At 70.4% G+C, this 114,813-nt stretch carries 93 protein-coding genes, 1 tRNA gene and 1 pseudogene (2 of these 95 cut by a window edge); 53 read left to right on the forward strand and 42 right to left on the reverse strand.

Annotated elements, in window-relative coordinates:
* The 7 genes from ACWDAG_RS19905 to iolC form a co-directional block, all read right to left on the reverse strand.
* On the reverse strand, nt 1-2,399 hold the 5' portion of the coding sequence (locus ACWDAG_RS19905; protein ID WP_450696903.1) for a CocE/NonD family hydrolase. 397 nt of this gene lie to the left of the window's left edge; only the first 2,399 of its 2,796 coding nucleotides appear in the window; the start codon lies at nt 2,397-2,399; its stop codon lies beyond the left edge, outside the window.
* A gap of 181 nt (nt 2,400-2,580) precedes the next feature.
* Nucleotides 2,581-3,975: an APC family permease gene (locus ACWDAG_RS19910; protein WP_450696904.1), complete on the reverse strand. Its 1,395-nt coding sequence runs from the start codon at nt 3,973-3,975 to the stop codon at nt 2,581-2,583.
* A gap of 226 nt (nt 3,976-4,201) precedes the next feature.
* Nucleotides 4,202-5,704 (reverse strand): CoA-acylating methylmalonate-semialdehyde dehydrogenase, encoded by a 1,503-nt coding sequence (gene mmsA, locus ACWDAG_RS19915; RefSeq protein ID WP_450696905.1) that lies wholly within the window; start codon nt 5,702-5,704, stop codon nt 4,202-4,204.
* 14 nt (nt 5,705-5,718) lie between these two features.
* Nucleotides 5,719-7,605 (reverse strand): 3D-(3,5/4)-trihydroxycyclohexane-1,2-dione acylhydrolase (decyclizing), encoded by a 1,887-nt coding sequence (gene iolD, locus ACWDAG_RS19920; RefSeq protein ID WP_450696906.1) that lies wholly within the window; start codon nt 7,603-7,605, stop codon nt 5,719-5,721.
* Nucleotides 7,602-8,429, reverse strand: a complete 828-nt coding sequence (gene iolB, locus ACWDAG_RS19925; RefSeq protein ID WP_450696907.1) for a 5-deoxy-glucuronate isomerase — start codon at nt 8,427-8,429, stop codon at nt 7,602-7,604. The genes iolD and iolB overlap by 4 nt, the downstream gene beginning before the upstream one ends.
* Before the next feature lie 7 nt (nt 8,430-8,436).
* Nucleotides 8,437-9,357, reverse strand: coding sequence for a Cgl0159 family (beta/alpha)8-fold protein (locus ACWDAG_RS19930; RefSeq protein WP_450697060.1), 921 nt, complete (start codon nt 9,355-9,357; stop codon nt 8,437-8,439).
* Nucleotides 9,358-9,413: 56 nt separating this feature from the next.
* The gene (gene iolC / locus ACWDAG_RS19935) at nt 9,414-10,364 is read right to left on the reverse strand and encodes a 5-dehydro-2-deoxygluconokinase (protein WP_450696908.1); all 951 of its coding nucleotides are present in this window, start codon (nt 10,362-10,364) and stop codon (nt 9,414-9,416) included.
* 125 nt (nt 10,365-10,489) lie between these two features.
* Here iolC and ACWDAG_RS19940 point away from each other — a divergent pair, with 125 nt between their 5' ends.
* The 4 genes from ACWDAG_RS19940 (at nt 10,490) to ACWDAG_RS19955 (ending at nt 13,800) form a co-directional block, all read left to right on the forward strand.
* Nucleotides 10,490-11,410: a sugar phosphate isomerase/epimerase family protein gene (locus ACWDAG_RS19940; protein WP_450696909.1), complete on the forward strand. Its 921-nt coding sequence runs from the start codon at nt 10,490-10,492 to the stop codon at nt 11,408-11,410.
* Nucleotides 11,411-11,699: 289 nt separating this feature from the next.
* Nucleotides 11,700-12,548, forward strand: a complete 849-nt coding sequence (locus ACWDAG_RS19945; protein ID WP_450697061.1) for a helix-turn-helix domain-containing protein — start codon at nt 11,700-11,702, stop codon at nt 12,546-12,548.
* A 361-nt stretch (nt 12,549-12,909) separates the two neighbouring features.
* Nucleotides 12,910-13,134: a helix-turn-helix transcriptional regulator gene (locus ACWDAG_RS19950; protein ID WP_450696910.1), complete on the forward strand. Its 225-nt coding sequence runs from the start codon at nt 12,910-12,912 to the stop codon at nt 13,132-13,134.
* Between the two features lie 99 nt (nt 13,135-13,233).
* Complete coding sequence (locus ACWDAG_RS19955; protein WP_450696911.1) at nt 13,234-13,800, forward strand: GNAT family N-acetyltransferase; 567 nt, start codon at nt 13,234-13,236, stop codon at nt 13,798-13,800.
* On the opposite strand, the gene ACWDAG_RS19960 is transcribed toward ACWDAG_RS19955, so the two are convergent.
* The gene (locus ACWDAG_RS19960; protein WP_450696912.1) at nt 13,781-14,824 is read right to left on the reverse strand and encodes a zinc-dependent alcohol dehydrogenase family protein; all 1,044 of its coding nucleotides are present in this window, start codon (nt 14,822-14,824) and stop codon (nt 13,781-13,783) included. The genes ACWDAG_RS19955 and ACWDAG_RS19960 overlap by 20 nt on opposite strands.
* Nucleotides 14,793-17,057: an MMPL family transporter gene (locus tag ACWDAG_RS19965; RefSeq protein ID WP_450696913.1), complete on the reverse strand. Its 2,265-nt coding sequence runs from the start codon at nt 17,055-17,057 to the stop codon at nt 14,793-14,795. Before ACWDAG_RS19965 ends, ACWDAG_RS19960 begins: the two co-directional genes overlap by 32 nt.
* Nucleotides 17,058-17,188: 131 nt before the next feature.
* On the opposite strand from ACWDAG_RS19965, the gene ACWDAG_RS19970 reads away from it, so the two are divergent.
* The 3 genes from ACWDAG_RS19970 to ACWDAG_RS19980 all read left to right on the forward strand — a co-directional run bounded on the left by ACWDAG_RS19970 (nt 17,189) and on the right by ACWDAG_RS19980 (nt 20,476).
* Complete coding sequence (locus ACWDAG_RS19970) at nt 17,189-17,860, forward strand: TetR family transcriptional regulator (RefSeq protein WP_450696914.1); 672 nt, start codon at nt 17,189-17,191, stop codon at nt 17,858-17,860.
* A 106-nt stretch (nt 17,861-17,966) separates the two neighbouring features.
* Entirely contained in the window at nt 17,967-18,206 is a 240-nt protein-coding gene (locus tag ACWDAG_RS19975) for a heavy-metal-associated domain-containing protein (RefSeq protein WP_390663832.1), read from the forward strand.
* 20 nt (nt 18,207-18,226) lie between these two features.
* Nucleotides 18,227-20,476 (forward strand): heavy metal translocating P-type ATPase, encoded by a 2,250-nt coding sequence (locus ACWDAG_RS19980; protein ID WP_450696915.1) that lies wholly within the window; start codon nt 18,227-18,229, stop codon nt 20,474-20,476.
* Between the two features lie 721 nt (nt 20,477-21,197).
* Here ACWDAG_RS19980 and ACWDAG_RS19985 read toward each other — a convergent pair.
* From ACWDAG_RS19985 to ACWDAG_RS19995, 3 genes are all read right to left on the reverse strand, one after another.
* Nucleotides 21,198-22,487: a citrate synthase gene (locus ACWDAG_RS19985; protein WP_030934849.1), complete on the reverse strand. Its 1,290-nt coding sequence runs from the start codon at nt 22,485-22,487 to the stop codon at nt 21,198-21,200.
* 263 nt (nt 22,488-22,750) lie between these two features.
* Entirely contained in the window at nt 22,751-25,015 is a 2,265-nt protein-coding gene (gene recD2, locus ACWDAG_RS19990; protein ID WP_450696916.1) for an SF1B family DNA helicase RecD2, read from the reverse strand.
* A 51-nt stretch (nt 25,016-25,066) separates the two neighbouring features.
* Nucleotides 25,067-25,276: a hypothetical protein gene (locus ACWDAG_RS19995; RefSeq protein WP_450696917.1), complete on the reverse strand. Its 210-nt coding sequence runs from the start codon at nt 25,274-25,276 to the stop codon at nt 25,067-25,069.
* A 290-nt stretch (nt 25,277-25,566) separates the two neighbouring features.
* Here ACWDAG_RS19995 and ACWDAG_RS20000 point away from each other — a divergent pair, with 290 nt between their 5' ends.
* From ACWDAG_RS20000 to ACWDAG_RS20035, 8 genes are all read left to right on the forward strand, one after another.
* The gene (locus ACWDAG_RS20000) at nt 25,567-26,595 is read left to right on the forward strand and encodes a LacI family DNA-binding transcriptional regulator (RefSeq protein WP_450696918.1); all 1,029 of its coding nucleotides are present in this window, start codon (nt 25,567-25,569) and stop codon (nt 26,593-26,595) included.
* Nucleotides 26,592-28,121, forward strand: coding sequence for a sugar ABC transporter ATP-binding protein (locus ACWDAG_RS20005; RefSeq protein WP_450696919.1), 1,530 nt, complete (start codon nt 26,592-26,594; stop codon nt 28,119-28,121). Before ACWDAG_RS20000 ends, ACWDAG_RS20005 begins: the two co-directional genes overlap by 4 nt.
* On the forward strand, nt 28,111-30,063 hold the full coding sequence (locus ACWDAG_RS20010; RefSeq protein WP_450696920.1) for an ABC transporter permease/substrate-binding protein: 1,953 nt from the start codon (nt 28,111-28,113) through the stop codon (nt 30,061-30,063). Before ACWDAG_RS20005 ends, ACWDAG_RS20010 begins: the two co-directional genes overlap by 11 nt.
* Before the next feature lie 133 nt (nt 30,064-30,196).
* Nucleotides 30,197-31,099, forward strand: a complete 903-nt coding sequence (locus tag ACWDAG_RS20015; protein WP_450696921.1) for a ribokinase — start codon at nt 30,197-30,199, stop codon at nt 31,097-31,099.
* Nucleotides 31,096-31,485, forward strand: a complete 390-nt coding sequence (gene rbsD / locus ACWDAG_RS20020) for a D-ribose pyranase (RefSeq protein ID WP_450696922.1) — start codon at nt 31,096-31,098, stop codon at nt 31,483-31,485. Before ACWDAG_RS20015 ends, rbsD begins: the two co-directional genes overlap by 4 nt.
* 348 nt (nt 31,486-31,833) lie before the next feature.
* Nucleotides 31,834-32,724 carry a nuclear transport factor 2 family protein gene (locus ACWDAG_RS20025; RefSeq protein WP_450696923.1) on the forward strand — a complete coding sequence of 297 codons (891 nt, stop codon included), beginning with the start codon at nt 31,834-31,836 and terminating at the stop codon, nt 32,722-32,724.
* Nucleotides 32,725-32,891: 167 nt separating this feature from the next.
* Nucleotides 32,892-34,280, forward strand: coding sequence for a type VII secretion integral membrane protein EccD (gene eccD, locus ACWDAG_RS20030; protein ID WP_450696924.1), 1,389 nt, complete (start codon nt 32,892-32,894; stop codon nt 34,278-34,280).
* Between the two features lie 13 nt (nt 34,281-34,293).
* A complete protein-coding gene (locus tag ACWDAG_RS20035; RefSeq protein WP_450696925.1) occupies nt 34,294-35,640 on the forward strand; it encodes a hypothetical protein in 1,347 nt (448 codons plus the stop codon).
* Between the two features lie 55 nt (nt 35,641-35,695).
* On the opposite strand, the gene ACWDAG_RS20040 is transcribed toward ACWDAG_RS20035, so the two are convergent.
* The 3 genes from ACWDAG_RS20040 to ACWDAG_RS20050 are packed head-to-tail and all read right to left on the reverse strand — an operon-like array spanning nt 35,696 to nt 38,831.
* Nucleotides 35,696-36,490, reverse strand: coding sequence for a sugar phosphate isomerase/epimerase family protein (locus tag ACWDAG_RS20040; RefSeq protein ID WP_450697062.1), 795 nt, complete (start codon nt 36,488-36,490; stop codon nt 35,696-35,698).
* A gap of 35 nt (nt 36,491-36,525) precedes the next feature.
* Entirely contained in the window at nt 36,526-37,677 is a 1,152-nt protein-coding gene (locus tag ACWDAG_RS20045) for a dihydrodipicolinate synthase family protein (protein WP_450696926.1), read from the reverse strand.
* Complete coding sequence (locus ACWDAG_RS20050; protein ID WP_450696927.1) at nt 37,674-38,831, reverse strand: Gfo/Idh/MocA family protein; 1,158 nt, start codon at nt 38,829-38,831, stop codon at nt 37,674-37,676. Before ACWDAG_RS20050 ends, ACWDAG_RS20045 begins: the two co-directional genes overlap by 4 nt.
* 316 nt (nt 38,832-39,147) lie before the next feature.
* Here ACWDAG_RS20050 and ACWDAG_RS20055 point away from each other — a divergent pair, with 316 nt between their 5' ends.
* The 6 genes and pseudogenes from ACWDAG_RS20055 (at nt 39,148) to ACWDAG_RS20080 (ending at nt 43,915) form a co-directional block, all read left to right on the forward strand.
* On the forward strand, nt 39,148-40,194 hold the full coding sequence (locus ACWDAG_RS20055) for a LacI family DNA-binding transcriptional regulator (RefSeq protein ID WP_450696928.1): 1,047 nt from the start codon (nt 39,148-39,150) through the stop codon (nt 40,192-40,194).
* 132 nt (nt 40,195-40,326) lie between these two features.
* Nucleotides 40,327-40,536: a hypothetical protein gene (locus tag ACWDAG_RS20060; RefSeq protein ID WP_450696929.1), complete on the forward strand. Its 210-nt coding sequence runs from the start codon at nt 40,327-40,329 to the stop codon at nt 40,534-40,536.
* Nucleotides 40,514-40,633: pseudogene (locus ACWDAG_RS20065) on the forward strand (dihydrofolate reductase family protein); the annotation flags it as partial. The gene ACWDAG_RS20060 and the pseudogene ACWDAG_RS20065, both read left to right, overlap by 23 nt.
* Nucleotides 40,634-40,766: 133 nt before the next feature.
* Nucleotides 40,767-41,699, forward strand: a complete 933-nt coding sequence (locus ACWDAG_RS20070) for a bifunctional helix-turn-helix transcriptional regulator/GNAT family N-acetyltransferase (RefSeq protein ID WP_450696930.1) — start codon at nt 40,767-40,769, stop codon at nt 41,697-41,699.
* A gap of 11 nt (nt 41,700-41,710) precedes the next feature.
* Nucleotides 41,711-42,511, forward strand: a complete 801-nt coding sequence (locus ACWDAG_RS20075) for a sugar phosphate isomerase/epimerase family protein (protein WP_450696931.1) — start codon at nt 41,711-41,713, stop codon at nt 42,509-42,511.
* A 150-nt stretch (nt 42,512-42,661) separates the two neighbouring features.
* The gene (locus tag ACWDAG_RS20080) at nt 42,662-43,915 is read left to right on the forward strand and encodes an MFS transporter (protein WP_450696932.1); all 1,254 of its coding nucleotides are present in this window, start codon (nt 42,662-42,664) and stop codon (nt 43,913-43,915) included.
* Here the strand turns inward: ACWDAG_RS20080 and ACWDAG_RS20085 are convergent.
* From ACWDAG_RS20085 to ACWDAG_RS20100, 4 genes are all read right to left on the reverse strand, one after another.
* Nucleotides 43,890-44,480, reverse strand: a complete 591-nt coding sequence (locus ACWDAG_RS20085; RefSeq protein WP_450696933.1) for an RBBP9/YdeN family alpha/beta hydrolase — start codon at nt 44,478-44,480, stop codon at nt 43,890-43,892. The genes ACWDAG_RS20080 and ACWDAG_RS20085 overlap by 26 nt on opposite strands.
* Before the next feature lie 97 nt (nt 44,481-44,577).
* Nucleotides 44,578-45,222 carry a GNAT family N-acetyltransferase gene (locus tag ACWDAG_RS20090; protein ID WP_450696934.1) on the reverse strand — a complete coding sequence of 215 codons (645 nt, stop codon included), beginning with the start codon at nt 45,220-45,222 and terminating at the stop codon, nt 44,578-44,580.
* Complete coding sequence (gene aroA, locus ACWDAG_RS20095; RefSeq protein ID WP_450696935.1) at nt 45,215-46,480, reverse strand: 3-phosphoshikimate 1-carboxyvinyltransferase; 1,266 nt, start codon at nt 46,478-46,480, stop codon at nt 45,215-45,217. The genes ACWDAG_RS20090 and aroA overlap by 8 nt, the downstream gene beginning before the upstream one ends.
* Before the next feature lie 4 nt (nt 46,481-46,484).
* A complete protein-coding gene (locus ACWDAG_RS20100; RefSeq protein WP_450696936.1) occupies nt 46,485-47,399 on the reverse strand; it encodes an EamA family transporter in 915 nt (304 codons plus the stop codon).
* 89 nt (nt 47,400-47,488) lie between these two features.
* On the opposite strand from ACWDAG_RS20100, the gene ACWDAG_RS20105 reads away from it, so the two are divergent.
* The 3 genes from ACWDAG_RS20105 (at nt 47,489) to ACWDAG_RS20115 (ending at nt 51,335) form a co-directional block, all read left to right on the forward strand.
* Nucleotides 47,489-48,406 (forward strand): LysR family transcriptional regulator, encoded by a 918-nt coding sequence (locus ACWDAG_RS20105; RefSeq protein ID WP_450696937.1) that lies wholly within the window; start codon nt 47,489-47,491, stop codon nt 48,404-48,406.
* A 334-nt stretch (nt 48,407-48,740) separates the two neighbouring features.
* Nucleotides 48,741-50,534: a glycoside hydrolase family 3 protein gene (locus ACWDAG_RS20110; RefSeq protein ID WP_450696938.1), complete on the forward strand. Its 1,794-nt coding sequence runs from the start codon at nt 48,741-48,743 to the stop codon at nt 50,532-50,534.
* Between the two features lie 165 nt (nt 50,535-50,699).
* A complete protein-coding gene (locus ACWDAG_RS20115; RefSeq protein WP_450696939.1) occupies nt 50,700-51,335 on the forward strand; it encodes a hypothetical protein in 636 nt (211 codons plus the stop codon).
* 33 nt (nt 51,336-51,368) lie between these two features.
* Here the strand turns inward: ACWDAG_RS20115 and ACWDAG_RS20120 are convergent, their stop codons facing one another.
* The 5 genes from ACWDAG_RS20120 to ACWDAG_RS20140 all read right to left on the reverse strand — a co-directional run bounded on the left by ACWDAG_RS20120 (nt 51,369) and on the right by ACWDAG_RS20140 (nt 59,107).
* Nucleotides 51,369-52,790 (reverse strand): S28 family serine protease, encoded by a 1,422-nt coding sequence (locus ACWDAG_RS20120; RefSeq protein ID WP_450696940.1) that lies wholly within the window; start codon nt 52,788-52,790, stop codon nt 51,369-51,371.
* 97 nt (nt 52,791-52,887) lie between these two features.
* Nucleotides 52,888-53,283, reverse strand: a complete 396-nt coding sequence (locus tag ACWDAG_RS20125) for a hypothetical protein (RefSeq protein ID WP_450696941.1) — start codon at nt 53,281-53,283, stop codon at nt 52,888-52,890.
* A 77-nt stretch (nt 53,284-53,360) separates the two neighbouring features.
* The gene (locus ACWDAG_RS20130; RefSeq protein ID WP_450696942.1) at nt 53,361-57,080 is read right to left on the reverse strand and encodes an ABC transporter ATP-binding protein; all 3,720 of its coding nucleotides are present in this window, start codon (nt 57,078-57,080) and stop codon (nt 53,361-53,363) included.
* Between the two features lie 98 nt (nt 57,081-57,178).
* Entirely contained in the window at nt 57,179-58,204 is a 1,026-nt protein-coding gene (locus ACWDAG_RS20135; protein ID WP_450696943.1) for an esterase-like activity of phytase family protein, read from the reverse strand.
* Nucleotides 58,205-58,252: 48 nt separating this feature from the next.
* On the reverse strand, nt 58,253-59,107 hold the full coding sequence (locus tag ACWDAG_RS20140; protein WP_450696944.1) for a serine hydrolase: 855 nt from the start codon (nt 59,105-59,107) through the stop codon (nt 58,253-58,255).
* Between the two features lie 260 nt (nt 59,108-59,367).
* Between ACWDAG_RS20140 and ACWDAG_RS20145 the strand changes: the two genes are divergently transcribed.
* From ACWDAG_RS20145 to ACWDAG_RS20160, 4 genes are all read left to right on the forward strand, one after another.
* Nucleotides 59,368-60,135, forward strand: coding sequence for a hypothetical protein (locus ACWDAG_RS20145; RefSeq protein WP_450696945.1), 768 nt, complete (start codon nt 59,368-59,370; stop codon nt 60,133-60,135).
* Complete coding sequence (locus tag ACWDAG_RS20150; protein WP_450696946.1) at nt 60,132-60,515, forward strand: GntR family transcriptional regulator; 384 nt, start codon at nt 60,132-60,134, stop codon at nt 60,513-60,515. The genes ACWDAG_RS20145 and ACWDAG_RS20150 overlap by 4 nt, the downstream gene beginning before the upstream one ends.
* A gap of 109 nt (nt 60,516-60,624) precedes the next feature.
* Nucleotides 60,625-62,814, forward strand: a complete 2,190-nt coding sequence (locus ACWDAG_RS20155) for an ArnT family glycosyltransferase (RefSeq protein WP_450696947.1) — start codon at nt 60,625-60,627, stop codon at nt 62,812-62,814.
* 193 nt (nt 62,815-63,007) lie between these two features.
* Nucleotides 63,008-63,811, forward strand: a complete 804-nt coding sequence (locus ACWDAG_RS20160; protein WP_450696948.1) for an endonuclease I family protein — start codon at nt 63,008-63,010, stop codon at nt 63,809-63,811.
* A gap of 95 nt (nt 63,812-63,906) precedes the next feature.
* Here the strand turns inward: ACWDAG_RS20160 and ACWDAG_RS20165 are convergent, their stop codons facing one another.
* From ACWDAG_RS20165 to ACWDAG_RS20180, 4 genes are all read right to left on the reverse strand, one after another.
* Complete coding sequence (locus ACWDAG_RS20165; protein ID WP_450696949.1) at nt 63,907-65,472, reverse strand: alpha/beta hydrolase; 1,566 nt, start codon at nt 65,470-65,472, stop codon at nt 63,907-63,909.
* A 358-nt stretch (nt 65,473-65,830) separates the two neighbouring features.
* On the reverse strand, nt 65,831-67,516 hold the full coding sequence (locus ACWDAG_RS20170) for a thiamine pyrophosphate-binding protein (RefSeq protein WP_450696950.1): 1,686 nt from the start codon (nt 67,514-67,516) through the stop codon (nt 65,831-65,833).
* Nucleotides 67,513-68,493 (reverse strand): agmatinase, encoded by a 981-nt coding sequence (speB, locus tag ACWDAG_RS20175; protein WP_450696951.1) that lies wholly within the window; start codon nt 68,491-68,493, stop codon nt 67,513-67,515. The genes ACWDAG_RS20170 and speB overlap by 4 nt, the downstream gene beginning before the upstream one ends.
* A 66-nt stretch (nt 68,494-68,559) precedes the next feature.
* Nucleotides 68,560-70,020: a sodium:solute symporter gene (locus ACWDAG_RS20180; RefSeq protein ID WP_450696952.1), complete on the reverse strand. Its 1,461-nt coding sequence runs from the start codon at nt 70,018-70,020 to the stop codon at nt 68,560-68,562.
* A 122-nt stretch (nt 70,021-70,142) separates the two neighbouring features.
* Between ACWDAG_RS20180 and ACWDAG_RS20185 the strand changes: the two genes are divergently transcribed.
* Nucleotides 70,143-71,615 carry a PucR family transcriptional regulator ligand-binding domain-containing protein gene (locus ACWDAG_RS20185; RefSeq protein ID WP_450696953.1) on the forward strand — a complete coding sequence of 491 codons (1,473 nt, stop codon included), beginning with the start codon at nt 70,143-70,145 and terminating at the stop codon, nt 71,613-71,615.
* Nucleotides 71,616-71,737: 122 nt separating this feature from the next.
* Nucleotides 71,738-72,526, forward strand: a complete 789-nt coding sequence (locus tag ACWDAG_RS20190) for a phosphatase (protein WP_450696954.1) — start codon at nt 71,738-71,740, stop codon at nt 72,524-72,526.
* Between the two features lie 16 nt (nt 72,527-72,542).
* Here the strand turns inward: ACWDAG_RS20190 and ACWDAG_RS20195 are convergent, their stop codons facing one another.
* The 3 genes from ACWDAG_RS20195 to ACWDAG_RS20205 all read right to left on the reverse strand — a co-directional run bounded on the left by ACWDAG_RS20195 (nt 72,543) and on the right by ACWDAG_RS20205 (nt 75,316).
* A complete protein-coding gene (locus ACWDAG_RS20195; protein ID WP_450696955.1) occupies nt 72,543-73,409 on the reverse strand; it encodes an acyl-CoA thioesterase in 867 nt (288 codons plus the stop codon).
* Between the two features lie 46 nt (nt 73,410-73,455).
* Nucleotides 73,456-74,613 (reverse strand): acyl-CoA dehydrogenase family protein, encoded by a 1,158-nt coding sequence (locus ACWDAG_RS20200; protein WP_099929076.1) that lies wholly within the window; start codon nt 74,611-74,613, stop codon nt 73,456-73,458.
* Between the two features lie 106 nt (nt 74,614-74,719).
* Nucleotides 74,720-75,316, reverse strand: coding sequence for an SACE_7040 family transcriptional regulator (locus ACWDAG_RS20205; RefSeq protein ID WP_266955508.1), 597 nt, complete (start codon nt 75,314-75,316; stop codon nt 74,720-74,722).
* 95 nt (nt 75,317-75,411) lie between these two features.
* On the opposite strand from ACWDAG_RS20205, the gene ACWDAG_RS20210 reads away from it, so the two are divergent.
* From ACWDAG_RS20210 to ACWDAG_RS20255, 10 genes are all read left to right on the forward strand, one after another.
* Nucleotides 75,412-77,028, forward strand: a complete 1,617-nt coding sequence (locus ACWDAG_RS20210; RefSeq protein ID WP_450696956.1) for a carboxyl transferase domain-containing protein — start codon at nt 75,412-75,414, stop codon at nt 77,026-77,028.
* An 11-nt stretch (nt 77,029-77,039) separates the two neighbouring features.
* On the forward strand, nt 77,040-78,980 hold the full coding sequence (locus tag ACWDAG_RS20215) for an acetyl/propionyl/methylcrotonyl-CoA carboxylase subunit alpha (RefSeq protein WP_450696957.1): 1,941 nt from the start codon (nt 77,040-77,042) through the stop codon (nt 78,978-78,980).
* Nucleotides 78,977-79,900 (forward strand): hydroxymethylglutaryl-CoA lyase, encoded by a 924-nt coding sequence (locus ACWDAG_RS20220; RefSeq protein WP_450696958.1) that lies wholly within the window; start codon nt 78,977-78,979, stop codon nt 79,898-79,900. Before ACWDAG_RS20215 ends, ACWDAG_RS20220 begins: the two co-directional genes overlap by 4 nt.
* A gap of 8 nt (nt 79,901-79,908) precedes the next feature.
* Nucleotides 79,909-81,069 carry an acyl-CoA dehydrogenase family protein gene (locus tag ACWDAG_RS20225; RefSeq protein ID WP_450696959.1) on the forward strand — a complete coding sequence of 387 codons (1,161 nt, stop codon included), beginning with the start codon at nt 79,909-79,911 and terminating at the stop codon, nt 81,067-81,069.
* Between the two features lie 141 nt (nt 81,070-81,210).
* Nucleotides 81,211-82,272 (forward strand): ABC transporter substrate-binding protein, encoded by a 1,062-nt coding sequence (locus ACWDAG_RS20230; protein WP_450696960.1) that lies wholly within the window; start codon nt 81,211-81,213, stop codon nt 82,270-82,272.
* A gap of 116 nt (nt 82,273-82,388) precedes the next feature.
* Nucleotides 82,389-83,222 carry a siderophore-interacting protein gene (locus ACWDAG_RS20235; RefSeq protein ID WP_450696961.1) on the forward strand — a complete coding sequence of 278 codons (834 nt, stop codon included), beginning with the start codon at nt 82,389-82,391 and terminating at the stop codon, nt 83,220-83,222.
* Between the two features lie 121 nt (nt 83,223-83,343).
* The gene (gene desA / locus ACWDAG_RS20240; protein WP_450696962.1) at nt 83,344-84,786 is read left to right on the forward strand and encodes a lysine decarboxylase DesA; all 1,443 of its coding nucleotides are present in this window, start codon (nt 83,344-83,346) and stop codon (nt 84,784-84,786) included.
* Entirely contained in the window at nt 84,770-86,047 is a 1,278-nt protein-coding gene (locus ACWDAG_RS20245; protein WP_450696963.1) for a lysine N(6)-hydroxylase/L-ornithine N(5)-oxygenase family protein, read from the forward strand. The genes desA and ACWDAG_RS20245 overlap by 17 nt, the downstream gene beginning before the upstream one ends.
* Nucleotides 86,044-86,583, forward strand: coding sequence for a GNAT family N-acetyltransferase (locus ACWDAG_RS20250; protein WP_450696964.1), 540 nt, complete (start codon nt 86,044-86,046; stop codon nt 86,581-86,583). Before ACWDAG_RS20245 ends, ACWDAG_RS20250 begins: the two co-directional genes overlap by 4 nt.
* Nucleotides 86,580-88,352, forward strand: a complete 1,773-nt coding sequence (locus ACWDAG_RS20255; protein ID WP_450696965.1) for an IucA/IucC family protein — start codon at nt 86,580-86,582, stop codon at nt 88,350-88,352. The genes ACWDAG_RS20250 and ACWDAG_RS20255 overlap by 4 nt, the downstream gene beginning before the upstream one ends.
* Before the next feature lie 107 nt (nt 88,353-88,459).
* Here the strand turns inward: ACWDAG_RS20255 and ACWDAG_RS20260 are convergent, their stop codons facing one another.
* Nucleotides 88,460-89,974, reverse strand: coding sequence for a beta-N-acetylhexosaminidase (locus ACWDAG_RS20260; protein ID WP_450696966.1), 1,515 nt, complete (start codon nt 89,972-89,974; stop codon nt 88,460-88,462).
* A 132-nt stretch (nt 89,975-90,106) separates the two neighbouring features.
* On the opposite strand from ACWDAG_RS20260, the gene ACWDAG_RS20265 reads away from it, so the two are divergent.
* The gene (locus ACWDAG_RS20265; RefSeq protein WP_450696967.1) at nt 90,107-90,997 is read left to right on the forward strand and encodes a DUF4429 domain-containing protein; all 891 of its coding nucleotides are present in this window, start codon (nt 90,107-90,109) and stop codon (nt 90,995-90,997) included.
* A gap of 69 nt (nt 90,998-91,066) precedes the next feature.
* Here ACWDAG_RS20265 and ACWDAG_RS20270 read toward each other — a convergent pair whose 3' ends face one another.
* A complete protein-coding gene (locus tag ACWDAG_RS20270; protein ID WP_450697063.1) occupies nt 91,067-92,632 on the reverse strand; it encodes a fibronectin type III domain-containing protein in 1,566 nt (521 codons plus the stop codon).
* 175 nt (nt 92,633-92,807) lie between these two features.
* On the opposite strand from ACWDAG_RS20270, the gene ACWDAG_RS20275 reads away from it, so the two are divergent.
* Both ACWDAG_RS20275 and glmS read left to right on the forward strand, forming a co-directional pair.
* Nucleotides 92,808-93,065 (forward strand): hypothetical protein, encoded by a 258-nt coding sequence (locus tag ACWDAG_RS20275; RefSeq protein ID WP_232646768.1) that lies wholly within the window; start codon nt 92,808-92,810, stop codon nt 93,063-93,065.
* A gap of 43 nt (nt 93,066-93,108) precedes the next feature.
* Nucleotides 93,109-94,926: a glutamine--fructose-6-phosphate transaminase (isomerizing) gene (gene glmS, locus ACWDAG_RS20280; RefSeq protein ID WP_450696968.1), complete on the forward strand. Its 1,818-nt coding sequence runs from the start codon at nt 93,109-93,111 to the stop codon at nt 94,924-94,926.
* A 176-nt stretch (nt 94,927-95,102) separates the two neighbouring features.
* Here glmS and ACWDAG_RS20285 read toward each other — a convergent pair whose 3' ends face one another.
* Nucleotides 95,103-95,669, reverse strand: coding sequence for a GPR1/FUN34/YaaH family transporter (locus ACWDAG_RS20285; protein WP_450696969.1), 567 nt, complete (start codon nt 95,667-95,669; stop codon nt 95,103-95,105).
* A 150-nt stretch (nt 95,670-95,819) separates the two neighbouring features.
* Entirely contained in the window at nt 95,820-96,347 is a 528-nt protein-coding gene (locus tag ACWDAG_RS20290) for a universal stress protein (RefSeq protein WP_059191971.1), read from the reverse strand.
* A gap of 335 nt (nt 96,348-96,682) precedes the next feature.
* On the opposite strand from ACWDAG_RS20290, the gene ACWDAG_RS20295 reads away from it, so the two are divergent.
* The 4 genes from ACWDAG_RS20295 (at nt 96,683) to ACWDAG_RS20310 (ending at nt 99,517) form a co-directional block, all read left to right on the forward strand.
* Nucleotides 96,683-97,015 carry a hypothetical protein gene (locus tag ACWDAG_RS20295; RefSeq protein ID WP_450696970.1) on the forward strand — a complete coding sequence of 111 codons (333 nt, stop codon included), beginning with the start codon at nt 96,683-96,685 and terminating at the stop codon, nt 97,013-97,015.
* A gap of 377 nt (nt 97,016-97,392) precedes the next feature.
* Nucleotides 97,393-98,628 (forward strand): helix-turn-helix domain-containing protein, encoded by a 1,236-nt coding sequence (locus ACWDAG_RS20300; protein ID WP_450696971.1) that lies wholly within the window; start codon nt 97,393-97,395, stop codon nt 98,626-98,628.
* Between the two features lie 109 nt (nt 98,629-98,737).
* A complete protein-coding gene (gene orn / locus ACWDAG_RS20305; protein WP_450696972.1) occupies nt 98,738-99,340 on the forward strand; it encodes an oligoribonuclease in 603 nt (200 codons plus the stop codon).
* A gap of 104 nt (nt 99,341-99,444) precedes the next feature.
* Nucleotides 99,445-99,517: transfer RNA gene (locus ACWDAG_RS20310), tRNA-His, on the forward strand.
* 75 nt (nt 99,518-99,592) lie between these two features.
* On the opposite strand, the gene ACWDAG_RS20315 is transcribed toward ACWDAG_RS20310, so the two are convergent.
* Both ACWDAG_RS20315 and ACWDAG_RS20320 read right to left on the reverse strand, forming a co-directional pair.
* Nucleotides 99,593-100,381, reverse strand: a complete 789-nt coding sequence (locus ACWDAG_RS20315; RefSeq protein WP_450696973.1) for a serine/threonine protein kinase — start codon at nt 100,379-100,381, stop codon at nt 99,593-99,595.
* A gap of 887 nt (nt 100,382-101,268) precedes the next feature.
* Complete coding sequence (locus ACWDAG_RS20320) at nt 101,269-102,309, reverse strand: LacI family DNA-binding transcriptional regulator (RefSeq protein ID WP_450696974.1); 1,041 nt, start codon at nt 102,307-102,309, stop codon at nt 101,269-101,271.
* 357 nt (nt 102,310-102,666) lie between these two features.
* Here ACWDAG_RS20320 and ACWDAG_RS20325 point away from each other — a divergent pair, with 357 nt between their 5' ends.
* From ACWDAG_RS20325 to ACWDAG_RS20340, 4 genes are all read left to right on the forward strand, one after another.
* Nucleotides 102,667-103,986 carry an ABC transporter substrate-binding protein gene (locus tag ACWDAG_RS20325; RefSeq protein WP_450696975.1) on the forward strand — a complete coding sequence of 440 codons (1,320 nt, stop codon included), beginning with the start codon at nt 102,667-102,669 and terminating at the stop codon, nt 103,984-103,986.
* Nucleotides 103,983-105,017, forward strand: a complete 1,035-nt coding sequence (locus tag ACWDAG_RS20330; protein ID WP_450696976.1) for a carbohydrate ABC transporter permease — start codon at nt 103,983-103,985, stop codon at nt 105,015-105,017. The genes ACWDAG_RS20325 and ACWDAG_RS20330 overlap by 4 nt, the downstream gene beginning before the upstream one ends.
* Nucleotides 105,004-105,909 (forward strand): carbohydrate ABC transporter permease, encoded by a 906-nt coding sequence (locus ACWDAG_RS20335; protein WP_450696977.1) that lies wholly within the window; start codon nt 105,004-105,006, stop codon nt 105,907-105,909. The genes ACWDAG_RS20330 and ACWDAG_RS20335 overlap by 14 nt, the downstream gene beginning before the upstream one ends.
* A gap of 178 nt (nt 105,910-106,087) precedes the next feature.
* Entirely contained in the window at nt 106,088-107,518 is a 1,431-nt protein-coding gene (locus tag ACWDAG_RS20340; protein WP_450696978.1) for a GH1 family beta-glucosidase, read from the forward strand.
* 153 nt (nt 107,519-107,671) lie between these two features.
* Here the strand turns inward: ACWDAG_RS20340 and ACWDAG_RS20345 are convergent, their stop codons facing one another.
* The 3 genes from ACWDAG_RS20345 to ACWDAG_RS20355 form a co-directional block, all read right to left on the reverse strand.
* Nucleotides 107,672-109,108, reverse strand: a complete 1,437-nt coding sequence (locus ACWDAG_RS20345; RefSeq protein ID WP_450696979.1) for a glycoside hydrolase family 18 protein — start codon at nt 109,106-109,108, stop codon at nt 107,672-107,674.
* A gap of 107 nt (nt 109,109-109,215) precedes the next feature.
* Nucleotides 109,216-110,619 carry a sensor histidine kinase gene (locus ACWDAG_RS20350; RefSeq protein ID WP_450696980.1) on the reverse strand — a complete coding sequence of 468 codons (1,404 nt, stop codon included), beginning with the start codon at nt 110,617-110,619 and terminating at the stop codon, nt 109,216-109,218.
* Nucleotides 110,616-111,329, reverse strand: coding sequence for a response regulator transcription factor (locus ACWDAG_RS20355; protein ID WP_450696981.1), 714 nt, complete (start codon nt 111,327-111,329; stop codon nt 110,616-110,618). Before ACWDAG_RS20355 ends, ACWDAG_RS20350 begins: the two co-directional genes overlap by 4 nt.
* 98 nt (nt 111,330-111,427) lie before the next feature.
* Here ACWDAG_RS20355 and ACWDAG_RS20360 point away from each other — a divergent pair, with 98 nt between their 5' ends.
* Nucleotides 111,428-111,937, forward strand: coding sequence for a hypothetical protein (locus ACWDAG_RS20360; protein ID WP_450696982.1), 510 nt, complete (start codon nt 111,428-111,430; stop codon nt 111,935-111,937).
* Nucleotides 111,938-111,972: 35 nt separating this feature from the next.
* Here ACWDAG_RS20360 and ACWDAG_RS20365 read toward each other — a convergent pair whose 3' ends face one another.
* Both ACWDAG_RS20365 and ACWDAG_RS20370 read right to left on the reverse strand, forming a co-directional pair.
* Entirely contained in the window at nt 111,973-112,842 is an 870-nt protein-coding gene (locus ACWDAG_RS20365; RefSeq protein ID WP_450696983.1) for a spermidine synthase, read from the reverse strand.
* Between the two features lie 59 nt (nt 112,843-112,901).
* Nucleotides 112,902-113,339 carry a hypothetical protein gene (locus ACWDAG_RS20370; protein ID WP_450697064.1) on the reverse strand — a complete coding sequence of 146 codons (438 nt, stop codon included), beginning with the start codon at nt 113,337-113,339 and terminating at the stop codon, nt 112,902-112,904.
* A gap of 288 nt (nt 113,340-113,627) precedes the next feature.
* Here ACWDAG_RS20370 and ACWDAG_RS20375 point away from each other — a divergent pair, with 288 nt between their 5' ends.
* Nucleotides 113,628-114,813, forward strand: the 5' portion of a protein-coding gene (locus ACWDAG_RS20375; protein WP_450696984.1) for a hypothetical protein. It continues 281 nt past the right edge of the window; 1,186 of the gene's 1,467 nt are visible here — the first part of the coding sequence; it begins with the start codon at nt 113,628-113,630; its stop codon lies beyond the right edge, outside the window.

The following is a 114,813-nucleotide window of genomic DNA, read 5'->3' on the forward strand; positions in this document are numbered from 1 at the left end:
ATGATGTCGGCGACCGGGCCCGCCTGGACCAGGCGGCCGCGGTCCATGACGACCAGGTGGGTGCAGGACTGTTCGACCTCTGCCAGGAGGTGGCTGGAGACGATCACGGTGCGACCGGCCGCCGCGTAGCGGATCAGCACCTCGCGCATCTCGCGGATCTGGGGCGGGTCGAGCCCGTTGGTCGGTTCGTCGAGGATGAGCAGGTCCGGGAGGCCGAGCATGGCCTGGGCGATGGCCAGGCGCTGGCGCATGCCCTGGGAGTAGGTGCGGACCGCGCGGGCCAGTGCGTCGCCGAGGCCCGCGATCTCCAGCGCCTCGTCCAGGTGAGCGTCCTCGGGCGGGCGGCCCGTCGCCTGCCAGTACAGCTCCAGGTTCTCGCGGCCGGACAGGTGCGGGAGGAAGCCGGCGCCCTCCACGAACGCGCCGACCCGGGACAGGACGGGGGCGCCGGGGCGGATCGCCTGGCCGAAGACGCGGATCTCGCCGCCGTCCGGCCTGATCAGGCCCATCAGCATGCGCAGGGTCGTGGTCTTGCCCGCGCCGTTCGGACCGAGGAGGCCGAGCACCTGGCCCTTCTCCACACGGAAGGACAGGTCCCGTACCGCGTAACGGTCCGCCGACTTGGCGTACCGCTTGCTCAGGTCCGTGATCTGGAGCGGGACCTCGGCCAGTTCGGGAGCCGGGGACGGTGCGACCGTGCGGCGGCGGCCCGTCAGCAGCAGGGCCAGCGCGAGCACCGCGCCGGCCAGCGGGAGCCACCACACCCAGGACGGCAGCGGGGCGGCCGCGGTCGTCACGCCGGGTGCCGTCGGCACCTTCAGGTCGCTCTTGAGGGAGACGGTGTACGTCGCCGGGGCGGCCGGGGAGGCATAGCCGAGGTCGGTGGAGGCGAGGACCAGTCGCAGCCGGTGGCCCTGCTCGACCTCGTGGTCGACGGCCGGGAGTGTGATCGTCACGTCCTTGCCGGACTTCGTGCCCTCGACGCGGATCGGGGCCACGAGCTGCGAGGGCAGCACGGATGTGCCGCCGCCGGGACCGACGTCGTACACCTTGCCGAACAGCACGGCGTCGTCGCTCGTCGACTTCACGTGCACGGTGACCGTGGGCGATCCGGTGATCCGCAGGCCGCTGCTCACCGGTGCCGATTCGAATTGCGCGTACTGGCCGGGGAAGTCCAGCGACACCCCGACGCCGAGCGAGGACAGCTGGGCGAGGCCGCCGGAGCCGCCGAGGCCGGGCAAGGCGGAGACTGCGGGCGGGCTGGCACCCGCCGGGTTGGCGAACTTCTGTTCCGCGCCCCTGAGCCGCACGGAGCGCTGTCCGCTCTCCAGGCCCGGGTAGGTGTCGTCGGTCGCTCCCCGCCGGACGGCCGCGCCGTCCGTGGAGTCGACGCCTCCGGTGCGGGTGATACGGAAGGCCGGGCCCGTGTCCGCGCCCTTCTCGTCCTTGAGGTACCGGTCGAACCACGCACGCACGCGTGTCTGGACTCGGCTCGTCTCCATGTCGCCGCCGTCGTGCCCGCCGGCGATCCAGTCGACGTCGACCGGGGCGCCGCCCGCGCGGATGGTCTTCGCCGCCGTGTCCGCCTGGCCGAGCGGGAAGAGGGAATCCGTCTGGCCCTGCACCAGGAGCGTCGGCACCTTGATGCGGTCGGCGACGGCGGACGGGGAGCGGGCGGCCAGCAGCTCACGCGCCTGCGCGTCCGGCTTGCCCGACTCCGCGACCCGCTCGTACATCCGGCACAGCTCGGGCTGGAACCTGCCGCAGCCGCCGCCGGAGTTGATGAAGATGCCCGCCCACAGCTTCTTGAAGACGCCGTTCGGGAACAGGGCGTCCGCCAGGTTCCAGTACGTGATCGCCGGGGCGATGGCGTCCACCCGGTGGTCGTACCCCGCTGCCAGCAGGGAGATCGCGCCGCCGTACGAGGCGCCCGTGACGCCCACGCGCGGGTCGCCGGGCTTGTCGAGCTGGACCTGGGGCTGCTGCGCCAGCCAGTCGATCAGCTTGGAGACGTCGGCGACCTCGGCCTTCGGGTCGTTCAGCCCGATCCTGCCGGTGGACTTCCCGAAGCCGCGGGCCGACCAGGTGAGCACCGCGTAACCGTCCTGGGCCAGGTCCTCCGCCTGCTGCCTGACGTCCTGCTTGCTGCCGCCGAAGCCGTGGGCCAGCAGGACGGCGGGGTGGCGTCCGCCGGTGGAGGCGGGGGTGAAGTACGAGGTGTCGATCCGCACCCCGTCCATCGCCATGATGCGGTCGGTCCGCTGCACCGGGGCCTTGTCGTCCGAGGCCACGGCCGTCCACGTTCCCGCGCCTGCGAGTACGACGACGGCGGCCCCGGCGGCGAGCAGCCTCCGGGGCCCCCGAAGCAGCCCTCGCGGGCGGGGCAGTCGAAGATCCATGTCTCAACGGTACGGGGCGTCTCTGACAGTTGGGGCAGACCGCGGGGTGAACCGGGGGTAGCCCGTGGGAGTACGGGGTGATCCGCTTGTACCGCAGGTGCTGTACGGCTGCTGGCTCGGTTGCTTCTCTCGTTTGCCGGGTGCGGGTTCGTTGTGGCTTGTCGCGCAGTTCCCCGCGCCCCTACAAGCGCTCGTCCTCCGGGAGGGAAACAAGCCACCGTGTGTCCTTGCGCGGACGCAGGTACAGCGCCCAGTACAGAGTCGCTGCCGCCGTGATGCCGCCCGTCCACAGCAGATAGGTCGTCTCCTGCTGGCTCAGGATGTACGCCAGGACCGCGATCAGCAGGACCGGCATCGCGGGCCACAGGGGCATGCGCCAGGCCGGGGTGTGTTTGTGGGAGCCGCGGCGGGAGAGGAGGGCGGCCACCGCGACCAGGAGGTACATGCCGGTCACCGAGACGCCCGTGACGCCGTACAGGGTGTCCAGGTTCACGAAGCAGAGCAGGGCGCCGGGGACTCCGACGGCCAGGGTGGCGACCCACGGGGAGCCGAAGCGGCCGAGCTTGGCGAAGACGTTGTTGACGGGCTGAGGCCAGGCCTTGTCGCGGGCCGAGGCGAACAGCACACGGGAGTTCTGGATGACCATGACGATGCCCGCATTGATGATCGCGAGAGCCACGCAGAGGCTGACGAAGGTGCCGACCGCGGAGTTGGACCAGGCGGTGACCATGGAGCTGATGTCGCCGCCGGTCAGCGTGGAGAGGTCCGAGGCGCCCATGGTGATCGCCACCACCGGGACCAGGATGATCACCGTCGAGATGGCGAGGGTGGCGAGGACCGTGCGGGCGACGTTGCGGCGCGGGTGCTCCAGTTCCTCGGAGAGGTAGACGGCGGTCGAGAAGCCCTGGGTGACGAACAGGGCGATCGCCAGGCCCGACACCACCAGCATCGCCGTCACCGTGTCCGGGTGGCCGCCGGAGCCCGCCACCTGCATGGAGACCAGGCTCCCGGGGCCCCGCTCGCTGTGCGCGAAGCCCAGGACCGCCACCACGGCCGCCGCGATGACCTCCAGGACCAGGAAGATGCCGGTGATCCAGGCGTTGGCGCGCAGGTCGAGCAGGCCCGCGAGGGTCGCGAGGAGCATGACTCCCGCGCCCGCGATCGCCGGGTCCAGGTGCACGACCGGTGCCAGGTAGTCCGCCGTGCCCATCGCGATCACCGGCGGGACGATCATCACGACCAGGAGGGAGAGGACGAAGACGAGCCAGCCCGCGAGCCGTCCGGCCAGCGTCGAGACCATCGCGTACTCGCCGCCCGCGCTGGGGATGAGCGTGCCCAGCTCCGAGTAGCAGAACGCCACGGCGATACAGAGGAGGGAGCCGATGGCGATCGTCAGGGCGGTGGCGGTGCCGAGCGAGCCGAACAGGTCCGGGACGACCACGAAGAGCGTGGAGGCCGGGGTCACGCAGGAGAGGGTCAGCAGTGTTCCACCCACCACGCCGATGGAGCGCTTGAGCTTCTGAGGGCCGTGGGGCGCGGCGACGACGGTGTCGACGGGGCGGAGCGTGTCGGTCATGCGCGGTTCCGATCGCCAGGGGCAGCAGATTGCGCTGATGGAATCCCAACGAAAACCAGCGCGTCAATAGCTGTTTACCTACGAAATCCGTAGATCAAAACGGCCTTTGATCGCGGATACGGCACACCATGCGGGAATTCGCAGCCTTTCGCTCGTACGGGAACCGTAGTCCCGAGGCGCAAAAAAATGGGGCCGTCCGCTATACGGACGGCCCCTGACTCCTGCGTCAGTGGTTGCGCGGGAAGCCCAGGTCGACGCCGGAGGGGGCGTCGGCCGGGTCCGGCCAGCGGGTGGTGACGACCTTGCCGCGGGTGTAGAAGTGCGTGCCGTCGTTGCCGTAGATGTGGTGGTCGCCGAAGAGGGAGTCCTTCCAGCCGCCGAAGCTGTGGTAGCCGACGGGGACCGGGATCGGCACGTTCACGCCGACCATGCCGGCCTCGATCTCCAGCTGGAAGCGGCGGGCGGCGCCGCCGTCCCGGGTGAAGATCGCGGTGCCGTTGCCGAACGGCGAGGCGTTGATCAGCGCCACGCCCTCCTCGTACGTGTCCACGCGCAGGACGCAGAGGACCGGGCCGAAGATCTCGTCCTGGTAGGCCTTCGCCGACGTGGGGACCTTGTCGAGGAGCGAGATGCCGATCCAGTGGCCGTCCTCGAAGCCCTCGACCGTGTAGCCGGTGCCGTCCAGCACCACCTCGGCGCCCTCGGCCGCCGCGCCCGACACATAGGACGCCACCTTGTCGCGGTGCACCTTGGTGATCAGCGGGCCCATCTCGCTCGACGGGTCGTTGCCCGGACCGATCTTGATCTTCTCGGCGCGCTCGCGGATCTTCTCCACCAGCTCGTCACCGATCGCGCCGACCGCGACGACCGCGGAGATGGCCATGCAGCGCTCGCCCGCGGAGCCGTAGGCGGCCGACACAGCGGCGTCCGCCGCCGCGTCCAGGTCGGCGTCCGGGAGGACCAGCATGTGGTTCTTGGCGCCGCCCAGCGCCTGCACGCGCTTGTGGTTCGCGGCGGCAGTGGTGTGGATGTAGCGGGCGATCGGGGTCGAGCCGACGAAGGAGACGGCCTTGACGTCGGGGTGCTCCAGGAGGCGGTCGACGGCCACCTTGTCGCCGTGGACGACGTTGAAGACACCGTCCGGCAGACCGGCCTCGGCCAGCAGCTCGGCGATCTTGATGGAGGGGGACGGGTCCTTCTCCGACGGCTTCAGAACGAAGGTGTTGCCGGTCGCGATGGCGATCGGGAACATCCACATCGGCACCATCGCCGGGAAGTTGAAAGGCGTGATGCCCGCGACGACGCCGAGCGGCTGGCGGATGGACGAGACGTCCACCCGGCTGGCCACCTCGGTCGACAGCTCGCCCTTCAGCTGCACGGTGATCCCGCACGCCAGGTCGACGATCTCCAGGCCGCGCGCGACCTCGCCCAGCGCGTCACTGTGCACCTTGCCGTGCTCGGCCGTGATCAGCTCGGCGATCGCGTCCCGGTTCGCCTCCAGCAGCGCGCGGAACTTGAACAGGATCGAGGTCCGCTTGGCGAGCGAGGAGGTGCCCCAGGTGGCAAAGGCGTCCTTCGCGGCGGCGACCGCCGCGTCGACCTCGTCGACCGTGGCGAACGCGACCTTGGTGGTGACCGCACCGGTCGCAGGGTCGGTGACCGGCCCGTACGTGCCCGACGCGCCTTCGACGGTCTTGCCGCCGATCCAGTGGTTGACGATCTTCGTCATGACCGGTTTCTCCTTCACAGATGGCGGCGTCGGGTCGAGACGTGCCGTTCGTACAGCTCGCGGGCCTTCACCGCCGACGGTCGGGTCGCGGTCTCGGCCACGGGTACATCCCACCAGGCCTGCGCCGGCGGCGGGCCCGACACAGTGTCGGCCGTTTCGGTCTCGACGTAGACACATGTGGGTGTGTCGGCGGCGCGTGCCTCGGCGAGCGCCGTCCGCAGGTCCGCCACGGTCTTCGCGCGCAGCACGCGCATGCCGAGGCTTGCGGCGTTGGCGGCGAGATCCACGGGCAGCGGCGCCCCCGTGTACGTACCGTCGTCGGACCGGAAGCGGTAGGCCGTGCCGAACCGCTCGCCGCCCACCGACTCGGACAGGCCGCCGATCGACGCGTACCCGTGGTTCTGGACCAGGATGACCTTGATCGCGATGCCCTCCTGTACGGCGGTCACGATCTCCGTCGGCATCATCAGATACGTGCCGTCGCCGACCAGCGCCCACACGGGCCGGTCCGGGGCGGCCAGCTTCACGCCGATCGCGGCGGGGATCTCGTAGCCCATGCAGGAGTAGCCGTACTCCAGGTGGTACTGGTCCCGCGACCGCGCCCGCCACAGTTTGTGCAGGTCGCCGGGGAGGGAGCCGGCCGCGTTGATGATCACGTCGGACTCGTCCACCAGCGCGTCCAGGGCGCCGAGGACCTGCGGCTGCGTGGGGCGTACGTCCGGCTCGTCGGCCTCGTAGCAGGCGTCGACGCGCTGTTCCCAGCGCTCCTTGTCCTCGGTGTACTCGGTGACGTAGGAGGCCGGGACCTCGTATGCATGCGTGTCGAGGGCCGCGGTCAGCTCCTGGAGGCCGCTGCGGGCGTCCGCGATCAGGGGCAGGCCGGCGAGCTTGTGGCCGTCGAAGGGCGCGATGTTGAGGTTGAGGAAGCGCACGCCCTCGCCGGTGAAGAGGGTGCCGGAGGCGGTGGTGAAGTCGGTGTACCTGGTCCCCACGCCGATCACCAGGTCGGCGGTGCGGGCGAGTTCGTTGGCGGTCGCCGTGCCGGTGTGTCCGATGCCGCCGACGTCCTGGGGGTGGTCGTGGCGCAGGGAGCCCTTGCCGGCCTGGGTGGAGGCGACCGGGATGCCGGTGGTCGCCGCGAACTCGGCGAGGGCCTCCTCGGCGCGGCTGTGGTGGACGCCGCCGCCGGCTATCACGAGTGGCCTGTGGGCGGACCTGACCACGCGCACGGCCTCGGCGAGTTCGGTCGGGTCGGCGCCCGGGCGTCGTACGACCCAGGTGCGCTCGGCGAAGAACTCGTCCGGCCAGTCGTAGGCCTCCGCCTGGACGTCCTGCGGGAGGGCCAGGGTCACGGCGCCGGTCTCGACGGGGTCGGTCAGCACGCGTACGGCGTTCAGGACCGAAGGGATCAGGGCCTCCGGCCGGGTGATGCGGTCGAAGTACTTCGAGACCGGACGCAGGCTGTCGTTGACCGACACATCACCGGCGTACGGGACTTCGAGCTGCTGGAGCACCGGGTCGGCGGGGCGGGTGGCGAAGACGTCGCCGGGCAGCAGCAGGACCGGGAGGTGGTTGACGGTCGCGAGGGCGGCGCCCGTGACGAGGTTGGTGGCGCCCGGACCGATGGAGGTCGTCACGGCGTGGGTGGACAGTCGGTTGGACTGCCGCGCGTAGCCGACTGCCGCATGAACCATGGCCTGTTCATTGCGGCCCTGGTGGTACGGCATGTCGTCCGCGTACTCGACGAGTGCCTGGCCGATCCCGGCGACGTTTCCGTGGCCGAAGATGCCCCAGGTGGCGCCGATCAACCGCTGCCGGACGCCGTCGCGCTCGGTGTACTGGGCCGACAGGAAGCGGACGAGTGCCTGCGCGACCGTGAGCCTCGTCGTTGAGGACGTCATCGGTAACCCTCCGTATGTTCCGGATGGAAGCAGATCCGCCACTCCCGCGTCTGCCCCGGTCCCGCCATGACATTGAGGTAGTACATGTCGTGGCCGGGCTGGGCGATGGACGGGCCGTGCCATCCGTCGGGGACGAGGACGGCATCGCCGGAGCGGACCTCCGCGAGGACGTCCGATCCGCCCTCACGGGAGGGAGATACGCGCTGATAGCCGAAACCGTTCGGGCCGTCGATCTCGAAGTAGTAGATCTCCTCCAGCTCCGCCTCCACGCCGGGCCGGTGCTCGTCGTGCTTGTGCGGCGGGTACGAGGACCAGTTGCCGCCGGGGGTGATCACCTCGACGGCGATGAGCTTGTCGCAGTCGAAGGCGTCGGCGGAGGCGAAGTTGCGGACGTGCCGCAGCCGGTTGCCGCTGCCGCGCTCTTCGACGGGGACCTCCGGCGCGGGGCCGTAGCGGGCGGGGAGTTGTCGCTCGCACTTCGCTCCTGCCAGGGCGAAGCGGCCTCCCGCGCCGGAGGCGATCTGGACCCGGGCGTCACGGGGTGCGTACGCGAAGTCGGAAACCGACGCGAACACGCTTTCCCTGCCCAGGAGTTGGAACTCTTCGTCCGTGGTGCCGTCGGCTGTGCGCACGGTACATCCGCCCTGCAGCGGAAGCACGATCCACTCACTGTCGCCGGTGGTGAAGGTGTGCGTGCCACCCGGCTCCAGCTCGACGATCCGCAGGCTGCAGTACGCCCAGCCGGCCCGCTTGGGGTCGATGTCGAGCGCATGGTCGGCATCCGCGGTGGTGCCCCGCGCGATGTACAGGTCGTTGCCGGTCATGCGGTCCTCACAGCAGTCCTACGGCGGTGTCCACGGCGGCGGCCACATCGCCGTCCGCCGGGTACAGCAGCGAACGGCCGACCACCAGGCCGCGCACGGTGGGGAGTTGGAGGGCGCCGCGCCACTTCTCGTACGCGCCGTCCTGGTCGTCGCCGACCTCGCCACCGAGCAGCACGGCCGGGAGTGTGGAGGTCTCCATGACCTCGGCCATGTCGTCCGGGTTCTCGGTGACCGGCAGCTTCAGCCAGGTGTAGGCCGACGTGCCGCCCAGCCCGGACGCGATGGCGATGGACTTGGTGACCGCCTCCGCCGACAGGTCGTTCTTGAGTCGGCCCTCGTCCGTGCGGCGGCTGATGAACGGCTCGACGAAGACGGGGAGTCCGCGTGCGGCCATGTCGTCGATGGCGCGTGCGGTGGACTCCAGGGTGGTGAGGGAGCCCGGGTCGTCGTAGTCGATGCGCAGGAGCAGCTTGCCGGCGTCGAAGCCGAGCCGCTCGATGTCCTCGGCGCGGTGGCCGGTGAAGCGGTCGTCGAGTTCGAAGCTGGCGCCCTGGAGGCCGCCGCGGTTCATGGAGCCCATGACGACCTTGCCGTCGAGGGCGCCGAGCAGGAGCAGGTCGTCGAGGATGTCGGCGGTGGCGAGGACGCCGTCGACGCCGGGGCGGGAGAGCGCCAGGCAGAGGCGTTCCAGCAGCTCGGCGCGGTTGGCCATGGCGAACCTGCGGTCGCCGACACCGAGCGCGCCGCGGGCCGGGTGGTCGGCGGCGACGATCATCAGCCGGCCGGAGTCGCCCAGCAGCGGCCGGCGGGTGCGGCGGGCGGCGGCCTCGGCTATCGCCTCGGGGCGGTGGGCACGGATGCGGACGAGTTCGGCGACGTCGACGCTCGGGGGCGCGGCCGAGGTCTGCTTGGTCGGGACCACGGTCATGCCCAGGCAGCCGGTGTCGTCCGTCTCGTCCACGCCCTGGCGGCGCTTGCGGGTACTCACAGCACCGCTCCGGCCTTGAGGGCGGCTTCGATCTCGTCCGGCGTCGGCATGGCGGAGGAGCACTCCAGGCGTGAGGCGACGATCGCGCCGGCCGCGTTGGCGTGCCGCATGATCGTCTCCAGGTCCCGGCCCTCCAGCAGACCCTGGCAGAGGGAACCGCCGAAGGCGTCGCCGGCGCCGAGGCCGTTGAGGACCTTCACCGGGAGCGGCGGGACCTCGACGGACTCGCCCTTGCTGTTGACGGCCAGGACGCCCTTGGGTCCCTGCTTGACGACGGCGAGTTCGACGCCCGCGTCCAGCAACGCCTGGGCGGCGGCCTGCGGTTCACGCACTCCGGTGGCGACCTCCACCTCGTCGAGGTTGCCGACCGCGACGGTGGTGTGGCGCAGGGCCTCCTCGTAGAAGGGGCGGGCAGCGGCGGGATCGCTCCAGAACATGGGGCGCCAGTCGAGGTCGAAGACCGTCGTACCGGCCTTCGCGCGGTGGGCGAGGGCCGCCAGCGTCGCCGTACGGCTGGGCTCCTCGCTCAGACCGGTGCCGGTGACCCAGAAGACACGGGCGTCGCGGATGGCGTCGAGGTCGAGCTCGTGGGCGTCCAGCTCCAGGTCGGGGGCCTTGGGCTGCCGGTAGAAGTACAGCGGGAAGTCGTCCGGCGGGAAGATCTCACAGAACGTGACCGGGGTGGGCAGGCCCGGCACCGGGGTGACCCAGCGGTCGTCGACGCCGAAGCCTTGCAGTGCCTCGTGGAGGTAGGCGCCGAAGGGGTCGTCGCCGGTGCGTGTGATCACCGCCGTACGGCGTCCGAGGCGGGCCGCGGCGACCGCGACGTTCGTCGCCGAGCCGCCGAGGAACTTGCCGAAGCTCGTCACCTGCGGCAGCGGGACACCGGTCTGGAGCGGATACAGGTCCACCCCGATCCGCCCCATGGTGATCAGGTCGTACGCCATCGGCTTCCCTTCGTTACGGCTCTCCCCGCGTTTCTAGCCCCGCACGCCGAGCCCTGTCAATGTTTTGTCCAGACATTCGGACGAGACCTTGACAGCGCTTACTTCGCGCACGGAAGCTGACCGGCATGACGTCGCTGTCACCCTCCTCTTCCTCACTGTCCCGCATCCGGATCGGCTCGGCTCCCGACTCCTGGGGTGTGTGGTTCCCCGACGACCCGCAGCAGGTCCCCTGGCAGCGCTTCCTCGACGAGGTCGCGCAGTCCGGCTACGAGTGGATCGAGCTGGGCCCGTACGGCTACCTGCCGACCGATCCGGCCGTTCTCACCGAGGAGACCTCACGGCGTGGCCTGAAGGTGTCGGCGGGGACCGTGTTCACGGGTCTGCACCACGGCGAGGCGGTCTGGGAGAAGACCTGGGCGCACGTCGCGGACAACGCGGTGCTCGCACAGGCCATGGGCGCGTCCCATCTGGTGGTCATCCCGTCCTTCTGGCGGGACGACAAGACCGGCGAGGTGCTGGAGCCGGACACCCTGACGGCCGAGCAGTGGCGGAACCTGACCTCGCTGACCGAGCGGCTCGGGCGTGAGGTACGGGAGCGGTACGGGCTGCAGATCGTCGTCCATCCGCATGCCGACACGCATATCGACAGCGAGGAGAACGTCGTCCGGTTCCTGGACGGGACGGACTCCGATCTGGTGTCGCTGTGCCTGGACACGGGGCACTACGCGTACTGCGGCGGCGACAGCGTCAAGCTGATCGAGACGTATGGGGAGCGGATCGGCTATCTGCATCTGAAGCAGGTGGATCCGGAGATCCTTGCTGACGTGCGGGCCAACCAGGTGCCGTTCGGGCCGGCCGTTGCCCGCGGGGTCATGTGTGAGCCGCCGGCCGGGGTGCCCGCGCTTGGACCCGTGCTGGAGGCGGCTCAGCGGCTGGACGTCGATCTGTTCGCGATCGTGGAGCAGGACATGTATCCCTGTGAGCCGGACAAGCCGTTGCCGATTGCTCAGCGGACTCGGGCGTTTTTGCGGTCTTGTGGGGCGTGAGGGCGCCTGATCGTCTGCCCGGTTCTGTGTGATTGCGGCTGCGGGTTCGTCGTGGCCTGTCGCGCCCACGCGGCGGAGCCGCAATTGACACTGTCCCGCGCCCCTGGGGGGTTGCACTCGTCGCTCGTACCATGAGGCCCTCGGGCTCGGCACGGGAGGGCGGATGGCAGCGGCTGGGGTGCGTAGTCTGTCCGGCCAAGGCCCCTGGGGGTCTTGGGAGACCGTTCTTGCTCGGCCCGATCCTCGGTTGCGGCCCGCGGTCATCAGTTACCGCGGGGTCCGGCTCGCCCTGGACCGGCCGCGGCGGCGGCTGGAGGCGCCGATCGGGGCGGCGACGCTGATGCTCGGGTTCGAGCAGCCGGTCACGGTCACACGGGCAGGGCGCCCGCCGGTGCAGCTCGTGTCCGTGTTCGCCGGGCCGACGACCACGCCGGCCGTCGGCGAGCACGGCGGACGGCTGTCGGGCATCGAGGTGCTGATGATGCCGTGGGCGTCCTTCACCCTCTTCGGGACGCCGCTGTACGAGCTCATCGACCGCACCATCGCGCCCGACGACCTCCCGCACGCCCTCGGCACCCGGCGAGCGGGCGACCGTCGGGGCACCATCCGCGAACTCTCCGCCGCACTGGCCGCGTTGCCCACGTGGGAGCAGCGGTTCGGGCTGCTCGACGACGTGTTGATGCGCTGGTCGCAGGCCGGGACGCCGAGTTCGGCACGGGTCGTGCAGGCCTGGTCCGAGCTGGTGCGGACGTGGGGTGCGGTGCCGGTACGGTCGCTCGCCGACGAGGTCGGCTGGAGCGTACGGCAGCTGGAGAACCGGTTCCAGGAGCAGATCGGGCTCGGGCCGAAGGTGGCGGCGCGGGTGCTGCGGCTGCAGCGGGCGCGGCGCTTGCTGGCTCAGGGGCGCGGGCAGGCGGAGACGGCGGCGATCTGCGGTTTCTACGACCAGGCGCATCTGAGCGGGGAGTTCAGGGCCATGACGGGGTGTACTCCGCGGGAGTTCACCATGGCCCGGGTGGTTCCGCCGGTGCCGCAGCCGGGTGCGCCTGCGGCGGACCGGATGACCGGCGAGGCGACGAGTCTGTTGCTCACGTCCACGCGAAGTGCGCTTTTTTCCAAGACCGGCAGGGTCCGCTGAATGCACGCTGATCGTCCGGCCGGTGATCCCCGGGGGGAGGTCTCCGACGGCACCGCCACGGGGAACCGGGGGAGCCGGTGGGCCGGGCCCGGCGCAGCGGGTCCGGCCCACCTCGCCGACGTCAATGCACCACACCTGTGAACCCACCCGCGTCTTTGCGTCACGCGTGTCACAAACACCTCCGTCCTGTCACGGGTGTCGCATGCACGCGAGGTTTGCGTCACACCCGTCTCACAGACGCTGCCCTCCCCTCACGCTCCGTCGTTGACCAGGCACAGATCTGTGATCGCCAGCGCAGCGCCCGGCTCCCCCGACGGCCGCCCCCGGCCGCCCCCGCGGTGCGCGCGGGGAGGTGCTACCCATGACCGACCGAAGGCTCTGGTCGTACAAGGAGATCGCGGCGCACATCAAGGTGCAGCCGGACACCGTACGGTCCTACCGCAAGCACGGGCTGCTCCCGCCACCCGACCACGTCGAGGGGGGCAAGCCCTTCTGGTACGCGGACACGGTCCGGGCCTGGGTCGCCTCCCGGCCCGGAAACCGCGGCCGCAGAGACGACGAGGCCCGTGACCACCCGACCTCGTGACCTCGTGCCCACCCGGCCTCGCGACCTCCTGACCTCTTTGAAAAAGGACGTGTGAAAAAGGACGCGTGCCCCACCTGACCAGTGGGGCACAGTCGTCTCATGAGCGACTTCTCCGTGAAACCCTTACTGACCGGCGAGAAGACCGTCCTGCGCCCTTTCACCGCGGCCGACGCCGATGTGATCTGGGAGATCATTCAGGACCGCGAGGTCATCCGCTTCACGGGCGAACCGTCCACCGAGTTCACCTTGGAACTCCTGCGGTCCTTGTACGGCGCCCGGGCCACCGCCCCCGACCGGCTCGATCTCGCCGTCACCGACCCCGCCACCGGCGAACTCCTGGGCGAGGTCGTCCTGTACGAGTGGGATCCGAAGGCGCGCAGCTGCACGTTCCGCACGCTCGTGGGCCCGCGGGGGCGCGGCCGTGGCATCGGCACCGAAGCCACCCGGCTGATCATCGGGTACGGCTTCGAGCAACTCGGGCTGCACCGGATCCAGTTGGAGGCATACGGCCACAACCACCGGGCCCTGCATGTCTACGAGAAGGTCGGGTTCGTGACCGAGGGCGTCCGGCGGGAAGTGGAGGTGCGCGACGGCGAGTGGGTCGACGAGGTGCTCATGGGCATCCTCGACCGCGAGTGGGCCGCCCTCAGCTCCACGGCCCGATGACCGTCACTCCCGCTCCCGGTGCCGTCCCCATCGCCGCCAGCGCCTCGGGGGTCTCGTCCAGGGTGATCGTGGACGTGACCAGCAGGTCGGGGCGGAGCACGCCCGCTCTGACCAGCTCCAGCATCGGCGGGTAGGTGTGCGCCGCCATGCCGTGGCTGCCCAGGAGTTCGAGCTCCAGGGCGATCGCTCGGGCCATCGGGACGGGGGTCGTGCCCGTGGCCGAAGGGAGCAGGCCCACCTGGATGTGACGGCCGCGGCGGCGCAGGCCGTACACGGAAGCGGCGCAGGTGGCGGGCGAGCCCAGGGCGTCGAGGGACAACTGGGCGCCGCCGCCGGTCAGTTCGCGGATCGTCGCGGCCGTGTCCGGCGTCGTCGATCCGTCCACGCACTCCACCGCGCCGAACTTCCGTGCCAGGTCCAGGGCCCCGGGCGATACGTCCACCGCGATCACCCGCGCCCCCGACGCCGCAGCGATCATCACCGCGGACAGGCCCACGCCCCCGCAGCCGTGCACCGCGACCCACTCCCCCGCCGCCACCCGGCCCTGCTGCACGACCGCGCGGAACGCGGTGGCGAACCGACAGCCCAGCGCTGCCGCTGTGGCGAACGACAGGCCCTCCGGGATGGCCACCAGGTTCACGTCCGCGTGGTCCAGCGCCACGTACTGGGCGAAGGAGCCCCAGTGGGTGAAGCCGGGCTGGGTCTGGCGCTCGCAGACCTGCTGGTCGCCGGCGGCGCAGGCCGTGCAGCTGCCGCAGGCGCAGACGAAGGGGACGGTGACTCGGTCGCCTGGGTGCCAGGCGGTCACTCTGTCGCCGACCGCCTCGACGACACCGGCCAGTTCGTGGCCCGGTACGTGGGGCAGGGCGATGTCCGGGTCGTGGCCCTGCCAGCCGTGCCAGTCGCTGCGGCAGAGGCCGGTGGCCTCGACCCGTACGACCACTCCGTGGTCGGCGGGGCGGGGGTCGGGCACGTCGCGTACCTCGGCCGGCTCACCGTATTGCTCGAACACCACTGCCCGCATGTGGGCTCCCATCGCCGTCTGTTTCTGCGGGTACATCGTGGCTGGTCGCGCCGTTCCCCGCGCCCCCTTCGGGGCGCTCCCCGCCCCCTTCGCTCAATCCGAACCGCTCGTGGAACCTCCGCAACGGCCCCGGCGCCCACCACGTCGCCCGCCCCGTCAGCCGCATGACCGCCGGCACCAGCAGGCTCCGTACGATCATCGCGTCCATCAGCACCGCCAGGGCGATGCCCAGGCCGAGCATCTTGGTGTTGGTGACCCGGGAGGTGCCGATGGCGACCATCACCACCGCCAGGATCACCGCCGCCGCTGTGATCAGGCCGCCCGTGCGCTGCAGGCCGTGGCGGACCGCCTCGTTGTGGTCGCCCGTTCTGTCGTACTCCTCCTTGATGCGGGAGAGCAGGAAGACGCCGTAGTCCATGGAGAGGCCGAAGGCCACGCAGAACATCAGGACCGGCAGGGTGGTCTCTATGGAGCCGGGGCTGGTGAAGCCGAGCAGGCCGGACAGGTGGCCGTCCTGGAAGACCCAGACCACCGCGCCGAACATGGCGGTCAGGCTGAGCGCGTTCAGCACCACCGCCTGGATCGGTATCAGCACGCTGCCGGTCAGCAGGAAGACCAGGAGCAGGGTGACGATCGCTATGAAGGCGGCCGCCCAGGGCAGGCGCTCGGCTATCGCGTGCTTGGAGTCGACCAGGACGGCCGCCGTGCCCGTGACCTTGGTGTCGAAGGGGGCGTGGGTGGCGCGCAGTTCACCCACCAGGCGCTGGGCCGCGTCGTCCACGGCCTCCCCCTTCGGCAGCACGGTGAAGTACGCCGACTCTCCCTTCACCAGCGGGCCGTCGACCCTCAGCACGCCGGGCAGGGCCGCTATGCGGTCCTTGTACGCGGTGTACTGGGCGGGGGTCGAGTTGCCCTCGGCGAGCACCTCCAGGCCGCCTCCGGGGCTGCCCGGGAAGCCGTCGCGGATGTGCTGCTGGACGACGTGGGACTCCGCGGTCGAGGGGAGCTGGCGGTCGTCCGCGGTGCCGAACTTCACGCCCAGGAACGGCAGTCCGAGGACGATCAGGACCGCGGTGGTCGCCACGGCGAAGAGCGGGGCCCGGCGCATCACCAGGGTCGCCGTCCGCGCCCACGCCGTGCCTTCCTCGCCGGAGGTCCTCGGCGCCCGTCCGCGCCGGAACAGGCGGCGCAGATCCAGGGAGTTGACCCGGTGTCCCAGCAGGACCAGGGCTGCCGGGAGCAGGATCAGCGCGGCCGCCGCGGCCAGCAGGACCACCGCTATGCCGGCGTATGCGAAGGACCGCAGGAAGTACTGCGGGAAGAGCAGCATCGCCGCGAGGGAAACCGCGACCGTGAGGGAGGAGAAGAGGACTGTGCGTCCGGCGGTGCGCAGGGTGGTGCCCACCGCCGTCAACGGCTCGGCGCCCGTGGACAGTTCCTCACGGAAGCGGCGGACGATGAACAGTGCGTAGTCGATGGCCAGGCCCAGGCCCAGGGCCGTGGTGAGGTTCATCGCGAAGACCGAGACGTCGGTGAACTCGGTCAGGCCGCGCAGCACGGCGTTCGTGCCGAGGATCGCGACGATGCCGATGCCCAGCGGCAGCAGGGCGGCGATCGCCGACCCGAAGACCATCACCAGCAGCACGAGGGTCACCGGCAGGGCGATCATCTCGGCGCGGGTCAGGTCCTCCTTGATGATCGTCTGCATCTCGTGCCGCACGGCGACTTGGCCGCCGACCTTCACCTGCACCGGGCCGTGTGTGCCGCGGTAGTGGGGCGCGATGCGGTCCAGGGTGTCGCCCATCGCCTTCTCGTCGCCGGTTATGTGCGCGGCGATCAGCGCCTCGTGGCCGTCCTTCGCGCGGAAGGCCGGCGACTTGGACTGCCAGTAGGAACCGACGCCTATGACGCCCTTCTCACCGGCCAGGCGCGCGGTGAGGCGCCGGGCCTGGGCGGCGACGGCAGGAGCGTCCACCGAGGAGCGGCCCGAGTCGACGAGCAGCAGCAGATTGGGCTGGGAGTCCGGGAACTCGCGCTCCAGTGCCTTGGTCGCGTACGTCGACTGAGCGTCCGGGTCCTCCCAGCCGCCGCTGCCCAGGCGGTCTGCGACCCCACTGCCGGCCAGCACGGCGAGCGCGGTGATGACCAGGGCCACCAAGAGCGACAGCCGCGGGCGGGCGGTCACGAAGCGGGTCCAGCCCCCGGGGCGCGGTGGCTTGTTGACTTCGGTCATCGTGCGGTGTCCCCTTCACCGTGGAAACCATAAACTGACAAACACGAGACAGCGCTCGCGTTTCACCTGGACCCAGAATGCGAGCGACCGCTCGTGTTTGTCAATCGCGTTCGGAGAACTGGGGATAACGCGTGCCCGAGAACTCACAGAAGGAACAGCCGCGCCGCCGCCAGGCACGCGGCGAGCGCCGCATCGCCCAGCTCCTGGAGGCCGCCGCCTCGGTCTTCTGCACCACCGGCTACACGGCCGCCAGCACCAACGCCATCGCCCGCGAGGCCGGCGTCTCGCCGGGCACGCTGTACCAGTTCTTCCCGAACAAGGAAGCGATCGCGATCGAGCTGGGCGACCGGCTGATGCACGAGATGCGGGAGACGTACGGCGAGGCACTCGCGCCGGTCGACCCCGCGACCCCACTGGAGGAGGCGGTCGGCGCCGCCGTGGACCGGTTCATCGCCTTCAACTGCGACCACCCGGTGTTCTTCGCACTGATGCACGGCCCCGACATCCCGGGCCGGATCGCCGAGGAGCACGACGCCCTGCACGCGACCCTGGTCTCCCGCATCGAGACCCTGCTGTTCTCCCTGCTGCCGGACGCACCCCCGGCCGACGTCACGCGCACCGCACATGTCCTGCTCGGCATGTACAAGGCAGGCCTGGAGCTGGTACTCGCCCACGAGGGCGCCGAGCGCGACGCGTACACCCAGGAGATCAAGAACGTACTGATCCGCTATCTCGAACCTCTGGTCGGCGACCGGCTGGGCACCTCGGGAGGCACGGGCGCCGCCACGACTCGCACCGCCTGAGTGCCGCACCCCTCCTTGGATGGGTACCCCCTAGGGGTATAGTGTGGAGAGTGGAGGGCCTCCCGTGGGCCCCCGCAGCCCCACACGCCTCGACGAGGAGAACGACATGACCGCCCAGACCGACACCCCGGGTACCGTCACCGCCGTCTACAAGGTGAGCGGCATGAGCTGCGGACACTGCGAGGGTTCCGTCTCCGGCGAGATCCTCGAGCTCCCCGGTGTCAGCTCGGTGACGGCCGTCGCCGCGTCCGGTGAGGTCACCGTCGTCTCCGCGGCCCCGCTCGACGAGGCCGCCGTACGCGCCGCGGTGGACGAGGCGGGCTTCGAGCTCGTCGGCCAGGCCTGACAGCAGCCGGGGAACCCGAGATGAGCAACACGACCACAGAGACACCGGCACCGATACGCGCGGCAGCGGAGGCCTCCGAGGTCGAGCTGCTCATCGGCGGGATGACCTGCGCCTCCTGCGCGGCCCGCGTCGAGAAGAAGCTCAACCGCATGGACGGCGTCACCGCCACGGTGAACTTCGCGACGGAGAAGGCGAAGGTCACCTACCCCGCGGGCATCGAGGTCGGCGATCTGATCGCGACCGTGGTGAAGACGGGATACACGGCCGAGGAGCCGCCTCCGCCGCAGCCGGAGCCCGCCGAGGAGGAGGCAACCGAGGACCCGGAACTGGCCTCCTACCGGCAGCGCTTCACCGTCTCCGCCCTGCTCGCACTCCCCGTCGTGCTGCTGTCGATGATCCCGGCCCTGCAGTTCGACGACTGGCAGTGGCTGGCGCTCACGCTCGCCGCTCCTGTCGTCGTCTGGGGCGGCCTGCCGTTCCACCGCGCCGCCTTGACCAACGCCCGGCACGGCGCCGCCACCATGGACACGCTGGTCTCGGTCGGCACGCTGGCCGCGTTCGGCTGGTCGCTGTGGGCGCTGTTCCTCGGCGACGCGGGCATGCCGGGCATGCACGACGAGTTCAGGTTCACGGTCTCGCGCATGGACGGGGCCTCCACGATCTACCTCGAGGTCGCCGCCGGCGTCGTCGCCTTCATCCTGCTCGGCCGCTATCTGGAGGCCCGCTCCAAGCGGCGTGCGGGAGCGGCGCTCAGGGCGCTGATGGAGCTGGGCGCCAAAGACGTGTGCGTCCTGCGGGACGGCCGTGAGGTGCGCGTCCCCGTGTCGCAACTGGCCGTCGGCGACCGTTTCGTCGTACGCCCCGGCGAGAAGATCGCGACCGACGGCACCGTCGTCGAGGGCGCGTCGGCGGTGGACGCGTCGATGCTGACGGGTGAGTCGGTGCCGGTGGACGTGGGCGTGGGCGATGCCGTCACCGGGGCCACGGTCAACGCCGGCGGGCGGCTGGTCGTCGAGGCCACCCGGGTCGGCGCCGACACCCAGCTCGCACGGATGGCGAAGCTGGTGGAGGACGCGCAGAACGGCAAGGCCGAGGTGCAGCGGCTCGCCGACCGGATCTCTGCGGTCTTCGTGCCCGTCGTCATGCTGATCGCCCTCGGCACGTTCGGGGTGTGGCTCGGCGTCACGGGCGACACCGTGGCCGCGTTCACCGCGGCCGTCGCGGTCCTGATCATCGCCTGCCCGTGCGCGCTGGGCCTGGCCACCCCGACCGCGCTGATGGTCGGCACGGGGCGTGGCGCCCAGCTCGGCATCCTCATCAAGGGCCCGGAGGTCCTGGAGTCCACGCGCCGCGTCGACACCGTCGTACTCGACAAGACCGGAACGGTCACCACCGGCCGGATGACCCTGCACGAGGTGTACGCCGTCGCCGGCACCGACGAGCAGGAGGTGCTGCGGCTCGCGGGAGCCGTCGAGCACGCCTCCGAGCACCCCGTGGCCCGGGCGATCGCCCTGGGCGCCGAGGAGCGGGTCGGGCGGCTTCCCGGGGTCGAGGAGTTCCAGAACGTGCCCGGGCGGGGTGTACGCGGCCGTGTGGAGGGCCGCGAGGTCGCCGTCGGGCGGCTCCTCGAAGGGCTCCCCGAGGAACTGGCCCGCGCCAGGACCGAGGCCGAGAGCGATGGCCGTACGGCCGTCGTGGTCGGCTGGGACGGAGTGGCACGCGGTGTCGTCGCCGTCGCCGACGCGGTCAAGGAGACCAGCGCTCAGGCGGTGCGCGAGCTGCGCACGCTGGGGCTCACGCCGGTGCTGCTGACCGGGGACAACCGGGCGGTCGCGGAGGCGGTGGCGCGCGAGGTCGGGATCGACCAGGTGATCGCGGAGGTGCTGCCCGAGGACAAGGTGGCGGCCGTGCGGCGACTGCAGGCCGAGGGACGGACGGTCGCCATGGTCGGCGACGGCGTCAACGACGCGGCCGCGCTGGCCACCGCCGATCTGGGCCTGGCGATGGGGACCGGGACGGACGCGGCGATCGAGGCGGGCGATCTGACGCTGGTGCGGGGGGATCTGCGGGTGGCCGCGGACGCCATCCGGCTCTCCCGCAGGACCCTGGCCACCATCAAGGGCAACCTGGTGTGGGCCTTCGGGTACAACGTGGCCGCGTTGCCGCTGGCCGCCGCCGGGCTGCTGAATCCGATGATCGCCGGGGCCGCGATGGCCTTCTCGTCGGTGTTCGTGGTGACGAACAGCCTCCGGCTGCGGACGTTCCGCTGAACCGCGGCGAAGTTACCGACGGTTAGCCGAAGTCGAGGTGAGAGCACCTCTGGAGTCCGGCGCCAGCCTCACATAAGCTCTTCACAAGGCTCGCGCATCATCCTTACGCTTGGGCACCGATCGATGTATCGGGGCTCTTGCGTATCTAACGGACAAATGCAAGAGACGCAGATCACAGTGATGTGAACGTAACCATCGAAGGGGTTCGAAGGTCTAAGTTGGCGATGTCAGGCAGCGTCTTGGGGGGCGTTTCCTGGCATCTGGGGATGTCTTGGGGGACTTCCTCAGAGTTGCGTTGCCGGGGCCACGTACACCGGGGTGCTTTGAGCGGCCCTCCCGAGCGTGCGTTGTCCCGGCAGACCGCACAACCATGAGTACGGCGAGTTTCGCTCATTCTGCTCAACGCTCGCCGCACTCGACAGTTGGACAGCGATTCAGGCGCTGGCTTCACAGACGCCCGGCCGGATCCCGTGGGGGGAATCCGCACCGGGACATGGGAAGGCGCCCTGGACGTCGGCCCGTGGGGGGACCGGCGCCAGGGCGCCTTCTTCTTTGGTTCAACCTCTTGGCGCCGGCTCGCTGAAGCACCCCAAGGGGCACGGGGCTGTGTCGATATGCGGCTCCGCCGCGCGGGCGCGACCAACCACAACGGACCGGCAGTCGCGCACACGCTTCGGTGACGAGCCCCCACCTAGGCGAGCGACTCCCCCACCGGCAGAGCTCAGCGCTCCTCGACCGGGACGAAGTCCCGCTCCACCACGCCCGTGTAGATCTGGCGCGGGCGGCCGATGCGGGAGCCCGGCTCCTTGATCATCTCGTGCCACTGGGCGATCCAGCCCGGGAGGCGGCCGAGGGCGAACAGGACCGTGAACATCTCGGTCGGGAAGCCCATGGCGCGGTAGATCAGGCCGGTGTAGAAGTCCACGTTCGGGTAGAGATTGCGCTGGACGAAGTAGTCGTCCGAGAGCGCGTGCTCCTCCAGCTTGAGCGCGATGTCCAGCAGCTCGTCGGACTTGCCGAGTGCCGAGAGGACGTCGTGCGCCGCCGCCTTGATGATCTTCGCGCGCGGGTCGAAGGACTTGTACACCCGGTGGCCGAAGCCCATCAGGCGGACGCCGTCCTCCTTGTTCTTCACCTTGCGGATGAAGGAGTCGACATCGCCGCCGTTGGCCTGGATGCCCTCGAGCATCTCCAGGACGGACTGGTTGGCGCCGCCGTGCAGCGGGCCCCACAAGGCGTTGATGCCGGCCGAGATCGACGCGAACATGTTCGCCTGCGAGGAGCCGACCAGGCGGACCGTGGACGTCGAACAGTTCTGCTCGTGGTCCGCGTGCAGGATCAGCAGCTTGTCCAGGGCGGCGACGACGACCGGGTCGAGGTCGTACTCCTGCGCCGGGACCGAGAAGGTCATGCGCAGGAAGTTCTCGACGTAGCCGAGGTCGTTGCGCGGGTAGACGAACGGGTGGCCGATCGACTTCTTGTACGCGTACGCCGCGATCGTCGGAAGCTTGGCGAGCAGGCGGATCGTCGAGAGGTTGCGCTGCTTCTCGTCGAACGGGTTGTGGCTGTCCTGGTAGAACGTGGACAGCGCCGAGACGACCGAGGACAGCATGGCCATCGGGTGGGCGTCGCGCGGGAAGCCCTTGTAGAAGTTCTTGACGTCCTCGTGCAGCAGGGTGTGCTGCGTGATGTCGTTCTTGAACACCGAGAGCTCGTCGACGGTCGGGAGCTCGCCGTTGATCAGCAGGTAGGCGACCTCCAGGAAGGTGGAGCGCTCCGCCAGCTGCTCGATCGGGTAGCCGCGGTACCGGAGGATGCCCGCCTCGCCGTCGAGGTAGGTGATGGCGGATTTATAGGCGGCGGTGTTGCCGTAACCGCTGTCCAGCGTCACCAGACCGGTCTGGGCGCGGAGCTTCCCGATGTCGAAGCCCTTGTCGCCGACGGTGCTGTCGATCACCGGGTAGGTGTACTCGCCGTCGCCGTACCGCAGTACTACAGAGTTGTCGCTCACGTCTTCCCTCACCGACGTAGTGCCTCATCTTCGAGGTTGCCCTGACTGTCTCTACCATCCCCCAATTGGCTCAGGAGAGTGCACTCGGGGTCGACCATCGGGCCTATTGACGGCACTGAGTGCCGCCAACTTGCTCATCCTGCCCCCTTGATTCCCCATCCGGAAGTGCTATGTGACCTTCACGACTCATTTGATCGATCATTTTTCGTGATGCCTGTCTCAAACCCGACTCGGCGGGGCCGCACAGGGGTCGCGGGGGCCTCTCACAGAGGTCTCGGCGAGAGCCGGAAGTCGAGTGCCGTGCAGCGCCGCCCCGCCGACACCGTGCGCACCGCCTGGCCGATCGCCTTGCGCGAACCGACCAGGACGACCAGCTTCTTGGCCCGGGTCACCGCCGTGTACAGCAGGTTCCGCTGCAGCATCATCCAGGCTCCGGTGGTGACCGGGATCACCACGGCGGGATATTCACTCCCCTGGGAGCGGTGAATGGTGACCGCGTACGCGTGGGCCAGCTCGTCCAGTTCGTCGAACTCGTACGGAACCTCCTCGTCCTCGTCCGTCAGCACCGTCAGCCGCTGGTCGACCGGGTCGAGCGAGGTGACCACGCCGACGGTGCCGTTGAAGACACCGTTCTTGCCCTTCTCGTAATTGTTGCGAATCTGGGTGACCTTGTCGCCGACCCGGAAGACCCGGCCGCCGAACCGCTTCTCCGGCACCTCGGGGCGGCCCGGGGTGATGGCCTGCTGGAGCAGGCCGTTGAGCGTGCCGGCGCCGGCCGGGCCGCGGTGCATGGGCGCGAGGACCTGCACGTCCCGGCGCGGGTCGAGTCCGAACTTGGCCGGAATTCGACGGGCGGCCACGTCCACGGTGAGCCGCCCGGCCTCCTCCGTGTCGTCCTCGACGAAGAGGAAGAAGTCCTTCATGCCGTCGGTGACCGGGTGGTGCCCGGCGTTGATCCGGTGCGCGTTCGTCACCACCCCCGACTGCTGGGCCTGGCGGAACACGCGCGTGAGGCGCACGGCGGGGATCGGGCTGCCGTCGGCGAGCAGGTCGCGGAGCACCTCGCCGGCGCCCACGCTGGGCAGTTGGTCCACGTCCCCGACGAAGAGGAGGTGGGCGCCCGGCGGGATGGCCTTCACCAGTTTGTTGGCGAGCAGCAGATCCAGCATGGAGGCCTCGTCGACGACCACCAGGTCCGCGTCGAGCGGGCGGTCCTTGTCGTATGCCGCGTCACCGCCGGGCTTCAGCTCCAGCAGCCGGTGGACGGTGGAGGCCTCGGCTCCGGTGAGCTCGGCCAGGCGCTTGGCGGCGCGGCCGGTGGGGGCGGCCAGGACGACCTTCGCCTTCTTGGCTCGGGCCAGCTCCACGATCGAGCGGACCGTGAAGGACTTGCCGCAGCCGGGGCCGCCGGTCAGCACGGCGACCTTCTTGGTCAGCGCCAGCTTGACGGCGGCCTCCTGCTCGGGAGCGAGGTCCGCGCCCGTACGGTCCTTCAGCCAGGCCAGTGCCTTGTCCCAGGCCACGTCGTGGAAGCCGGGCATCCGGTCCTCGTCGGTGCGCAGCAGACGCAACAGCTGGGCGGAGAGGGAGAGTTCGGCGCGGTGGAAGGGGACGAGGTACACGGCCGTCACCGGCTCCCCGCCGTCCGGTCCTGGCACCTTCTCCCGTACGACACCGGGGTCCTCACCGTCCTCGGGCGGCTGGGCGAGTTCGGCGAGGCACTCGATGACCAGGCCGGTGTCGACCTGGAGCAGCTTCACCGCGTCGGCGATCAACCGTTCCTCGGGGAGGTAGCAGTTGCCCTGGTCGGTGGCCTGCGACAGCGCGTACTGCAGGCCTGCCTTCACGCGCTCCGGGCTGTCGTGCGGGATGCCGACGGACTGGGCGATCTTGTCGGCGGTCAGGAAGCCGATGCCCCAGACGTCGGCCGCGAGGCGGTACGGCTGGTTCTTGACGACGGAGATCGAGGCGTCGCCGTACTTCTTGTAGATGCGCACGGCGATGGAGGTGGACACCTCGACGGTCTGGAGGAAGAGCATGACCTCCTTGATCGCCTTCTGCTCCTCCCAGGCATCCGCGATCTTCTTCGTCCGCTTCGGGCCGAGACCGGGCACCTCGATGAGGCGCTTCGGCTCCTCCTCGATGATCTGCAGGGTGTCCAGGCCGAAATGCTGGGTGATGCGGTCGGCGAAGACGGGCCCGATGCCCTTGACGAGCCCCGAGCCGAGATAGCGGCGGATGCCCTGGACGGTGGCCGGGAGCACCGTCGTGTAGTTCTCGACGGTGAACTGCTTGCCGTACTGGGGGTGGGAGCCCCAACGGCCCTCCATGCGCAGTGATTCGCCGACCTGGGCGCCGAGCAGCGCGCCGACGACCGTGAGCAGGTCGCCGGCTCCTCTGCCGGTGTCGACCCGGGCGACCGTGTAGCCGTTCTCCTCGTTGGCGTACGTGATCCGCTCCAGGACGCCTTCGAGCACGGCCAGTCGCCGCTCCCCCGGCTGTGCCGGGTTCTCCGCCAGATTGGACATGATCCGACGCTACCGCCCGGCACCGACAGCCGGGTCCGGCCGTCCAGTCGCTCACCCGACGCTGAACCTGACGCAGTCGTCCTGCGCGCCGCGCCCGGTTCCGAGCTGGATCCCGCCGGCCTCGACGCTTGCGCTTCCGTCCGTGCACACCTTGCCTTCCACCTCCTGGGCCGAGGCCGGACTGCTGCCGACCAGGACTGCGGAGAGGATCGCGACGACGGACAGGGTGAGGATGGTCAGCCGGTGCCGCATGTAGGGCATGGGAGCCTCGCTTCATCGCTGTGCGGATGGGCCGGTGACTGAACACTCTCCGGGCGGAACGCGCGGGAAACGAGGCACCAGGAGCACTGCCAGGGAGTGCGGCCCGGCCCGCCCGCCCCCACCCCTTCGGCTCGGCGCGCGAGCCGACCGCTCATCACGATCCGGTCTCGGGACATGGTTGAGGGCTTGATTAACACTGGTGTAATCGATTCCAATCCTCCGTACACGTCGATGTAATCGATTCCACGACCGTCGACCATACGAACGATCCACAAGGAGGTGGAGCGGCGATGGCGAGCATCAAGGACGTCGCTGCCGAGGCGGGCGTCTCCGTCGCCACGGTCTCGCGCGTCCTGAACGACCATCCGTCGGTCAGCGCGGACGCACGCACGCGCGTGCTGGCCGCCGTCGAGGCGCTGGGCTACCGCCCGAACGCCGTCGCCCGTTCCCTGCGCACCGACCAGACCCACACCCTCGGCCTGGTCATCAGCGACGTGATGAACCCCTACTTCACCGAACTGGCCCGCTGTGTCGAGGAGGAGGCCCGCGCGCTCGGCTACAGCGTCATCATCGGCAACGCCGACGAGCGGCCCGACCTGCAGGACCATCACGTACGGAACCTGCTGGACCGCCGTATCGACGGACTGCTGGTCTCCCCCACCGACGGCGGCTCGCCGCTGATGCTGGACGCCGCGCGGGCGGGGACGCCGATGGTGTTCGTGGACCGGTGGATCCCGGGCGTCGACGTGCCGGTGGTGCGGGCGGACGGGCGGGCCGCCGTACGCGATCTCGTCGCGCATCTGCACGGGCTGGGGCACCGCAGGCTGGCCATCATCTCGGGCCCCGCGGCCACCACCACCGGACGGGAGCGCGTGGAGGCCTTCCGGCAGGCGCTCGGCGCGTACGGGCTCGACCTTCCCGAGGCCTACATCGGGCAGGGCGACTTCCAGGCCGAGAGCGGGCGACGGGTCACCGAGGGCTTCCTCGACCTGCCCGAGCCGCCCGAGGTCGTGTTCGCCGCCGACAACCTGATGGCGCTCGGTGCGCTGGACGCCGTACGCGCGCGTGGCTTGCGCGTTCCCGAGGACCTCGCGCTGGCCGCCTTCGACGACATCCCGTGGTTCGTGCACACCGATCCGCCGATCACCGCGGTCGCCCAGCCCACGGGCGAGCTGGGCCGGGCCGCCGTACGGGCCCTGGTCGACCGCATCGAGGGGCGGCCCGCACGGTCCGTCACCCTCGCCGCCCGTCTCGTCGTACGCCGCTCGTGCGGCGAAGACCCCGCCGAGAACCCCGTAACGAACAGGAGCCAGTCGTGAGCAACCCGGACGAGTTGCTGCGCATCGAGGGCATACGGAAGACCTTCCCGGGCGTGGTCGCGCTGGACGGCGTCGACTTCGATCTGCGCCGGGGCGAGGTGCATGTGCTGCTCGGTGAGAACGGCGCGGGCAAGAGCACGCTGATCAAGATGCTCTCCGGTGCCTACACCCCCGACGCCGGGCGGATCCTGGTCGGCGGCGAGGAGGTGCGCATCCATGGTGCGCAGGACTCCGAGCGCCTCGGGATCGCCACCATCTACCAGGAGTTCAACCTCGTCCCCGACCTGACGGTCGCCGAGAACATCTTCCTGGGGCGGCAGCCGCGCCGCTTCGGGATGATCGACCGCAGGACGATGGAGGCGGACGCCGAAGTCCTCCTCGCGCGCGTGGGCGTGAACGTGTCGCCACGCGCGCGTGTACGCGAACTCGGCATCGCGCGCCTCCAGATGGTCGAGATCGCGAAGGCGCTGAGCCTGGACGCCCGCGTGCTGATCATGGACGAGCCGACCGCCGTGCTCACCTCCGAGGAGGTCGAGAAGCTCTTCGCGATCGTGCGCAAGCTGCGCGAGGACGGCGTCGGGATCGTCTTCATCACGCATCACCTGGAGGAGATCGCCGCGCTGGGCGACCGCGTCACCGTGATCCGGGACGGGAAGAGCGTCGGGGAGGTCCCCGCCGTCACGCCCGAGGACGAGCTCGTACGCCTCATGGTGGGCCGTTCGATCGAGCAGCAGTACCCGCGTGAACGGGCCGACGCGGGCGCCGCGTTGCTGACCGTGGAGGGCCTCACGCGTGACGGCGTCTTCCACGACGTCGGCTTCCAGGTGCACGCCGGTGAGGTCGTCGGTATCGCGGGCCTCGTCGGAGCGGGCCGTACGGAGGTGGTGCGCGCCGTGTTCGGCGCCGACCCGTACGACAAGGGGGCCGTGAAGGTCGCCGGGGCCGAGGTGCGGCGGGGCGACGTCAACGCCGCCATGGCGGCCGGGATCGGTCTGATCCCCGAGGACCGCAAGGGCCAGGGCCTGGTCCTGGACGCGTCGGTCGAGGAGAACCTCGGCCTGGTGACGCTGCGGAAGGCCACGCGCGCGGGGCTCGTCGATCTCAAGGGGCAGCGCGAGGCCGCCGCCCGGGTCGCGGGGCAGCTCGGGGTGCGGATGGCCGGACTCGGCCAGCAGGTGCGGACGTTGTCCGGCGGCAACCAGCAGAAGGTCGTCATCGGCAAGTGGCTCCTCGCCGACACCAAGGTGCTGATCCTCGACGAGCCGACGCGCGGCATCGACGTCGGCGCCAAGGTCGAGATCTACCAGCTGATCAACGAACTCACGGCCGCGGGCGCCGCCGTACTGATGATCTCCAGCGATCTCCCGGAGGTCCTCGGCATGAGCGACCGGGTGCTGGTGATGGCCCAGGGCCGGATCGCGGGCGAACTCGCGGCCGAGGAAGCCACCCAGGACGCCGTCATGGCACTCGCCGTAAGCAACCCCACCAACCAGAAGACCGGAACGGAGGCCTCCCGTGGCCACTGACACGCTCAAGAGCGCGACGGGCGCGAGTGGCGCAACGGGCGGCCTGCGCCGCCTCCTGCTCGACAACGGCGCGCTGACCGCACTGATCGTCCTCGTCATCGCCATGTCGGCACTGTCCGGCGACTTCATGACGACCGACAACCTGCTGAACGTCGGCGTCCAGGCGGCCGTCACCGCCATCCTCGCCTTCGGCGTCACCTTCGTGATCGTCTCGGCGGGCATCGACCTGTCGGTGGGCTCGGTGGCCGCCCTGTCCGCCACCGTGCTCGCCTGGAGCGCCACTTCACAGGGCCTCCCCGTCGCCGTGGCCGTACTTCTGGCGGTCGCGACGGGCATCGCCTGCGGCCTGGTCAACGGCTTCCTGATCTCGTACGGCAAGCTGCCGCCGTTCATCGCGACGCTCGCCATGCTGTCGGTGGGCCGCGGTCTGTCCCTGGTGATCTCGCAGGGCTCCCCCATCGCCTTCCCCGGCTCGGTCTCGCACCTCGGCGACACGCTCGGCGGATGGCTGCCGGTGCCGGTGCTGGTCATGGTCGTCATGGGCCTGATCACGGAGTTCGTCCTGGGCCGGACGTACATCGGCCGCTCGATGTACGCGATCGGCGGCAACGAGGAGGCGGCGCGTCTGTCGGGCCTGCGCGTGAAGAGGCAGAAGCTCGCGATCTACGCCTTCTCCGGGCTGTTCGCGGCGGCCGCGGGCATCGTGCTCGCCGCCCGGCTGTCCTCCGCGCAGCCGCAGGCCGCGCAGGGCTACGAGCTGGACGCCATCGCGGCGGTCGTCATCGGCGGCGCCTCACTGGCCGGCGGTACGGGCAAGGCGTCCGGCACGCTGATCGGTGCGCTGATCCTGGCGGTGCTGCGCAACGGCCTCAACCTCCTGTCCGTGTCCGCCTTCTGGCAGCAGGTCGTCATCGGCGTCGTGATCGCGCTGGCGGTGCTGCTCGACACGGTGCGGCGCAAGGCGGGGGCGACTCCGGTGGCGGCCGGTGCGTCCGGCGGCGGCAAGGGGAAGCAGGCCGCGACGTACGTGCTCGCCGCCGTGGTCGCGGCGGCCGTCGTCGGAGCCATGTCCTTCCTGCACAGCGGCTCGTCGGCGGCGAAGGACCAGAAGATCGGTCTGGCCCTGTCGACCCTCAACAACCCCTTCTTCGTGCAGATACGCGCCGGGGCGCAGGAAGAGGCGAAGAAGCTGGGCGTCGACCTGACCGTCACCGACGCGCAGAACGACGCCTCCCAGCAGGCCAACCAGCTGCAGAACTTCACCAGCGAGGGCCTCGGCACGATCATCGTCAACGCGGTGGACTCCGACGCGGTGACGCCGGCGGCGAAGGCCGTCAACAAGTCGGGCATCCCGCTCGTCGCCGTCGACCGGGCCGTCAACAACGCGGACACCGCCGCCCTCGTCGCCTCCGACAACGTCACCGGCGGCAGGCTCGCCGCCAAGTCCCTCGCGGACCGGCTCGGCGGCAAGGGCACCATCGTGGTGCTGCAGGGCCAGGCGGGCACCTCCGCCAGCCGTGAGCGCGGGGCCGGTTTCACCGAGGGTCTCAAGGCCTACCCGGGCATCAGGGTCGTGGCCGAGCAGCCCGCCGACTGGGACCGTACGAAAGGCCTGGACGTGATGACGAACCTCCTGCAGGCCCACCCCGACATCGACGGCGTCTTCGCCGAGAACGACGAGATGGCACTGGGCGCGATCAAGGCCCTGGGCGGCAAGGCCGGCAAGTCGGTCGCCGTCATCGGCTTCGACGGCACCCCGGACGGCCTCAGCGCCGTCAAGGCGGGCACGCTTTACGCGTCGGTGGCCCAGCAGCCGACGGAACTCGGCAGAATCGCGGTACAGAACGCAGTGCGGGTCGCCGAGGGCAAGAAGGTCACGAAATCGGTGATGGTGCCGGTGAAGGTGGTCACGAAGGAGAACGTGGCCGGCTTCAGCGGCTGACGACGCGACCGGCAAAGGGGAATGGGCGGGCGGTCGTTGCCACCAGGGTGCCGGGGGTTGCTCGGGTGGCTGCCCGGTGGCGACGACGGCCCGCCTCACGTCATCTCTCGTCATCTCTCAGGGGAGTCATTCGATGTACGACTACGACCTGCTGGTCGTGGGATCCGCCAACGCCGACCTGGTGATCGGCGTCGAGCGGCGGCCGGGCGCCGGCGAGACGGTGCTCGGCTCCGACCTGGCCGTCCACCCGGGCGGCAAGGGCGCGAACCAGGCCGTCGCCGCCGCCCGCCTCGGGGCCCGTACGGTCCTGCTGGCCCGGGTCGGCGACGACTCGTACGGCAGGCTGCTCCTCGACTCGCAGCGGGCGGCCGGCGTCGACACGGTGGGCGTGCTGGTGGGCGGGGCGCCGACGGGGGTCGCGCTCATCACCGTCGACCCTTCCGGGGACAACAGCATCGTGGTGTCGCCGGGCGCGAACGGCCGGCTGACCCCCGAGGACGTCCGGACCGCCGCGAGCCTGTTCCTGGCCTCTCGGGTGGTCTCGACGCAACTGGAGATCCCGCTGGAGTCCGTAGTGGAGGTCGTACGGAACCTGGCGCCGGACAACCGCTTCGTACTGAACCCGTCCCCGCCGCGGCCGCTGCCGCCCGAGGTGCTCGCGGTCTGCGACCCGCTGATCGTCAACGAGCACGAGGCGAAGGTCGTCCTCGGCGACGCATACGTCTCGGACCGCCCGGAGGACTGGGCGCGCCTGCTGCTCGCCAAGGGCCCGCGCTCGGTCGTGGTCACCCTGGGCGCGGAGGGTGCGCTGGTGGCTTCGTCGGCGGGGGTGACGCGGGTGCCTGCGGTGAAGGTGGACGCGGTGGACACGACGGGTGCAGGCGACGCGTTCACGGCGGCGCTGGCATTCCGGCTGGGGTCGGGGGCGTCTCTCGCGGAGGCCGCGGCGTACGCGGCCCGGGTCGGTGCGGCCGCCGTCACCAAGGAGGGCGCGCAGGTGTCGTTCCCGACGGCCGAGGAGGTCGAGGCCCTGTGAAGAAGGCGGGAATCCTGAACCGTCATCTCTCCGGCGCCCTCGCCGAACTGGGCCACGGGGACGGGGTGCTGGTGTGCGACGCGGGCATGCCGATACCGGACGGGCCGCGGGTGGTCGACCTCGCCTTCCGGGCCGGGGTGCCGTCCTTCGCCGTGGTGCTGGACGGCCTGCTGGCCGAGCTGGTGGTGGAGGGGGCCACGGCTGCGAAGGAGGTGCGTGAGGCGAATCCGGCGGCCGCCGGCCTGCTGGAGAGCGAGTTCCCCGATCTGGAGCTGGTCCCGCACGAGCAGCTCAAGGAACTGTCGGCCGGAGCGCGGCTGATCGTGCGCACCGGGGAGGCACGGCCGTACGCGAATGTGCTGCTGAGATGCGGGGTCTTCTTCTGATCCCGCCCTTTGCTCCCACCCCGTCGGGATGCGGACGAAATTCGAGGGGGCCCGGTCGGTCGACCGGGCCCCCTCGGCTTTTCCCCTCCGACATCAGAACCCCCGCGATCCCCCCAGATCCCCCTCCGAGAAGTCCTGATGCCAAGTACGACCCGCGGGGTGGGGGGAGGGTTGCACGGTGTCTTGAGATTTTTTCGGATGACCGGCATCCGGCCAGTCGGCGGGGGTGTTCCCGCTGGTCGGCGGAGTGAGTGCCTCCGGGAGTCGCGCTGGGATGGAGGTGCGGTTCAAGACCGCGCGCCGGACCCCGACCGACATCGAACAGCTGACCGCACACAGGAGACTCGAATGAGACACCGGACGACTCTGCCCTGGCTTGCTGCCGTGGCCTGCGTCGCGACCGCCTGCAGCAGCACGACCGGCACCGCCCCGGCCTCTCCCGCGACGACGTCCGCCGCTGCCCGCTCGTCTTCGGCCTCCGAGGAGCGGAACAAGTCGCTCGTGCTGCGCCTGTACTCGGAGGCGTTCAATCAGAACAGGACCGCCACGGTGAAGGAGCTCGTCGCCACCGACTACGTGCAGCACGACAAGTCCGTGCCCGGCGGAGCCCAGGGGCAGATCACGGAGTTCGAGAACCTCAAGGCGAAGATCCCCGGTGCCGTGGCGACCGTCAAGCACGTGGCCGCCGACGGTGACCTGGTGGCCGTGCACTGGCAGGCGTCGGCCACCCCGGCGAACGAGGCGACCGGCGAAGCCAAGGCCGACCTGTACCGGGTCAGCAACGGCAAGCTGGTCGAGCACTGGGGCATCACGCAGACGGTACCGGCGAAGACGGCCAACGGGAACTCCCTGTTCAGCGACGTGTACCGGTACCCGAAGGGGGCACCGGCCCTGACCGAGGCGCAGGAGGAGAAGAACCGGAAGTTCGCGGTCGAGGCCTACCGCAAGCTCTCCGACGGTGACGTGAACGTACTCCGCACGAGCTGGGATCCGCGGTACTACCAGCACAACCCGGCGATCGCGAACGGAACAGACGCGCTGAAGCGGCTGCTGCAGCAGGGCACGCGGAGCACCCCCTCTCCCGGCAGCGCTTCCCAGGCAAGCACCCGGTTCGGCAACACCCTTGCCGACCGGGACCTGGTGTGGGTCTTCAGCTCCGACTACACCGTCGCGGACATCTTCCGGGTGGTCGACGGGAAGATCATCGAGCACTGGGACATCGTCGCCGACGGGCAGTAGCCGCCCGGCGAGTCCTGCCGCCGTTCCCCCTTCGCCGGGCAACCTGCGGTCGAGTTCCCGTATGGGGGTTCTGTGCAGCCGTCCTACGAAGGTTCCGTGCAGTCTTCGGGCGGGGGCCGGTACGTCCACCGGGTCCGTCTGCACCCGGTGATAGGTTCGAATACGTGATGTCTGCGGGGGCCTTGAGTCGTGCAGCGGCCGATGGGTCCGCAGTTGTTCTGAGTCGCGTCACCCTGGTCGGGGAGCGGCGTCGGGTCGATCTCGTGTTGCCGGCTCGGGAGCCGGTCGGGGTCCTGTTGCCCGAGATTCTGCGGGTGCTGGACGACCGGGTCGGTGCGCGGCCCGAGTTGCGGCAGCTCGTGACGGCGGACGGGTCCGCCCTCGGTCATGACGGCAGTCTTGAGTCCGCCGGGATCCGCGACGGTGCCGTGCTGCGGCTCGTGCCGGCCGAGGGTGCTTCGTCCGCGCCCGCCATGCATGACGTGAGGGACGAGGTCGCCGAAGATCCCGGTGGGCGGGCGTGGCGGTGGGGGCCCGAGTCGCGGCGCGTCGTCGCCGGGGCCGCGACCGTGGGGTGGGCCGGTGCGGGCGGGGTGTTCGCGTGGAGTGCCTACGACGCGTCCGTCGTCGCGGCTGCGCTGCTCGTGCTCGCTGCCGTCACCGCTCTTGTCGGGGCCCTGTTGGGGCGTGGCAGGCGGCAGGGCGCGATCGCCGGCCCATTGATCTGCACGGCCGGGGTGCTCGGTGCCCTCGGGGTTTCCGCGCTCGCCGACGGCCTCCACTGGTCCGGTGCACTGCAGGCGGGTGGCCCGGCCGCGGTGGGTGCGGTGACGCTCGTACTGCTGGGCCTCTTCACTCGGCTGGGGCGCGCTGGGCTGGTCGGCGCGGGTGCTGTCGCCGGCGCCGTCCTCGGCTGGGAGGGCGTCGTCGCCCTGCAGTCGGGGGCAGGGACCGCCGGGCAGCAGGCACGGGTGGGGGCGCTGGTCGCCGTCGTCTCCGTCGTCGCCCTCGGTGTGCTGCCGAGGCTCGGCCTCACGGCCTCCGGTTTGTCCGGGCTCGACGGCCGACGAGCCGGGGGGATTTCCGTGACCCGGTACCAGGCGTCCGCGGCGCTGGCGGCCGCCCATCGCGGACTGGTGCTCGCCACCGTCACCGTCGCCGTGTCGGCGACCGCGGCGGGGGTGTGGGCGCTGCGTGCGCCCGGCGTGTGGACCGTGCTGCTCTCCGCCCTCACCGCAGTCGTGGTGGCCCTGCGGGCACGGGCTTTCCCGCTGGTCGCCGAGGTTGTGGTGCTGCTGGCGGGCGCCGCCGTGGTGGCCGTACGGCTGTTGGCGGTGTGGGTGGAGCGGTCCGGAACAGCGGGTCCCGCCCTGGTCGTGCTCGCGACGCTGGCCGTGCTGCCGCTCGCCGGGCTCTTCGTACGGCCCGCCGAGCACGTGCGGGTACGACTGCGGCGGGCGGGAGACCTGCTCGAGTCCGTCGGTGTCATCGCCCTCCTTCCGCTGCTCATCGGGGTCTTCGGCGTGTACGGGCGGCTGCTCGGCACCTTCGCTTAGGGGACGGGACGGCATGGTTCACGGGGAACAGGAGCGGGCGCAGGAGCGGCACGGCGACGACGACGATGACTGGCGGCGCGATGCGCTGTTCCAGCTCGGGCAGGCGGAGCCGCAGCCGACTTCGGCGCCCTCGGGCGAACCCGTCGTAGCGGCGGACCCGGCTCCTGCCGGACCCGGCGGCGAGCCCACCCTGCGGCTCGTGCACTCGGCGCAGGACGAGGTGCTGGTCCTCGGCGCGGGACAGATCGCCCCCGCGGCCGGCCCCATGCCTCCTGCGACCACCGCTCCCGCTCCGCAGCACAGCCCGGCCCCGCCCCAGCCCCCCGCGGCCGTCGTCCCCCCGCTTCCCGCGGCCGCCCCCACCGCACCCGTCACGGCCCCCGGGCCGACGGTCGCCGTCCCCGCGCCCGCCGCCCCTTCGGCGCCGGCCCGCCCCTCCTCCACCCCCGAGAGCCTCCCCACTCTCGACCCCCGCCTCGCGCTCGCCCTCGGCCGCCCCCACCACGGCGATTCACTCGCCCACCGCACCGGCCGTACCCTGCGTCGGCTGGCCACCTCTGTCTCGCAGGACGTGGCCGAACAGACGCGGATCGCACGGGAGTTGCAGCAGCCGGTGGCCACCGGGCGGGTCATCGCCGTGACCTCCATCCGCGGGGGCGTGGGCAAGTCGACCGTCGCCGCGCTGCTCGGCCGTACCTTCAACCACTACCGGCACGACCCGGTGCTCACGCTGGAGGCGGACGCCGCGCTGGGCACGCTTCCGGTGCGGATGGGCGCGGAGTCGGTGCGATGGTCGTGCGCCGACCTCGCCCGGATTCTGACGCCGGCCATGCAACTGACCCATGTGACCGGGTACTTGGTGCCCGTGGCCGACGGCGGCTGGCTGCTGCCCGGGAGCCAGGGCAAGGTCGGCGCCCCCTTGGACGTACGGACGTACCGCACCGTGACGCTCGCCCTGCGGCGCTACTTCTCCGTGACGGTCGTCGACTGCGAGACGCTGCCCGGCGACGTCGCCCGGACGGCGATGGACACCGCCCACGCCCGGGTGGTCGTCGCGCCCATGACCGCGGAGGGTGTCGGCGGGACCCGCCAAGTCCTCGACTGGCTCGGACAGTTGCCGCACTCCGCGCTCTCGACCACCGTGGTGGCCCTCACCGCGAGTTCGCCCGACATGATCCTCGACGTGAAGGCTGCCACCGCTCACCTGAAGGAGACGGGCGTTCCCGTCGTCGTCCTGCCGTACGACCGGCATCTGGCCGGCGGCGGCCCCATCCGCACGGATCTGCTCGGCCGGGCCGCCCAGGACTCGGCCATGCAGCTGGCGGCCGAGGCCCTGCACCGGGCCGTGCGCGCGCAATGAACCATGCCGTGCCCCACCCCGGATCGGACGGGGTGGGGCAGGGCCGCCTACCGGGTCATGTGTGTTCGACGAAGCGCCGCGCCGTCTCCGCCAGCACTTCCCGGCCGTCCCGGGCCCACAGCCCGTCGTTGAAGAGCTCGACCTCGATGGGGCCGGTGTAGCCGGCCTCCTCCACGTACCCCTTCCACTCCCGCATGTCGATCGAGCCGTCCCCGATCTGTCCGCGGCCGGTGAGCACGCCCTCGGGCAACGGCGTGGTCCAGTCGGCGAGTTGGAAGGTGTGGATACGGCCGCCCGCACCCGCGCGGGCGATCTGTGCGGGCGCGCTGTCGTCCCACCAGATGTGGTACGTGTCGACGGTGACGCCGACCTGGTGGGCCGGGAAGCGTTCCGCGAGGTCGAGCGCCTGGCTGAGCGTCGAGACCACGCAGCGGTCGGCGGCGTACATCGGGTGGAGCGGCTCGATGGCCAGGCGTACGCCGTGCTGCTCCGCGTACGGGCCGAGCTCCCCCAGCGCGTCGGCGATCCGCTCCCTCGCGCCGTGCAGGTCCTTCGAACCCGTCGGCAGGCCGCCGGAGACCAGCACCAGCGTGTCGGTCCCCAGGGTCGCCGCCTCGTCGATCGCACGCCGGTTGTCGTCCAGGGCGGCCGCGCGCTCGGCCGGGTCGATCGCCGTGAAGAAGCCGCCGCGGCAGAGGGTGGTGACGGTCAGACCCGCGTCGCGGATCAGCTTCGCCGTCGCCTCCACGCCGTGGGACCGGACCGGTTCGCGCCACAGGCCCACGCCCGGTACGCCCAGCTCCAGGCAGGCGTCGACCAGTTCGGGGATCGACAGCTGCTTCACCGTCATCTGGTTGATGGAGAAGCGGGAGAGGTCGCCGGTCGTCACTGGGTCACTCCGTACAGGGCGAGAAGGTTCTTCATCCGTTCCTCCGCCAGCTTCGGGTCCGGGAACAGACCCAGGCCGTCGGCGAGTTCGTAGGCGCGGGCGAGGTGCGGGAGGGAGCGGGCCGACTGGAGGCCGCCGACCATGGTGAAGTGCGACTGGTGGCCGGCCAGCCAGGCGAGGAACACCACGCCCGTCTTGTAGAAGCGGGTCGGGGTCTGGAAGAGGTGGCGGGAGAGCTCGACGGTCGGGTCGAGCAGGCCACGGAAGCCCGCCACATCACCCGTGTCCAGGACCCGGACCGCCTGGGCCGCCAGCGGGCCCAGCGGGTCGAAGATGCCGAGCAGGGCGTGACTGAAGCCCTTCTCGTCGCCCGCGATCAGCTCGGGGTAGTTGAAGTCGTCGCCCGTGTAGCAGCGGACGCCCTGCGGCAGCCGGCGGCGGATGTCGATCTCCCGCTGGGCGTCCAGCAGGGAGACCTTGATGCCCTCCACCTTGTCCGGGTGCGCGGCGATGACGTCCAGGAAGGTGTCGGTGGCCGCGTCCAGGTCGGACGAGCCCCAGTAGCCCTCCAGCGCCGGGTCGAACATCGGGCCGAGCCAGTGCAGGATCACCGGCTCGGACGCCTGGCGCAGGAGGTGGCCGTAGACGTCGAGGTAGTCCTCGGGGCCGTTCGCGGCCGCCGCGAGCGCGCGGGACGCCATCAGGATGGCCTGCGCGCCGGACTCCTCCACGAGGGCGAGCTGCTCCTCGTAGGCCGTCCGGACCTCCACGAGAGACCCGGCGGTGATCTGGTCCGTGCCGACGCCGCAGGCGATACGGCCGCCGACCGCCTTGGCCTCGGCGGCACTGCGGCGGATCAGCTCGGCCGCACCCGCCCAGTCCAGGCCCATGCCGCGCTGGGCGGTGTCCATCGCCTCGGCGACCCCGAGCCCGTGGGACCACAGATGGCGGCGGAAGGCGAGGGTGGCATCCCAGTCGACGGCGGCGGGCGAGTCGGGCGACACATCGGCGTACGGGTCGGCGACGACGTGTGCCGCCGAGAAGACCGTACGAGAGGTGAAGGGCGCGCCGGGAGTGACGGCGAGGGGCTCGGGGCGGGGCTCGTACGCCCTCAACCCGCCCTTGAAGTCCGGGAGTTGGATGGTCACAGCGCGATCTCCGGTACGTCGACGCGGACGCCCTGGGCCGAGGACTTCAGGCCGAGCTCGGCGAGCTGGACGCCGCGGGCGCCGGCGAGGAGGTCCCAGTGGTAGTCGGCACCGGCGTAGACGTGCTTGAGGAACAGCTCCCACTGGGCCTTGAAGCCGTTGTCGAACTCGTCGTTGTCGGGGATCTCCTGCCACTGGTCGCGGAAGGAGTAGGTGGCCGGGATGTCGGGGTTCCAGACCGGCTTGGGGGTCATGCTGCGGTGCTGGACGCGGCAGTTGCGCAGGCCGGCGACGGCGGATCCCTCGGTGCCGTCCACCTGGAACTCGACGAGTTCGTCGCGGTTGACACGGACGGCCCAGCTGGAGTTGATCTGGGCGATCGCGCCGCCGTCGAGCTCGAAGATGCCGTAGGCGGCGTCGTCGGCGGTGGCGTCGTAGGGCTTGTCGTTCTCGTCCCAGCGCTGCGGGATGTGGGTGGCGACGAGGGCCTGGACGGACTTCACGCGGCCGAACAGCTCGTGGAGCACGTACTCCCAGTGCGGGAACATGTCGACGACGATGCCGCCGCCGTCCTCGGCGCGGTAGTTCCAGGACGGGCGCTGGGCGGTCTGCCAGTCGCCCTCGAAGACCCAGTAGCCGAACTCTCCGCGGATGGAGAGGATCCGGCCGAAGAAGCCGCCGTCGATGAGGCGCTTGAGCTTCAGCAGGCCCGGGAGGAAGAGCTTGTCCTGGACGACGCCGTGCTTGATCCCGGCGGCGTTCGCGAGGCGCGCCAGCTCCAGGGCGCCCTCCAGGCCGGTCGCGGTCGGCTTCTCGGTGTAGATGTGCTTGCCCGCGGCGATCGCCTTCTTGATCGCCTCCTCGCGGGCCGAGGTCACCTGGGCGTCGAAGTAGATGTCGACGGTCGGGTCCGCAAGGACCGCGTCGAGGTCGGTCGAGATGTGCTGCGGGTCCAGAGCGTGCTGCTCGGCGAGCGCCTTGAGCGCGTGCTCGCGGCGGCCGACCAGGACCGGCTCCGGCCACAGCACCGTGCCGTCGCCGAGGTCGAGGCCCCCCTGTTCGCGGATGGCCAGGATGGAGCGGACCAGGTGCTGGCGGTAGCCCATGCGCCCGGTCACGCCGTTCATGGCGATACGCACCGTCTTGCGTGTCACGTCATTCCCTTCGCAGGCGTCGTACACAGCGTCGTACGCGGGTGGTGTGCGCCGCGTCGGCCCCACTCATGAGCGTCACAGCAAGCGCTTTCTATACAAGGAGAAGTTAGCCTCTGTGCGGTGGTCCGGACAAGACCGTGACCGCTTCGAGTTGTTCGAGGGGACGAACAGTGGGGGGTTCTGGCCGTAAGGTCTGCTCGACGTGCTCGGAACCGGGGGCCTGGGGCGGCCTGTCTACGAGGACGTACGCCGAGGTACGGACGTATGACGAGGTACGAGAGATGCGCGACGAAATGCGCGACCGGAGGACGACGAGATGACGGTGACCCTGGCGGACGTGGCGGCCCGCGCGCAGGTCTCGCCCGCGACGGTGTCGCGCGTGCTGAACGGGAACTATCCCGTCGCCGCCTCCACCCGTGAGCGGGTGCTGAAGGCGGTCGACGAGCTGGACTACGTGCTGAACGGGCCGGCCAGCGCGCTGGCGGCGGCGACTTCCGATCTGGTCGGAATTCTCGTCAACGACATCGCCGACCCCTTCTTCGGGATCATGGCGAGCGCGATCCAGTCGGAGATCGGGGGGCCGGGCGGCCGGGCCGGCGGTGAGCGCCTTGCGGTCGTCTGCAACACGGGGGGTTCGCCGGAGCGTGAGCTGACGTATCTGACCCTGCTGCAGCGGCAGCGGGCGGCAGCGGTCGTGCTGACCGGCGGCGCGATGGAGAACGAGCCGCACGCGGCGGCCGTCGCGGCGAAGCTGCGGAAGCTGACGGACGCGGGGACGCGGGTGGTGCTGTGCGGGCGGCCGCAGGCGGAGGGCACCGGGGCGATCGCGCTGGCCTTCGACAACCGCGGGGGCGGGCAGCAGCTGACCGAGCACCTGATCGGGCTCGGGCACCGGCGGCTGGGCTATATCGCGGGCCCCGAGGAGCGGACGACGACGCGGCACCGTCTTGAGGGGCACCGGGCGGCGCTGGCCGCGGCGGGGATCGAGGAGGATCCGCGCGCGACGGTGTGGGGGCGCTACGACCGGACCTCCGGGTACGAGGCGACGCTGGAGCTGCTGCGCCGGGACCCGTCCCTCACCGCGGTCGTCGCGGCGAACGACTCCGTCGCGCTCGGGGCGTGCGCCGCGCTGCGGGAGTCGGGGCGGCGGATTCCCGAGGACGTGTCGGTCGCCGGGTTCGACGATCTGCCGTTCAGTGTCGATGCGGTGCCTGCGCTGACGACGGTGCGGTTGCCGCTGGCGGAGGCGGGGGCCCGGGCCGGGCGGATCGCCATGGGGCGGGAGGAGCCGCCGCCGGGGGGGATGGCTACGGTTCAGGGGGAGCTGATGGTGCGGGGGTCTTCCGGGGTGCCGCGGGGCTGAGGGCGCCGTCGCGTGGATCGGCACGCGGAGTTGTCGTTGCCGTCGGCTGGGGGCTTGCAGCCTCCAGACCCCCGCTTACGGCCCTGAAGGGGCCCTGTCCTCAAACGCCGGACGGGCTGAGAAGGCCAGCCCATGGTGTTTCCCTTGCCCGATGGGCTGCCGAGCGGGCGGTTCGAGTCCCGTGGTGCTGTTGAGGTGTGGGTGTCCGAGGAACTGCCCGACGACATCGTGGAGTTGTGGCCTCGGCTGATGAAGTCGGCCGAGGCGACCGGCATGTATCCGCATCTCTGCTGGCCCGACGACCCCTTCTTCGTCCAGGAAGGCCGTCGCGGGGATCCGTGAGCTACGGGCCGCTCCCGGCGGCGACCTGGCGATGATGGGCAGCCCCACCCTCGTGCGGACCCTGATCGGCGAGGGACTGGTGGACGAACTGCGGCTAGCGCGTACCGGCCGGTCGCCGACGAAGGGTAGCCACGGGGGTGCGGGTGTCCTAGTCTCGGACCGACGGTATCTCTGACTGAGTCAACTATCTGGTTCAAGTATCCGGGACGACCATCCGGGAGTGGACACTCATGACCGTCCAGGACATCCGCACCTTCAACCGCTTCTACACGAACGTCATCGGCGCCCTCGACTACAGCCGTCAGCTGTACGCCCCGTTCACCCTGACCGAGTCCCGCGTGCTGTACGAACTGGCGCACTCCCCGCGTACGGACGCGGCCGACCTGCGGGCCGAACTCTCCCTGGACGCCGGGTACCTGAGCCGGATCCTCAACAAGTTCGAGGAGAACGGGCTGATCGAGCGCACGCCGTCCGACAGTGACACCCGGCGTCGGCGCGTCTCGCTCACGTCCCGCGGCCGCGAGACCGCCGCGCTGCTCGCCGAGCGTGCGAACGAATCCGTGGGCGCGCTGCTGTCCACCGTGCCCTCCGCCGACCGGCCGCGCCTGGCGGAGGCGATGCGAGCCGTCCGCGAGATCCTCTCCGAGGGGCGGCCGCCCCGCCCCGAGGACGTCGTCCTGCGCGAACCGGCCCCTGGCGACCTCGGCTGGATCGTCCAGCGCAACGCCGCGCTGTATGCGTCCGAATTCGGCTGGAACACCGACTACGAGGGGCTGGTGGCGCGGATCGTCGCCGACTTCGCGGAGGATCACGATCCGCATCTGGAGCGGGTGTGGATCGCCGAGATCGACGGGCGGCCGGTGGGGTGCGTGATGTGCGTACGGGACGAGGCGCCCGGCACCGCCCGGCTGCGGCTGCTGCTGGTCGAGCCGGATGCGCGCGGGCTCGGCATCGGCGACCGGCTCGTGCGGGCCGTCGTCGACTTCGCCCGCGGTGTCGGGTACCGCGAGCTCGTCCTGTGGACCAACGACGTCCTGGCCGCCGCCCGCCGCATCTACCAGCGCCACGGCTTCGTGCTCGTCGCGGAGAAACCGCACCGTTCTTTCGGAAAGGACCTGAACGGCCAGGACTGGCGCCTGGACCTGTACGGCACCCCCGAGTGACAGTAGGGACCATGAGACTGGCGTTCTCCACCCTCGGCGTCCCCGGCCTGCCCCTCCCGGACGTGGTCCGGCTCGCGGCCACCCACGGCTACCACGGCGTCGAGCTGCGCGCGCATCCGGAGGAGCCGGTCCACCCCGGCATCGACCTCGCCCAGCGGGCGGACGTGGCCGCCGAGTTCAAGGCGGGCGGCGTCGAGGTGCTGGGCCTCGCCGGGTACGCGCGGGTGGCCGCTCCCGGCGACGACGGTCCGGTGATCGACGAGATCCGTGGCCTCCTCGACCTCGCCCGCGACCTCGGCGCCCCGTACGTCCGGGTGTTCCCGGGCGGCGGCCACGAGCAGAGCACCGAGCGCGCCGACGCGACGGCCGCGCGACGGCTCGGCACGGCGGCGGAGTACGCCGCCGACCTCGGCGTACGCATCCTCCTCGAAACCCACGACTCGCACCGCAGGGCCGCCGACGCGATCCGCATCCTCGGGCGGGTCGGGCACCGCCACGTCGGCGCCCTCTGGGACGTCATGCACACCTGGCTGGGCGGCGAACAGCCCTCGGAGTCGTACGCGGCGCTCTCCCCGTACCTCGGCTACGTCCAGGTCAAGGACATCGCCTCCGCCGAGGACACGACCCCGCTCGCCCTCGGCGCCGGCGTGCTCCCGCTCACCGAGACGGTCGAGGTCCTCTCCCGGCACGGCTGGGACGGCTGGCTGTGCTGGGAGTACGAGAAGCGGTGGTACGAGGAGGCCGCGCCGCTGCCGGAGCTGCTTGCCGCGGGGCGCGAGCATTTGGGGCGGCTGCTCAACGAGTGCGCGTAGCGCTCCGCTTGGGGTGCCGATGTGCGGCTGCGCCGCGGGGCGCTTCGGGGCGCGGCACCACTGGCGGTAATTCGGTCGCCGGGTGTGCGGGCTGCCGTATAGCGTCCCCCGCATGCCTGCGCCGCCCGCTCCCGGTCTCGTCATGTCCTCATGAGCCTCGACCTCGGCCGGGCCCTCGTCGACGTGCGGCCGCTGCGCACCTCCCCGCTGTTCCGGCGGCTGCTGATCGGGCGGACCGTGTCCGTGCTCGGCACGTTCATGACCATGGTGACCGTCATGTACCAGGTCTGGGACATGACGCACAGCACGGTCTGGACCGGTGCGGTGGGTCTGGCGGCTGCGTTGCCGACCGTCGTCGTGGGACTGTTCGCCGGCGCGTGGGTGGACCGTGGGGACCGGCGCCGTATCTTCCTGTTCGGCACCGTTGCCCAGGCGGTCTGTTCGCTGCTGCTCGCGGTGCAGGGGTTCACCGGTCATGTGCCGGTGGCCGTCGTACTGGCGCTGGTGGCCGCGCAGTACGGCTTCGGTGCGGTGGGCGGCCCGGCGGCAGGGGTGTTCGTGCCGCGGCTGCTGCCGAAGGAGCAGGTGCCGGCCGGGCTGGCGCTGAACATGATGTCGTTCACGACGATGATGCTCCTCGGCCCGGCCCTGGGCGGTCTGCTGATCGGCTGGGCGGGCATCGGCTTCTGCTACCTGGTGGACGCGCTGAGCTTCGCGCTCGCCTTCTACGGCGCCTTCGGGCTGCCCGCGCTGCCGCCGGAGGGCGAGCCGTCCCGGGCCGGACTGCACGGAGTGCTCGACGGCCTGCGCTTCCTGTACGGGCACCGGGTGGTGCGCGGCGCCCTGATCACCGACCTGGCGGCCACCGTGCTGTCGATGCCGGTCAGTCTGTTTCCGCTGGTCAACGCCGAGCGCTTCGGCGGCAACCCGCGCACGCTCGGCCTGTTCCTGTCCGCGATCTCCGTCGGCGGCATCGTGTCGTCGGTGTTCTCCGGGGCCGTCACCCGGCTCGGCCGCCCCGGTCTGGTGATGCTGTTCGGCGCGGGGACGTGGGGCGTGGCGCTGGCCGCGTTCGGCCTGATGAGCAGCCCGTGGGCGGGACTTGTCTGTCTGGTCGTCGCCGGCGCAGCCGACAATGCCTCGGTGGTCGCGCGCAGCACGATCGTGCAGACCCGTACCCCGGACTCCCTGCTGGGCCGGGTGACGTCGGCCGAGCAGATCGTCGGCCAGGCCGGGCCCAACATCGGCAATCTCCGGGGCGGCCTGGTCGCCGACTGGACCTCGGGAGCGACAGCCCTGGTCACCGGCGGCCTGCTCTGCCTGCTGGCGGTGCTGTCGGTGGGAGCGAGCACCCCGGAACTGCGGGCCAAAACAGCCGCTACGCCCGTGCCGGACGCACCGTGAGCCGCGCCGTCGGGTCCAGGCACCACTCCAGTACGGCGGGCCAGGAGCCGTAACCGGCGTCGAGGTCGAGGTGGGCCGCGCCGGGGAGGAGGTCGGTGGGGATGCGCAGGGGGTCGCCGAAGACGTCCCGGGCACCCTCAGGGCAGTACGGGTCGTCGTCGCCCGCGACGAGACGGGTGGGGGCGGGGAGGGTGAAGTCGAGGGCGGGCGGGGCGAATTCGGCCACCTCGGGGAGCCGGGCGAGGACGGAGGCGGACGGCGGGGCGACCAGCAGTACGCGGTCGACGGCGCCGTCCTTCACCAGCCCACGGGAGACGGCGTGCAGCCAGAGCAGGACGGAGGCGCTGTGCGCGAGGACGACCCGTTCGGAGCCCCGGAGGTCGTCGAGGTGGCGGGTCAGCTCCGACAGCCAGACCTCCAGGCTCGGGTCGTCGGGGTCGGGCAGCTGGGGGTAGGCGACGTGGTGGCCGAGTCCGGTGAGACGGTCGGCGAGCCAGTGCTGCCAATGGGCCTCGGGGCGGTGGTTCTGCCAGCCGTGGAGGATGAGGAAGTGCTTCGCGGTCATGGGGCGATGGTTTCCGATCGCCGTCCTGTCGGTCCAGGGGGATCCGGTGCTGAGAGGCCGGTGCGGGATCAACTGCCGCTGAGCAGGACCCGGCCGGCTACACCCCGGCCGCAACGAACCGTGCCACCCGCTGCTCCAACCGCTCCCGGGACTCCGGCCACTCCGCCGCCGTGATGGAGAAGATCGCGGAGTCGCGCAGCCGCCCCTCCTCCCCCGGCACCCAGGACCGCGACCAGTTCCTGAGTACGCCCTCGAAGCGCGCCCCGGCGCTCTGGATCGCCGCCCTGGAGCGGCTGTTGCGCGCGTCCGTCTTCAGGTCGACCCGCGACACGCCCCACACCTCGAAGGCGTGCCGGAAGAGCAGCAGCTTGGCCTCGGCGTTGATGCCCGTGCCCTGCGCGGACCGGGCCAGCCAGGTGAACCCGACCTCCACGGCGTCGAGCCGGTCGTCCGACTGCCAGCACCGCGGCTCCCAGTACGAGGTGGCGCCCACCGCCCGCCCGGTCGCGACCGACACCTGCGCGTACGGTGCGAGCCGCCCCGTGGCCGCGCGGGCGAGTTGTGCGTCGATGTAGCCGCGCACCTCGTCGGCTCTCGGCACCCACGTGAAGTCGTATGTGCCGCGCTCCTCCTCCACGGCCACGGCCAGGTCGACGGCATGCCGGTGCTCCAACGGCTCCAGGCGCACCAACCTGCCTTCCAGCACCGGGCCTTCGAGCCGGTAACCGCCACCGTCAGCCATCCCCGTGAACCCCCTGCCCCGGCAACTGCCCCCGCAACTCGGCGAAGGCCTCATGGAAACCGGGGAAAGTCTTCCGCACGCAGCCGGGGTCGTCGAACGAAATACCCGGCACCCGCAGGCCGGTGACCGCGAAGGACATCACGATGCGGTGGTCGCCGTACGACTTGATCCCGGAGCCCTGGGTGAGGGGGGCGCCCGGCAGGATCTCGATCCAGTCCGGGCCCGTCGACACCTCGGCCCCGAGCCGTCGCAGGTTCTCCGCGCAGGCCTCCAGCCGGTCGCACTCCTTCACCCGGGTGTTCGCCACGTCCTCGATCCGCACCGGCCCGTCCGCGAACGGTGCGATCGCCGCCAGCGTCGGCATCGTGTCCGAGATGTCCCGCATGTTGACCGTCAGGCCGCGCAGCACCCCCGTACCCCTGACCGTCGTGCCGTCCGGGCGCACCGACACCTCGGCGCCCATCCTCCGCAGCACGTCGACGAAGCCGAGGTCGCCCTGCAGCGCCCCCGTGCCCAGCCCCGGCACCGTCACCTCGGCGCCCGGTGTCACCGCGGCCGCGGCAAAGAAGTAACTCGCCGTCGAAGCGTCGGGCTCGATCGCGTACGTGGTCGCCCGGTAGCCGCCCGGCGGGACCACGAACACCTCGCCCTCCCGCTGCACCTCCGCCCCGAACGCCCGCATCATCGCGATCGTGATCTCCACATAGGGCACGGACACCAGGTCGGTGACGCGGATCCGCAGGCCCTTCCGGGTCAGCGGGCCCAGCAGCAGCAGCGCCGTCAGGTACTGCGAGGACTGCCCCGCGTCCAGGACCACCTCGCCGCCCTCGACCCCCACCGCCCGCACCGTGAGCGGGTGGTGTCCGTCCGCCTCCTCGTGCCGCAGGTCGACTCCGAGGTCGCGCAGGGCGCGGGTCAGGGGCAGCAGGGGACGGCGCCGCATCTGGGCGGAGGCGTCGAAGCGGTACGTCCCGTGTCCCGCCGCCGCCAGTGTCGGCAGGAAGCGGGCCGTGGTGGCGCCGTCCCGGCAGTACACGTCCGCCTCGCTCACCGCAGGGCCCTGCGGACGGCCGTCCACCTGCCAGGCGTCCCGGGTCCGCCCGACGCGATACCCGAGCCGCACCAGCCCCTCGGCGAACCCCTCGGTGTCGTCCGAGCGCAGGGGGCGTACGAGGGTGGTGACTCCGTCGGCCGCCGCCGCCAGGAACAGCGCGCGGGCGGTGATGGACTTGGAACCGGGGATCGTGACCAGGGGCATGCCCTCATGATCGGCCGAGTACGGGCTCGATCGCCTCCTCGTCCACGGGATGGACCACTTCCCGTCGCCCCCGCGTCACCGACGCCAGCCCCACCCCGCCCACCAGCAGCGCCCCCGCACACCACCGCAGCGGGCTCACCCCCTCCCCCAGGAAGACGGCCGCCGACGACACCCCGAAGACCGGGACGAGGAGGGAGAACGGCGCGACCGTCGACGCCGGGTACCGGCGCAGCAGCCACCCCCACGCCCCGAAGCCGAACACCGTCGTCACCCAGGCCACGTAGACGACCGTGCCGGCGCCCTGCCAGTCCAGAGCGCGCAGCGCGTCGTAGTCCCTGCCCGGCCCTTCCAGCAGCAGCGACAGGCAGAGCAGCGGCAGCACCGGGACCGTGCTCACCCACACCATGAAGTTCAGCGCGTCCGGCGGGGCCGCCTTGCGGGTCAGGACGTTCGAGACGCCCCAGCAGGCCGCCGCGCCGATCACCAGCGCGAAGGCACCGAGCGGGCCCGAGGTGCCCTCGTCCACCGCCGCGACACCGATGCCCGCCAGCGCCACCGCCATGCCCGACACACGTATCGCGGAGGGACGTTCGCCCAGGACGACGAAGGCCACCCCGGCCGTGAACACCGCCTGGATCTGCACGACCAGCGACGACAGTCCGGCCGGCATCCCGGCGTCCATGCCGATGAACAGCAGCCCGAACTTGGCCACGCCGAGCACCAGCCCCACCGCCAGCACCCACCTCCACGCCACCTTCGGGCGGCCCACGAGGAAGACGGCCGGCAGTGCCGCGGCGAAGAAGCGCAGTGCCGAGAACAGCAACGGAGGGAAGTGGTCGAGGCCGATCTCGATGACCGTGAAGTTCACGCCCCAGACGGCGGCGACGACCACGGCGAGAGCAAGGTGTGCAGGTCGCATGCGTTCGAGCATCAGGCCCCACGACCATGTAGCACCAGCGATGATTACTGCATGGTCGGATGAAGCAACGCTGATGAATGGGGGCTCTCTTGCTCGATCTCCAACGCCTGCGCGCCCTGCACGCCGTCTCCGTCCACGGGACCGTGGGAGCGGCGGCCGCCGCGCTCGGGTACACGCCCTCCGCCGTGTCGCAGCAGATCGCCAAGCTGGAGCGGGAGACCAGGACCGTACTCCTGGAGAGAGAGGGACGAGGGGTGCGGCTGACCCCCGAGGCCCATCAACTCGTGGATACGGCGCAGGAGTTGCTCGCCATCGTCGAGCGGGCCGAGACCGCGCTGGAGGAGCGGCGCGGGGTGCCGGCGGGGCGGCTGACGATCGCCGCGTTCGCCTCGGCGGCGCGCGGCCTGATGCCCGCCGTGCTCGCCGACCTGGCCACCCGGCACCCCGCCCTCGACGCCCGGCTCACCGAGATCGACCCGCATCTCTCCGTGGACCTGGTCGCCAAGGGCGCGGTCGACCTGGCCGTGGTGCACGACTGGGACATCGCGCCGCTGCCCGTGCCGTCGGGCGCCGAGCACGCGGTGATCGGCGACGACCGCAGCACGCTGCTGGTGCCCGTCGGCCACCCCTTCGCCGGGCGGGAGTCCGTGCGGCGCGAGGAGTTGGGCGGGGAGCGGTGGGTGTGCCAGCCGCCGGGGCGGGTCTGCCACGAATGGCTGGTGCGGACGATGCGGGCCGTCGGGCACGAGCCGGAGATCGTCCACCAGGCCGACGAGAATCCGACACTCGTCGCGCTGGTAGCCGGCGGCCTCGGCATCTGTCTCGTCCCGCGCCTGGGCCGCGGCCCGCTGCCCGCCGGGGTCGTGGAGGTGCGCCTCGATCCCACTCCCGTACGACGCCTGTACGCCCTGTGGCGCAAAGGAGCCGCTCGTCGTCCGGCGATCGCAGAGACCGTACGCACTCTGCAGGAGCAGTGGCCGAGCATCATGTCCCACCCGTCCCGTTGAGCCCTCGGGCACCAACTTCCGGGAATCGCGGGGAAGGCGGGAACCCGCCCCGAACACGGTTCGTCCAACCCGCAAGCTGCCGGATGAGTCTCCGCCGTGCGGTGTCGGCCCTCGCTGCTGGCTGCGATCGCTGACTCCACCCTCTCCGCCGTACTGCGGCCGGCAGCACGCCGCCATCGGCGCGCCCCCCTCCAACAGCGCCGATGGCGGCCCCTCTTCGAAGGCCCCGGCCGTGTGCGCGCTCCCTTGACTGGCAGAAACTTCCCGGATATTGAGTCCCTCACGGAAGTTTCCTTCAGCTGATCTCCCACGGATCACTCCGGAAGGAGCGCACGTGCCCTCCAGACGTACCGTCCTCGCCGCCGGCGCAGGCGTCACCGCGGCTCTGGCCGTCGGCACCACCGCCAGTGCCGGCACCCCCGGCGACAAGAAACTCCGCTCCCTCGTCTCCCGTATGACCCTGGAGGAGAAGGTCGGCCAGCTCTTCGTCATGCGGGTCTACGGCCACTCGGCCACCGACCCGGACCAGGCCGACATCGACGCCAACCTCAAGGAGATCGGCGTCCGCACGGCCGCCGAGCTGATCACCAAGTACCGCGTCGGCGGCATCATCTACTTCACCTGGGCGCACAACACCAAGGACCCGCACCAGATCGCCGACCTCTCCAACGGCATCCAGCGCGCCTCCCTCACCCAGCCCCGCGGCCTGCCCGTGCTCATCACCACCGACCAGGAACACGGCATCGTCTGCCGCGTCGGCAAGCCCGCCACCCTCTTCCCGGGCGCCATGGCCATGGGCGCCGGCGGCTCCCGCGACGACGCCCGCACCCTCGGCCGCATCTCCGGCGCCGAACTGCGCGCGATGGGCATCAACCAGGACTACTCCCCCGACGCCGACGTGAACATCAACCCGGCCAACCCGGTCATCGGCGTCCGTTCCTTCGGTGCCGACCCGGAAGCGGTGGCCGGGCTGGTCGCCGCCGAGGTCGCGGGGTATCAGAGGTCGTCGGTCGCCGCGACCGCCAAGCACTTCCCCGGGCACGGCGACACGGCTGTCGACAGCCACTACGGCTTCCCGGTCATCACCCACAGCCGCCAGCTGTGGGAGAAGCTGGACGCGGTGCCGTTCCGGGCGGCCGTCAGGGCGGGCATCGACTCGATCATGACGGCGCACATCCAGTTCCCGGCCCTGGACGACTCGGGCGATCCGGCCACCCTCTCCCACCCGATCCTCACCGGCATCCTGCGCGAGGAGCTCGGCTACGACGGGGTGGTGGTGACGGACTCCCTGGGCATGCAGGGCGTACGGACCAAGTACGGCGACGACCGCGTCCCCGTGCTCGCCCTCAAGGCCGGCGTCGACCAGCTCCTCAACCCGCCCGACCTCGCCACCGCCTGGAACGCCGTCCTGAAGGCCGTACACGACGGGGAGCTCACCGAGTCCCGGCTGGACGAGTCGATCCTGCGCATCCTCAGACTCAAGGCCCGGCTACGGCTCTTCGACGCCCCCTACGTCAGCCAGAAGGGCGTCGACCGGACCGTGGGCACGGCCGCGCACCTGGCCGCCGCCGACCGCATCGCCGAGCGCACGACGACCCTGCTGGTCAACAAGGCGGGCCTGCTGCCGCTGTCCCGGCGCGCACACCGGAAGGTCCTGGTCGTCGGCGCTGACCCGGCCTCCCCGTCCGGTACGACGGGACCGCCCACCGGCGTCCTCGCGGCCGCCCTCACCGAACTGGGCTTCACCGCCACCGCCCTGTCCACGGGTACGGCCCCCTCCGCGGCCACCATCGCCGCGGCGGTCGCGGCGGCGCAGGACGCGGACGCGGTGGTCGTGGGCACCTACAACGTCACCGCGGGCAGCTCGCAGCGCACGCTGGTCGAGCAGCTGGCCGCGACCGGGCGGCCGGTGGTCGCGATCGCGATCCGCAACCCGTACGACGTGGCCCAACTCCCCTCTGCGTCCGCCCACTTGGCTTCGTACTCGTGGACGGACGTGGAGCTGCGGGCAGCGGCGCGCGTCATCGCGGGGAAGGCGGCGCCGCGCGGGAAACTGCCCGTTCCCGTGCAGCAGGCGGACGATCCGGCGCAGGTGCTGTACCCCATCGGATACGGACTGACGTACTAGAACCCCTGCACTCAGTACCCCGTACGCGGGGCGTAGGGCGCATACGTCACGCACCCGGCGTGCAACCCCAAACTGGCCCAAAGCCTCCCGCGCGTCTGGCGTGCGCCCGCTGCGGCGGGTCACGCTGGATGCGGGTCATCTGGGGAGGTGCCCGGGGGGATCGCGATGCGTGAGAGAAGTGCCGTGGGGGTGGTCTGCGCACTGCTGGTACTGGTCGCTGCCCTGCTGACCGGCTGCCAGGTCCTGAGGTCCGGGGCGGACAAGGACGGCCGGGCCGACGCGAAGCCGAAGGCGACCACGACCCAGCCCTCCGGCTACGGGGCGGTGTTCCTCGCCGTCGACGAGTGCAGTTCGTTCGGCTCGACGAGCTTCACCGAGGTGCCGTGCACCAGCGAGCGGGCGGCGGCCCGGGTCGTGGCGCGCTACGACGGCAGGGCGGGCGACGGTCCGCTGTGCCCGGCGACCACGGACTTCGTGCTGCACATCAGCCGGCAGAGCCCGTCCTCCGACGAGGACGGCGACGGCTCGATCCCGCAGGGCTACGCCTGTATGCGCAACCTGGAGCCGCCGCACCCCGGCGACCCGGGCGGCGGGGGCGGCCCCCGCACCATCGTCGGCGACTGCGTCTACGACTCCGGGAACGGACAGGTCCGCGAGACGGCGTGCGACGGCAGCGGCACGAGGAAACCGCAGTACAAGGTGGCGAAGGCGGCCGCCAGGCGCGCCCAGTGCCCCGCGGGGACGGCGCTGTATGTGCAGCTGGACGGCGCGCAAGCCGTGGGCTGCGCCCGACGGGTGTGAACAACCGCCGGGCGCAGCACGGGAGTTGCTGCCTTACGGCCGCAGAGCCGGCTCGCGCTCCACGTCCCGTACGTCCAGCCTGCTGTCGAACCTGGCCAGCGGCTTCGCCCGCGCCGTGGAGGCGGCGGGAACCCCGGCCCACTGCAGGATGCGGGCGGTGGCCAGCGCCTTCTGGTCCGCGACCAGGCCGGCGACGTTGGCGCCGTGGTTCAGGCCCGGTGCCGTGAAGACGTACGCGTCCTTCGCGCCCTTGCCGACGCGGAAGCGCTCCGCGCCCCACGGGTCGTTCTGGCCGTAGACGAAGAGCATGTGGTGCGCGTGGTGCCGCACCCAGGAGTCGACGTCGCGCATCGCGTACGGCTGGAACTTCATCGGGATGTCGCGCGGGACCAGGTTGCGCGGCGACTCGTAGCCGTAGCGGATGTACTGCTTCTCGATGTACGGGAAGTGGATGTCCGGCGCGCCCAGCTGGGTGCCCGCCTGGTAGTAGTACGGCGTGTACGGCTCCAGGCCCTGGTCCGTGTAGAAGGAGAAGCCGGAGATGCTGTCCACGGAGTCCCAGATCGCCTGGTCGGTCGCGGTCTTGGCGTCCGCCGGGATGGTGGCGCAGTCGCGCAGCAGGCTGTACTGCCAGAAGCCCCAGACGTAGTCGAGGACGACGGCCTCGTACGCCCGGTCCAGGCTGCCGATGGTGTGGAAGGTGTAGCCGTTGTCCGCCGCGTAGGCCGCGTACTTCTTCTCCAGCGGTTCCCGGCGCACCAGCGCCTCGCGCTGCACGGCGTTCAGCCGGTCGCGGCACTCCTTGGTGCCGACCTTGGTGAAGAAGCGGTCGTAGGCGGAGTCCTCGTTGTCGACGACGTCGTTCGGGGCGACGTACGCGACGACGCCGTCCATGTCGCGCGGATAGAAGCGCTCGTAGTACGTGGCGGTCATGCCGCCCTTCGAACCGCCCGTCGAGATCCACTTCTTGGTGTAGACGGACTTCAGCGCCTGGAAGATACGGTGCTGGTCGCTGGCCGCCTGCCAGATGTCCAGCTTGCTCCAGTCGGCCGGGGCGGGCCGGGAGGGCGTGAAGAAGCGGTACTCCATAGAGACCTGGTTGCCGTCCACGATCTGGGTCGGCTCGCGGCGGCTGGGGGTCGTGGAGACGTTGTAGCCGCTGGTGTAGAACACCGTCGGGCGGCTGACGTCCTTGTGCAGCACGGTGATCCGCTGCTGGAACGTGCCCTTGGACGGGTCGCGGTGGTCGACCGGCTGGGTGTAGTTCAGGACGAAGAAGCGGTAGCCGGTGTACGGCTTCTCCTCGATCAGGCTCATCCCCGGTATGGAGAGCAACTGATCCTTGATGTCGGTCGTTCCGGTGGCCTCCGGCTGTGCGGCGGTGGCCGCCCCCGCCGTGCTCAACGTGCCTATGAGCACGGCGAGCGCGAGCAGCCATCTGAGCGCCTTGCGCATGCACCCTCCCCTGTGAATCAGATGTGCCTGCGGAAGCTATCGGAGCAACTCCGTTGCGCACCAGGGGAGATGAGGGATTGCTGCTGTGATTGGCGGTTTAGTAGCGCTGCCAGCCACCGGAGTCGTACGACCCCCGGCCGACCGAGCCCCTGATCCACACCTTGCGGTGTCCGACGTACGAGCGGACCGGGCCGGCGTGCCGGGTGAACATCCCCTTGTCGACGACGGGCTCGAAGCCGCGCGCCTGCAGGCTGACCATCATCGGGCGCTTGCCGCCGGCGCTCTTGGGGACGGTGATGGCGCACAGGTAGTTGCCGCTCCTGTACAGCTTCACGGAGCCGGTGGAGAAGGTGAACGTCCTGATCTTGCGGCCCGCGCAGGACGAGGAGTCGGCGGCCTGCGCCTCCCCCGGCGCCGCGAGCGCCAGCAGCCCAGAGGCGGCCAGGACGGCAAGCAACGCCCCGAACCGCCGCCGTATCGCACCACTGTCCACTGTGATCCCTCCCGTACCCCGGCGATAAGCGTACGGGTGTACGGACGCACGACGTATGTCGGATGGTTGCATGACCGTCAGTACGACGCGCCCACCGGCTCCTCGGGCTCGGCCTCCCCGATGAACGTCCGCCACAGCGCGGCGTACCCGCCCTCCAGCGCGAGCAGCTCCTCGTGTGTGCCGTCCTCGACGATCCTGCCGTGATCCATGACCACGACGCGGTCCGCGCGGGCCGCGGTGGTCAGGCGGTGGGCCACCACGAGTGTGGTGCGGCGGCCTGCGAGGCGGTCCGTGGCCTGGTTGACCTGGGCCTCGGTGGCCAGGTCCAGGGCGGCCGTGGCCTCGTCGAGGAGGAGGATGTCGGGGTCGACGAGTTCCGCGCGGGCCAGGGCGATCAGCTGGCGCTGGCCGGCCGAGAGGTTGCGGCCGCGTTCGGCGACCTCGTGGAGGTAGCCGCCGTCGAGCGTGGCGATCATCTCGTGCGCGCCGACCGCGCGGGCCGCCGCCTCGACCTCGGCGTCGGTGGCGTCCGGGCGGCCGTAGGCGATGGCGTCGCGCACGGTGCCCTGGAAGAGGTACGCCTCCTGCGGGACGACGCCGAGACGGTGGCGGTAGGAGGTGATGTCCAGCGACCGCAGGTCCTGGCCGTCGACCGTGACCCGGCCGCCCGTGGGGTCGTAGAAGCGCGCCACCAGCTTGACCAGGGTCGACTTGCCTGCGCCCGTCTCACCGACGAACGCGACCGTCTGGCCCGCCGGGATGCTCAGCTCGATGCCGCCGAGCGCCTCTTCGTCGTCGCCGTAGGCGAAGTGCACGTCCTCGAAGGCGACCTCGCCGCGGAGGGACAGCACCTCAAGGGGTTCGTCGGCTGCCTTGGTGGAGGTCGGCTCCTGGAGGAGCTCCTGGATGCGGCCGAGGGAGACGGTGGCCTGCTGGTAGCCGTCGAAGACCTGCGAGAGCTGCTGGACCGGGGCGAAGAACAGGTCGATGTAGAGGAGGTACGCGACCAGCGCTCCGGTCGTGAGCGTGGCGGCGTCGACCCGGCCCGCACCCGCGATCAGCACGGCAGCGGCGGCCACGGACGACAGCAGCTGTACGAACGGGAAGTAGATCGAGATCAGCCACTGCCCCCGGATACGGGCCTTGCGGTAGCTGTCGCTGCGCTCCGTGAACCGCCGGCCGCCGTCGCCCTCGCGCCGGAAGGCCTGCACGATCCGCAGCCCGGAGACGGACTCCTGGAGGTCGGCGTTCACCACCGACACCCGCTCACGGGCCAGTTCGTACGCCTTCACACTCGCCCGGCGGAAGAAGAACGTGGCGACGATCAGCGGCGGCAGCGTGGCGAAGACCACGAGTGCCAGCTGCACGTCGATCACGAGCAGGGCGACCATGATGCCGAAGAAGGTGACGACGGAGACGAAGGCGGTGACCAGACCGGTCTGCAGGAAGGTCGACAGCGCGTCGACGTCCGTCGTCATCCGCGTCATGATCCGGCCGGTCAACTCCCGCTCGTAGTAGTCGAGTCCGAGCCTCTGGAGCTGGGCGAAGATCTTCAGACGGAGCGAGTACAGGACCCGCTCCCCGGTGCGTCCCGTCATCCGGGTCTCGCCCCGCTGGGCCGCCCACTGCACCACCACGGCCAGCAGCGCCAGCAGCGAGGCCGACCAGACCGCACCCAGGGCGAGCTTGGTGACGCCCTGGTCGATGCCTTGCCGGATCATGATCGGCAGCAGCAGGCTCATCCCCGCGTCCACGGCGACGAGCCCCAGGCTGACCAGCAGCGGCAGCCCGAAGCCACGCAGCAGCCGCTTCAGACCGTACGACTCCTCCGGCCGCACCGCCCGCGCCTCGTCGATGTCCGGGGTGTCGGTCGCCGGCGGCAGCGCGTCGACCTCGGCGAGGAGTTCGGGGGTGGCGGGCATCCCGGCCAGCGCGGTGTCCTTGGGCTCGCGGTCGCCGGTCCACAGCCGGGGCGTCAGACCGCGCTCGGCGTCGAACTCGGCATCCAGCTCGTCCCGTACCGAGGTGTCCTCGGCCGGTGCGGAGGGCTGGGTGTGCCCCGGTGAGACGCCGCCGAGCTCGTCGGGGTCGGTGAGGAGACGGCGGTAGAGGGCGGACCGTTCCTGCAGCTCCTCGTGGGTGCCGATGTCGGCGAGGCGGCCGGCGTCTAGGACGGCGATGCGGTCGGCGAGGTTGAGGGTGGAGCGGCGGTGCGCGATCAGCAGAGTCGTGCGGCCCTGCATGACCTGCTTCAGCGCCTCGTGGATCTCGTGCTCCACGCGGGCGTCCACGGCGGACGTGGCGTCGTCGAGGACGAGCAGGCGCGGGTCGGTGAGGATCGCGCGGGCGAGGGCGACACGCTGGCGCTGCCCGCCGGAGAGGGTCAGGCCGTGCTCGCCGACCTTGGTGTCGTAACCGTCCGGGAGCTCGGTGATGAAACGGTCCGCCTGGGCGGCACGCGCGGCGGCCTCGATCTGCTCGTCGGTGGCGTCCGGACGGCCGTAGGCGATGTTGTTGCGCACGGTGTCCGAGAAGAGGAAGGAGTCCTCGGGGACCAGCCCGATCGCGGCCCGCAGCGAGTCGAGGGTGAGCTCGCGGACGTCGTGGCCGCCGATGAGGACGGCGCCGTGGGTGACGTCGTAGAAGCGCGGCAGGAGGAGGGAGACCGTGGACTTGCCGGAGCCGGAGGAGCCGACGACGGCGAGGGTCTCACCCGGGCGGATCTCGAAGCTGAGCCCGTCGAGAACGGGGCGCTCATGGTCGTACCCGAAGGACACGTCGTCGAACTCGACGGTCGCGGGTGCGTCGGCGGGAAGTTCCTTCGTCCCGTCCGTCAGGGACGGCTCGGTGTCGATCAGCTCCAGGACGCGCTCGGTGCCGGCGCGCGCCTGCTGCCCGACCGTGAGGACCATGGCGAGCATGCGGACCGGGCCGACCAGCTGGGCGAGGTAGGTGGAGAAGGCGACGAAGGTGCCGAGGGTGATGTGCCCGCGGACGGCCAGCCAGCCGCCCAGCGCCAGCATGGCGACCTGGCCGAGGGCGGGAACGGCCTGAAGGGCCGGGGTGTAGACGGAGTTCAGCCGGATGGTGCGCAGCCGCCCGGCGAAGAGCTTGCGCCCGACCTCCCTGAGCTTCCCGGTCTCCTGGTCCTCCTGCCCGAACCCCTTCACCACGCGTACGCCGCTGACGGCGCCGTCGACCACACCTGCGACGGCGGCGGCCTGGGCCTGGGCGTACCAGGTGGCGGGGTGCAGCTTGGAGCGGCTGCGCTTGGCGATCCACCACAGGGCAGGGGCCACGGCGAGGGCGACCAGCGTCAGCGGGAGCGACAGCCAGGCCATGATCACCAGGGAGATCAGGAAGAGCAGGAGGTTCCCGATGGTCATCGGGAGCATGAACAGCAGGCCCTGGATCAGCTGGAGGTCGCTGGTGGCGCGGCCGACGACCTGCCCGGTGGACAGCTCGTCCTGGCGGCGCCCGTCGAGCCGGGTGATCGTCTCGAACATCTCGGTCCGCAGATCGTGCTGGACGTCGAGGGCGAGGCGGCCGCCGTAGTAGCGGCGTACGTAGGTGAGGACGTAGACGAGGACGGCGGCGCCGAGCAGGGCGCCCGCCCACGGGGCCATACGGCGGCTGTGGGCACCGATGACGTCATCGATGATCACCTTGGTGACCAGCGGAACCAGCGCCGTGACGGCCATGCCGCCGAGGGAGGAGCCGAGGGCGAGCAGGACGTCCTTGGGGTAGCGCCAGGCGTATCCCGCCAGCCGTCGTGCCCATCCCCGTTGCGGTTCCACGCGGGTGCCCTCCATCGTTCAGAAGCCCTGATCTACCGGAAGGCACCAACGCGTACGGGCTGCGATTTCATCCCGCCGCAACAAAACAGGGGCGGGACTCAGACGCGTACCCGCAGGTGGTAGAAGCGGGTCGTCTGTGCCGCGTTCTGGTTGTCGTCGCTGACCAGCAGCACCTTCAGGCGGCCCTTCGAGTACCCGGTGATCGCCATTCCCTCGATGTTGTCGAGGAGCGGGTTGCGCTGGGGCTGTCTGGCCGTCGCTCCCAGTGACGGGCAGGTCACCATGTCGGTGAGGAGGGTCTTCTCGATCAGGCGTACGCCGGACTGCCCCGTCAGGTTCTCGATGCCGCTGGTGTCCGTCGCGTGGCGCGGGTCGGCCAGGTAGAGGCGGACGGTGTTGCCGACGCCGGCGGTGAAGCCGCGCTCCAGGACGAGCAGACGGCCGTCGGGGGTGGCCTGGACCTCCGGGACACCGAGGCCGGAGTCGATCGGGTAGGCGTACTGGGCGCCGAGCCGGAAGTGCCCGTCCTTCGTCCGCTCCCAGGTCTGGAAGCGGACGATGTTCGTGGCGTCGCCGGAGATGGCGTTCTCCATCGACGCCAGCAGGGTGTGGCCGCCGGGGAGCAGGGTCAGGCCCTCGAAGGTCTGGTTGGACGTGGCGCGTCCCGCGGGGGCGACGAGGAGCGAGGACGGGACCGGGAGGCGGTCGAGGATCCTGCCGTCCGTGCTGTAGCGGCGGATCGACGGCTCGGTCTCCGAAGTGATCAGGCGGGTGCCGTCCCGGTCGATGACCAGGCCCTCGCTGTCGAGCGCGGCGCCCTTCTCGTCGGCGAGCGGGACGACGGACTTGGGCGCGAGGGTCTTACGGTCCAGGCTGAAGAGGGAGGAGCGGTCCTCCAGGGCAGCGATCGAGCCGTCGCGGTCCACGGCTAGCGCGGAGAAGTTGCCGACGAAGGTGCCCTGGTACGTCGTCTTGTCGAGCGCGTCGGAGAAACGGTCGATGGAGACGGAGGGCGAACAGGCGTGGCTCTGCCGTGTGTCGGCGGTGGCGGGCCCGGCGGCGGTCGGACTGGTGGCCGCCGCCAGGGCCGCGGTGACGGTCGCGAGTACGGTTCTCAGGCGCATGGCCGTCACCGTAGAGCGGGTGGGTGACGTGCGGGAGACCGGCAGGGGTCAACTCGCGGCAAGGTCCCGGTGAATCACCTTCGCCACACCCTGGATGGTGTTGATGCCGTAGTTCATGGTGCTGTTGCCCCAGGTGAGCACCGTGATCATGTAGTCGTGGCCGCCGCCGTTGAAGGTGCCGAGGCTGTGCACCCGCCAGCCGTGCGTGGAGCGCTGCAGCCAGCCGTTCTTGACGTGGACCGAGACGCCGGAGGGCGCTCCGTACGGTGTGCCCCAGCGCTGCGAGGAGATGACCTGGCTCATCAGCTTCAGGATGTACGCACGGGAGTTGTCGCTCAGGACCGTGTTCTGCGCGGTGATCAGCTTGAGCAGCTTCTGCTCGTCGGTGACGTTGATCTGGGTCAGGCCCCAGTAGCCGTTCGCGCCGGGGACGGTCTTCGTCATGCCGGCGGCGGCGAGGAAGCCGTTGATCTTCGTCAGGCCCAGCTGCTTCCACAGCTTGCTGGTCGCGGTGTTGTCCGACTTGGTGATCATGGCCTTGGCGAGCGAGGCCTCGGTGTCGGTCAGATAGCGGTTGTGCTTCTTCGCGTCCCACAGCAGCGTGGCGAGGACGGTGACCTTGACGGCGCTGGCGGAGTCGTAGGAAGAGGTGGCCCGCAGCGAGCAAGTCGTGTTCGTGGAGCGGTCGTAGAGGCCGACCGAGACGGTGCCCGTGCGGTTCGTGAGGGCGGCGGTGATGTCCTTCTGGAGTTTGGTCGCCAGGGCAGCCTTGGAGGACGTACAGCTGACGGTCGGTGTCGTGGCGGCCGCGGCGGGCGCCGCGGCAGCCACGGTGGGTATGAGTACGCCGGCCGCGATGCCCGCACCGAGCACACGGGCACGTCTGGATATGTGGTGAGTCATGGAGGTCCCCCGTCATCTTGATGGCTCTGGGCGCACAGCGCGCCCCTGGCGCACTGTTGGCACGCTCACCTCTCATGACTCACAGGAACGGCCGGAAGTTGCACGGGCGTTCGATGAATTGGGGGCCAACTCACCCCAGTGGCCACGCCACTCCGCCTCCTTGTATCAAGCATTTGACACAAGCGCCCGGGTGGGTCATCTTGTGTGCACACGATTTGTACCTAGGACTTGATACAAGTGGCACTCATTGGGGTTCCGTCATGCTCGACACCGTTCCGCCTTCGACCCAAGACCGCGTCCGAGACCGCGCCGACCGCTACGCACGCTTCGGCGGCCTGACCGCAGGCGTCCTGCTCTCGTTCTGGCTGAGCGGTCTGGTCGACGGCTCCGGCGGACTCGGAACCGGGGTCCTCGTCGCCATACCCGCGTTCGGCCTGTGCGCCGTCGCCGGCGTACTGCTCGGCGAACACATCACCGCCCGCCCCCAGGGCACCGTCCGCACTGCCGGACTCGCCCCGCGCCGGATCCGCGACCTGGTCCCACCCCGGCTGACGGCCCTGCTGCTCGTCGAGGCGGTCCTGCTCGTCGCACTCCTCAGCACCGCGACCGCGATCGGCTCCCCCGACGACATGGGCCGGGCGGGACGCGCGCTGAGGATGACCTGCTCCGGCGTGACCGAATCCCACGGCCCGTGGCCCGGGTCCTTCTACGCCGTTCCGGCCCTCGCCTCCCTGGCCCTCGCCGGCGCTGCCTGCGGCTACGCCCTGCGACGCATCACCCGTCGCCCCGGCGACGAACAGGAGCGCCGGGACCGGGCGGCGGCGGTCACCGCGGCGTGGGGTCTGCTGGTCTCCGTGCCCCTGGCGGGCGCCGCGTGGACTGCGGCCGGGTCGCTGCACGGACTGAGCTGCGCGGGCACGCCCGGCAGCGTGGCCGCCTGGGCCCTCTTCTCCCTCTGCACGGTCTCCCTGGGAACCGCGATCTGGTGCCTGTTCGCCGCCCTCGCGCCGAAGGCCGCGCAGCGGTGACCGCTCCGACCGTTCGGGTGGACACCGTCAGCCCCGTCCCTCCTTACGAGCAGATCCGCGCCCAGCTCGCAGCGCTGATCTCCTCGGGGCGGCTACCGGAGAACGAACGGCTGCCGCCCATCCGGCAGTTGGCCGCCGACCTGGGACTGGCCTCCGGAACAGTCGCCCGGGCCTACCGGGAGCTGGAGGCCGCCGCCCTGATCCACACCCGGCGAGGCGCGGGGACCAGGGTGGCGCCCCCGCCCCCTTCGGCCAAGCGCCCTTCACCCGAGGAACTCGTGCCCCTGGCGCGGCGATTCCGCGACGAGGCACGGGCGCTCGGCGCGGATGACGCTGCGATCACGCGGGCGCTGCACTCCGTTCTGGCGGACGCGGACTGAGGCGCTCGGTCCCGAACCCGTCAAGGACGGGGCGGGTCCCCAACTGATTCACAGCCGTCAGCCAGGTTCGCCACAGCGCACACTCACTCCCCCTTTGCACGATGCGCTCGTGACATCTGCCACCGATCCAATCCCCCACACCACCGAGACCGCGACCGTCGACCGGCCGCCGCCGGCCCCATCCGCGGCACCCCCGGACAAGGCACCCCGCTGGTCACTGCCCGCGCTGATCGCGATCCTGGTCCTGGCGGCTGCCCTGTATGCCTGGAACCTCTCCGGCTCCAGCATGAACACCTTCTACAGCGGTGCCGTCTGGGCGGGCACCCAGAGCTGGAAGGCGTGGTTCTTCGGGTCGCTGGACCCGGGCAACTTCCTGACCGTCGACAAACCGCCGTTCGCCACCATGGTCATGGGCCTGTCGTGCCGCGTCTTCGGCTTCGGCACCTGGCAGATGATGGCGCCGATGATCGTGGTGGCCCTCGCCACGATCTGGATCCTGCACTCCTCCGTGAAGCGGGTGTGGGGCCACGGCGCGGCAACCGTCGCCGCGCTGGTGCTGACGCTCACCCCGATCACCGTCGCCATCAACCGCGACAACAACCCGGACACCCTGCTGGTGTTCCTCATGGTGGCGGGCGCGGCGCTCGCGTTCCGCGCCACCCGTGACGAGAGGCTGCTGCCGCTGCTCGGCTCCGCCGCCTGCTTCGGCCTCGCCTTCAACACCAAGCTGCTCGCGGGCTGGATCGCCCTGCCGGCCGTCTTCGCGCTCTACCTCTACGCGTCGAAGGCCCCGTGGGTGAAGCGTGTCGTCAACCTGCTTCTTGCCGCGGTCGTGCTGGCCGTCTCCAGCTTCTGGTGGGCCGTCGCCGTCTCCCTGGTCCCAGCCTCCGACCGGCCCTACATCGGCGGCTCCACGGACGGCTCCGCCTGGGACCTGATCATGGGCTACGACGGCCTCGGCCGCGTCCTCGGCGGCGAGGGCAACGGCGGAGGCGGCGGAGGCGGAGGCGGCTTCTCCGGCTCCGCGGGCCTCGGCCGGATGTTCAACGACATCCTCGGCGGCCAGATCTCCTGGCTGCTGCCCTTCTCCGCGATCGCCCTGGTCGGCGGCCTGGTCCTGTGCGGGCGCGCCCCGCGCACCGACCTCCGCCGGATGGCACTGGTCCTGTGGGGCGGCTGGACCCTGCTGCACTACGTGATCTTCGCGACTGCCCAGGGCACCATGCACCCGTACTACACGACCGCCCTGGCCCCAGGCATCGCGGCGCTGTGCGGCGGCGGTGGCGCGATGCTGCTGGACGCCTTCCGGCGCGACAAGCGGTGGGCGTGGGATCTCCCGCTCGCCTTCGGCATCACCGCTATCTGGGCGATCGTCCTGCTCCGCCGTGCCTCCGGCTGGAACACCTGGCTGTGGCCCACGATCGGCGTCCTGACCGTGGCCGGCGTCGTCGGGATGCTGGTGCTCCGCTCCAGCGCCAGGCTGCTGACGGTGTCCCTGACGGCGGCGGCGCTCGCGGCGCTCGCGGGCCCGACGGCGTACGCGGTCTCGCCGGCCTTCGGCTCCTCCGGCGGCATGATGGGCGGCACCAACCCGACGGCCGGCCCCTCCACGGGCAGCGGTTTCGGCGGCGGACCCGGCGGCGGTCGCAGCGGCTTCCCGGACGGCGGTGAGCTGCCGGGCGGCACCCGGCAGGGCGGCGGTAGCAACCAGGCCGGCGGCCGGGCCGAGGGCGCGGGCGGCTTCCCCGGCGGTGCTCAGCAGGGTCAGAACGGCGAACTGCCGGGCGGCATCCAACAGGGCGGCGGCCAAGCCCCCGGCGGCAACGGCGAGTCGGGCGGTCGTGGCATGGACGGCGGCCCCGGCGGTGGTATGGGCGGCGCGGACAGCGAGCTCATCTCGTACCTGAAGAAACACCAGGACGGCGCCAAGTGGCTGCTCGCGGTGTCCAACTCGCAGAGCGCCGCCCAGATCGAGCTCAGCGCCAGGCAACCGGTCATCTCCATGTGGGGCTTCACCGGCTCCGACAACGCGATGACGGTGGCCAAGCTCAAGGAACTCGTGAAGAAGGGCGAGCTGCACTACATCCAGATCGGCAGCGGCGGCATGGGCGGCGGACCCGGCGGCGGCAACACCCTCAGCACCGCGGTGTCGAACTGGGTGAAGAAGCACGGAACGGCGGTGAAGGAGAGCTCGTACAGCAAGGGTTCGACGTCGAACTCGAACACGAAGGCCTCGCCCTCCTCTTCCCAGTCGGGCTCGTCGTCGCTCTACCGTCTCGACCCGTCGGACGTCGGCTGACCCGAGACCGCCCCACGGAAACGGCCTTCGACCACCCCCGGGGGCCGTTCCGCAGCATCAACTCGCGTAGAGACAGCACGTTTTGCCGTTCCAGGTAACCCGATGGACACCTTTACTCTCTTTACCTGACAGCGTGTCCATGACACGCTCCCGTCTGCCGCCTCCATTCAACCCGCGTAGATGGGATCCCCACATGCTGGCGACACGCACCCGCCGCTGGAAGTCGATGGCCTGGGCCACCGCAGCCGTCCTGGTCGGCCTCACCGCCCCGGCCGTGACCGCGACCCCGGCCGGCGCCACGACGACCGACTACGACTCGACGTACTACAAGAACGCGATCGGCAAGACGGGCGCGAGCCTGAAGTCGTCCCTGCACACGATCATCAGCAGCCAGTCGAAGATCTCGTACGACGCGGTCTGGAACGCGCTGAAGGTCACGGACCAGGACCCGAACAACAGCAACAACGTCATCCTGCTCTACAGCGGTGTCTCCCGCGCCAAGTCCCTCAACGGCGGCGACACGGGCGACTGGAACCGCGAGCACGTATGGGCCAAGTCCCACGGCGACTTCGGCACCTCGACCGGCCCCGGCACCGACCTGCACCACCTGCGCCCCGCCGACGTCCAGGTCAACGCCACACGCGGCAACCTGGACTTCGACAACGGCGGCAGCACGGTCACGGGAGGCGGTGGCAGCAAGGTCGACTCCGACTCCTTCGAGCCGCGCGACGCGGACAAGGGCGACGTGGCCCGCATGATCCTCTACATGGCGGTCCGCTACGACGGCGGCGACGGCTTCCCCGACCTGGAGCCCGACGAGAAGGTCAACAACGGCAGCAACCCGTACATCGGCAAGCTCTCGGTCCTCAAGCAGTGGAACGACGAGGACCCGCCGAGCGCCTTCGAGGAGAAGCGCAACCAGGTCATCTACGACACCTACCAGCACAACCGCAACCCGTTCATCGACCACCCGGAGTGGGTGGACGCGATCTGGTAGGCGGTCGGGCCACGGCTGTCAGCGCAAAGGCGCCGCCTCGCCCCAAGTGGGCGAAGGCGGCGCCGTTTTATCGCACCGTTCATTGCCTCGGGGCGTCAGAAGCGGGGCGCTCCCGGCGTGTGCTGCGGCGCCGGGACGAGGGGCTGGGCCACACCGAAGCCCCGGCGGCCGGACGGGGTGCAGGTGATGTCCTCGGCCGGCAGCTTTCCGGTGCTGAGGTAGGCGTTGACGGCGCGGTTGGCGCAGGCGTGCGGGTCGTCGGAGTAGACGCCGTGGCCCTCGCCTCCCTTGACGTACACCATGCGTGAGCCCTTCAGGGCGCGGTGCATGCCGAGGCCGCTGGCCAGGGGCGTCTGGGAGTCCCACTGGTTCTGGACGGTGAGCAGGCCGACCTTGTTGTCCACCGTGGTGACGGGCTCGCTCGGCTTGCCCCAGAACGCGCAGGGCATGATGTTGGAGCCGAAGTCGCCGTAGAGGGGGTATTCGGCCTTGTTCTGGATCGCGTCCCGCCGGTACTGCTCGGGGTCGCGCGGCCAGGCCGCCGTATCGCCGCAGACCACGCTCCAGAAGGCGGCGGTGCCGTTGTCGTCCGGGATCTGTGCGGCGGCAGCCGCGGACCGGCTGGGCTCGCGGCGGTCGTCCGGCGCGGGGGAGCGGCGGGCGGACGCGTGGCCTTCGGCGGCCTTCTTGAGGTCGACGACCGCCTGGGCGGCGGACTTGGGGGTGAAGAAGTCGGCGCGCAGCATGGCGCGGATGTCGTCCCCGGTGATCTTCTGGTCACCGTCCTCGATGGGAGTGCGGTCGGCCCGGGCTATCAGGTCCCAGAACGTCTTCTTCACCTTGGCCGGGGTGGTGCCGAGTCTGTAGGTGCTGTGGTGCTGCGCGGTCCACTTCGTCCAGCGGGTGAACGCCGGTTCGGTGCCCTCCGCCCAGATCTGGATCATGGCGCGCCAGGCCCGGGCGGGGTCGACCGCGCTGTCCAGCACGAAGCGGTCGGTCCGCCGGGGGAACATCTGCGCGTAGACGCCGCCCAGGTAGGTCCCGTAGGAGTAGCCCAGGTAGGAGAGCTTCTTCTCGCCCAGGACGGTGCGGATGACGTCCATGTCGCGGGCGGTGTTGCGGGTGGTGATGTACGGCAGCTTGTCGCCGTTCCTGGCACGGCACTTGTCGGCCACGCCCTTGGCCCACTTGACGTCGCGGTTGAACGTCTCGGGGTGGTAGGCGTGTTCGAAGTTCTGCTCCGAGCCCGTGAGACCACAGGTGACCGGGCTGCTGCGGCCCACGCCCCGCGGATCGAACCCGATGAGGTCGTACTGCTCCCGGACCTTCTTGGGCAGCACGTCCTTCATGTAGACGGGCATGTCCAGGCCCTCGCCGCCCGGACCTCCGGGGTTGAAGAGGAGCACGCCGTGCCGCTTGCCCGGGACACTGGTCTTCAGCCGGGACACTTCCAGCTTGATCGTCTTGCCGTCGGGGCGGCTGTAGTCGAGCGGGACCTTGACCGTCGCGCACTGGAACGCGGCCGGCGATTGGGTGTCACACCGGTGCCAGGAGAGCCTCTGATCCTCGAATCTCTTCAATGGTTCCGCCGCGGATGCCTGCGCCGGTACGAGCGCGGGGCCCAGCGTTGCCGTGACCGCGACAGCGATCAAGGGCGCCATGCGTCCTCTCCGCACGATGAACGTTCCTTTCGATCAACTTCCAGGAAGGAACGACCATTTCGTGTCCACGCCAATCGGCGAATCCCTCTGCAGGGCGGTCTTGCTACTACTGACGACGTACACAGAAAAAGACGTACGGAGGAGAACCCGAACCCCCTGAACACCGTCCGCCCCAACCGAGCCCCGAGCCCATCACGAACCGCGCCTGACCCTCCATCAAGCGTCAGATGCACGAGCGCATGCAGTGGCCGGATGTGCTCCAGTTTGATCAACTCAGTGAGCGCTGCGGTGGCAATGCCCCCCAGTGGGCTCGCCCGACCAGGTTGACGATCTTGCCGTCCGGGTCACGCAGCCAAGTTCACCCCAGATGCGTCGCCGCAAACATCCGAAGCACCGCCGGAAGCACCACCACCGACGGGCCCGGCGCCGCCAGTGCCTTCGCCAGGTCAGCCTCCAGGGTCTCCGGCGACGTACGCACCCCCGGCACCCCGAACGACTCCGCCAGCGCCACATAGTCCGGCCGGGTCAGCTCCGTCGCCGTCGCCTCGCCGAAGGTGTCCGTCATGTACTCGCGCAGGATGCCGTAGCCGCCGTCGTCGACGATCAGCCAGGTGACGTTCAGGTCGTACTGCTTCGCCGTCGCCAGCTCAGCGATCGAGTACAGCGCACCACCGTCCCCCGACACCGCCAGCACCGGACGCGTCGGGTCCGCCGCCGCCGCTCCCAGGGCCGCCGGGAAGCCGTAGCCGAGGCCGCCGGCGCCCTGGGCGGAGTGCAGGAGGTTGGGGCCCTTGGCGTCGAAGGCCGACCAGGCCCAGTAGGCGAGGATGGTCATGTCCCAGAAGGACGGGGAGTCGGCGGGCAGCGCCCGGCGGACGGATGCCAACACGTCCTGTTCCAGGGTGAGTTCCTGGGAGGCGATGCGTTCGGCCACCTTGCCCAGCACCTCACGCACGCGCTCGGCGGCGCCTGCGTCCTCCCGCTCCTCCACCGTCTCCAGCAACGCCTGCAACGCCAGTCGCGCATCCGCGTGGATCCCCAGCGCCGGGTGGTTGGACTCCAGCTTGCCGAGGTCCGCCTCGATCTGGACGACCCGGCCGCGGGGCTTGAACGTGTGGTAGTTGGAGGAGAGTTCGCCCAGGCCCGAGCCGACGACCAGGAGTACGTCCGCGTCCTGAAGGAAGTCCGTCGTGTGGCGGTCCTCGATCCAGGACTGGAGGGAGAGGGGGTGCTCCCAGGGGAAGGCTCCCTTGCCGCCCGGCGTCGTGACCACCGGCGCCTGCAAGGCCTCCGCCAGCTGCCGCAGTTTGCCCGAGGCGTCCGCCCGTACCACTCCCCCGCCCGCGATGATCGCCGGGCGGGCGGCGCGGGACAGCAGGTCGGCGGCCACGGCCGTCAGTTCGGGGCGCGGCGGCAGGTCCTCCGGAAACGCGTCACCGCCCGTCACCACCGGGATCTGCGTCGGCGCCAGCAGGACGTCCTGAGGGATCTCCACCCACACCGGTCCGTGCGGGGCGGACAGAGCCGACTTCCAGGCCGCCGCGATCGCGGACGGGATCTGGGACTGGGTGCGGACCGTGTGGACCGACTTGACCACGCCCCGGAACGAGGCCGCCTGGTCCGGGAGTTCATGCAGATAGCCGTGCCTGCCGCCGCCCAGCCCCGCCGTCGGGATCTGGCTGCTGATCGCCAGCACGGGCGCCGAGGCCGCGGCCGCCTCCTGCAGCGCGGCCAGGGACGTCAGCGCACCCGGCCCGGTCGACAGCAGCAGCGGTGCCGCCTCGCCCGTGATCCGGCCGTACGCGTCCGCCGCGAACCCCGCGTTGTTCTCCACCCGCAGGCCGATGTACCGCAGGTCGGACCGGCGCAGCGCGTCGAACATGCCCAGCGCGTGCTGGCCGGGCAGACCGAAGACCGTCGTCGCGCCCAGCCCGGCCAGCGTCTCCACGACCAGGTCTCCGCCGTTGCGTCCGGGAGGAGGGTTCAGAGCGGCGGAAATCTGCGCCGGGGTCGGGCGGAGTTCCAGGTCGTGGTCGTGGGTCATTTGCCCTCGTTCTCCTCGCGGGCCTCGGCGATCTGGCGGGACATGATCGTGGTCAGTTCGTACGCCGTGTGGGACGCGGCCACCGACGTGATCTCCGCGTGATCGTACGCGGGCGCCACCTCGACGACGTCCGCCGAGACCAGGTTGCAGGACGCCAGGCCGCGCAGGATCTCCAGCAGCTCTCGGGAGGTCATGCCGCCCGCCTCCGGCGTCCCCGTGCCCGGTGCATGGGCCGGGTCCAGGCAGTCGATGTCGATCGAGATGTACAGCGGGCGGTCGCCGATGCGCTGCCGCAGCTGGTCGGCGACCTCGTCGGCGCCCCGGCGGTAGATGTCCGCCGACGTGACGATGCCGAAGCCCATCTTCTCGTCGTCGGTGAGGTCCTGCTTGCCGTAGAGAGGGCCGCGCGTGCCCACGTGCGAGAGCGCGGACGTGTCGAGGATGCCCTCCTCCACGGCCCGCCGGAACGGCGTTCCGTGCGTGTACTCGGCGCCGAAGTACGTGTCCCAGGTGTCGAGGTGCGCGTCGAAGTGGAGCAGGGCGACCGGGCCGTGCTTCTTCGCCACCGAGCGCAGGAGGGGGAGCGCGATGGTGTGGTCGCCGCCCAGGGTCATCAGGCGTGCGCCCGTGCCCAGCAGTTCGTCCGCCGCCGCCTCGACGGTCTCCACGGCCTCGTTGATGTTGAACGGGTTCACGGCGATGTCCCCGCCGTCCGCCACCTGCGCCAGCGCGAAGGGGGACGCGTCCTGCGCCGGGTTGTACGGCCGCAGCAGCCGGGACGCCTCGCGGATCGCGTTGCCGCCGAAGCGGGCGCCCGGCCGGTACGAGACGCCCGAGTCGAACGGCACGCCCACGACCGCGACGTCCGCACGGCCGACCTCGTCGAGGCGGGGCAGCCGGGCGAAGGTCGCGGGTCCGGCGTACCGAGGGATACGGGAGGAGTCGACGGGGCCGCGGGGCGTCTCGTTGCTGCTCATGGAGTAATGCCTTCTTTCCTACGCTTCGTCGCGTATGGAGTGATAAGTACTGCTTCTTGTACGACTCTACTGGGGAGCCGGGACCGGTTCGGACGCGAGTTCGGAGGACGGCCCCGCGAGGCGCTCGCGCCAGGTGGAGAGGACAACCTCGTCCGTGGGCTTCGTCCCCAGGGAGACCGCCACATATGCGACGAGGGACGACAGAAGGCCGTAGTAGACGGGCTCGTTGGCGAGGATTCCGTAGCCGGCCATCAGGCCGATGACCGCGAGGCCGCCGACGATCACCGAGGCGAGGGCGCCCTGCACGGTGCCGCGCTTCCACAGCAGCCCGCCGAGGATCGGCACCAGGAGCCCGCCGACCAGCAGGTTGTACGCCACCGTCAGCGCCTCGACGACGTTGTTGAGCGCGATCGCCGTGCCGATCACGGCGAGGCCCATGATCAGGATGAAGGCACGGTTGCCCTTCACCTCGTCGTGCTCGCCGTCGGACTTCCGTACGGCTCCCCGCAGCCGCGACCAGATGTCGTTGTTGGCCACGGTCGCACAGGCGATCAGCGCGCCGGACGAGGTCGACATCACGGCGGCCAGGGCGGCGGCCAGCACCAACCCCCGTACACCGACCGGGAGTTCGTCCTTGACGATGGTCGCGAAGGCGTCGTCCGGGCTGCCCAGCTTCGGGTACAGCACCTTGGCGGCCGTACCGATGACGGCGCCCGCGAGGGCGTACGCGAGACAGTAGGTGCCCGCGACCGTGCCGCCCCACTTCGCCGTCGTGTCGCTGCGGGCGGTGAAGACGCGCTGCCAGATGTCCTGCCCGATGAGCATGCCGAACGTATAGATCAGGACATAGGTGAAGATCGTCTCGCCGCCGATGCCCAGCGGGTCGAAGTACGACGTCGGCAGCTTGGCCTTCATCTCGGAGAAGCCGCCCGCCTTGACGACCGCGATCGGCAGCAGGAGCAGCAGCACGCCGATGGTCTTCACCACGAACTGCACCATGTCGGTGAGCGTGATCGACCACATGCCGCCGAGCGTCGAGTACGCGACGACGATCGAGCCGCCGAGGACGATCGCGACGGTGCGGTTCATGTCGAAGAGGACATCGAAGATCGTGGCGTAGGCGATGGTGGAGGTCACCGCGAGCATCAGGGTGTACGCCCACATGACGACGCCCGAGATGACGCCCGCGCGGCCGCCGTACCGGAGGTCCAGCATCTCGGAGACGGTGTAGACCTTCAGGCGGGCGATGCGGGCGGAGAAGAAGACGGACAGCGCGAGCAGCCCGAGGCCGATGGTGAAGACCATCCAGGCACCGGAGAGGCCGTACCGGTAGCCGAGGCCGACGCCGCCGATGGTGGACGCGCCGCCGAGGACGATCGCGGCCATGGTGCCGGAGTACATCGCGGGGCCGAGGCGGCGCCCGGCGACCAGGAACTCGCTCTTGGACCTGGCGCGGCGCATGCCCCACCAGCCCATGGCCAGCATTCCGGCCAGATAGACGACGATCACTGTGTAGTCGATGGCCACGGGGCCCTCCTTCGCTCGGTCTCGCCGGCGGGTGATGAGCACTGACACTAGGTGGCCGAAAAGCGACTGCGAAGTGTACGTTTCATCCATTCGAGCCGTACGAGGTGGAGGGAGCGCACACCGTGCCGGATCCCGCCGTTCCCGCCACGCCACCCACGCCTCCTGTGCCCCTCTCGGCACTCCTGGCCCGCGAGGACCTGGCCCTGCGGCAGATCGCCGGGCCCGCCGACCCGGGCATCGTCATCCACTGGGCACACACTTCGGAGATGGCCGACCCGTACCCGTATCTGCTGGGCGGGGAGCTGCTGCTGACGGCCGGGGTCCATGTTCCGGAGGCCGCAGGCTCCGGCACCTACTTCGACGACTACGTGTCGAGGATCGTCGCGGCGGGCGGCGCGGCCCTCGGCTTCGGCCTGGCTCCCGTGCACGACACGGTGCCGCGCGCCCTGGTGGCGGCGTGCGAAGCGCACGAGCTGCCGCTCGTCGAGGTCCCTGAGCAGACCACGTTCTCCGGTATCGCCCGCGCCGTCTGGCAGCTGATGGCCCAGGCCCGCCTCGCCGAACTGCGCCGGGTGACGGAGGCCCAGCAGAGCCTCGCGGCGGCGGCCTCCCGCCCGGACCCGGTGGCGTCGGTGCTGCGGCAGCTGGCCCAGCGGGTGGGCGGCCGGGCGGTGCTGTACGGGCCGGAGGGGGCGGAGATCGCCTCCGTGGGGCGTCCGGTGGAGGCCGGCGTCCGGGAGGCCCTGGCCCAGCTCGCGCAGGTCGTACGCCCCTCCGGTCCAGGGACGCCCACCTCCGCCACCGACACGGCCGCCGGCACCCACCTCGCCGCGTACGCCCTCGGTGCCGGGCAGGGCTTCGCGCTCGGGGTCGCGGCACCGCAGCGGGAACCCGGCGATCACACCATCGCCTCCGTAGCCGCGGTCCTGCTCTCCCTCCTCACCGGCGAGCACCAGAGCGGCACCGGGGCGGCACGGTCGTCCGCACTGGTACGGCTGCTGCTGGGGACGCCGCCGGCCGACGTCGCCGCTCTCCTCGGTCCCGGCCCGTGGCTGGTGGTGCACGCGCGCCCGGATGCGCAGGCGCCCGACCCGGTGGCCGCGTCGGCGCTGGGCGCGGCCCTCGGGTCGCCGCTGGTCGACCTGGCGGACGACGTCGTACGGGTCCTGGTGCCCGCCGACCGCGAACCGGCCGCACAGCAGGGCTGGACGCTGGGCGTCAGTGCCGCCTCGACCCCGTCCGGGTGGCCGTCCGCCGACACACAGGCCGCCCGCGCGCTGGCCCGCGCCCGCGCCACCCGCACGCCTCTGGTCCGGCACGGCGACCGGGCGGGACTCGCCGACCTGGTGCCGTCCGACGAGGCCGCGGCCCACGCCCGTACGCTCCTCGCCCCGATCGCGGGCACCCCCGCGCTGACCGAGACCCTGCGCACCTGGCTGTCCCTGCACGGCAGTTGGGACCGTACGGCCGTCGCCCTGTCCGTCCACCGCAACACGGTCCGCCAGCGCATCGCCCGCTGCGCCGCGCTCCTCGACACGGACCTGGACGACCCGGACGTACGCATGGAGTTGTGGTTCGCGCTGCGGCAGCAGTAGATACGACGGCGACAGGTACGGCGGCCATAGGTACTCAGGCCCATGTCCCTGAGTACGTGACGCGCGTCCCAGCGCGCCGGACGCCAGGGAATCGCACAGTCGCCTGCCTCACAATGGGTTGCATGCCGATACCCGGGACACCCAGCCGCGCCGAGCTCGTCGAGCACCTCGTGAAGACCCGCATCGCGGGCGACGTCGCCACCCCGCGCGAGAACAACCTCTCCCACTACCGCCAGCTCGCGAACGGCGTCCGCAACTTCTGGCTCGGCCTGGAACTCGGCGACCGGTGGACCGACGAGCAGGATGTGCTCGCGGTGATGGCGGAGCGGGTGGGCGTGAACGACGATCCCGAGTACCGGTACGGCCAGGACACCATCGACCCGGAGCTGACGGTGGGCGGTCTGGAGCGGATGGCGGCCCGGCTGCGCAAGGCGGCCGAAGGGCGGCAGCGGGTGCTGTTCGCGACCGGCCACCCGGGCGGCCTGCTCGACGTGCACCGCGCCACGGCCGCCGCGCTGCGCGCAGCCGGCTGCGAGATCGTGGTGATCCCGGAGGGGCTGCAGACCGAAGAGGGATACGTGTGGCAGCTCGCGGACGTGGCGGTCCTGGAGCACGGCGCCACCCTGTGGCACACGCACTCCGGCGAGCCGATGAAGGCCATCCTCACCGCCCTTGAGGAGGAGGGCCGCCCACTTCCGGACCTGGTGGTCGCCGACCACGGCTGGGCGGGCTACGCCGGCCAGCACGGCGTCGACTCCGTCGGCTACGCCGACTGCAACGACCCGGCACTCTTCCTCGCCGAGGCCGAGGGCACCGTACAGGTGACGGTCCCCCTCGACGACCATGTACCGAGCCCGCGCCACTACGACCCGATGACGGCGTTTCTGCTGGCGGAGGCGGGCCTGTCCTGACGGTCCGCCGGTCCCGTCACCGCGGGACCCGCACCAGCCCTTCCTGGATCACCGAGATGGCCAGCTGCCCGTCCTGCGTGTAGATCCTGGCCTGGCCGAGCCCCCGGCCGCCGTGGCTTGTCGGTGACTCCTGGTCGTAGAGCAGCCATTCGTCGGCGCGGAAGGGCCGGTGGAACCACATGGCGTGGTCGAGCGAGGCTCCGACCACGTCGCCCACGGCCCAGCCGCCCCGGCCGTGCGCGAGCAGCACCGAGTCGAGGAGCGTCATGTCCGAGACATAGGTGGCGAGGACGACGTGCAGCAGGGGGTCGTCGTCGAGCTTGCCGTTGGTGCGGAACCACACCTGGGAGTGCGGCTCGCGCGGCTCGCCGAACCTCCCGTACGGCGGCTCCTCGACGTAGCGCAGATCGACGGCCTCGCGCGCCTCCAGGAACTTCTCCACGACCTCGGGCGCGATGTGGTCGTAGCCGCGCAGCCGCTCCTGGGAGGTGGGCAGCGTGGCCGGGTCGGGCGCGGGCGGCATCGAGGTCTGGTGGTCGAGGCCGTCCTCGTGGACCTGGAAGGACGCCGACAGTGCGAAGATCGGCCTGCCGTGCTGGACCGCGATCGCCCGGCGGGTGGTGAAGGAGCGGCCGTCACGGATGCGTTCGACCGTGTACACGATGGGCGCGCCCGGGTCTCCCGGCCGCAGGAAGTACGCGTGCAGGGAGTGGGCGTGCCGGTCCGCGGGGACCGTGCGCCCCGCGGCGACCAGCGCCTGGGCCGCGACCTGTCCGCCGAAGACGCGGGGGACGACGGCGGACCGGGACTGGCCGCGGAAGATGTTCTCCTCGATCTGCTCCAGGTCGAGCAGATCGAGGAGACCCTGTAGTGCCTGGCTCATGGCAGACAGTTGTACCCGCCAGTGATTTCTCGGGGTTTCCTGGGCCTTACAGGCCCATGTCCTTGGCGATGATCGACTTCATGATCTCGCTGGTGCCGCCGTAGATGCGGTTGACGCGGTTGTCCGCGTACAGGCGGGCGATCGGGTACTCGTTCATGAAGCCGTAGCCGCCGTGCAGCTGGAGGCAGCGGTCGATCACGCGGTGCGCGACCTCGGTGCAGAACAGCTTGGCGCTGGCGGCCTCGGCGGGCGTCAGCTCACCGGCGTCGAGGGCCTCCAGGGCTCGGTCGGCGACGGCCTCGGCGGCGTCCACCTCGGCCTGGCAGGCGGCCAGCTCGAACTTGGTGTTCTGGAAGGACGCGACGGGCTTGCCGAAGACGGTGCGCTCCTGGACGTACTCCTTGGCGAACCGGACCGCGGCCTTGGCCTGCGCGTAGGCACCGAAGGCGATGCCCCAGCGCTCGGAGGCGAGGTTGTGGCCGAGGTAGTAGAAGCCCTTGTTCTCCTCGCCGAGCAGGTCCTCGACGGGCACCTTGACGTCGACGAAGGCGAGCTCGGCGGTGTCGGAGGTCTTCAGGCCGAGCTTGTCGAGCTTGCGGCCGATGGAGTAGCCCTCGGACTTGGTGTCCACGGCGAACAGGGAGATGCCGAAGCGGCGGTCCTCGGCGGTGGGCGCGGAGGTGCGGGCGCAGACGATCACGCGGTCGGCGTGGACGCCGCCGGTGATGAAGGTCTTGGCGCCGTTGAGGACGTAGTGCGTGCCGTCCTCGCTCAGCTTGGCGGTGGTCTTCATGCCCGCGAGGTCGGAGCCGGTGCCCGGCTCAGTCATCGCCAGGGCCCACATCTCCTCGCCGGAGACGAACTTCGGCAGGAAGCGCTTCTTCTGCTCGTCGCTGGCGAGCATCTTGATGTACGGCAGGCCGAGCAGCACGTGCACGCCGGAGCCGCCGAACTGGACACCGGCTCGGGCGGTCTCCTCGTACATCACGGCCTCGAACTTGTACGAGTCGATGCCGGCGCCGCCGTACTCCTCGTCCACGCGGATGCCGAAGATGCCGAGCTCGGCGAGCTTGTAGTAGAAGTCGCGCGGCGCCTGGCCCGCGGCGAACCACTCGTCGTAGACGGGGACGACCTCGGCCTCGATGAAGGCCCGGAGGGTCTCCCGGAACGCCTCGTGGTCCTCGTTGAACACCGTACGGCGCACTCCCGCCACCTCCACCTGGTCTTTGAGTCCGTGTCTAAGCGCTTGCTCAGACACCAAAGTACCGGCGGGTAAGGAGAGGCGTCCAGAGGCGATCCCGTAACGCTCGTCACTCCGCCCCGGCCGCCGCGAAGGCGCCCCGCGCCATCCGGTGCAGCAGCTCCGCCGTCGCCCCGCGGCCCGGGAGGGAACCCGGGCGGCCCAGGTGCGGGGTCGAGTTCAGGAGGCCGAAGACCGAGTGCACGGCGGAGCGGGCGGCGGGTTCCGCGATGCCCGGATAGACCTCCCTCAGCACCTCCACCCACAGCTCGACGTACTGCCGCTGCAACTGCCGCACCAGCTTGCGGTCGCTGTCCCGGAGGCGGTCCAGCTCGCGGTCGTGCAGGGTGATCAGGGGGCGGTCGTCGAGCGCGAAGTCGATGTGCCCCTCGATGAGCGAGTCGAGGACCGCGTCCGCGGGACCCCCGTCCGCCTCCGCCAGGCGCCGCTTGGCGCCGGTCAGCAGCTGGCCGCTGATCCCCACCAGCAGCTCGGCGAGCATCGCGTCCTTGCCCGCGAAGTGGCGGTAGAGGCCGGGGCCGCTGATGCCGACGGCGGCACCTATCTCGTCGACTCCGACCCCGTGGAAACCGCGCTCGGCGAACAGCCGCGCGGCCTCCTTGAGGATCTGCTCGCGGCGGGTGGGGGCGTCGGTTCTGGTGGCCATGGAAGCAATTCTAGACAGGGAGGTTAGCGGTCGTTAACCTAAAGGAAATGGTTAACGCTCATTAACAGTCGACCACTGGGTGAGGGGACCGCAGGATGCACGAGGCACCGGAGCTGACGAGCGCGGCAGATCCCGCGTCGGAGGCCTGGCGGGCCAACGAGGCGGCGCACCGCGCGCTCGTCGAGGAGCTGCGCGGCAAGCTGGCCGCGGCGCGGCTCGGCGGCGGCGAGAAGGCGCGGGCCAGGCACACCGCGCGCGGGAAGCTGCTGCCGAGGGACCGGGTGGACACACTGCTCGACCCGGGCTCACCGTTCCTGGAGCTGGCTCCCCTGGCCGCCGACGGGATGTACGACGGGGCCGCACCGGCCGCCGGGGTCATCGCGGGCATCGGGCGGGTCAGTGGGCGCGAGTGCGTGGTCGTCGCCAACGACGCCACCGTCAAGGGCGGCACGTACTACCCGATGACGGTGAAGAAACACCTGCGCGCCCAGGAGGTGGCCCTGGAGAACCGCCTGCCGTGCATCTACCTGGTCGACTCCGGGGGCGCTTTCCTGCCCATGCAGGACGAGGTCTTCCCGGACCGTGAGCACTTCGGGCGGATCTTCTACAACCAGGCCCGGATGTCCGGGGCGGGGATTCCGCAGATCGCCGCGGTCCTCGGGTCGTGCACGGCCGGCGGGGCGTACGTCCCGGCCATGAGCGACGAGGCCGTGATCGTCCGCAACCAGGGCACGATCTTCCTGGGCGGCCCGCCCCTGGTGAAGGCGGCCACCGGTGAAGTGGTGACCGCCGAGGAGCTCGGCGGCGGCGAGGTGCACTCCCGGGTCTCCGGCGTGACGGACCACCTGGCGGAGGACGACGCGCACGCGCTCAGGATCGTGCGGAACATCGCCGCCACGCTCCCCGCGCGCGGGCCGCTGCCCTGGGAGGTCGCGACGGCCGCGGAGCCCAAGGTGGATCCGTACGGCCTGTACGGCGCGGTGCCGGTCGATCCCCGCACCCCGTACGACGTCCGCGAGGTCATCGCGCGCGTGGTCGACGGCTCCCGTTTCGCCGAGTTCAAGGCGGAGTTCGGGCAGACCCTGGTCACCGGCTTCGCCCGGATCCACGGCCATCCGGTCGGGATCGTCGCCAACAACGGCATTCTGTTCTCCGAGTCCGCCCAGAAGGGTGCCCACTTCATCGAGCTGTGCGACCAGCGCGGGATCCCGCTGGTGTTCCTGCAGAACATCTCCGGCTTCATGGTCGGCAAGGACTACGAGGCGGGCGGCATCGCCAAGCACGGCGCCAAGATGGTCACCGCCGTGGCCTGCACGCGCGTGCCGAAGCTGACCGTGGTGGTCGGCGGCTCGTACGGCGCGGGCAACTACTCGATGTGCGGCCGGGCGTACTCCCCCCGCTTCCTGTGGATGTGGCCCGGGGCCAAGATCTCCGTCATGGGCGGCGAGCAGGCCGCATCCGTCCTCGCGACCGTCAAGCGGGACCAGCTGGAGGCCCGGGGCGAGGAGTGGCCGACGGAGGACGAGGAGGCGTTCAAGGCGCCGATCCGACAGCAGTACGAGCGCCAGGGCAACGCCTACTACGCCACCGCCCGGCTCTGGGACGACGGCGTGATCGACCCGTTGGAGACCCGCCAGGTGCTGGGTCTCGCGCTGACCGCCTGTGCCAACGCGCCGCTGGGTGAGCCCCAGTTCGGCGTCTTCCGGATGTGAGGAGGGGACCCATGTTCGACACAGTGCTTGTGGCCAACCGGGGCGAGATCGCCGTCCGCGTGATCCGTACGCTCCGCTCGCTGGGCGTGCGCTCGGTGGCCGTCTTCTCCGACGCCGACGCCGACGCACGGCACGTCCGCGAGGCCGACACGGCGGTACGGATCGGTCCGGCGCCCGCTGCCGAGAGCTATCTGTCGGTTCAGCGGCTGCTGGAGGCCGCCGCCCGCACCGGCGCCCAGGCCGTCCACCCCGGTTACGGCTTCCTCGCGGAGAACGCCGACTTCGCGCGCGCTTGCGCCGACGCAGGGCTGGTGTTCATCGGCCCGCCCGCGGACGCCATCTCCCTCATGGGCGACAAGATCCGCGCCAAGGAGACGGTGCAGGCGGCCGGTGTGCCGGTCGTGCCCGGGTCCAGCGGCAGCGGACTCTCCGACGACCGACTCGCCGACGCCGCCCGGGAGATCGGGATGCCGGTGCTGCTGAAGCCGTCGGCCGGCGGTGGCGGCAAGGGCATGCGGCTGGTGCGGGACGCGAAGCGGCTGGCGGACGAGATCGCCGCCGCCCGCCGCGAGGCCCGCGCCTCCTTCGGCGACGACACGCTCCTCGTGGAGCGCTGGGTGGACCGGCCCCGGCACATCGAGATCCAGGTCCTGGCGGACGGCCACGGGAACGTGGTGCACCTCGGCGAGCGCGAGTGCTCGCTGCAGCGCCGGCACCAGAAGATCATCGAGGAGGCGCCGAGCGTGCTCCTCGACGAGGAGACCCGGGCCGCGATGGGCGAGGCGGCGGTCCAGGCCGCCCGTTCGTGCGGGTATCGCGGCGCGGGCACGGTGGAGTTCATCGTGCCGGGCGGGGACCCGTCCTCGTACTACTTCATGGAAATGAACACCCGGCTCCAGGTCGAGCACCCGGTCACCGAGCTCGTCACCGGCCTCGACCTGGTGGAGTGGCAGCTGCGGGTGGCGGCGGGCGAGCAACTGCCGTACAAGCAGGGCGACATCACGCTGACCGGGCATGCGATCGAGGCACGCGTGTGTGCCGAGGACCCTGCCCGCGGATTCCTCCCCTCCGGCGGCACCGTACTGCGACTGCGCGAACCGCAGGGCGACGGCATCCGCACCGACTCCGGGCTCAGCGAGGGCACGGAGGTCGGTTCGCTCTACGACCCGATGCTGTCCAAGGTGATCGCGTACGGGCCGGACCGGGAGACGGCGATCCGCAAGCTGCGGGCCGCCCTCGCGGAGACGGTGACGCTGGGCGTGCAGACCAACGCCGGGTTCCTGCGGCGGCTGTTGGCCCATCCGGCGGTCGTCGCGGGCGAGTTGGACACCGGTCTTGTGGAGCGGGAGGTGGACGGCCTCGTCTCCGCGGACGTGCCGGAGGAGGTGTACGAGGCGGCGGCGGCCGTACGGCTGGAAGCCCTGGAGCCTCGCGGGGAAGGCTGGACCGACCCGTTCTCGGTGCCGAGCGGCTGGCGGCTGGGCGGGACGCCGAAGCCCGTCGGGTTCCACCTGCGGGTGCAGGACCCCGTGGAGTATGTGCCGCGCGGCAGCCACACCCTCACCGACGACACCGTCTGCGTCACCCTCGACGGTGTCCGCCACACCTTCCACCGCGCCGCCGACTGGATCGGCCGCGACGGCGACGCCTGGCATGTGCGCGACCACGACCCGGTCGCCGCGTCCCTCACGGGCGCACGGCACGCGGGCGCCGACTCGCTCACCGCTCCCATGCCCGGCACGGTCACGGTGGTGAAGGTCGCCGTCGGTGACGAGGTGAGCGCCGGACAGAGCCTGCTGGTCGTCGAGGCGATGAAGATGGAGCACGTCATCTCAGCCCCGCACGCGGGCACGGTCGCCGAACTGGACGTCACTCCGGGCAGCACGGTCGCCATGGACCAGGTGCTCGCCGTCATCACGCCGGTCGAGAACTCGGCGGAGGAGGAGAAATGACGCTGCCCATGGTCGTACCTGCCTCGGACCTGCCCACCCGGGTGCGGATCCACGAGGTCGGCGCCCGCGACGGCCTGCAGAACGAGAAGTCGACGGTGCCGACGGAGGTGAAGGCGGCGTTCGTCCGCCGCCTGGCCGACGCCGGGCTCACGACGATCGAGGCGACGAGCTTCGTGCACCCGAAGTGGGTGCCCCAACTCGCCGACGCGGAACAGCTGTTCCCGATGGTCTCCGACCTGCCCGTGGCTCTCCCGGTGCTGGTGCCCAACCAGCGCGGTCTCGACCGGGCCCTCGCGCTCGGCGCCCGCCGTGTCGCCGTCTTCGCCAGCGCCACCGAGTCCTTCGCGAAGGCCAACCTCAACCGCACGGTCGACGAGTCGCTGGCCGTGTTCGACCCGGTGGTGAAGCACGCCAAGGGCGAGGGTGCGCATGTGCGCGGCTATGTCTCGATGTGCTTCGGCGACCCCTGGGAGGGCGCGGTCCCGCTCCACCAGGTCGTACGCGTCTGCAAGGCCCTGCTGGACATGGGCTGCGACGAGCTGAGCCTGGGCGACACGATCGGAGTGGCGACTCCGGGTCACGTACAGGCGCTGCTGAGCGAACTGGACGTCCCCGTCGAGAAGGTGGGCGTGCACTTCCACGACACCTACGGCCAGGCCCTCGCCAACACCCTGGCCGCCCTCCAGCACGGCGTCACCACCGTCGACGCCTCCGCCGGCGGCCTCGGCGGCTGCCCGTACGCCAAGTCCGCCACCGGCAATCTCGCCACCGAAGACCTCGTGTGGATGCTTCAGGGTCTCGGCATCGACACCGGAGTCGACCTCGGCCGTCTCGTCGCCACCAGCGTGTGGATGGCCGAACAACTGGGCCGACCCAGCCCGTCCCGCACCGTCCGAGCCCTCTCCCACCAGGAGCAGTGATCACAGCCATGGACTACCGACTCTCACCCGAGCTGGAGGAACTCCGCCGCACCGTCGAGGAGTTCGCACACGACGTCGTGGCGCCCAAGATCGGCGAGTTCTACGAGCACCACGAGTTCCCGTACGAGATCGTCCGCGAGATGGGCCGCATGGGCCTGTTCGGGCTGCCGTTCCCCGAGGAGTACGGCGGCATGGGCGGCGACTATCTGGCGCTGGGCGTGGCGCTGGAGGAGCTGGCCCGCGTGGACTCGTCCGTGGCCATCACCCTGGAGGCCGGTGTCTCCCTGGGCGCCATGCCGATTCATCTCTTCGGCACGGAGCAGCAGAAGCAGCAGTGGCTGCCCCGGCTGTGCTCCGGCGAGATCCTCGGCGCCTTCGGCCTCACGGAGCCGGACGGCGGCAGCGACGCCGGGGCCACCCGTACGACGGCCCGTCTCGACGAGTCGACCGGCGAATGGGTGATCAACGGCACCAAGTGCTTCATCACCAACTCGGGTACGGACATCACGGGGCTGGTCACGGTCACGGCGGTGACCGGCCGCAAGCCGGACGGCAAGCCGCTCATCTCCTCGATCATCGTCCCGTCCGGCACCCCGGGCTTCACGGTGGCGGCCCCGTACTCGAAGGTCGGCTGGAACGCCTCGGACACCCGTGAGCTGTCCTTCTCGGACGTCCGCGTCCCGGCGGCCAACCTGCTGGGCGAGAAGGGCCGCGGTTACGCCCAGTTCCTGCGCATCCTCGACGAGGGCCGGATCGCCATCGCGGCTCTCGCGACCGGCCTCGCCCAGGGCTGCGTGGACGAGTCGGTGAAGTACGCGAAGGAGCGCGAGGCCTTCGGGCGTCCCATCGGCGCCAACCAGGCCATCCAGTTCAAGATCGCCGACATGGAGATGAAGGCCCACACCGCCCGTCTGGCCTGGCGCGACGCGGCCGTCCGGCTGGTCAGCGGCGCCCCCTTCAAGAAGGAGGCCGCGCTCGCCAAGCTCTACTCCTCCACGATCGCCGTCGACAACGCGCGCGAGGCCACCCAGATCCACGGCGGCTACGGCTTCATGAACGAGTACCCGGTGGCCCGTATGTGGCGCGACTCCAAGATCCTGGAGATCGGCGAGGGCACCAGCGAGGTCCAACGGATGCTGATCGCACGGGAGTTGGGGCTGGTGGGCTGACGTGGCAGCAGCACTGCGGCGCACAGGCCGCTGACCGGTTCGGGCCCGGAGCGCCCGCCCCCTGGACATCGAGTGAGGTTAGGCTAACCTAATTCGGACGTGTCCGGCGGGCGTTCCGCCCCGTTCGAAAGCAGCCACAGCATGTTCAACGCCAGAGCCACCCACCCGACCCGACGCGGCATCCTCGCCGCGGGCGGCGCCCTCGGCCTCGGGGCCGTGCTCGCGGCCTGCGGCGACGACGACGCGAAGAGCGGCGGCTCCGGCGACGGGACGACCTCCACGGCATCCCCGCCCCCGGCGGACGGCCCCTGGTCCTTCAAGGACGACCGCGGCAAGACGGTCGAGCTCGACGGGATCCCCAAGAACATCGTCGCGTTCACCGGTGTCGCCGCCGCCCTCTACGACTACGGCATCAGCGTCAAGGGCGTGTTCGGCCCGACCAGGACCGCGGACGGCAAGCCCGATGTCCAGGCCGGCGACATGGACATCAGCAAGGTCACGATCCTCGGCAACGTCTGGGACCAGTTCAACGTCGAGAAGTACGCGGCCCTCGCACCCGACGTGCTCATCTCCACGATGTTCGACGACGCCGGCACCCTCTGGTACGTCCCCGAGGCCTCCAAGGACAAGATCGCCAAGCTGGCTCCCAGCGTCGGCATCTCCGTCTACGACCGCCAGCTGACCGAGCCGCTGCAGCGCATGTGGGCGCTCGCGGAGTCGCTCGGCGCGGACATGAAGGCGGCCAAGGCCACCGAGGCGAAGAATAAGTTCGAGGCGGCGGCCGCCCGGCTGCGCAAGGCGGCGAAGGCCAAGCCCGACATCAAGGTGATGGCCGGTTCCGCGAGCGACGCGCTCTTCTACGTCTCCGGCACGAACCTCTCGATCGACCTGGAGTACTTCAAGGCGCTCGGCGTGAACTTCGTCGAGCCACCCGAGCGGGCGAAGGCCAGGGGTGGGGGCTGGTTCGAGTCGCTGAGCTGGGAGAACGTCGACAGGTACAAGGCCGACGTCATCATGATGGACGACCGGTCCTCGACCATTCAGCCGGCTGACATCACCAAGGCGACGTGGAAGAAGCTGCCGGCGGTGAAGGCGGGGCAGGTCATCCCTCGGTCACCCGAGCCGATTCTGTCCTACGACAAGTGCACGCCGCTTCTCACAAACCTCGCTGAGGCGTTGGAGAAGGCGAAGAAGGTCCGCTGAACCTTTGGGCCGTGGGTATGTGCGGGTCCAATGTGGCTGGTCGCGCAGTTCCCCGCGCCCCTTGAGCCTGGTGCACCTGCCCCCACCTACAACCTGACGGCAACTCAGGAGCCCGTATGACCACCGCCGTAGCCGCCCCGTTCCGCTTCTTTTCCCTCCAGGTCCTGCGGACGAGGCGGCTCGGGCCGTCTCTGGTGCGGGTCACCTTCGGTGGGGACGACCTGCGCGCGTTCCGTTCCGACGGACGCGACCAGTCCCTGTCGCTGTTTCTGCCGCATCCCGGCCAGAGCGAGCCCGCGGTACCGTACGACCTCGGCGACGGCTGGTGGCAGGCCTGGCGTGAACTGCCCGACGACGTACGGGCGGTGATGCGCTCGTACACGCTGCGGGCGCTGCGCCGCGAGCCCGACGAGATCGACATCGACTTCGTGCTGCACACCCCGGCCGGCCCCGCCTCGCGATGGGCCGCGAGGGCCGCCGCCGGTGATCGTGTCGTGCTGCTCGGGCCCGCGGTCTCGGACAACCGCGCGATCCGGTTCCGGCCGCCCGCGGACACCGATCTGATGCTGATCTGGGGGGACGAGACCGCCGTTCCGGCCGTGTCGGCGATCCTCGAGTCACTGCCGGCCGGCGCCCGCGCCCGGGTGTGGCTGGAGGTGCACGACGCCGGGGACATCCAGGACCTGGTGACCGAGGCCGACACCGAGATCACCTGGCTGGTCCGGGACGCGCAGGGCGTCGAGGGGTCCCCCATGGCCCTCGACGCCCTGCGCACGACCCAACTCTCCTCCACCGAGCACCCGTACGCCTGGATCGCGGGCGAGAGCGGGAGCGTGAAGCAGCTACGGCGGCACCTCGTCTCGGAGCGCGGCATCGACCGGCGGCGGGTCACCTTCGTCGGCTACTGGCGACAGGGCCTGAGCGAGGAGCAGTTGCGCGAGCAGGAGTGACGGCGGTCACGGGAGGGGCAGGATTGGACCGAAGTGACTTAGGTTAGGCTTACCTAAGTTAACCGGGCCACTTCGTCCCTCTCTCCCGCCCGCACGGACTGTCCCCACCGGAGGACCCCCAATGCGCTCGCACCTGCTCAATGACCTGACCGCGGAGCACTACCGCCGCTCCGTGACCGAAGGAGTCGAGCGGGTGGCGGCCAAACTCGCCACCACAGACCGTCCGTTCACCGGTGTCACCGTCGACGCCCTCGCTCCCCGGATCGATGCCATCGACCTCGACCGGCCGCTGGGCGACTACGACGCGGTCCTGGACGAGCTGGAGGACGTCTACCTCCGTGACGCGGTCTACTTCCACCACCCCCGCTACCTCGCCCACCTCAACTGCCCGGTCGTCATCCCGGCGGTGCTCGGCGAGGCCGTCCTGTCCGCCGTGAACTCCTCCCTGGACACCTGGGACCAGTCGGCCGGCGGCACCCTGATCGAGCGCAAGCTCATCGACTGGACGACCGCCCGTATCGGCCTCGGCCCTGCCGCGGACGGTGTGTTCACCTCCGGCGGCACCCAGTCCAACCTTCAGGCGCTGCTGCTCGCCCGGGAGGAGGCCAAGAGCGACTCCCTGGCGAAGCTGCGCATCTTCACCTCCGAGGTCAGCCACTTCAGCGTGAAGAAGTCCGCGAAACTGCTGGGCCTCGGCCAGGACGCGGTGGTCTCCGTCCCCGTGGACCACGACAAGCGGATGCAGACCGTCGCCCTCGCCCGCGAGCTGGAGCGCTGCCGGAAGGACGACCTGGTCCCCATGGCCGTCGTCGCCACCGCGGGCACCACCGACTTCGGCTCCATCGACCCGCTCCCCGAGATCGCCGAGCTGTGTGCCCAGTTCGACACCTGGCTGCACGTGGACGCGGCGTACGGCTGCGGGCTGCTCGCCTCCCTCAGGCACCGGGACCGTATCGAGGGCATCGAACGTGCCGACTCGGTCACCGTCGACTACCACAAGACCTTCTTCCAGCCGGTGAGTTCGTCCGCCGTGCTGGTGCGGGACGCCTCAACCCTGCGGCACGCGACCTACCACGCCGAGTACCTCAACCCGCGCCGTATGGTCACCGAGCGCATCCCCAACCAGGTCGACAAGTCCCTGCAGACCACCCGTCGCTTCGACGCGCTCAAGCTGTGGATGACGCTGCGCGTGATGGGCGCCGACGGCATCGGTGAACTCTTCGACGAGGTCTGCGCGTTGGCCGCCGAGAGCTGGAAGCTGCTCGCCGCCGACCCGCGCTTCGACGTGGTCGTCCAGCCGTCCCTGTCCACCCTCGTCTTCCGCTACATCCCGGCCGCCGTCACCGACCCGTCGGAGATCGACCGCGCCAACCTCTACGCCCGAAGGGCCCTGTTCGCCTCCGGTGACGCGGTGGTGGCGGGCACCAAGGTGCGCGGCCGCCACTACCTGAAGTTCACCCTGCTCAACCCCGAGACGACGACCGACGACATCGCCGCCGTCCTCGACCTGATAGCCGGCCACGCCGAGCAGTACCTGGGAGAGTCCCTTGACCGCGCGTCCTGAAAGCCCGACCACAACCCATGACTTCGTGGGGATCGGGCTCGGCCCGTTCAACCTCGGCCTGGCGTGTCTGACCGAGCCGATCGCCGAACTCGACGGCGTCTTCCTGGAGTCGAAGCCGGACTTCGAGTGGCACGCGGGCATGTTCCTGGACGGCGCCCACCTCCAGACCCCGTTCCTGTCGGACCTGGTCACCCTCGCCGATCCGACCTCGCCGTACTCCTTCCTCAACTACCTGAAGGAGAAGGGGCGGCTGTACCCGTTCTACATCCGCGAGAACTTCTACCCCCTGCGCGTGGAGTACGACGACTACTGCCGCTGGGCCGCGAACAAACTGACCAGCGTCCGCTTCGGTACGACGGTCACAGAGGTGACGTACGAGAACGGGCACTACCTGGTGCGCACCGACGCCGGGGACATCCACCGCGCCCGCCACCTCGTCCTCGGCACGGGCACCCCGCCGCACATACCGGAGTCCTGCCAGGGCCTGGGCGGCGACTTCATCCACAACTCCCGCTATCTGCAGCACAAGGCAGAGTTGCAGCGCAAGGAGTCGATCACGCTGGTCGGCAGCGGCCAGTCCGCCGCCGAGATCTACCACGACCTGCTCAGCGAGATCGACGTCCACGGCTACCGGCTGAACTGGGTCACCCGCTCCCCGCGCTTCTTCCCGCTGGAATACACCAAGCTCACCCTGGAGATGACCTCCCCGGAGTACATCGACTACTACCGGGAGCTGCCGGAGACCACCCGCTACCGGCTCACGGCCGAGCAGAAGGGCCTGTTCAAGGGCATCGACGGCGACCTGATCAACGGGATCTTCGACCTGCTCTACCAGAAGAACCTCGACGGCCCGGTGCCCACCCGCCTGCTCACCAACTCCGCGCTGAACAGCGCGCGTTACGAGGACGGCACGTACACCCTCTCCTTCCGCCAGGAGGAGCAGGAGAAGGACTACGAGATCGAGTCCGAGGGGCTGATCCTGGCCACCGGCTACAGGTACACCGAGCCGGAGTTCCTGAGGCCCGTACGCGACCGTCTGCTCTACGACTCGCACGGCAACTTCGACGTCGCCCGCAACTACTCCATCGACACCACCGGCCGGGGCGTCTTCCTGCAGAACGCCGGCGTGCACACGCACAGCATCACCAGCCCCGACCTGGGCATGGGCGCCTACCGCAACAGCTACATCATCCGCGAGCTGCTCGGCACGGAGTACTACCCGGTCGAGAAGACCATCGCGTTCCAGGAGTTCACCGCATGAGCCCCACGACCTTCGCCTTCCGCCCCCTGGACCCGCTGACCGACGCCGAACTGCTGCACACCTGGGTCACCCACCCCAAGGCCGCGTTCTGGATGATGCAGGACGCGAAACTGGAGGACGTCGAGCGCGCCTACATGGAGATCGCGGCCGACGAGCACCATCACGCGCTGCTCGGGCTCGGCAGGGACGGCGAACCCGCCTTCCTGATGGAGTACTACGACCCCGCCCACCGCGAACTCGTCGGTCTCTACGAGCCGCTGCCGGGCGACATCGGCATGCACTTCCTGACCCCGGCCACGGACACGCCCGTCCACGGCTTCACCCGGTCCGTGATCACCGCCGTGATGGCGCGCCTCTTCGAGGACCCGGCGGTACGGCGCGTGGTCGTCGAGCCGGACGTCTCCAACACGGCCGTCCACGCCCTGAACGAGGCCGTCGGCTTTGAACCCGAACGAGAGATCGAGAAGCCGGAGAAGAGGGCGTTGCTGAGCTTCTGCACACGCGAGCAGTTCGAGAACGCGGTGGTGCCCGCATGACCCTCGCCGACACCGTCGCCCACCTCTCCCCCGAACGCTGGGAGCAGGCCAACCGCCTCCTGGTCCGCAAGGCCCTCGCCGAGTTCGCGCACGAGCGCCTGATCACTCCGGAAGCCACCGACGCAAACGGGTACGTCGTCCGCAGCGACGACGGTCTGACCCGCTACCGCTTCACCGCCACGCGCCGCGCCCTCGACCACTGGCAGATCGACGCCGACTCGATCACCCGCCACCGCGATGGCACCGAACTCCCCCTCGTAGCCCTGGACTTCGTCATCGAGCTGAGGACGGCGCTGGGCCTGAGCGACGAGATCCTCCCGGTCTACCTGGAGGAGATCTCCTCCACCCTCTCCGGCACCTGCTACAAGCTCACCAAGCCGCAGATCCCGGCCGCCGAGCTGGCGCGCTCCGGCTTCCAGGCCGTCGAGACCGGTATGACCGAGGGCCACCCCTGCTTCGTCGCCAACAACGGACGGCTCGGCTTCGGCATCCACGAGTACCTGTCGTACGCCCCCGAGACCGCGAGCCCGGTCCGTCTGGTGTGGCTGGCCGCGCACAGGTCGCGCGCCGCCTTCACCGCGGGTGCCGGGATCGAGTACGAGACCTTCGTACGGGAGGAGCTGGGCGAGCAGACCGTCGAGCGGTTCCACGGCATCCTGCGCGAGCAGGACCTGGACCCCGCCGACTACCTCCTCATCCCCGTCCACCCCTGGCAGTGGTGGAACAAGCTCACCGTCACCTTCGCCGCCGAGGTCGCCCGCAGGCATCTGGTGTGCCTGGGCGAGGGCGACGACGAGTACCTGGCCCAGCAGTCCATCCGGACCTTCTTCAACAGCTCGCACCCCGAGAAGCACTATGTGAAGACGGCCCTGTCGGTCCTCAACATGGGCTTCATGCGCGGACTGTCGGCCGCCTACATGGAGGCCACCCCGGCCATCAACGACTGGCTGGCCCAGCTCATCGAGGGCGACCCGGTGTTGAAGTCCACCGGCCTGTCGATCATCCGCGAGCGGGCCGCCGTCGGCTACCGGCACCTGGAGTACGAGAAGGCGACGGACCGCTACTCCCCGTACCGCAAGATGCTCGCGGCCCTGTGGCGCGAGAGCCCGGTCCCCGGACTCCGGGACGGCGAGTCGCTCGCCACCATGGCCTGTCTCCTCCATGTCGACCACGAGGGCGCGTCCGTCGCGGGCGCCCTGATCGAGCAGTCGGGCCTGGCACCGACGGAGTGGCTGCGGCACTACCTGCGGGCGTACTTCACGCCCCTCCTGCACAGCTTCTACGCCTACGACCTGGTCTACATGCCGCACGGCGAGAACGTGATCCTGGTCCTGAAGGACGGGGTCGTGCAGCGCGCGATCTACAAGGACATCGCCGAGGAGATCGCCGTCATGGACCCGGACGCGGTCCTGCCGCCGGCGGTCGAGCGGCTGCGCGTGGACGTCCCGGAGGACAAGAAACTCCTGTCGATCCTCACGGACGTCTTCGACTGCTTCTTCCGCTTCCTCGCCGCGAACCTCGCCGCCGAGGGCATCCTGGCGGAGGACGACTTCTGGCGGACGGTCGCGGAGGTGATCCGCGAGTACCAGGCCTCGGTGCCCGAACTCGCCGAGAAGTTCGAGCAGTACGACATGTTCGCTCCGGAGTTCGCCCTGTCCTGCCTCAACCGGCTCCAGCTGCGCAACAACCGGCAGATGGTCGACCTGGCGGATCCGTCAGGCGCCCTTCAACTGGTCGGAACCCTCAAAAACCCCGTCGCGGGGTTCTGATCAAGACGGACGGGCACCCCCCGGAGTACGGTCCTCCGGGGGGTGCCCGTCACTCCCTCAGGGGCGCGGGGAACTGCGCGACCAGCCCCCACCGACCCGCAGGCGCATCACTGCGCGGAAGCCCAAGGCACCTGCGGCGACCGGTAATAGCCAATCCCCAGCGCATCCCACCGCGCAGCCTGCGCAGCAACCCGCACCTTGTAGGCGTCCCAGTCATGCGTCGCCGCCGGCGACCAGCCCAGCTCGGCCGCCCCCGCGAGCCGCGGGAACACCATGGAGTCGATGTCGGCGTCCGTCACGATGGTCTCGGTCCACAGCGGGGCCTCGACGCCCTGGATCGCCGAACCGGGCGCCCCGGCAAGGTAGTTGCCCGGATCCCAGTCGTACGACCGCTTCACCTCCACCAGCCCGGCCCAGTCCTGCCCGAGCGGGGTGTCCTCGGTGTACTTCATGTCGAGATAGAGCCGGTCCGCCGGCGACAGAATCAGCCCGGTCCCGTTCTGCGCGGCCTTCACGACCTGCGCCTTCTCCGCCGCGTCGGTGTCGTCCAGACCCCAGTACTGGGCCAGGGCCCCCTTCGCCGGGTGCGCGCCCGTGATCTGGTGCCAGGCGATCACCGTCTTGCCGTACTTGGCGACCACCGGCTGCACCCGGTCCATGAACTTCACATAGTCCTCGTGGCTGGTGGAGTGCGCCTCGTCGCCGCCGATGTGGAGGTAGCGGCCCGGGGTGATCGCGGCCAGTTCGCGGATGACGTCGTCCACGAAGTCGTACGTGACGTCCTTGCCGACGCACAGCGAGCTGAAGCCGACGTCGGTGCCGGTGTAGAGCGGGGGCGCCGTGCCGTTGCAGTTCAGGCCGGCGTACGAGGCGAGGGCCGCGTTGGTGTGGCCCGGCATGTCGATCTCAGGGACGACCTCCAAATAGCGGGAGGCGGCGTACCGGACGATCTCCTGGTAGTCGGCCTTGGTGTAGTAACCGCCCTGGCCGCCGCCCACCTCCGTGGAGCCGCCGTAGGTCGCGAGCCGCGGCCAGGAGTCGATGGCGATGCGCCAGCCCTGGTCGTCGCTGAGGTGCAGATGCAGTTTGTTGATCTTGTACAGCGCCAACTCGTCCACGTATCGCTTGACTTGGGCCACGGTGAAGAAGTGCCGGGAGACGTCGAGCATCGCGCCGCGGTAGGCGTAGCGCGGGCTGTCCTTGATCGTGCCGCCCGCCACCAGCCACGGTCCGGGCTCTACGGACTTCTTCTCCACTGTGGGCGGCAGGAGCTGGCGCAGGGTCTGGACGCCGTGGAAGAGACCGGCGGGCTCGGTGGCGGTGATGGTGATGCCGCCGTCCCCGCTGTCCAGTCGGTAGCCCTCCGCCCCGAGCCCGCCCTTCGTCTTCGGCTCCAGCCGCAGTTGGATGCCGCCGCGGCCCCAGTGGACCAGGGGCAGCCGGTAGCCGGTCGACGGGCGCAGGATGTCCGCGAGGTACTCGCCGATCCGGCGCACCCGCGGGGAGTCGTCGACGCGGATGGCGGTGGCGCCGGTGATGCGGTACGGGGAGCCCCAGGGCTTGACCGACGCGGGGGCCGGGACCACCCGGCCGAGCGGGGTCGGGCTCGCTTTCGTCGGCATGGTCGCTCCTACCGAGAAAGTGCCGGCCGCCGCCACGAGCAAAAGCGACACCAGAACGCGGTGCAGTCTCACATGCGCTCCCTCCGATTGGTAGAGACCACTCTCTCGCAGATCCGATGAAACAATCCCCCCATGGCGGAAATCATCCAGAAGGACGGCACGTGGGCCTTCGACGGCGATGCCCTTCGGCTGACGCCCGGTCGGGACAGGAACGTCAGCCTGCTGCGCCGGACACTGGGTGAACTCGTCGTCCCGCTGGGCGCGTTGGCGGGGATCTCCTTCGAACAGGGCAAGAAGACCGGGCGGTTGAGGCTGCGGCTGCGCGACGGCGCCGACCCGCTGCTGCACGCCTCCGGGGGCCGACTCACCGAGCCGAACGACCCCTACCAGCTGCTCGTCGAGTCCGACCGCTACGGCGTCGCGGAGTACTTCACGGACGAGGTGCGAGACGCACTGCTCCTGGACGAGGTCCCGTCCGACCCGGTGGACGAGTACCTGCTCCCAGGACCGCCCGTCCCGCTCTCCGTCTCCGCCGGGGACGGCACCGCCAGCTTCGACGGCGAGCGGATCCGCCTGGAGTGGAACTGGAAGACGGAGGACGCCAAGGCCGCCGCCGGCGCCCGCACGCTGGCCGTCACCGATGTCGTCGCCGTGGAGTGGCAGCCCGCGGCCGGACTGGAGAACGGGCATCTGCGCTTCACCGTACGGGGCGCGGCCACCAAGGCCCCGCCCAAGTACGACCCCAACTCGGTGGAACTGTGGGGCTTCAAGAAGGACCCACTGATGGCGCTGGTCGCGGCGGCCGTGCAGGCCCGGCTCCCGCACCCCTCGGCGGCGTCCGCGCCGGACGTACCGCCCCTGGAGCCTCACGCCCCCAAGCAGCTCGCCCCCGCCGACGCACGCGAGGACGACCACGACGCGCTGCTACGACGACTGCGCGAACTCGGCGAGCTGCACCGCACGGGCGTTCTGACGGACGAGGAGTTCACGATGGCCAAACAGGCGGTCCTCAAGCGCATGTAGCGCATGCGAGGACCGCCTGTGTGGGGTGCGCCCTGCCTTCCAGGCGCACGAACTGCCTTACAGCGGGCCTTACTTGGCCCGGCGCGCCACGGTGAAGTGGTCGATGCGGTCACCGGTCTCGGCGATGCCCGACACCTTCAGCTTGGCGTAGTGCCCCTTCGACGCGGGCTCTACGTCCACGCGCAGGAAGGAGTAGTTGAGGTAGCGCACCCGGGACCAGGCGACGGTCTCGTTGACCTTGCCGTCCTTGGTGTTGATGAACGAGGCGACGGAGTCGACCTCGTGCTCGTGCCCCTCGTAGGAGTCCGGCGCGGTGAACGCGTACAGGCTGCGGCCCGCCGCACCCGCCGTCACGTACACGACGCCCTCGGTCTCGGGGTACGCGGTCTCGCCGATCGGCAGCTTCTTGGTGACCTGGTTGCCCTTGATCACGTCGGTGCGCTCGTACTGGTGGTTGTGGCCGTTGATGACCAGGTCCACCGTGTACTTCTCGAACAGCGGCACCCACTCCTGTCGCACGCCCCCCTCCGAGGCGTGCGCGGTGGAGGTGCAGTACGCGCAGTGGTGGAAGAACACGACGATGAAGTCGATGTCCTTCGACGCCCGGAACTTCTTCAGCTGCGCCTCGAACCATGTGGTCTGGGTGCCGCCGGAGATGCCGAGGTTGGCGGGAATCTCGTACGACACGTCGTTCGGGTCGAGCGAGATGATCGCCGTGTTGCCGTGGACGAAGGAGTAGACGCCCGGCAGGTTCGCCTTGTCCGGCCCGTTGTCGGGGAGCGTGAAGCGGGCCTCCTCGCCGCCGTAGCCGTTCGGCGAGTACCAGGCCTCCATGTCGTGGTTGCCGTAACTCACCATCCACGGCACGGACTTGGCGACCGACTCGGTCTGGTACAGGAACTGGTCCCACACCCGCGAGTCGAAGCCGGTGTCGGCGGTCTTGCCCGCGCCGGCCGGGTCGGCGTAGGCGATGTCACCGGCGTGCAGGTGGAAGGACGGGTTCTGGCCGAGGATCAGGCTGTCGTTGGCCAGACCGTGGTAGCTGACGCCCTGGTCGCCGAAGGCCGTGAAGGTGAACGGCTTCTTGTGCCTGGGTGCGGTGGTGAAGGTGCCCAGGGTGCCGATCAGGTGCGGCTCGGCGGGGTCGAAGCCCTGGTGGCCGACGCCGTAGTAGTACGTCTTGCCGGGGCGCAGGTGGGTGAGCTTGGCGTGGATGTAGTACTGCGTGTGGTCGCCGCTGGCGCCGACGCCCGCCGGGGTGTAGAGGCTGCGGACCTCGGCCTCGATCTTGCGGGAGAGGTCCCAGGGGTGGGCACCGATACGGATGAAGGGCTTCTTCACCGCGACCGGCACCTGCCAGGAGACGGTCATCTCGGTGCTGGCGTCGCTGCCGTAGGCCAGGTGGCGGCCGAACGGGGCGACGAGCGAGCCGTCGACCGTCTCGGTGGCGGGGGCGGTGCGCTGCGTGGGGACGGCGGCCTGGGCCACCGCACCCGGCACGAACGCGCCACCGGCGACGGCGCCGATCGTCACGGCGCCGCCTCTCATCAGGTTGCGCCGCGAGAATCTGGCGCGCAGGTACTCGTGCTGCTCGGCCATGCTCATGCGCTCGGCCAGCTGCTCCGGTACTCCCATACGAGGTATGTCCATGACGTCTGAAACTCGTCGACATGAGCGACGAGGCACAAGACTCAGGATGGACAGTCTGCAAACAGAGGTTCATGAGAACACCAAAGAGCCGCAACAGAGGCCTGCCCGATATCGGGCAGGATTCTTGCGAAACGGCCTTCGGTAGCTCAGGATCTACCGGGTGCACGACGAACTTGTTGATCATCTGACGCGGTCCACGCCCCTCAGCAGGGGCGAGGCACTGCGGGTGATCCAGGACGTGCTCGCCTACTTCGACGAGACGACCGTGGAGTACGTCCGTCGCCGCCACCGCGAGCTGCAGGCCCAGGGCCTGGTGAACGCGGAGATCTTCGAACGGATCGAGGCGGACCTGAAATACCGGGCGGTCGCGCCTCCGGAGCTTACGCTCAGGCAGTTGCGCCGCATCGTCTACGGCTGAACCGGCTGCGGCCTGTTCGCCCACGACCGAGGGACCTATCTGTATGTGCGGAATTGTCGGATACATCGGGAAGCGTGATGTCGCCCCGCTGCTGCTCGAGGGCCTGCAGCGCCTCGAGTACCGCGGCTACGACTCCGCGGGCATCGTCGTCACCTCGCCGAAGACGGCCGGCCTGAAGCTGGTCAAGGCCAAGGGCCGGGTCCGCGACCTGGAGGCCAAGGTCCCGGCCCGCTTCAAGGGCACGACCGGCATCGCCCACACCCGCTGGGCCACCCATGGCGCCCCCTCCGACGTGAACGCGCACCCGCACCTGGACGCCGAGGGCAAGGTCGCCGTCGTCCACAACGGCATCATCGACAACGCCACCGACCTGCGCCGCAAGCTGGAGGCGGACGGCGTCGAGTTCCTCTCCGAGACGGACACCGAGGTCCTCGTCCACCTCATCGCCCGCTCCCAGGCCGAGACCCTGGAGGAGAAGGTCCGCGAGACCCTCCGGGTCATCGAGGGCACCTACGGCATCGCGGTGATGCACGCCGACTTCCCGGACCGGATCGTGGTGGCGCGAAACGGCTCCCCGGTGGTCCTCGGGATCGGCGAGAAGGAGATGTTCGTCGCCTCGGACATCGCCGCTCTGGTCGCCCACACGCGGCAGATAGTGACTCTCGGCGACGGCGAGATGGCCACCCTCAAGGCCGACGACTTCCGCACCTACACGACGGAGGGCACCCGCACCACGGCGGAGCCCACCACCGTGGAGTGGGAGGCGGCGTCGTACGACATGGGCGGCCACGACACGTACATGCACAAGGAGGTCCACGAGCAGGCCGAAGCCGTGGACCGCGTGCTGCGCGGCCGCATCGACGACCGCTTCTCCACGGTCCACCTCGGCGGCCTCAACCTGGACGCCCGTGAGGCCCGCCAGATCCGCCGGGTGAAGATCCTCGGCTGCGGCACCTCGTACCACGCGGGCATGATCGGCGCCCAGATGATCGAGGAGCTGGCCCGCATCCCCGCGGACGCCGAGCCGGCGTCCGAGTTCCGCTACCGCAACGCGGTCGTGGACCCCGACACCCTCTACGTGGCCGTCTCCCAGTCGGGTGAGACCTACGACGTCCTCGCGGCCGTCCAGGAGCTGAAGCGCAAGGGCGCCCGGGTCTTCGGCATCGTGAACGTGGTCGGCTCGGCGATCGCCCGCGAGGCGGACGCAGGCATCTACGTCCACGCGGGCCCCGAGGTCTGCGTCGTCTCGACCAAGTGCTTCACCAACACCACGGTCGCCTTCGCCCTGCTCGCCCTGCACCTGGGCCGCACCCGCGACCTCTCGGTCCGCGACGGCAAGCGGATCATCGAGGGCCTACGCAAGCTCCCCGCCCAGATCACCGAGATCCTGGCGCAGGAGGAGGAGATCAAGAAGCTGGCCGAGCAGTACGCCGACGCCCGCTCGATGCTCTTCATCGGCCGCGTCCGGGGCTACCCGGTGGCCCGTGAGGCCTCCCTCAAGCTCAAGGAGGTCTCGTACATCCACGCCGAGGCCTACCCGGCCTCCGAGCTCAAGCACGGCCCCCTGGCCCTCATCGAGCCGGCCCTCCCCACGGTCGCGATCGTCCCCGACGACGACCTCCTGGAGAAGAACCGCGCCGCCATGGAGGAGATCAAGGCCCGCAGCGGCCGCATCCTCGCGGTGGCCCACCAGCACGAGGAGAAGGCCGACGAGACGATCGTCGTCCCGAAGAACGAGGACGAACTCGACCCCATCCTGATGGGCATCCCCCTCCAACTCCTCGCCTACCACACGGCATTGGCCCTGGGCAGGGACATCGACAAGCCCAGGAACCTGGCGAAGTCCGTAACGGTCGAGTAGGAAGTCCCTGCGACGGCCGAAGCGATAATTGAGTAACCCCTACGGCGAGCAACCACGTCCGCGAGAGCGGCGCCGGTTTAGGCGCAAAAAGGGGAACGGACCCCCACGTGCCGCCACCAAGGCACGGGGGGTCCGCTCCATTCGCCGGGGGCCGCCCAAACCCCCGGCCTGCGCAGCTAGCCGGTGGCCGTCACGCCCCGACCGGCAGCACGCCGAGGAAGCACCGTCGGCCAGTGAGCCAACGCCGCAGTAGCCGCATACCAGGCAACCGCCCCGGCAGCCACGGCAAACCAACCGCCCACCTTCGCAAGCGACCCGCTCGTCGCGAACTGTGCGACCGCGAGAAGCACGAGCGAGACGAAGAACAACCCGTACGTCCCCTGCGTGAGTTGATCCCCACCCGCGAGGGTGAGCGACAACGCCACGAGGGCGAACAGCAGCAGGAAGAGACCGGCCGCGTTGGCGGACATCGCCGCACCGGCGGTGACGGCCCAGGTGAACCAGAGGGCGCCGAGCGCCGAGTACGCCGTGCCGTTGACGGAGTCGCCGTCGCGGAAGGCGAGCAGTCCGGCGACGAAGAGCGCAACGCCGCCTACGTAGTGGGCCAGTGAGACGGCGTCAGCGGCCGACACGCCATTGATCACGTCGGTGTATCCGAGTCCGAACGCCAACAGGGTGATACCCAGGGCGAGTCGGCCGACCACGGTAGTGGTTCCGCTTCCCGCAGAGACGTCGTTGTCCACGGCGGGCTCCCTTCATGCATGTGCAGTTGTGCGGTGACCGATATATGCCCTTCACAAAGGCACAAACACCTCTACGCGCGAGTAGATTTGCACGCTGCACAAAGGAGGGTGACCGTTCCCGGATCGCATCTCACCTGGGAGAACGAGGAGTTACGGAATGACAACGACGGGCCGCTTCGCCCGCTTGGCGAGCCGCCCCGCGACGGAGCCGAAAATCCGCCCCACGATGCCGTGCGTGGAGCCGACGACGATGGCGTCCGCCTCGTACTCCCGCCCCACCTCTTCGAGTTCGTGGCAGATGTCGCCGCCGCGCTCGACCAGGATCCAGGGCACCTCGGCCAGATAGTCCGCACAGGCGAGCTCGAGCCCCAGCACCTCGGTGCGGTGGTCCGGCACATCGACGAAGACCGGTGGCTCGCAGCCGGCCCACACCGTGGTGGGCAGCCGGTTGGCGACATGCACGATGATCAGGCCCGATCCGGAACGATGGGCCATGCCGATCGCATAGGCGAGGGCGCGCTCACTGGACGTGGAGCCGTCGAAGCCGACGACGACGCCGTGCTTGAAGGCTGGATCGCAGGAATGGCGTGGCTCTTCGGCCGCCTGGGGCTCGGCCGCCGTAGGGTCGGCGACGGGGCGCTTGCGGTCCGCGGGTTCGAAGAATTCGTGACCGGCCATGGCTGTCTCGGCGTTTTGATCCTTTATGGGAGGGCCCGCGAGCGGGGCTCGCTGACGGATCCAGCTGTGTACGGCGGAGCTGTGTCCGGGAAACATCTTCCCAACCCCATACCCCCAAGGGTACGGCGGCACGCCTCCTTAGCCCAGATCCCGCCCACCGGGCGTGGGGGTTCCAGGGAGCATGCACGAGGGGGCGCCCGTAACGCAATGGTTGCTGCGCTGTACAGGCGGTTTGCACAGGGTCCACTTACCCGGGGGCCGATGGGGAGGGGCGTACAGTGACCGCCCGGTCGAACACGCGTTGAACACCGAGACCCAGCCCTCAGGGAGCACGCATGTCCGGACCGCACCCCACCCCCGAGACTCCCCGCGCGACCGCCCCGCCCCAGGACACGGCGACCGATGTCGTCCGCTGGGCGGCGTTCAGCTGCGTCCTCGTCCCCGTGGTCCTCCTCTGGTACGGCACCTCGCTCGCCGGCGCCGCGGGCACGGCGCTCGGTCTCGCCGCCGTCACCGCGGTGTGCCGGCTGCTGCTGCGCCAGTCCGAGCGCGTGGCGGCCCGCCCGCCGAGCGAGGATCACACGTCACGTCGGGGCCGCCATCACAGAAGCGGCACGGGTGCTCACAGAGGCAGGCGTCACACTGGGGGAAGTACACCGGTCGGCTGACCGGTTTCCGTGCACGCGTCCGACGCTTTTCAGCCAACTTCCGGACACGGTGCATCCCTTGCCCCGACCACCCCCCAACCCCCGTTCCACCTGCAGAGAAAGGGGCTCGGGCGCCCCGCGTACCCTACGTGGATTGGCCACTGCGACAAGGCGCACTTCCCTGCACGGCCCGCGAGTGCAACGCTTCGTGATCGAATGCTTCACGCCAAGTTGCCATGTCGACATTGCGCCGGTTACCGAACTGGTCACACCGGCACCGCGCGACACAGTAGATTCGATCTTGACGTCTTACGGCGGGGGACTCGTGCAGGACCGAGGGGAAACGTGCAGGAGCGACACAACCGAGGAGCCGCGACCACCGAGGGGGGCTTAGCAGTATGAGCCACGACTCCACTGCCGCGCCGGAAGCCGCGGCCCGGAAGCTTTCCGGGCGACGCCGCAAGGAGATCGTCGCGGTGCTGCTGTTCAGCGGCGGCCCCATCTTCGAGAGTTCCATACCGCTGTCGGTGTTCGGGATCGACCGCCAGGACGCCGGCGTGCCGCGCTACCGACTGCTGGTGTGCGGCGGCGAGGAAGGCCCACTGCGGACCACAGGGGGCCTGGAACTCACCGCGCCACATGGCCTGGAGGCGATATCGCGCGCCGGCACGGTCGTCGTACCGGCCTGGCGCTCGATCACGTCTCCGCCGCCGGAGGAGGCGCTCGACGCACTGCGCCGGGCGCACGAGGAGGGTGCCCGCATAGTCGGGCTGTGCACCGGCGCCTTCGTGCTGGCGGCGGCGGGCCTGCTAGACGGCCGCCCCGCGACCACACACTGGATGTACGCGCCGACGCTGGCCAAGCGCTACCCGTCGGTGCACGTGGATCCGAGAGAACTGTTCGTGGACGACGGAGACGTACTGACGTCCGCCGGCACGGCGGCCGGAATCGATCTCTGTCTCCACATCGTGCGGACGGACCACGGCAACGAGGCGGCGGGCGCACTGGCCCGGCGTCTGGTCGTGCCGCCGCGCCGGTCGGGCGGTCAGGAGCGCTACCTCGATCGATCTTTACCAGAGGAGATCGGCGCCGACCCGCTCGCGGAGGTCGTCGCCTGGGCGCTGGAGCACCTCCACGAGCAGTTCGACGTGGAGACCCTCGCCGCCCGTGCGTACATGAGCCGGCGCACCTTCGACCGCCGGTTCCGCTCGCTCACCGGCAGCGCCCCGCTGCAGTGGCTGATCACCCAGCGGGTGCTGCAGGCGCAGCGTCTGCTTGAGACGTCGGACTACTCGGTGGACGAGGTGGCGGGTCGCTGCGGCTTCCGTTCGCCGGTGGCCCTGCGCGGCCACTTCCGCCGTCAGCTGGGCTCGTCCCCGGCGGCCTACCGTGCCGCGTACCGCGCTCGCCGTCCGCAGGGCGACAAGCCGGCCGATGTGGAGGGTGCGGCCGGGGCGCCGGGGCCTGCGCCCCTGCTGCATCCGGAGGGGCCGGTTCCGCTGCAGAGCCGCCGGACCGCGGCGAGTGCCGTCGGATCGGGTGCGTCTCTTTCCGCCGCGGCCGCGGCGGAGAACGGCCGCGAGGCCTATGTGACGAGCCGGGCGAGCCTGCCGGGGCAGCGCAGCGGTACGTGACGGCGAGGAGGGGGCAGGTGACCGAGGCCACCCGCCCCCTCCCCCCGTACCCCCGCTCCTCGAACACCAGAGGGGCCGATTTTGCGGGCGCCAGCCTTAGGGTGGTCGCATGAACGATCGCATGGTGTGGATCGACTGCGAGATGACCGGCCTCTCGCTGTCCGACGACGCTCTCATCGAGGTGGCCGCCCTCGTCACCGACTCCGAGCTGAACATCCTCGGCGAAGGTGTGGACATCGTCATCCGTCCGCCGTCCAAGGCACTGGAGACGATGCCGGAGGTGGTGCGTCAGATGCACACCGCGTCCGGGCTGCTGGACGAACTCGCCGGCGGCACGACACTGGCCGACGCGGAGGAACTGGTCCTCGCCTACGTCCGCGAACACGTCAAGGAACCCGGCAAGGCCCCGCTGTGCGGCAACTCGGTCGGCACCGACCGCGGCTTCCTGCTCCGCGACATGCCGACGCTGGAGGACTATCTGCACTACCGGATCGTCGACGTTTCGAGCGTCAAGGAGCTCGCCCGGCGCTGGTACCCGCGGGCCTACTTCAACAGTCCCGAGAAGAACGGCAACCACCGCGCCCTCGCCGACATCCGCGAGTCCATCGCCGAACTGCGCTACTACCGCGAGGCGATCTTCGTGCCGCAGCCCGGCCCCGACTCCGACACCGCCAGGTCGATCGCCGCGAAGCACGTCCTGCCTGCGGAGTAACCACCCCGAGGGGGCGCGGCAAAAGGCGTGCGCGAGCACCCCTTCGGACCCTGTACACTTTTTCTCGGCCGGTCGGAAAACCACGAAGTAGACCGCCGGTCGTGGTGGGTGTAGCTCAGCTGGTAGAGCACCTGGTTGTGGTCCAGGATGTCGCGGGTTCGAGTCCCGTCACTCACCCTGAGTAATCAGCCGGTGACCCTGAGAACAGGGTCACCGGCTGATTCGTTTGCGCCCCAAAAGGGCGCGGGACACTCAGGGGCACGTCGCCGCCCGCCACGCCGTCACCAACTCCCGTACGCCCGCGAACCGTTCGCCCGGATCCGCCCGCGTCCCCCGCTCCACCACCGCCAGCTGTGCCGCCGTACCCCGCCAGGCGCGCTCGTCGTCACCGGCGTCCAGGAGGAGGCGGACCGTGCGGGCCAGGGCATGGACGGTGGTGCGGCCGTCGATGACCGAACCCCGCCTCCACTCCTCCGGAGCCATGAAGCGGCGGGACCCGGGGAGACGGTCCTCCGTCAGTACGAAGGGGCCCGGGCGGTATTCGTCGAGGTCGATGAGGTGGAGATCGTCTGCGTCGAAGTCGTGGAGGAAGGCGCCGTCATAGAGGTCCACCGCGACCTGGCCCGCCGCCTCCACGGCCAGGTGGGCGTCGAGGATCCGGTCCAGGGCGTGCAGGACGCGTGGTACCGGAAGGGCGCGGAAGCGGGCACGGGCGGTGGCGCCGTAGAGGGGTTCGCCCTTGTACCAGGGCATCACCGCCGCCGTACGAGTGCCGCCCCGTACGGCGATGCGGCGGAGCTGAGGGACGATCACCGGATGGCGCACCGCCCGGTGAAAGGCCCAGCCCCGGTCCAGGGACCGCTGGGCCCGGTCCGTCACCGCCTCCTTGACGAACCAGCGGTCGCCGTCCGGGAGGAGGACCCCGTACGACACACAGCCCGAGTCCTGGTCGCGGAAGGTGCGGAACACCTCGCCCACCGTACGGAGGTACGGCTCGACGGCGGGAACCTCGTGGACGTCCAGCAGGGGATGAGGAGTCATGGGTGCCAGCATGCGTGCCCGGGCGGGCGGGTGAGGTTCATTTCTTGGGCGACGGGACGCCGATGTGGTGGTGCCCCGCCGGTCGGCAACCCCGCACGACACCGACCGCCGAGTGGGGTGGTCAGCGGTCCGCACGGCTCCGGCGCACACGCCGACCGCGCCGCTCACGGAGGTCAGCATCGCCATCCGGCGCGGAAACAACCACACCGCCCCATTGAGCTGCGGAGCCGCGGGACTCCCGGCCCCTGCAGCACATCGCGGAACCCGCCCCCGGCCACTGCTCGCAGCCCCCTCCGGCCGTACAGGCACACCACCCGAGCAGGCCTCCACCGGCCCTGCGGCCGTGATCAGCACAACGTCCGAGCCCCTGCACCCATCACGGGACGCGCCGAGACCGGGCTCGCCCACCCCCTTCGGCCGTGCAAGCACACCACCCGAGCAGGCCACCACCAGCCCTGCAGCCGCGATCAGCACGGCGTCCGAGACCCTGCACCCCATCACAGGACCCGCCGAGGCCAGGCTCACCCACCCCTTTCGGCCGTGCAAGCACCGCCCGAGCAGACATCCACCGGCCCTGCGACTGCGATCAGCACGGCATCCGAGACCCTGCACCCCATCACAGGACCCACCCCCGGCCTCGGCTCACCCGCCGCCTTCGGCCGTGCAAGCACACCACCCGAGCAGGCCACCACCAGCCCTGCAGCCGCGATCAGCGCGGGATTCGAGACCCTGCACCCCGTCGCGGGACGCGCCGAGACCAGGCTCGCCCACCCCCTTCGGCCGTGCAAGCACACCACCCGAGCAGGCCACCACCGGCCCTACAGCTGCGATCAGCACGGCGTTTGACCTGCCGGAATCGGACGGAGCGCCGTATGGCCGGATCGCCGTCAGGAAGACGTGCGCTGCACCAGTTCCGCCGCCAGGACCACCTGGCGGCGTTCCAGGTCGCGGGAGACGGCCGGGCGGCGGTCCGCGATCTCGGCGAGGAGCAGGTCGATCATGCGGCGGCCCATCTCCTCGATGGGCTGGCGGACGCTGGTGAGGGGCGGGTCCATGTGGCGGGCTATGGCCGAGTCGTCGTAGCCGACGAGCGCCACGTCGTCGGGGATGCGGCGCCCCTCCTCGCGCAGGACCTGGCGGGCGCCCGCCGCCATCACGTCGGAGCCCGCGAAGACCGCGTCCAGGTCGGGGCAGCGGCTGAGCAGTCTCGTCATCGCCCGGCGACCGCCCTCCTCGGTGAAGTCGCCCGGTTCGATGAGGAGTTCGTCGACCTCCTGGCCCGCGTCGCTCAGGGCGTCGCGGTAGCCGTCGACGCGGCGCTGGGCGCCGTAGACGTCGAGGCGGCCGGTGATGTGGGCTATCTTGCGGCGGCCTCGGGAGAGCAGGTGCTCGACCGCCGAGCGGCCGCCGCCGTAGTTGTCGGAGTCGACGGAGGTCAGGGTCTCCGCGGCCGATCGGGGACCGCTGATCACCGCCGGGATCTCCAGCTGGGCGAGCAGATCGGGGAGCGGGTCGTCCGCGTGCACCGAGACCAGCAGGACGCCGTCGACGCGGTGGGCCGCGAGGTACTGGGCCAGGCGCTGGCGCTCGCGGTCGCTGCCCGCGAAGATCAACAGGAGCTGCATCTCCGTGTCGGACAGCTCGGCGCCGACGCCCTTCAGCATGTCCGAGAAGTACGGCTCCGCGAAGAAACGGGTCTCCGGCTCGGGAACGACCAGGGCGATGGCGTCCGTGCGGTTCGCCGCGAGGGCACGGGCCGCCGTGTTGGGGACATAGCCGAGCTCGGCCACCGCCGCCTCGACCGCCGCGCGGGTCGCGTCGCTGACCCGGGGCGAGCCGTTGATCACCCGGGAGACCGTGCCGCGGCCCACGCCGGCGCGGGCGGCAACCTCTTCGAGGGTGGGTCGACCACCGCTCCGGTTCCGCATCTGGCTCCGCCCTTCCGCCGTTGTTACAGCTGGCCTGGAATCTAACAGTCCCGGGGGATCCGTGAACGTCCCCGGGGCTGCCGCCCCCGGACCCCAAGCCGATGGTCGCCGGGGTCCGCGTACCGGACTCCTCTCGTCCAGTTAACGGCCCGATAACTGAACACATCTCGCCACGCCGACTCCCTTGACACCCCCGCTCGAAGCGGCGAACCTTCAACACATCACTTGTGGGAGCGCTCCCACAGTACCTGACACATACACATCCCGCACGTTCCCCGCCCGAGCCGCAGCGTGTAGAACGGGCCCAACAATGCAGTTGGCCGGGGGGTCGGCACGTCAGGCAACAGGAGGACGCAAATGGGCACGAGTACCCGACGGTCCCGCAGGCTGATGGCCCTCGCGGCCGTGGCCGCGCTGACCACGGGGCTGCTGGCCGGCTGCTCCAAGGACTCGGACAGTTCGTCGAACGACAGCGGCGGCAACGGCAAGGGCAAGACCACACTGACCATCGGCACCTTCGGTGTGTTCGGCTACAAGCAGGCCGGCCTCTACGACGAGTACATGAAGCTGCACCCTGACATCAGCATCAAGGAGAACGTCACCACCCGTACCGACGTGTACTGGCCGAAGGTCCTCACCCGGCTGCAGGCGGGCTCCGGCACCGACGACATCCAGGCGATCGAGGTCGGCAACGTCACCGAGGCCGTGCAGACGCAGGGCGCCAAGTTCGTCGACCTCGGCAAGGACGTCGACAAATCGCAGTGGCTGGACTGGAAGAACGCCCAGGCCACCACCAAGGACGGCAAGCTGATCGGGCTCGGCACCGACGTCGGCCCGATGGCGATCTGTTACCGCAAGGACCTCTTCAAGAAGGCCGGTCTGGAGACGGACCGCACCAAGCTCGCCGCGCAGTGGAAGGGCGACTGGGCCAAGTACGTCGACGTCGGCAAGCAGTACATGAAGAAGGCGCCCGGCGGCACCAAGTTCGTGGACTCGGCCTCCTCCGTCTACAACGCGGCCCTCGGCGGCGGGGCCGAGCGCTACTACGACAAGGACGGCAACGTCATCTGGGACAAGTCCGACGGCGTGAAGAAGGCCTGGGACGTCGCCATGTCCGTGGCGACCAGCAACATGTCGGCGAAGCTGAAGCAGTTCGACCCGACCTGGGACCAGGGCTACGCCAAGGGCACCTTCGCGACGGTGGCCTGCCCGGCGTGGATGATCGGCTACATCGAGCAGAAGTCCGGCGCCTCCGGCAAGGGCAACTGGGACGTGGCGGCGGCCCCGACCGCGTCCAACTGGGGCGGCTCCTTCCTCGGCGTGCCGACGGCGGGCAAGCACCAGAAGGAGGCCATCGCCCTGGCGAAGTGGCTGACCGCGCCCGAGCAGCAGGCGAAGGTCTTCGCGAAGCAGGCGAGCTTCCCGTCGACCCCGTCGGCGTACTCGACCCTGAAGCCGGCCGCGGACACCACGGCCTACTTCTCGAACGCGCCGCTCACACAGATCTTCGCCGACTCGGCGAAGACCATCCCGGTCCAGTACTTCGGCGTCAAGGACCAGCCGATCAACACGGCGATCACCGACGTCGGCATCCTCCAGGTCGAGCAGAAGGGCAAGAGCCCGACGCAGGGCTGGGACGCGGCCAAGAACGAGGTCAAGGACGTGCTCGGCCAGTGACCAGCTCCCAGCAGGCTCTCGCGCATTCCGCGTCGAGCGCCGAGGCCGCGCCCGGCACCCCGCCGGGCGCGGCCCGGGGCGCTCACGGTCGCGGTACACCGCCGGGCCCCGACTCATGGCGCAGCCGGCTGTACCGCTGGGACATGAAGGCGTCCCCGTACGCGTTCATCGCCCCCTTCTTCATCATCTTCGGAGCCTTCGGACTCGTCCCGCTCCTGTATACGGCCTGGTACTCGCTGCACAACGTGCAGCTGTCCGGTCTGGACCACCAGACCTGGGCCGGTCTGGACAACTACAAGCACCTGCTGTCCTCGCAGTTCTTCTGGAACGCCCTGGAGAACACGTTCAGCATCGGCGTGATCTCCACGGTGCCGCAGTTGCTGATGGCGATCGGGATCGCACATCTGCTCAACTACCGGCTGCGCGGCTCGACCCTTTGGCGGGTCGTGATGCTCACCCCGTACGCCACCTCGGTGGCGGCGGCGACGCTGGTCTTCACGCTGCTGTACTCGTGGGACGGCGGCATGATCAACTGGCTGCTCCATTTCGTGGGTGTCCACCCGATCAACTGGCGCGAGTCCGACTGGGGCGGGCAGTTCGCCGTCTCCACGATCGTGATCTGGCGGTGGACGGGCTACAACGCGCTGATCTACCTCGCGGCGATGCAGGCGATCCCCTCCGACCTGTACGAGTCGGCGGCGATCGACGGCGCGGGCCGCTGGCAGCAGTTCCGCCATGTGACGATCCCGATGCTGCGGCCGACGATCCTGTTCACGGTGGTCGTCTCCACGATCGGCGCCACACAACTGTTCGGTGAGCCGCTCCTGTTCGGCGGGGTCAGCGGCTCGAAGGGCGGTTCCGCGCACCAGTACCAGACGCTCGGCCTGTACATGTACGACCAGGGCTGGGGCATCGGGAACCTCGGCAAGGCCTCCGCGATCGCCTGGACGATGTTCCTGATCCTGCTGGTCGTCGCCGCGATCAACCTGCTGATCACCCGACGGTTGAGGAAGTCCCATGACGACCAGTGAACTGACACTCCCTCAGGCGAAGGGGAAGGGCGAAGGCCGTGGCCCCGGACGCCGCAGGATGCTCGGCGCGGGCAAGCAGATGCACGCGGGCCCGGTCACCTATGTCGTCCTGACGGTCTTCGCACTGATCTCGCTGGCCCCACTGGTCTGGACGGCCATCGCGGCCTCGCGCAACAACGAGCGGCTCGCGCAGTCACCGCCGCCCCTGTGGTTCGGCGCGAACCTGTTCAAGAACCTCCAGGCCGCCTGGGACCAGGCCGGGCTCGGCACCGCCATGGTCAACTCCACGATCGTCGCCGGGACCATCACCATCGGTACGGTCGTGTTCTCCACGCTCGCCGGGTTCGCCTTCGCCAAGCTGCGGTTCAGGTTCTCGAGCACCCTGCTGCTGCTGACCATCGGCACGATGATGATCCCGCCGCAGCTGGCCGTCGTACCCCTGTATCTGTGGATGGCGGACCTGGGCTGGTCCAACCAACTGCAGACGGTCATTCTGCCCACCCTCGTCAGCGCCTTCGGCACGTTCTTCATGCGGCAGTACCTGGTGCAGGCGCTGCCCACCGAGCTGATCGAGGCGGCCCGGGTGGACGGGGCGAGCAGCCTGAGAGTCGTCTGGCACGTGGTCTTCCCCGCGGCCCGCCCCGCGATGGCCGTGCTGGGCCTGCTGACCTTCGTGTTCGCCTGGAACGACTTCCTGTGGCCGATCATCGCCCTCAACCAGCAGAACCCGACCGTGCAGGTCGCCCTCAACTCGCTCGGCACCGGTTACGTCCCCGACCAGGCCGTGATCATGGCGGGCGCGCTGCTGGGCACACTGCCGCTGCTGATCGCGTTCATCCTGTTCGGCAAGCAGATCGTGGGCGGCATCATGCAGGGCGCGATCAAGGGCTGACGGCTCGTCGTTCCTCGTTCCGGTCACGTCGTACGTCCTTGTACGTCCCCTCGGGGCCGGCCGGCGCCGCCTCGGCCCCTTTCCTCCCGCTCTTCCTCCCGCTGTTCCTGCCCCTGTCCCTCCCTCGTCTCTCCCCTCCAACTCTTCGGTCTCGACGACCACCTATGGGAGCGCTTCCATGCCTGAGTCCGCACAGCCGGTGACCTTTCCCTCCGCCTTCCTCTGGGGTGCCGCGACCTCCGCGTATCAGATCGAGGGGGCGGTGCGGGAGGGCGGCCGTACGCCCTCGATCTGGGACACCTTCAGTCATACGCCGGGCAGGACCGCCGGCGGCGAACACGGTGACATCGCTGTCGACCACTACCACCGGTACCGCGAAGACGTGGCACTCATGGCCGAGCTGGGCCTGTCCGCGTACCGCTTCTCGATCTCCTGGTCGCGGGTGCAGCCGACGGGGCGGGGCCCGGCCGTGCAGGTGGGCCTGGACTTCTACCGGCGGCTGGTCGACGAATTGCTCGAACACGGCATCAAGCCGGCCGTCACCCTCTACCACTGGGATCTGCCGCAGGAGCTGGAGGACGCGGGCGGCTGGCCGGAGCGGGACACGGCACTCCGGTTCGCCGAGTACGCGCAGATCGTGGGCGAGGCGCTGGGCGACCGGGTGGAGCAGTGGATCACCCTCAACGAGCCGTGGTGCAGCGCGTTCCTGGGCTACGGCTCCGGGGTGCACGCACCGGGCCGGACGGAGCCGGAGGCGTCCCTGAGGGCCGCTCACCACCTGAACCTGGCCCACGGGCTCGGCACCTCGGCCCTGCGGTCGGTGATGCCGGCCCGCAACTCGGTCGCGCTCAGCCTCAACTCCTCGGTGGTCAGGCCCCTTTCGCCGCATGACCCGGCGGATCTGGCGGCGGTGCGGAAGATCGACGACCTGGCCAACGGCGTCTTCCACGGCCCGATCCTGCACGGGGCGTACCCGGAGTCGCTGTTCGCGGCGACCGAGCTGATCACCGACTGGTCGTACGTCCTCGACGGCGACCTGGGCGCGATCCACCAGCCGCTGGACGCGCTGGGTCTCAACTACTACACGCCCACGCTGGTCTCGGCGGCCGAGGCAGACCCGAGCAACCCGCGCGCCGACGGCCACGGCGCCAGCGACCACTCCCCCTGGCCGGGCGCGGACGACGTCGCCTTCCACCAGACCCCGGGCGAACGCACCGAGATGGGCTGGACGATCGACCCGACCGGCCTGCACGAGCTGATCATGCGGTACACGCGCGAGGCGCCCGGACTGCCGCTGTACATCACCGAGAACGGCGCGGCCTACGACGACAAGCCCGACTCCGACGGCCGCGTCCACGACCCCGAGCGCATCGCCTACCTGGAGGGTCATCTTGCGGCGGTACGCCGGGCGATCACCGACGGTGCGGATGTCCGCGGGTACTACCTGTGGTCCCTGTTGGACAACTTCGAGTGGGCGTACGGGTACGAGAAGCGCTTCGGTGCGGTGTATGTCGACTACGCCACCCTTGCTCGTACGCCTAAGTCGAGTGCGCTCTGGTATGGGCAGGCCGCTCGGACGGGGACGTTGCCTGCGGTGGAGGTCGACTGAGTCGCGATTGGCCGTCGGTTGTCTGACGGCCCGTCGTGGCTGGTCGCGCAGTTCCCCGCGCCCCTTTGGGGCGCGGCGGAGCCGCATGGCGAAACCGCGCCGCGCCCCGGCCGGGTGGGGGAAGTGCGGCCGAGGCGCATCAACCGCCGGTGGTCAGTTGAAGGCGCCGAACGCCTTCGAGAAGGCGAACTTGTCCTGGGTGATGGAGCTGCAGGTGGCGTCGGCGGTGGGCTTGGTGCCGCCGGCGCACTGCTTGTCGCGGGTCGCCGACCACATCGAGATACCGCCGAGGCCCTTGGACTTGGCGAAGGACGTCAGCTGGGTGGCGTCGTCGACCTTGAAGATCTCGGACGAGACGTCGTTGACGCCGATCATCGGGGTGACGGCGACCGCCTTCCAGGCGGCTGCCTCGGAGAGCCCGAGCACGCTCTTGACCTGCGCCTGCGTGGCGGTGGCCGCCTGCTCGGCGTAGGTGCCCATGTCGCCGCTGTAGGAGGCGCCGTAGTCCATGGCCATGATGTTGACGGTGTTGATCTTCACGCCGTTGGACTTGGCGTTGGAGAGAAGGTTCACGCCGTCCTGGGTGAGGCCCTCGGGCATGACCGGGAGGGTGAAGGAGACGTCCAGGTCGGGGTGGGCCGCCTGGAGCTTGGCTATCGCCTTCGCGCGGTTCGTGTTCGCCGTGGTGTTGGGGAGCGCGCCGCCCTCCACGTCGAAGTCGACCTTGGTCAGCTTGAACTGGTCCACGACCTTGCCGTACGCCGTGGCGAGCGCGTCCGCCGAGGAGCACGTCGTCGCCAGTTCGGAACCGGAGGCGCCGCCGAAGGAGACGCGGACGTCACCGCCCTTGGCGCGCAGGGCGCCGATCTGGGATGCCACCCCGTCGCTGCCGAGGTCGGTCACACCGCCCCACTTGGGTGTGCAGCCGCCGCCGTCGGTGATGAAGGCGAGGTTGTAGTTCTTCACGCCCGTCGCGTCGGCGCTCGCGAGGAGATCGAAGGCGGGGTAGAGGGAGGTGTCGACGTAGGGGGCGAAGCCCGCGCTCGCCGTGGTGCCGGTGCCGGAGCTCTGGGTCGGGGTGGGGGTGGGGGTCGCCGTCCTGGTCGGCGTGGGAGTGGGTGTCGGGGACTGGGTGGGGCGGCCGCTCGGCTCGGGGGTCGGGCCGTCGTCCGCGGAGCACTTGGCGCCGTCGACGAGACAACTGCCGGGGTTACCGGTGCCGTTGACGACGAAGCCCACGGTGACGGACTTGCCGGGCGCGAGGCCGTCGGTGTCCCACTTGGCCGGGGTCACGGTGACGTGCTGACCGCTGACGCTGGACTCGGCGTTCCAGAGCGAGCTGAGCTTCGAGCCGGACGGCAGGTCGAACTCCAGCTTCCAGCTCTTCTCCGTCTGGCCGGTGTTGTTCGTGACGACGTACTGCGCGGTGTAACCCGTCGACCAGTCACTGGTCTTCGTGTACGCGGCGCCCACGCCCGCCGCCTGCGCGGTACCGGTGAGCAGGAGCGCGCCACCGCCGATCACGGCCGCGGCGACAGCTCCGCCGATCGCCTTGTTCCTGCCGCTCACCTTGCGCCGGTGCGTGCTCATCGCGTGCCTGCCTTCATGGTTCGGGGGTGGGGTGCGGCAGCACGCTAGCGAGCCGGAATCGGGCAATCTGCCTGATCCGGACGGGGGTTGAGGATCTTAGGGTGCGCTTAAGGAAGGGATCGGGGACGGTTAAAGGTAGAGACCAATTTGCTCTGTCTGCGGCGCCGGACCAGCCGGTGACCCCGCCCGCCGGGCGCCCGCTCCCGCCCGTCCAGCTGGATCCAGATCCGCACCTCGGTCCCGCCCAGCACCGATGACCCGATCCGCACGTCACCGCCGGTCGACTCGGCGAGCCGGCGCACGATGTCCAGGCCCAGTCCGGTGGATCCGTCGCTGCCGGAGCCCCGCCCGCGCGCCATGGCGGCCTCGGGATCCAGGATCCCGGGACCGGCGTCGGAGACCAGCACGATCACGGCGTCCTCACCGTTGTGCAGGTCGACCGCGAAGGCCGTGCCCTCGGCGGTGTGCCGGAACACATTGCCGAGCAGGGCGTCCAGTGCGGCCGCGAGGTCCGCCCGGGCCACGGGTATGCGCACCGGACGGTCGGCGCCGGCCATCCGCCACTTGCGGCCCTCGTCCTCGGCGAGAGCCGACCAGAACGCCATCCGCTCGCGGACCACCTCGGCCGCGTCGCATCCGGCGCCGGGACCGGCCGCGGTCTGCGGTTTGGCGTCCCGAGCGGTGCGGATGATGGTGTCGACCTCGCGCTCCAGCTGGGCGACGGCGGCCCGGGTCTGCTCGGCGGCCGGTCCGTCACCGAGCGAGGCCGCATTCAGCCGCAGCACGGTCAGCGGGGTGCGCAGCCGGTGGGACAGGTCGGCCGCCAGCTCCCGCTCGTTCGCGAGGAGTTGTACGACCTGGTCGGCCATGGAGTTGAACGCGACCGCCGCCAGCCGCAGTTCGGTCGGCCCTTCCTCCGGCACCCTTGCCCCCAGCTTCCCCTCCCCCAGCTCGTGCGCACCCTCGACCAGCTTCTGCGCGGGCTGCACCATCCGTACGCCCAGCCGGTCGGCGACCGCGACGGATCCGACGATCAGGGCGATCCCGACCCCCGCGAGCACCGCCCACGCCGTACCGACGCCGTTGCTGACCTCGGACTCGGGGACGTACACCTCGACGACGGCTATCGCGCCGGTGCTCAGCGCGACCGGCTGGAGCAGTGTGGAGCCGCCGGAGACCGCGGTGGTGGAGGCACGGCCCAGTTTGCGCACGGTCGCGATGTCCTCGTCGGCGGCGCGCTGCCGCCCGATGTCGACGGCGGACTGTCCGGTGGCCGCGGGTATGTGCACGGCCATCCCGGAGTCCGAGCCGGCGGAGGCGACGACCCGCTCCAACTGGTCGCGCTCGGTGGTGATGGACAGCGCCGGGGCGACCGCGGCCGCCTGCCGCTCGGCGTTGGAGAACGCGCGGTCCCGGGCCATCTCCTTGATGACGAGCCCGAGCGGCACCGCGAAGGCGACCACGACCATGGCGGTGACCGCCAGACAGACCTTGACCAGTGCCCATCTCATCGTGGCGGCTCCGCTCCCCCGGACGCTGGCGGCTCCAGCTTCACGCCGACGCCCCGCAGGGTGTGCAGATAGCGCGGCTGCGCGGCGGTCTCGCCCAGCTTCCGCCGCAGCCAGGACAGATGGACGTCGATGGTCTGGTCGTCGCCGTACGACTGCTGCCAGACCTCGGCGAGGAGTTCCTTGCGGGGTACGACGACACCCGGACGACCGGCCAGGAAGGCGAGCAGGTCGAACTCGCGGCGGGTGAGGTCGAGGCGGACGCCGTCCAGTTCCGCCTGGCGGCGCAGCGGGTCGACGGTGAGGCCGCCGACCCGCAGGACGGTGGACGGCGCGGCGTCCGAGGGGACGGACCGGGACCGTCGTAGAACCGCGGACATCCGCGCGGACAGGTGCTCGACGGAGAAGGGCTTGGTCAGGTAGTCGTCGGCACCCGCGTTGAGCAGGCGGACGATCTCCGTCTCGTCGTCCCGCGCGGTGGCGATGATCACCGGCACGTCGGTGATGCCGCGCAGCATCTTCAGGGCCTCGGACCCGTCCAGATCGGGCAGTCCCAGGTCCAGAATCACCACGTCGAAACGGAAATGGGCGACCTCGCGCAGCGCCTCCAGCGCCGTCCCGACACTGCGCACGGTGTGCGCGGCATCGGTCAGGTGCCGGATCAGCGCCGAGCGTACGAACTGGTCGTCCTCGACCACGAGCACACTTGCCATGCGCGGCACCGTACGCCATGCGGGCGGGCCGTATCGGGGCCTGTGGATAACTCCGAGCGTGTGCGGCTGGTGGGACGCGTGAGGCAGTATGGCCCGCGATGCGCAGAGGACTCGTACACGTACTGGCTTGGTCGCTCGCCACGGGCGCGGCGGTCACGCTGTCGTGGTGGGGTGTCCACACGGTGATGGCGGGCACGGCGTACGACCCGCCGCGCGCCCTGCCGATCACGGCGGCGGACGCGACCACGCAGGAGTCGAAGCCTCTGGCGTCGTCGACGAAGCGGCCGTCGCCGTCGCCGTCGAAGAGCGCGTCGCGGGGGCCTTCCCCGACGCCCGCGCCGTCGACGAGGCCGACCCCCGGCCCCACCCCGACCCCCACCGCGTCCGGCCAGGTCAAGGCCTACGACACCGACGGCGGGCGTGCGGTCTTCGACCTCGGCAAGGCCTCCGCGACGCTCGTGTCGGCGACGCCGGGGTCCGGCTGGTCGATGCAGGTGTGGAAGACGGAGACGTGGATCCGGGTGGAGTTCACCTCGGGCACGAACAAGGTCTCGGTGATCTGCACCTGGCACGACGGGCCGCCGCATGTGGAGATCGGGAACTACTAGGCACCACTGCGGGAACTACTGGTCACCACTGCTGGTCAACGGAACACCGAGGGCGGCGGCGCCGGTGAGGCGACCGCCGCCTCGTCCGTCACCGGGGTCGCCCCGCCGGTGAAGTCGAGGAGCGCACGGCCGTGTTCGACCCGGCCGGGGTGCGGGTCGGAGGCGGCTCGGCGGGTCAGTTCCGCGACCGGCAGCGGGGCGTCGGAGGCGACGAGGACCGCGTTGCCGAAGCGCTTGCCGCGCAGCACGGTCGGGTCGGCGACCAGTGCGAGTTCCGGGAAGCGGGCGGCCGCGGTGGCGATCTGGCCGCGGAGGTGGGCGAGCGGCGGCCCGTCGGCGACGTTGGCGGCGTAGAAACCGCCCGGCTTCAGGACCCGGCGGACGTCGTCGAGGAACTCGGTCGAGGTGAGGTGGGCGGGGGTGCGGGCCCCGCTGAACACATCGGCGATGACGAGGTCGGCCCAGCCGTCGAGCACCTTGGCGAGCCCTTCGCGGGCGTCGACGGAACGCACCCGGATCCGGGCGTTCGGGTCCAACGGCAGCTCACGACGGACCAGTTGGACGAGCGCGGCGTCCCGCTCGACGGCCTGCTGGGTGGAGCGGGGGCGGGTGGCGGCGACATAGCGGGCGAGGGTGAGGGCTCCGCCGCCGAGGTGCACGGCGTGCACGGGCTTCCCGGCCGGTGCGACGAGGTCGATGACATGCCCGAGCCGGCGCTGGTACTCGAAGGAGAGGTAGGAGGGGTCGTCGAGATCGACGTGCGACTGTGGCGCCCCGTCGATCAGCAGCGTCCAGGCCCGCGCCCGGTCCCGGTCGGGCATGAGCTCGGCGAGCCCGCCGTCGACGGCCTCGACGACCGCATCGGCGCCGCCGCTTCCACGCCGGGGGTTCCTGGACTTTCCCATTGCGCCATTATCGGCAGCCCCGTGCGGCCACGCCTGCGCAGGGGGCGCAAGCAACCAGGTCAGCGGCAGTTGTCCGCGGCTTCGATGATCCGTGCCGCCTCGCCCAGGGCGGCGCGCAGGACCGCCGGGTCGGTCGCGAGGTCGGCCTCGCCGGGTGGGAGCAGCCAGTCCGAGCCCTCCACGGGCGGCTCGGGGTTCACGCTCAGACCGCGGCCGTTGGTCTCCGTACAGGTGCTGCCCGGGACGTCCCAGGCGGCGGCCGTGCCGGGCGGCACCACGAAGCCGAGCGTGTTGCAGTCGTCGTCGTGCAGGACGGGGCCGACCGCGTCGCCCGCGCCGCGCCGCAGGATGTCGACGGCCTCCAGCCCCTGCCGGGTGGGCACGGTGACGAGGTCGCACGCACCGTCGGGGAGGGTCAACCCGTTGCGCTCCGGGGTCGGGGCGTGCGCCACGGTCACGGGCGGCGTACGAGGAACGACGCTCTGTCTGATCTCCATCCCGGCCTCCACCACGGAACCCCTCCTTGAACGAAGCGGGTCGGGAGTCGGGCGGCTCCCGGTCCGCAGGGCTCAACGCGGCACACGCGTCAACGGCTACGGCGGAAGTCAGCCACAAAGGATGGCAGTTCATGGCAGATCCCGTATGAGATATCCGGTTTGTAGCCAAACACAGCGTGAGCAGTCCGCCACAGCAGGTACGTTCTTGCCCGCTGGAGGCAGGGCTCTTCACGGACAACCCACCCTGAATCCGGCATGGTTCGACGGTTCGCACGAGAGGACCCGGCCATGACGTCGTCACAGCTGACCTCGTCCCAGCCCACGCCCCCCAGGCCACCGCGGCCGAACCTCGTCTTCCGGCAGTTGCGCGGACAGCGCTCGCCGGCCGAGTTCGCCGCCGCGGTGCGCCGGGCCGCGCGCGAGATCGGGGAGCGGGTCAGCTGCGACGCGCGCTACATCGGCCGGGTCGAGGCGGGCGAGATCCGCTGCCCCAACTATGCATACGAACGGGTGTTCCTGCACATGTTCCCCGGCCGCACCCTCACCGACCTGGGCTTCGCGCCCCGCTCGTCCGTCCGCGGACGCCGGGCGCACAGCACCGGTGAGACACAGGGGGCGTACGAGCCGTATGAGAGGCAGGACAACCCGGACCCGCAGGTCCCTTATCACCCGCAAGTCCCTTACGACCCGCATGGGCGTCACGAGAGCCATGCGCTTCACGAGAACTACGAGGAGAGCGACGTGCTGCGTCGCGCATTCATGACCGGCGGTGGCGCCACGGTGGCCGCCGCCTCGCTGGGCCCGATCGGGCTCGCCTTCGACGCCGCGGCAGCGGGACGTCCCGTCCGCCGCCCCGGCGCGAACGACGCGTACGCGCTCGAAGAGGCCGTACGCAGAATCCGGCTGCTCGACGACCGGCACGGCGCGGACGGGCTCTACCGGCGCGCGTCGGCTCCGTTGCGCGCCGCCTATGCGCTTCTGGACGCCGGGGCGACCCGGCAGACGACCGCCGACCGTCTCCACTCGGGCGCCGGTGAACTCGCCATCTCCGTGGGCTGGCTGGCGCACGACTCGGGGCGGTTCGACGATGCCCGCTCGCACTACGCGGAGGCGCTCGCGACCGCCCGGATGACCGGCGACGACGCCCTGGAGGCGCACGGCTTCTGCAACACGGCGTTCCTTGCGCGCGACGCCGGACGCCCGCGCGAGGCGGTCCGGGCCGCCCAGGCCGCACAACGCGTCGCACGCCCCCTGGGCTCCGCCCGGCTGATGTCGCTGCTCGCGCTGCGCGAGGCGGGCGGCTGGGCGGGGCTCGCCGACCGCACCGCCTGCGAACAGGCACTGGTCCGCGCGCAGACCCTCTTCGAGCGAGGCCCCTCGGACGCCGACCCCGAGTGGATGAGCTTCTACGGGGAGGCCGAGCTGGAGGGCCTGGAGGCGCAGTGCTGGTCGACTCTCGGCGACTGGCCGCGCG

It is taken from the genome of Streptomyces sp. NPDC001157, assembly GCF_053598255.1.

What these genes read in the sequence shown, in the direction of transcription:
- ACWDAG_RS19910 (WP_450696904.1), bottom strand. Translation starts at nt 3,975, where the DNA reads ATGACCGACACGCTCCGCCCCGTCGACACCGTCGTCGCCGCGCCCCAC.
- mmsA (WP_450696905.1), bottom strand. Translation starts at nt 5,704, where the DNA reads ATGACGAAGATCGTCAACCACTGGATCGGCGGCAAGACCGTCGAAGGC.
- iolD (WP_450696906.1), bottom strand. Translation starts at nt 7,605, where the DNA reads ATGACGTCCTCAACGACGAGGCTCACGGTCGCGCAGGCACTCGTCCGC.
- iolB (WP_450696907.1), bottom strand. Translation starts at nt 8,429, where the DNA reads ATGACCGGCAACGACCTGTACATCGCGCGGGGCACCACCGCGGATGCC.
- ACWDAG_RS19930 (WP_450697060.1), bottom strand. Translation starts at nt 9,357, where the DNA reads ATGACCGTGGTCCCGACCAAGCAGACCTCGGCCGCGCCCCCGAGCGTC.
- iolC (WP_450696908.1), bottom strand. Translation starts at nt 10,364, where the DNA reads ATGGCGTACGACCTGATCACCATGGGGCGGATCGGGGTGGACCTGTAT.
- ACWDAG_RS19940 (WP_450696909.1), top strand. Translation starts at nt 10,490, where the DNA reads ATGACGTCGCTGTCACCCTCCTCTTCCTCACTGTCCCGCATCCGGATC.
- ACWDAG_RS19950 (WP_450696910.1), top strand. Translation starts at nt 12,910, where the DNA reads ATGACCGACCGAAGGCTCTGGTCGTACAAGGAGATCGCGGCGCACATC.
- ACWDAG_RS19955 (WP_450696911.1), top strand. Translation starts at nt 13,234, where the DNA reads ATGAGCGACTTCTCCGTGAAACCCTTACTGACCGGCGAGAAGACCGTC.
- ACWDAG_RS19960 (WP_450696912.1), bottom strand. Translation starts at nt 14,824, where the DNA reads ATGCGGGCAGTGGTGTTCGAGCAATACGGTGAGCCGGCCGAGGTACGC.
- ACWDAG_RS19965 (WP_450696913.1), bottom strand. Translation starts at nt 17,057, where the DNA reads ATGACCGAAGTCAACAAGCCACCGCGCCCCGGGGGCTGGACCCGCTTC.
- ACWDAG_RS19975 (WP_390663832.1), top strand. Translation starts at nt 17,967, where the DNA reads ATGACCGCCCAGACCGACACCCCGGGTACCGTCACCGCCGTCTACAAG.
- ACWDAG_RS19980 (WP_450696915.1), top strand. Translation starts at nt 18,227, where the DNA reads ATGAGCAACACGACCACAGAGACACCGGCACCGATACGCGCGGCAGCG.
- recD2 (WP_450696916.1), bottom strand. Translation starts at nt 25,015, where the DNA reads ATGTCCAATCTGGCGGAGAACCCGGCACAGCCGGGGGAGCGGCGACTG.
- ACWDAG_RS19995 (WP_450696917.1), bottom strand. Translation starts at nt 25,276, where the DNA reads ATGCCCTACATGCGGCACCGGCTGACCATCCTCACCCTGTCCGTCGTC.
- ACWDAG_RS20000 (WP_450696918.1), top strand. Translation starts at nt 25,567, where the DNA reads ATGGCGAGCATCAAGGACGTCGCTGCCGAGGCGGGCGTCTCCGTCGCC.
- ACWDAG_RS20015 (WP_450696921.1), top strand. Translation starts at nt 30,197, where the DNA reads ATGTACGACTACGACCTGCTGGTCGTGGGATCCGCCAACGCCGACCTG.
- ACWDAG_RS20025 (WP_450696923.1), top strand. Translation starts at nt 31,834, where the DNA reads ATGAGACACCGGACGACTCTGCCCTGGCTTGCTGCCGTGGCCTGCGTC.
- eccD (WP_450696924.1), top strand. Translation starts at nt 32,892, where the DNA reads ATGTCTGCGGGGGCCTTGAGTCGTGCAGCGGCCGATGGGTCCGCAGTT.
- ACWDAG_RS20035 (WP_450696925.1), top strand. Translation starts at nt 34,294, where the DNA reads ATGGTTCACGGGGAACAGGAGCGGGCGCAGGAGCGGCACGGCGACGAC.
- ACWDAG_RS20040 (WP_450697062.1), bottom strand. Translation starts at nt 36,490, where the DNA reads ATGACGGTGAAGCAGCTGTCGATCCCCGAACTGGTCGACGCCTGCCTG.
- ACWDAG_RS20055 (WP_450696928.1), top strand. Translation starts at nt 39,148, where the DNA reads ATGACGGTGACCCTGGCGGACGTGGCGGCCCGCGCGCAGGTCTCGCCC.
- ACWDAG_RS20060 (WP_450696929.1), top strand. Translation starts at nt 40,327, where the DNA reads ATGGTGTTTCCCTTGCCCGATGGGCTGCCGAGCGGGCGGTTCGAGTCC.
- ACWDAG_RS20070 (WP_450696930.1), top strand. Translation starts at nt 40,767, where the DNA reads ATGACCGTCCAGGACATCCGCACCTTCAACCGCTTCTACACGAACGTC.
- ACWDAG_RS20075 (WP_450696931.1), top strand. Translation starts at nt 41,711, where the DNA reads ATGAGACTGGCGTTCTCCACCCTCGGCGTCCCCGGCCTGCCCCTCCCG.
- ACWDAG_RS20080 (WP_450696932.1), top strand. Translation starts at nt 42,662, where the DNA reads ATGAGCCTCGACCTCGGCCGGGCCCTCGTCGACGTGCGGCCGCTGCGC.
- ACWDAG_RS20085 (WP_450696933.1), bottom strand. Translation starts at nt 44,480, where the DNA reads ATGACCGCGAAGCACTTCCTCATCCTCCACGGCTGGCAGAACCACCGC.
- ACWDAG_RS20090 (WP_450696934.1), bottom strand. Translation starts at nt 45,222, where the DNA reads ATGGCTGACGGTGGCGGTTACCGGCTCGAAGGCCCGGTGCTGGAAGGC.
- aroA (WP_450696935.1), bottom strand. Translation starts at nt 46,480, where the DNA reads ATGCCCCTGGTCACGATCCCCGGTTCCAAGTCCATCACCGCCCGCGCG.
- ACWDAG_RS20100 (WP_450696936.1), bottom strand. Translation starts at nt 47,399, where the DNA reads ATGCGACCTGCACACCTTGCTCTCGCCGTGGTCGTCGCCGCCGTCTGG.
- ACWDAG_RS20115 (WP_450696939.1), top strand. Translation starts at nt 50,700, where the DNA reads ATGCGTGAGAGAAGTGCCGTGGGGGTGGTCTGCGCACTGCTGGTACTG.
- ACWDAG_RS20120 (WP_450696940.1), bottom strand. Translation starts at nt 52,790, where the DNA reads ATGCGCAAGGCGCTCAGATGGCTGCTCGCGCTCGCCGTGCTCATAGGC.
- ACWDAG_RS20135 (WP_450696943.1), bottom strand. Translation starts at nt 58,204, where the DNA reads ATGCGCCTGAGAACCGTACTCGCGACCGTCACCGCGGCCCTGGCGGCG.
- ACWDAG_RS20140 (WP_450696944.1), bottom strand. Translation starts at nt 59,107, where the DNA reads ATGACTCACCACATATCCAGACGTGCCCGTGTGCTCGGTGCGGGCATC.
- ACWDAG_RS20145 (WP_450696945.1), top strand. Translation starts at nt 59,368, where the DNA reads ATGCTCGACACCGTTCCGCCTTCGACCCAAGACCGCGTCCGAGACCGC.
- ACWDAG_RS20160 (WP_450696948.1), top strand. Translation starts at nt 63,008, where the DNA reads ATGCTGGCGACACGCACCCGCCGCTGGAAGTCGATGGCCTGGGCCACC.
- ACWDAG_RS20165 (WP_450696949.1), bottom strand. Translation starts at nt 65,472, where the DNA reads ATGGCGCCCTTGATCGCTGTCGCGGTCACGGCAACGCTGGGCCCCGCG.
- ACWDAG_RS20170 (WP_450696950.1), bottom strand. Translation starts at nt 67,516, where the DNA reads ATGACCCACGACCACGACCTGGAACTCCGCCCGACCCCGGCGCAGATT.
- speB (WP_450696951.1), bottom strand. Translation starts at nt 68,493, where the DNA reads ATGAGCAGCAACGAGACGCCCCGCGGCCCCGTCGACTCCTCCCGTATC.
- ACWDAG_RS20190 (WP_450696954.1), top strand. Translation starts at nt 71,738, where the DNA reads ATGCCGATACCCGGGACACCCAGCCGCGCCGAGCTCGTCGAGCACCTC.
- ACWDAG_RS20195 (WP_450696955.1), bottom strand. Translation starts at nt 73,409, where the DNA reads ATGAGCCAGGCACTACAGGGTCTCCTCGATCTGCTCGACCTGGAGCAG.
- ACWDAG_RS20205 (WP_266955508.1), bottom strand. Translation starts at nt 75,316, where the DNA reads ATGGCCACCAGAACCGACGCCCCCACCCGCCGCGAGCAGATCCTCAAG.
- ACWDAG_RS20210 (WP_450696956.1), top strand. Translation starts at nt 75,412, where the DNA reads ATGCACGAGGCACCGGAGCTGACGAGCGCGGCAGATCCCGCGTCGGAG.
- ACWDAG_RS20215 (WP_450696957.1), top strand. Translation starts at nt 77,040, where the DNA reads ATGTTCGACACAGTGCTTGTGGCCAACCGGGGCGAGATCGCCGTCCGC.
- ACWDAG_RS20220 (WP_450696958.1), top strand. Translation starts at nt 78,977, where the DNA reads ATGACGCTGCCCATGGTCGTACCTGCCTCGGACCTGCCCACCCGGGTG.
- ACWDAG_RS20225 (WP_450696959.1), top strand. Translation starts at nt 79,909, where the DNA reads ATGGACTACCGACTCTCACCCGAGCTGGAGGAACTCCGCCGCACCGTC.
- ACWDAG_RS20230 (WP_450696960.1), top strand. Translation starts at nt 81,211, where the DNA reads ATGTTCAACGCCAGAGCCACCCACCCGACCCGACGCGGCATCCTCGCC.
- ACWDAG_RS20235 (WP_450696961.1), top strand. Translation starts at nt 82,389, where the DNA reads ATGACCACCGCCGTAGCCGCCCCGTTCCGCTTCTTTTCCCTCCAGGTC.
- desA (WP_450696962.1), top strand. Translation starts at nt 83,344, where the DNA reads ATGCGCTCGCACCTGCTCAATGACCTGACCGCGGAGCACTACCGCCGC.
- ACWDAG_RS20250 (WP_450696964.1), top strand. Translation starts at nt 86,044, where the DNA reads ATGAGCCCCACGACCTTCGCCTTCCGCCCCCTGGACCCGCTGACCGAC.
- ACWDAG_RS20255 (WP_450696965.1), top strand. Translation starts at nt 86,580, where the DNA reads ATGACCCTCGCCGACACCGTCGCCCACCTCTCCCCCGAACGCTGGGAG.
- ACWDAG_RS20260 (WP_450696966.1), bottom strand. Translation starts at nt 89,974, where the DNA reads ATGCCGACGAAAGCGAGCCCGACCCCGCTCGGCCGGGTGGTCCCGGCC.
- ACWDAG_RS20265 (WP_450696967.1), top strand. Translation starts at nt 90,107, where the DNA reads ATGGCGGAAATCATCCAGAAGGACGGCACGTGGGCCTTCGACGGCGAT.
- ACWDAG_RS20270 (WP_450697063.1), bottom strand. Translation starts at nt 92,632, where the DNA reads ATGGGAGTACCGGAGCAGCTGGCCGAGCGCATGAGCATGGCCGAGCAG.
- glmS (WP_450696968.1), top strand. Translation starts at nt 93,109, where the DNA reads ATGTGCGGAATTGTCGGATACATCGGGAAGCGTGATGTCGCCCCGCTG.
- ACWDAG_RS20290 (WP_059191971.1), bottom strand. Translation starts at nt 96,347, where the DNA reads ATGGCCGGTCACGAATTCTTCGAACCCGCGGACCGCAAGCGCCCCGTC.
- ACWDAG_RS20295 (WP_450696970.1), top strand. Translation starts at nt 96,683, where the DNA reads ATGTCCGGACCGCACCCCACCCCCGAGACTCCCCGCGCGACCGCCCCG.
- ACWDAG_RS20300 (WP_450696971.1), top strand. Translation starts at nt 97,393, where the DNA reads ATGAGCCACGACTCCACTGCCGCGCCGGAAGCCGCGGCCCGGAAGCTT.
- orn (WP_450696972.1), top strand. Translation starts at nt 98,738, where the DNA reads ATGAACGATCGCATGGTGTGGATCGACTGCGAGATGACCGGCCTCTCG.
- ACWDAG_RS20315 (WP_450696973.1), bottom strand. Translation starts at nt 100,381, where the DNA reads ATGACTCCTCATCCCCTGCTGGACGTCCACGAGGTTCCCGCCGTCGAG.
- ACWDAG_RS20320 (WP_450696974.1), bottom strand. Translation starts at nt 102,309, where the DNA reads ATGCGGAACCGGAGCGGTGGTCGACCCACCCTCGAAGAGGTTGCCGCC.
- ACWDAG_RS20325 (WP_450696975.1), top strand. Translation starts at nt 102,667, where the DNA reads ATGGGCACGAGTACCCGACGGTCCCGCAGGCTGATGGCCCTCGCGGCC.
- ACWDAG_RS20335 (WP_450696977.1), top strand. Translation starts at nt 105,004, where the DNA reads ATGACGACCAGTGAACTGACACTCCCTCAGGCGAAGGGGAAGGGCGAA.
- ACWDAG_RS20340 (WP_450696978.1), top strand. Translation starts at nt 106,088, where the DNA reads ATGCCTGAGTCCGCACAGCCGGTGACCTTTCCCTCCGCCTTCCTCTGG.
- ACWDAG_RS20345 (WP_450696979.1), bottom strand. Translation starts at nt 109,108, where the DNA reads ATGAGCACGCACCGGCGCAAGGTGAGCGGCAGGAACAAGGCGATCGGC.
- ACWDAG_RS20350 (WP_450696980.1), bottom strand. Translation starts at nt 110,619, where the DNA reads ATGAGATGGGCACTGGTCAAGGTCTGTCTGGCGGTCACCGCCATGGTC.
- ACWDAG_RS20355 (WP_450696981.1), bottom strand. Translation starts at nt 111,329, where the DNA reads ATGGCAAGTGTGCTCGTGGTCGAGGACGACCAGTTCGTACGCTCGGCG.
- ACWDAG_RS20360 (WP_450696982.1), top strand. Translation starts at nt 111,428, where the DNA reads ATGCGCAGAGGACTCGTACACGTACTGGCTTGGTCGCTCGCCACGGGC.
- ACWDAG_RS20365 (WP_450696983.1), bottom strand. Translation starts at nt 112,842, where the DNA reads ATGGGAAAGTCCAGGAACCCCCGGCGTGGAAGCGGCGGCGCCGATGCG.
- ACWDAG_RS20370 (WP_450697064.1), bottom strand. Translation starts at nt 113,339, where the DNA reads ATGGAGATCAGACAGAGCGTCGTTCCTCGTACGCCGCCCGTGACCGTG.